This is a genomic window from Serratia sp. TMDUHS_CL (assembly GCF_037137105.1).
Classification (GTDB): Bacteria; Pseudomonadota; Gammaproteobacteria; order Enterobacterales; family Enterobacteriaceae; genus Serratia; species Serratia nevei.
In genome coordinates, this window is sequence record NZ_JBBBDV010000003.1 from 1 (window position 1) to 113060 (window position 113060).

108 protein-coding genes, 7 tRNA genes and 1 pseudogene are annotated in these 113060 nt (G+C 60.2%); 69 read left to right on the forward strand and 47 right to left on the reverse strand.

Annotated elements, in window-relative coordinates:
• Positions 1–24: 24 nt before the first annotated feature.
• Entirely contained in the window at positions 25–975 is a 951-nt protein-coding gene (gene tal / locus WCL58_RS07070) for a transaldolase (RefSeq protein WP_060419797.1), read from the reverse strand.
• A gap of 258 nt (positions 976–1233) precedes the next feature.
• Entirely contained in the window at positions 1234–1827 is a 594-nt protein-coding gene (locus WCL58_RS07075) for a lytic polysaccharide monooxygenase (protein WP_004936574.1), read from the reverse strand.
• Positions 1828–2231: 404 nt separating this feature from the next.
• Here WCL58_RS07075 and WCL58_RS07080 point away from each other — a divergent pair, with 404 nt between their 5' ends.
• Positions 2232–3173 (forward strand): LysR family transcriptional regulator, encoded by a 942-nt coding sequence (locus WCL58_RS07080; RefSeq protein WP_180547558.1) that lies wholly within the window; start codon positions 2232–2234, stop codon positions 3171–3173.
• 84 nt (positions 3174–3257) lie between these two features.
• On the opposite strand, the gene WCL58_RS07085 is transcribed toward WCL58_RS07080, so the two are convergent.
• Positions 3258–4757: a glycosyl hydrolase family 18 protein gene (locus tag WCL58_RS07085; RefSeq protein WP_336850783.1), complete on the reverse strand. Its 1500-nt coding sequence runs from the start codon at positions 4755–4757 to the stop codon at positions 3258–3260.
• A gap of 293 nt (positions 4758–5050) precedes the next feature.
• Between WCL58_RS07085 and WCL58_RS07090 the strand changes: the two genes are divergently transcribed.
• From WCL58_RS07090 to WCL58_RS07120, 7 genes are all read left to right on the forward strand, one after another.
• The gene (locus tag WCL58_RS07090; RefSeq protein WP_033643982.1) at positions 5051–5377 is read left to right on the forward strand and encodes a phage holin, lambda family; all 327 of its coding nucleotides are present in this window, start codon (positions 5051–5053) and stop codon (positions 5375–5377) included.
• Positions 5367–5768 (forward strand): M15 family metallopeptidase, encoded by a 402-nt coding sequence (locus WCL58_RS07095; protein ID WP_336850784.1) that lies wholly within the window; start codon positions 5367–5369, stop codon positions 5766–5768. The genes WCL58_RS07090 and WCL58_RS07095 overlap by 11 nt, the downstream gene beginning before the upstream one ends.
• Positions 5765–6145 carry a DUF2570 family protein gene (locus WCL58_RS07100; RefSeq protein ID WP_180547556.1) on the forward strand — a complete coding sequence of 127 codons (381 nt, stop codon included), beginning with the start codon at positions 5765–5767 and terminating at the stop codon, positions 6143–6145. The genes WCL58_RS07095 and WCL58_RS07100 overlap by 4 nt, the downstream gene beginning before the upstream one ends.
• The gene (gene lysC / locus WCL58_RS07105; RefSeq protein WP_180547555.1) at positions 6126–6299 is read left to right on the forward strand and encodes an Rz1-like lysis system protein LysC; all 174 of its coding nucleotides are present in this window, start codon (positions 6126–6128) and stop codon (positions 6297–6299) included. Before WCL58_RS07100 ends, lysC begins: the two co-directional genes overlap by 20 nt.
• A 212-nt stretch (positions 6300–6511) precedes the next feature.
• Positions 6512–8791 carry an NADP-dependent oxaloacetate-decarboxylating malate dehydrogenase gene (maeB, locus tag WCL58_RS07110; RefSeq protein WP_038881248.1) on the forward strand — a complete coding sequence of 760 codons (2280 nt, stop codon included), beginning with the start codon at positions 6512–6514 and terminating at the stop codon, positions 8789–8791.
• Positions 8792–8900: 109 nt separating this feature from the next.
• Entirely contained in the window at positions 8901–9110 is a 210-nt protein-coding gene (locus tag WCL58_RS07115; protein WP_004936539.1) for a type II toxin-antitoxin system Phd/YefM family antitoxin, read from the forward strand.
• A complete protein-coding gene (locus WCL58_RS07120; protein WP_025303801.1) occupies positions 9107–9463 on the forward strand; it encodes a type II toxin-antitoxin system death-on-curing family toxin in 357 nt (118 codons plus the stop codon). Before WCL58_RS07115 ends, WCL58_RS07120 begins: the two co-directional genes overlap by 4 nt.
• A gap of 10 nt (positions 9464–9473) precedes the next feature.
• Here the strand turns inward: WCL58_RS07120 and mmuM are convergent, their stop codons facing one another.
• Together mmuM and mmuP are read right to left on the reverse strand one after the other, a co-directional pair.
• On the reverse strand, positions 9474–10412 hold the full coding sequence (mmuM, locus tag WCL58_RS07125) for a homocysteine S-methyltransferase (protein ID WP_336850787.1): 939 nt from the start codon (positions 10410–10412) through the stop codon (positions 9474–9476).
• Positions 10402–11811, reverse strand: a complete 1410-nt coding sequence (gene mmuP / locus WCL58_RS07130) for an S-methylmethionine permease (protein ID WP_047730133.1) — start codon at positions 11809–11811, stop codon at positions 10402–10404. The genes mmuM and mmuP overlap by 11 nt, the downstream gene beginning before the upstream one ends.
• Before the next feature lie 177 nt (positions 11812–11988).
• Here mmuP and WCL58_RS07135 point away from each other — a divergent pair, with 177 nt between their 5' ends.
• The 4 genes from WCL58_RS07135 (at position 11989) to WCL58_RS07150 (ending at position 18271) form a co-directional block, all read left to right on the forward strand.
• The gene (locus WCL58_RS07135) at positions 11989–12828 is read left to right on the forward strand and encodes a ChaN family lipoprotein (protein ID WP_336851038.1); all 840 of its coding nucleotides are present in this window, start codon (positions 11989–11991) and stop codon (positions 12826–12828) included.
• Positions 12829–12930: 102 nt separating this feature from the next.
• Positions 12931–13728 carry an energy transducer TonB family protein gene (locus WCL58_RS07140; protein ID WP_063988887.1) on the forward strand — a complete coding sequence of 266 codons (798 nt, stop codon included), beginning with the start codon at positions 12931–12933 and terminating at the stop codon, positions 13726–13728.
• 54 nt (positions 13729–13782) lie between these two features.
• Positions 13783–15909: a S9 family peptidase gene (locus tag WCL58_RS07145; RefSeq protein WP_336850789.1), complete on the forward strand. Its 2127-nt coding sequence runs from the start codon at positions 13783–13785 to the stop codon at positions 15907–15909.
• 121 nt (positions 15910–16030) lie between these two features.
• Entirely contained in the window at positions 16031–18271 is a 2241-nt protein-coding gene (locus tag WCL58_RS07150) for a TonB-dependent receptor domain-containing protein (protein WP_336850791.1), read from the forward strand.
• Between the two features lie 22 nt (positions 18272–18293).
• On the opposite strand, the gene WCL58_RS07155 is transcribed toward WCL58_RS07150, so the two are convergent.
• From WCL58_RS07155 to amiA, 3 genes are all read right to left on the reverse strand, one after another.
• Positions 18294–18749: a YaiI/YqxD family protein gene (locus WCL58_RS07155; protein ID WP_004936514.1), complete on the reverse strand. Its 456-nt coding sequence runs from the start codon at positions 18747–18749 to the stop codon at positions 18294–18296.
• On the reverse strand, positions 18749–19669 hold the full coding sequence (gene hemF / locus WCL58_RS07160) for an oxygen-dependent coproporphyrinogen oxidase (RefSeq protein ID WP_060439263.1): 921 nt from the start codon (positions 19667–19669) through the stop codon (positions 18749–18751). Before hemF ends, WCL58_RS07155 begins: the two co-directional genes overlap by 1 nt.
• 65 nt (positions 19670–19734) lie before the next feature.
• Entirely contained in the window at positions 19735–20616 is an 882-nt protein-coding gene (amiA, locus tag WCL58_RS07165; protein WP_047730137.1) for an N-acetylmuramoyl-L-alanine amidase AmiA, read from the reverse strand.
• A gap of 204 nt (positions 20617–20820) precedes the next feature.
• Here amiA and WCL58_RS07170 point away from each other — a divergent pair, with 204 nt between their 5' ends.
• A complete protein-coding gene (locus WCL58_RS07170; RefSeq protein ID WP_004936504.1) occupies positions 20821–21246 on the forward strand; it encodes a GNAT family acetyltransferase in 426 nt (141 codons plus the stop codon).
• A gap of 42 nt (positions 21247–21288) precedes the next feature.
• Here the strand turns inward: WCL58_RS07170 and WCL58_RS07175 are convergent, their stop codons facing one another.
• Positions 21289–21687 carry a YgiW/YdeI family stress tolerance OB fold protein gene (locus WCL58_RS07175; RefSeq protein WP_049198414.1) on the reverse strand — a complete coding sequence of 133 codons (399 nt, stop codon included), beginning with the start codon at positions 21685–21687 and terminating at the stop codon, positions 21289–21291.
• Positions 21688–21862: 175 nt separating this feature from the next.
• On the opposite strand from WCL58_RS07175, the gene WCL58_RS07180 reads away from it, so the two are divergent.
• The 10 genes from WCL58_RS07180 to WCL58_RS07225 all read left to right on the forward strand — a co-directional run bounded on the left by WCL58_RS07180 (position 21863) and on the right by WCL58_RS07225 (position 31401).
• A complete protein-coding gene (locus tag WCL58_RS07180; protein WP_060419823.1) occupies positions 21863–22327 on the forward strand; it encodes a DUF2919 domain-containing protein in 465 nt (154 codons plus the stop codon).
• A 156-nt stretch (positions 22328–22483) separates the two neighbouring features.
• Positions 22484–23071, forward strand: coding sequence for an RpoE-regulated lipoprotein (locus WCL58_RS07185; RefSeq protein WP_038881279.1), 588 nt, complete (start codon positions 22484–22486; stop codon positions 23069–23071).
• A 182-nt stretch (positions 23072–23253) separates the two neighbouring features.
• Positions 23254–24153, forward strand: a complete 900-nt coding sequence (locus WCL58_RS07190) for a Dyp-type peroxidase (protein ID WP_038881282.1) — start codon at positions 23254–23256, stop codon at positions 24151–24153.
• Positions 24154–24354: 201 nt separating this feature from the next.
• Complete coding sequence (locus WCL58_RS07195; RefSeq protein ID WP_047730138.1) at positions 24355–25377, forward strand: sulfate ABC transporter substrate-binding protein; 1023 nt, start codon at positions 24355–24357, stop codon at positions 25375–25377.
• On the forward strand, positions 25378–26217 hold the full coding sequence (cysT, locus tag WCL58_RS07200) for a sulfate/thiosulfate ABC transporter permease CysT (RefSeq protein ID WP_019453852.1): 840 nt from the start codon (positions 25378–25380) through the stop codon (positions 26215–26217).
• Positions 26217–27092, forward strand: a complete 876-nt coding sequence (gene cysW, locus WCL58_RS07205) for a sulfate/thiosulfate ABC transporter permease CysW (protein WP_019453851.1) — start codon at positions 26217–26219, stop codon at positions 27090–27092. Before cysT ends, cysW begins: the two co-directional genes overlap by 1 nt.
• Positions 27082–28170 carry a sulfate/thiosulfate ABC transporter ATP-binding protein CysA gene (gene cysA, locus WCL58_RS07210; protein ID WP_063988895.1) on the forward strand — a complete coding sequence of 363 codons (1089 nt, stop codon included), beginning with the start codon at positions 27082–27084 and terminating at the stop codon, positions 28168–28170. Before cysW ends, cysA begins: the two co-directional genes overlap by 11 nt.
• Before the next feature lie 79 nt (positions 28171–28249).
• Positions 28250–29131 carry a cysteine synthase CysM gene (gene cysM / locus WCL58_RS07215; RefSeq protein ID WP_033638551.1) on the forward strand — a complete coding sequence of 294 codons (882 nt, stop codon included), beginning with the start codon at positions 28250–28252 and terminating at the stop codon, positions 29129–29131.
• Between the two features lie 257 nt (positions 29132–29388).
• Positions 29389–30069, forward strand: coding sequence for a response regulator transcription factor (locus tag WCL58_RS07220; RefSeq protein ID WP_336850792.1), 681 nt, complete (start codon positions 29389–29391; stop codon positions 30067–30069).
• A 6-nt stretch (positions 30070–30075) separates the two neighbouring features.
• Positions 30076–31401: an ATP-binding protein gene (locus WCL58_RS07225; protein WP_060419835.1), complete on the forward strand. Its 1326-nt coding sequence runs from the start codon at positions 30076–30078 to the stop codon at positions 31399–31401.
• Between the two features lie 76 nt (positions 31402–31477).
• Here the strand turns inward: WCL58_RS07225 and crr are convergent, their stop codons facing one another.
• The 5 genes from crr to cysZ all read right to left on the reverse strand — a co-directional run bounded on the left by crr (position 31478) and on the right by cysZ (position 36380).
• Positions 31478–31987 carry a PTS glucose transporter subunit IIA gene (gene crr / locus WCL58_RS07230; protein WP_004936467.1) on the reverse strand — a complete coding sequence of 170 codons (510 nt, stop codon included), beginning with the start codon at positions 31985–31987 and terminating at the stop codon, positions 31478–31480.
• Between the two features lie 49 nt (positions 31988–32036).
• Entirely contained in the window at positions 32037–33764 is a 1728-nt protein-coding gene (ptsI, locus tag WCL58_RS07235; protein WP_015378671.1) for a phosphoenolpyruvate-protein phosphotransferase PtsI, read from the reverse strand.
• A gap of 46 nt (positions 33765–33810) precedes the next feature.
• Positions 33811–34068 (reverse strand): phosphocarrier protein Hpr, encoded by a 258-nt coding sequence (gene ptsH, locus WCL58_RS07240; protein WP_004936458.1) that lies wholly within the window; start codon positions 34066–34068, stop codon positions 33811–33813.
• Positions 34069–34467: 399 nt separating this feature from the next.
• On the reverse strand, positions 34468–35436 hold the full coding sequence (gene cysK / locus WCL58_RS07245) for a cysteine synthase A (protein ID WP_038881303.1): 969 nt from the start codon (positions 35434–35436) through the stop codon (positions 34468–34470).
• A gap of 185 nt (positions 35437–35621) precedes the next feature.
• Positions 35622–36380, reverse strand: coding sequence for a sulfate transporter CysZ (gene cysZ, locus WCL58_RS07250; RefSeq protein ID WP_049198406.1), 759 nt, complete (start codon positions 36378–36380; stop codon positions 35622–35624).
• A 221-nt stretch (positions 36381–36601) separates the two neighbouring features.
• Between cysZ and zipA the strand changes: the two genes are divergently transcribed.
• The 3 genes from zipA to WCL58_RS07265 all read left to right on the forward strand — a co-directional run bounded on the left by zipA (position 36602) and on the right by WCL58_RS07265 (position 39943).
• Positions 36602–37627 (forward strand): cell division protein ZipA, encoded by a 1026-nt coding sequence (gene zipA, locus WCL58_RS07255; RefSeq protein WP_142110320.1) that lies wholly within the window; start codon positions 36602–36604, stop codon positions 37625–37627.
• A 79-nt stretch (positions 37628–37706) separates the two neighbouring features.
• Positions 37707–39728 carry an NAD-dependent DNA ligase LigA gene (ligA, locus tag WCL58_RS07260; RefSeq protein WP_180547552.1) on the forward strand — a complete coding sequence of 674 codons (2022 nt, stop codon included), beginning with the start codon at positions 37707–37709 and terminating at the stop codon, positions 39726–39728.
• Positions 39728–39943, forward strand: a complete 216-nt coding sequence (locus WCL58_RS07265) for a DUF3820 family protein (protein WP_004936441.1) — start codon at positions 39728–39730, stop codon at positions 39941–39943. The genes ligA and WCL58_RS07265 overlap by 1 nt, the downstream gene beginning before the upstream one ends.
• 26 nt (positions 39944–39969) lie before the next feature.
• Here WCL58_RS07265 and WCL58_RS07270 read toward each other — a convergent pair whose 3' ends face one another.
• Positions 39970–40962 (reverse strand): bile acid:sodium symporter family protein, encoded by a 993-nt coding sequence (locus WCL58_RS07270; protein ID WP_180547551.1) that lies wholly within the window; start codon positions 40960–40962, stop codon positions 39970–39972.
• 96 nt (positions 40963–41058) lie between these two features.
• Here WCL58_RS07270 and WCL58_RS07275 point away from each other — a divergent pair, with 96 nt between their 5' ends.
• Entirely contained in the window at positions 41059–41979 is a 921-nt protein-coding gene (locus WCL58_RS07275) for a LysR family transcriptional regulator (protein WP_336850794.1), read from the forward strand.
• A gap of 1 nt (position 41980) precedes the next feature.
• Here WCL58_RS07275 and WCL58_RS07280 read toward each other — a convergent pair whose 3' ends face one another.
• Positions 41981–42448, reverse strand: a complete 468-nt coding sequence (locus tag WCL58_RS07280) for a FlxA-like family protein (RefSeq protein ID WP_060419851.1) — start codon at positions 42446–42448, stop codon at positions 41981–41983.
• A gap of 52 nt (positions 42449–42500) precedes the next feature.
• Entirely contained in the window at positions 42501–43049 is a 549-nt protein-coding gene (locus tag WCL58_RS07285) for a nucleotidyltransferase family protein (protein WP_336850795.1), read from the reverse strand.
• A 159-nt stretch (positions 43050–43208) separates the two neighbouring features.
• On the opposite strand from WCL58_RS07285, the gene WCL58_RS07290 reads away from it, so the two are divergent.
• Positions 43209–44594 carry an ethanolamine ammonia-lyase subunit EutB gene (locus tag WCL58_RS07290; RefSeq protein ID WP_336850796.1) on the forward strand — a complete coding sequence of 462 codons (1386 nt, stop codon included), beginning with the start codon at positions 43209–43211 and terminating at the stop codon, positions 44592–44594.
• Complete coding sequence (gene eutC, locus WCL58_RS07295) at positions 44591–45382, forward strand: ethanolamine ammonia-lyase subunit EutC (RefSeq protein ID WP_336850797.1); 792 nt, start codon at positions 44591–44593, stop codon at positions 45380–45382. Before WCL58_RS07290 ends, eutC begins: the two co-directional genes overlap by 4 nt.
• Here the strand turns inward: eutC and WCL58_RS07300 are convergent.
• A complete protein-coding gene (locus WCL58_RS07300) occupies positions 45361–46263 on the reverse strand; it encodes a LysR family transcriptional regulator (protein WP_060439281.1) in 903 nt (300 codons plus the stop codon). The genes eutC and WCL58_RS07300 overlap by 22 nt on opposite strands.
• A gap of 451 nt (positions 46264–46714) precedes the next feature.
• Between WCL58_RS07300 and budA the strand changes: the two genes are divergently transcribed.
• The 3 genes from budA (at position 46715) to WCL58_RS07315 (ending at position 50942) form a co-directional block, all read left to right on the forward strand.
• On the forward strand, positions 46715–47494 hold the full coding sequence (gene budA, locus WCL58_RS07305; RefSeq protein WP_033643951.1) for an acetolactate decarboxylase: 780 nt from the start codon (positions 46715–46717) through the stop codon (positions 47492–47494).
• A 32-nt stretch (positions 47495–47526) separates the two neighbouring features.
• Complete coding sequence (alsS, locus tag WCL58_RS07310; protein ID WP_033635442.1) at positions 47527–49212, forward strand: acetolactate synthase AlsS; 1686 nt, start codon at positions 47527–47529, stop codon at positions 49210–49212.
• 143 nt (positions 49213–49355) lie between these two features.
• Positions 49356–50942: an ABC transporter substrate-binding protein gene (locus tag WCL58_RS07315; RefSeq protein ID WP_336850798.1), complete on the forward strand. Its 1587-nt coding sequence runs from the start codon at positions 49356–49358 to the stop codon at positions 50940–50942.
• Positions 50943–50970: 28 nt separating this feature from the next.
• Here WCL58_RS07315 and WCL58_RS07320 read toward each other — a convergent pair whose 3' ends face one another.
• From WCL58_RS07320 to WCL58_RS07355, 8 genes are all read right to left on the reverse strand, one after another.
• A complete protein-coding gene (locus WCL58_RS07320) occupies positions 50971–51777 on the reverse strand; it encodes an ABC transporter ATP-binding protein (protein ID WP_049272132.1) in 807 nt (268 codons plus the stop codon).
• A gap of 17 nt (positions 51778–51794) precedes the next feature.
• A complete protein-coding gene (gene fepG, locus WCL58_RS07325) occupies positions 51795–52832 on the reverse strand; it encodes an iron-enterobactin ABC transporter permease (protein WP_070915235.1) in 1038 nt (345 codons plus the stop codon).
• Positions 52832–53887, reverse strand: coding sequence for a Fe(3+)-siderophore ABC transporter permease (fepD, locus tag WCL58_RS07330; protein ID WP_060419872.1), 1056 nt, complete (start codon positions 53885–53887; stop codon positions 52832–52834). Before fepD ends, fepG begins: the two co-directional genes overlap by 1 nt.
• A gap of 214 nt (positions 53888–54101) precedes the next feature.
• On the reverse strand, positions 54102–55109 hold the full coding sequence (gene fepB, locus WCL58_RS07335) for a Fe2+-enterobactin ABC transporter substrate-binding protein (protein WP_060419877.1): 1008 nt from the start codon (positions 55107–55109) through the stop codon (positions 54102–54104).
• Positions 55110–55579: 470 nt separating this feature from the next.
• A tRNA-Lys gene (locus tag WCL58_RS07340) sits at positions 55580–55655 on the reverse strand.
• Positions 55656–55662: 7 nt separating this feature from the next.
• Positions 55663–55738, reverse strand: a tRNA-Val gene (locus tag WCL58_RS07345).
• A gap of 38 nt (positions 55739–55776) precedes the next feature.
• Positions 55777–55852, reverse strand: a tRNA-Val gene (locus WCL58_RS07350).
• A 29-nt stretch (positions 55853–55881) separates the two neighbouring features.
• Positions 55882–55957: transfer RNA gene (locus tag WCL58_RS07355), tRNA-Val, on the reverse strand.
• 294 nt (positions 55958–56251) lie between these two features.
• On the opposite strand from WCL58_RS07355, the gene gltX reads away from it, so the two are divergent.
• The gene (gene gltX, locus WCL58_RS07360) at positions 56252–57667 is read left to right on the forward strand and encodes a glutamate--tRNA ligase (RefSeq protein WP_033643946.1); all 1416 of its coding nucleotides are present in this window, start codon (positions 56252–56254) and stop codon (positions 57665–57667) included.
• 66 nt (positions 57668–57733) lie between these two features.
• On the opposite strand, the gene WCL58_RS07365 is transcribed toward gltX, so the two are convergent.
• A complete protein-coding gene (locus WCL58_RS07365; RefSeq protein ID WP_336850799.1) occupies positions 57734–58519 on the reverse strand; it encodes a formate/nitrite transporter family protein in 786 nt (261 codons plus the stop codon).
• A 308-nt stretch (positions 58520–58827) separates the two neighbouring features.
• On the opposite strand from WCL58_RS07365, the gene WCL58_RS07370 reads away from it, so the two are divergent.
• Positions 58828–58903: transfer RNA gene (locus WCL58_RS07370), tRNA-Ala, on the forward strand.
• 60 nt (positions 58904–58963) lie between these two features.
• A tRNA-Ala gene (locus tag WCL58_RS07375) sits at positions 58964–59039 on the forward strand.
• Between the two features lie 118 nt (positions 59040–59157).
• Here the strand turns inward: WCL58_RS07375 and WCL58_RS07380 are convergent.
• Entirely contained in the window at positions 59158–60345 is a 1188-nt protein-coding gene (locus WCL58_RS07380; RefSeq protein ID WP_004936373.1) for a NupC/NupG family nucleoside CNT transporter, read from the reverse strand.
• A 377-nt stretch (positions 60346–60722) separates the two neighbouring features.
• Here WCL58_RS07380 and WCL58_RS07385 point away from each other — a divergent pair, with 377 nt between their 5' ends.
• Positions 60723–61958 carry an Nramp family divalent metal transporter gene (locus WCL58_RS07385; RefSeq protein WP_033635427.1) on the forward strand — a complete coding sequence of 412 codons (1236 nt, stop codon included), beginning with the start codon at positions 60723–60725 and terminating at the stop codon, positions 61956–61958.
• 41 nt (positions 61959–61999) lie between these two features.
• On the opposite strand, the gene WCL58_RS07390 is transcribed toward WCL58_RS07385, so the two are convergent.
• Positions 62000–62404, reverse strand: a complete 405-nt coding sequence (locus WCL58_RS07390; protein ID WP_100396454.1) for a DUF2502 domain-containing protein — start codon at positions 62402–62404, stop codon at positions 62000–62002.
• A 223-nt stretch (positions 62405–62627) separates the two neighbouring features.
• Entirely contained in the window at positions 62628–63617 is a 990-nt protein-coding gene (gene mgrA / locus WCL58_RS07395) for an L-glyceraldehyde 3-phosphate reductase (protein ID WP_336850801.1), read from the reverse strand.
• A gap of 188 nt (positions 63618–63805) precedes the next feature.
• On the opposite strand from mgrA, the gene WCL58_RS07400 reads away from it, so the two are divergent.
• The gene (locus WCL58_RS07400; protein WP_336850802.1) at positions 63806–65467 is read left to right on the forward strand and encodes an alpha-keto acid decarboxylase family protein; all 1662 of its coding nucleotides are present in this window, start codon (positions 63806–63808) and stop codon (positions 65465–65467) included.
• Here the strand turns inward: WCL58_RS07400 and WCL58_RS07405 are convergent.
• A complete protein-coding gene (locus tag WCL58_RS07405) occupies positions 65464–66333 on the reverse strand; it encodes a LysR family transcriptional regulator (protein WP_060419900.1) in 870 nt (289 codons plus the stop codon). The genes WCL58_RS07400 and WCL58_RS07405 overlap by 4 nt on opposite strands.
• Positions 66334–66431: 98 nt before the next feature.
• Between WCL58_RS07405 and WCL58_RS07410 the strand changes: the two genes are divergently transcribed.
• Positions 66432–66884 (forward strand): multidrug/biocide efflux PACE transporter, encoded by a 453-nt coding sequence (locus tag WCL58_RS07410; RefSeq protein ID WP_016926809.1) that lies wholly within the window; start codon positions 66432–66434, stop codon positions 66882–66884.
• Between the two features lie 66 nt (positions 66885–66950).
• A complete protein-coding gene (locus WCL58_RS07415; protein WP_019453821.1) occupies positions 66951–67643 on the forward strand; it encodes an aspartate/glutamate racemase family protein in 693 nt (230 codons plus the stop codon).
• On the opposite strand, the gene WCL58_RS07420 is transcribed toward WCL58_RS07415, so the two are convergent.
• A complete protein-coding gene (locus WCL58_RS07420; protein ID WP_060439294.1) occupies positions 67640–68887 on the reverse strand; it encodes an ion channel protein in 1248 nt (415 codons plus the stop codon). The two genes, WCL58_RS07415 and WCL58_RS07420, sit on opposite strands and share 4 nt — an antisense overlap.
• A 310-nt stretch (positions 68888–69197) precedes the next feature.
• Here WCL58_RS07420 and glk point away from each other — a divergent pair, with 310 nt between their 5' ends.
• Positions 69198–70160 carry a glucokinase gene (glk, locus tag WCL58_RS07425; protein ID WP_060419908.1) on the forward strand — a complete coding sequence of 321 codons (963 nt, stop codon included), beginning with the start codon at positions 69198–69200 and terminating at the stop codon, positions 70158–70160.
• A gap of 69 nt (positions 70161–70229) precedes the next feature.
• Here the strand turns inward: glk and WCL58_RS07430 are convergent, their stop codons facing one another.
• Complete coding sequence (locus WCL58_RS07430; RefSeq protein ID WP_033635420.1) at positions 70230–71459, reverse strand: L-lactate MFS transporter; 1230 nt, start codon at positions 71457–71459, stop codon at positions 70230–70232.
• Positions 71460–71856: 397 nt separating this feature from the next.
• Between WCL58_RS07430 and WCL58_RS07435 the strand changes: the two genes are divergently transcribed.
• Complete coding sequence (locus WCL58_RS07435; protein ID WP_019453817.1) at positions 71857–72189, forward strand: DUF2502 domain-containing protein; 333 nt, start codon at positions 71857–71859, stop codon at positions 72187–72189.
• Between the two features lie 4 nt (positions 72190–72193).
• Here the strand turns inward: WCL58_RS07435 and WCL58_RS07440 are convergent, their stop codons facing one another.
• From WCL58_RS07440 to WCL58_RS07450, 3 genes are all read right to left on the reverse strand, one after another.
• On the reverse strand, positions 72194–72928 hold the full coding sequence (locus tag WCL58_RS07440) for a LytR/AlgR family response regulator transcription factor (RefSeq protein WP_060419911.1): 735 nt from the start codon (positions 72926–72928) through the stop codon (positions 72194–72196).
• Positions 72925–74616: a sensor histidine kinase gene (locus WCL58_RS07445; RefSeq protein WP_060419914.1), complete on the reverse strand. Its 1692-nt coding sequence runs from the start codon at positions 74614–74616 to the stop codon at positions 72925–72927. The genes WCL58_RS07440 and WCL58_RS07445 overlap by 4 nt, the downstream gene beginning before the upstream one ends.
• Before the next feature lie 100 nt (positions 74617–74716).
• On the reverse strand, positions 74717–75961 hold the full coding sequence (locus WCL58_RS07450; protein WP_060419917.1) for a DUF1479 domain-containing protein: 1245 nt from the start codon (positions 75959–75961) through the stop codon (positions 74717–74719).
• Positions 75962–76129: 168 nt separating this feature from the next.
• Here WCL58_RS07450 and WCL58_RS07455 point away from each other — a divergent pair, with 168 nt between their 5' ends.
• From WCL58_RS07455 to WCL58_RS07465, 3 genes are all read left to right on the forward strand, one after another.
• Complete coding sequence (locus WCL58_RS07455) at positions 76130–76669, forward strand: GNAT family N-acetyltransferase (protein ID WP_060419919.1); 540 nt, start codon at positions 76130–76132, stop codon at positions 76667–76669.
• 119 nt (positions 76670–76788) lie between these two features.
• Complete coding sequence (gene alaC, locus WCL58_RS07460) at positions 76789–78018, forward strand: alanine transaminase (protein ID WP_016926818.1); 1230 nt, start codon at positions 76789–76791, stop codon at positions 78016–78018.
• 110 nt (positions 78019–78128) lie between these two features.
• Positions 78129–78653, forward strand: a complete 525-nt coding sequence (locus WCL58_RS07465) for a cytochrome b (RefSeq protein ID WP_336850803.1) — start codon at positions 78129–78131, stop codon at positions 78651–78653.
• 67 nt (positions 78654–78720) lie between these two features.
• Here the strand turns inward: WCL58_RS07465 and ypdK are convergent, their stop codons facing one another.
• Entirely contained in the window at positions 78721–78795 is a 75-nt protein-coding gene (ypdK, locus tag WCL58_RS07470; protein ID WP_099782600.1) for a membrane protein YpdK, read from the reverse strand.
• Positions 78796–79352: 557 nt separating this feature from the next.
• Complete coding sequence (locus WCL58_RS07475) at positions 79353–79790, reverse strand: hypothetical protein (RefSeq protein WP_336850804.1); 438 nt, start codon at positions 79788–79790, stop codon at positions 79353–79355.
• Between the two features lie 581 nt (positions 79791–80371).
• Between WCL58_RS07475 and pgaA the strand changes: the two genes are divergently transcribed.
• The 4 genes from pgaA to pgaD are packed head-to-tail and all read left to right on the forward strand — an operon-like array spanning position 80372 to position 86613.
• A complete protein-coding gene (gene pgaA / locus WCL58_RS07480; protein WP_336850805.1) occupies positions 80372–82828 on the forward strand; it encodes a poly-beta-1,6 N-acetyl-D-glucosamine export porin PgaA in 2457 nt (818 codons plus the stop codon).
• A 10-nt stretch (positions 82829–82838) separates the two neighbouring features.
• Positions 82839–84845, forward strand: coding sequence for a poly-beta-1,6-N-acetyl-D-glucosamine N-deacetylase PgaB (gene pgaB / locus WCL58_RS07485; RefSeq protein ID WP_336850807.1), 2007 nt, complete (start codon positions 82839–82841; stop codon positions 84843–84845).
• Complete coding sequence (gene pgaC / locus WCL58_RS07490) at positions 84842–86176, forward strand: poly-beta-1,6-N-acetyl-D-glucosamine synthase (protein WP_336850808.1); 1335 nt, start codon at positions 84842–84844, stop codon at positions 86174–86176. Before pgaB ends, pgaC begins: the two co-directional genes overlap by 4 nt.
• Positions 86173–86613 carry a poly-beta-1,6-N-acetyl-D-glucosamine biosynthesis protein PgaD gene (gene pgaD / locus WCL58_RS07495; RefSeq protein WP_060419934.1) on the forward strand — a complete coding sequence of 147 codons (441 nt, stop codon included), beginning with the start codon at positions 86173–86175 and terminating at the stop codon, positions 86611–86613. The genes pgaC and pgaD overlap by 4 nt, the downstream gene beginning before the upstream one ends.
• Here pgaD and WCL58_RS07500 read toward each other — a convergent pair.
• On the reverse strand, positions 86610–87065 hold the full coding sequence (locus WCL58_RS07500; RefSeq protein WP_038876550.1) for a DUF805 domain-containing protein: 456 nt from the start codon (positions 87063–87065) through the stop codon (positions 86610–86612). The genes pgaD and WCL58_RS07500 overlap by 4 nt on opposite strands.
• A 279-nt stretch (positions 87066–87344) precedes the next feature.
• Between WCL58_RS07500 and mltB the strand changes: the two genes are divergently transcribed.
• Positions 87345–88433 (forward strand): lytic murein transglycosylase B, encoded by a 1089-nt coding sequence (gene mltB / locus WCL58_RS07505; RefSeq protein ID WP_038876549.1) that lies wholly within the window; start codon positions 87345–87347, stop codon positions 88431–88433.
• Positions 88434–88490: 57 nt separating this feature from the next.
• Here the strand turns inward: mltB and WCL58_RS07510 are convergent, their stop codons facing one another.
• The gene (locus WCL58_RS07510; RefSeq protein ID WP_038876548.1) at positions 88491–89642 is read right to left on the reverse strand and encodes a porin; all 1152 of its coding nucleotides are present in this window, start codon (positions 89640–89642) and stop codon (positions 88491–88493) included.
• Between the two features lie 398 nt (positions 89643–90040).
• Here WCL58_RS07510 and WCL58_RS07515 point away from each other — a divergent pair, with 398 nt between their 5' ends.
• From WCL58_RS07515 to WCL58_RS07525, 3 genes are read left to right on the forward strand one after another with little or no spacing between them, the layout of a single operon-like run.
• Positions 90041–90331: a hypothetical protein gene (locus WCL58_RS07515; RefSeq protein ID WP_197837210.1), complete on the forward strand. Its 291-nt coding sequence runs from the start codon at positions 90041–90043 to the stop codon at positions 90329–90331.
• A gap of 46 nt (positions 90332–90377) precedes the next feature.
• A complete protein-coding gene (locus WCL58_RS07520) occupies positions 90378–91301 on the forward strand; it encodes a DMT family transporter (protein WP_087763434.1) in 924 nt (307 codons plus the stop codon).
• A 3-nt stretch (positions 91302–91304) separates the two neighbouring features.
• On the forward strand, positions 91305–91607 hold the full coding sequence (locus WCL58_RS07525) for a hypothetical protein (RefSeq protein ID WP_087763433.1): 303 nt from the start codon (positions 91305–91307) through the stop codon (positions 91605–91607).
• Positions 91608–91618: 11 nt separating this feature from the next.
• On the opposite strand, the gene dsdC is transcribed toward WCL58_RS07525, so the two are convergent.
• The gene (gene dsdC, locus WCL58_RS07530) at positions 91619–92548 is read right to left on the reverse strand and encodes a DNA-binding transcriptional regulator DsdC (protein WP_033648097.1); all 930 of its coding nucleotides are present in this window, start codon (positions 92546–92548) and stop codon (positions 91619–91621) included.
• A gap of 383 nt (positions 92549–92931) precedes the next feature.
• Here dsdC and WCL58_RS07535 point away from each other — a divergent pair, with 383 nt between their 5' ends.
• Positions 92932–94419 carry a phospholipase gene (locus WCL58_RS07535; RefSeq protein ID WP_336850810.1) on the forward strand — a complete coding sequence of 496 codons (1488 nt, stop codon included), beginning with the start codon at positions 92932–92934 and terminating at the stop codon, positions 94417–94419.
• A 7-nt stretch (positions 94420–94426) separates the two neighbouring features.
• Positions 94427–95191, forward strand: coding sequence for an ankyrin repeat domain-containing protein (locus WCL58_RS07540; protein ID WP_204275901.1), 765 nt, complete (start codon positions 94427–94429; stop codon positions 95189–95191).
• 209 nt (positions 95192–95400) lie between these two features.
• Here the strand turns inward: WCL58_RS07540 and WCL58_RS07545 are convergent, their stop codons facing one another.
• Together WCL58_RS07545 and WCL58_RS07550 are read right to left on the reverse strand one after the other, a co-directional pair.
• The gene (locus WCL58_RS07545; protein ID WP_100396445.1) at positions 95401–95652 is read right to left on the reverse strand and encodes a CsbD family protein; all 252 of its coding nucleotides are present in this window, start codon (positions 95650–95652) and stop codon (positions 95401–95403) included.
• A 134-nt stretch (positions 95653–95786) separates the two neighbouring features.
• Positions 95787–97283, reverse strand: a complete 1497-nt coding sequence (locus WCL58_RS07550) for a PAS domain S-box protein (protein ID WP_197808984.1) — start codon at positions 97281–97283, stop codon at positions 95787–95789.
• Positions 97284–97512: 229 nt separating this feature from the next.
• On the opposite strand from WCL58_RS07550, the gene WCL58_RS07555 reads away from it, so the two are divergent.
• Both WCL58_RS07555 and WCL58_RS07560 read left to right on the forward strand, forming a co-directional pair.
• A complete protein-coding gene (locus WCL58_RS07555; protein WP_038876539.1) occupies positions 97513–98484 on the forward strand; it encodes a YrzE family protein in 972 nt (323 codons plus the stop codon).
• 1 nt (position 98485) lies between these two features.
• On the forward strand, positions 98486–98707 hold the full coding sequence (locus tag WCL58_RS07560) for a hypothetical protein (protein ID WP_004936288.1): 222 nt from the start codon (positions 98486–98488) through the stop codon (positions 98705–98707).
• Between the two features lie 55 nt (positions 98708–98762).
• Here WCL58_RS07560 and WCL58_RS07565 read toward each other — a convergent pair whose 3' ends face one another.
• On the reverse strand, positions 98763–99002 hold the full coding sequence (locus tag WCL58_RS07565; protein WP_126193140.1) for a hypothetical protein: 240 nt from the start codon (positions 99000–99002) through the stop codon (positions 98763–98765).
• Positions 99003–99401: 399 nt separating this feature from the next.
• Between WCL58_RS07565 and WCL58_RS07570 the strand changes: the two genes are divergently transcribed.
• Both WCL58_RS07570 and WCL58_RS07575 read left to right on the forward strand, forming a co-directional pair.
• Positions 99402–100202 (forward strand): helix-turn-helix domain-containing protein, encoded by an 801-nt coding sequence (locus WCL58_RS07570; protein WP_060419953.1) that lies wholly within the window; start codon positions 99402–99404, stop codon positions 100200–100202.
• A gap of 20 nt (positions 100203–100222) precedes the next feature.
• On the forward strand, positions 100223–101497 hold the full coding sequence (locus tag WCL58_RS07575) for a lactonase family protein (RefSeq protein ID WP_336850815.1): 1275 nt from the start codon (positions 100223–100225) through the stop codon (positions 101495–101497).
• A 93-nt stretch (positions 101498–101590) separates the two neighbouring features.
• Here the strand turns inward: WCL58_RS07575 and WCL58_RS07580 are convergent.
• Positions 101591–101665: transfer RNA gene (locus WCL58_RS07580), tRNA-Arg, on the reverse strand.
• Between the two features lie 129 nt (positions 101666–101794).
• Positions 101795–102716 (reverse strand): annotated as a pseudogene (locus tag WCL58_RS07585) (formate/nitrite transporter family protein).
• A 229-nt stretch (positions 102717–102945) separates the two neighbouring features.
• Between WCL58_RS07585 and ccmA the strand changes: the two are divergent.
• The 10 genes from ccmA (at position 102946) to mlaA (ending at position 110799) form a co-directional block, all read left to right on the forward strand.
• The gene (gene ccmA, locus WCL58_RS07590; protein ID WP_100396441.1) at positions 102946–103578 is read left to right on the forward strand and encodes a cytochrome c biogenesis heme-transporting ATPase CcmA; all 633 of its coding nucleotides are present in this window, start codon (positions 102946–102948) and stop codon (positions 103576–103578) included.
• Positions 103578–104237 (forward strand): heme exporter protein CcmB, encoded by a 660-nt coding sequence (gene ccmB, locus WCL58_RS07595; RefSeq protein ID WP_025303731.1) that lies wholly within the window; start codon positions 103578–103580, stop codon positions 104235–104237. Before ccmA ends, ccmB begins: the two co-directional genes overlap by 1 nt.
• A 120-nt stretch (positions 104238–104357) precedes the next feature.
• On the forward strand, positions 104358–105095 hold the full coding sequence (locus tag WCL58_RS07600; protein WP_004936270.1) for a heme ABC transporter permease: 738 nt from the start codon (positions 104358–104360) through the stop codon (positions 105093–105095).
• Positions 105092–105328 (forward strand): heme exporter protein CcmD, encoded by a 237-nt coding sequence (gene ccmD / locus WCL58_RS07605; RefSeq protein ID WP_004936267.1) that lies wholly within the window; start codon positions 105092–105094, stop codon positions 105326–105328. Before WCL58_RS07600 ends, ccmD begins: the two co-directional genes overlap by 4 nt.
• The gene (gene ccmE, locus WCL58_RS07610; RefSeq protein WP_004936264.1) at positions 105325–105819 is read left to right on the forward strand and encodes a cytochrome c maturation protein CcmE; all 495 of its coding nucleotides are present in this window, start codon (positions 105325–105327) and stop codon (positions 105817–105819) included. Before ccmD ends, ccmE begins: the two co-directional genes overlap by 4 nt.
• A complete protein-coding gene (locus WCL58_RS07615; protein WP_039564915.1) occupies positions 105816–107786 on the forward strand; it encodes a heme lyase CcmF/NrfE family subunit in 1971 nt (656 codons plus the stop codon). The genes ccmE and WCL58_RS07615 overlap by 4 nt, the downstream gene beginning before the upstream one ends.
• A complete protein-coding gene (locus tag WCL58_RS07620) occupies positions 107783–108334 on the forward strand; it encodes a DsbE family thiol:disulfide interchange protein (RefSeq protein WP_033653726.1) in 552 nt (183 codons plus the stop codon). Before WCL58_RS07615 ends, WCL58_RS07620 begins: the two co-directional genes overlap by 4 nt.
• A complete protein-coding gene (locus WCL58_RS07625; protein WP_060419972.1) occupies positions 108331–108798 on the forward strand; it encodes a cytochrome c-type biogenesis protein in 468 nt (155 codons plus the stop codon). Before WCL58_RS07620 ends, WCL58_RS07625 begins: the two co-directional genes overlap by 4 nt.
• Positions 108798–110012 carry a c-type cytochrome biogenesis protein CcmI gene (gene ccmI / locus WCL58_RS07630; RefSeq protein WP_049270556.1) on the forward strand — a complete coding sequence of 405 codons (1215 nt, stop codon included), beginning with the start codon at positions 108798–108800 and terminating at the stop codon, positions 110010–110012. The genes WCL58_RS07625 and ccmI overlap by 1 nt, the downstream gene beginning before the upstream one ends.
• A gap of 28 nt (positions 110013–110040) precedes the next feature.
• Complete coding sequence (gene mlaA / locus WCL58_RS07635; protein WP_049200138.1) at positions 110041–110799, forward strand: phospholipid-binding lipoprotein MlaA; 759 nt, start codon at positions 110041–110043, stop codon at positions 110797–110799.
• Positions 110800–110916: 117 nt separating this feature from the next.
• Here mlaA and fadL read toward each other — a convergent pair whose 3' ends face one another.
• Positions 110917–112257 carry a long-chain fatty acid transporter FadL gene (gene fadL / locus WCL58_RS07640; protein WP_087763423.1) on the reverse strand — a complete coding sequence of 447 codons (1341 nt, stop codon included), beginning with the start codon at positions 112255–112257 and terminating at the stop codon, positions 110917–110919.
• A gap of 405 nt (positions 112258–112662) precedes the next feature.
• Here fadL and WCL58_RS07645 point away from each other — a divergent pair, with 405 nt between their 5' ends.
• Positions 112663–112959: a YfcZ/YiiS family protein gene (locus WCL58_RS07645; protein ID WP_072145088.1), complete on the forward strand. Its 297-nt coding sequence runs from the start codon at positions 112663–112665 to the stop codon at positions 112957–112959.
• Positions 112960–113060: the final 101 nt, after the last annotated feature.

Genomic DNA, 113060 nt, shown 5'->3' on the forward strand with positions numbered 1-113060 from the left:
AGACATAACGAAACTCCAGTACGGTTACAGTTGAGCGACCAACATGTCTTCCAGCTTCTGCTGGTCGACGGCGAACAGGCGAATGCCTTCGGCGAGTTTTTCCACCGCCATGGCGTCCTGGTTGTGCAGCCAGCGGAACTCCGCTTCGGCCAGCGGGGCAGGTTGATGGAAGCCCTCGGTAGACGGGGTCAGCTTGCGCTCGACCGGCTGGTCGCTGTTTTTCAGCTGCTCCAAAAGGTTTGGTGCGATGGTCAGGCGATCGCAGCCGGCCAGCGCCAAAATCTGCTCAACCTTACGGAAGCTGGCGCCCATGATCACCGTCTGGTAACGATGACGCTTGTAGTATTCATAGATGGTACGCACCGACTTCACGCCCGGATCCTGATCGGCATCGTAGTCGGCGGCAGGCTGTTTGGCCTGGTACCAGTCATAGATGCGGCCGACGAACGGCGAGATCAGATACACGCCGGCTTCGGCGCAGGCGCGGGCCTGGGCGAAGGAGAACAGCAGCGTCAGGTTGGTGTTGATGCCTTCTTTTTCCAGCTCTTCGGCGGCTTTGATGCCTTCCCAGGTGGAAGCCAGTTTGATCAGGATGCGCGATTTGTCGATGCCCTGTTCCTGATACATGGCGATCAGCTTGCGCGCTTTGGCGACGCACATGCCGCGATCGAACGACAGGCGGGCGTCCACTTCGGTGGAGATGCGGCCCGGCACGCTTTTGAGGATCTCGACGCCGATATTGACCGCCAGCTTATCGCTGGCGTTGATCAGCTGGGTTTCCTTGCTGCCGCCCTGACGACGGGCGTAATCCAGCGCTTCGGCGATCAGCGCCTTGTACTGCGGCAGCGCGGCGGCTTTCAGGATCAGCGAAGGGTTGGTGGTGGCGTCCTGGGGTTCGAACTGGCGGATGGATTCGATATCGCCGCTGTCGGCGACCACCGTGGTCAGCTGCTTGAGTGCGTCTAATTGATTCATTAATAAGCTCCTTGACCAAGCTCAACGTAGGGAAATGAGAACCTTTTTCATCATAGGGGGAACACACTGCATCATCGGGTCGGGAATGAAAATGCGCTTTTTCTGATTGTTGCGATGGATAATAACAATGAATGCCGAATAAACCCAGGCGGGGCGCGGCTTGCGGCGGTGGTAGGCGAAGGGGGCGGTAGCGCAAGAGCCAAAAAAAGAAGGGTTCAGCGCCAGGCTGAACCCTCAAAGATCGTCTCATTTGGCCGATTATTTGCTCAGGTTGACATCGATCGCCTGGTAGAAGGCGTTGGCGGTGTCGGCTATATCCCACACGGCAAGGATCACGTGCGAACCGCTGCGGTCTGCCGGTATATTGCACTGGTGGGTCACCTGTGCGGCAGGGATGGCGCCGCCGTCGTTGAACTGGCAGAACGGCGTCAGGTCAAAGGAGGCGCGGGTCAGCGGCTGGGAAGCGTCCCAGTTCGGCTTGGTGATGAAATAGCGCCAGCTGGTGGTGCTGTGACGCGCGGTCAGCTTCCAGGTAAAGGAGTTTGGGCCGGTTTTCAGGTTGAGCTTGTTCCAGCGCGTCGGCGTTTGCTGATCCAGTTCGAAGAAGGTGGACTTGTCGGCGCTGGCGATATGACCGTCAGCCGGGCCGGCCTGCGGGAAGCCTTTCAGGCCTTCGACGCTCTGCGGTTCATACTGCACGCTGCCGCACTGGGTGTTGAGCTGCAGTTTGCACTGATAGGCACGGCTGGCCGGCGATTCGACGTAACCGTGGGCATTCGCCTGTTGCGAAACGCCGAACATGGCCGCGCTCAGCAGGCCCAGAGAAAGCAGGGTACGGGAAGTTTTGTTCATAAGTCACTCCTGACTGAAATTATGTTGTAAGTTGAGCGTATTTCACCGACAAAATGAGAGGCTAATAACGCAATTAGAAATAACCCTGTTTGTCGGCTTGTTTTATTTTTATCATTCTGGTTGTGCAGCAGAGCGGAATGTTTTAGCGGCTATTAACGAAAATTATTATGATGACGATCTTTGATCGTTAGGCTGAATTTATTTAACTGTCACAGTGTAAAAGCACGGCGCTATGATGAAATTTATATCATGTAGTGATGAATAGTATTTAAGATAGCGCTCTCATTTATGAAGTATATTGCTTGTTGCCTTGAGTACCCTTGTTCGACTTGATCGATTTTTGTGCGCCACCACCTCGGGAATTTAGTGTCATTTTTCTTATTTTATTTTAAAGAGGAATTTGTATGACTAGATTATCCCTGGACGCGATTAAAATAATCAGCACCATCAAGAGCACCGGCTCTTTCTCTATGGCGGCGGAGGCGCTGCATAAAACGCCTTCGGCGATCTCTTATCGGGTTTCCAATATTGAAAGTAAACTCTGCGTGAAACTTTTTCATCGCAATGGCCCCATGATTACCCTGACGGATGAAGGGGAATTTCTCCTGCAGGAGGGCAGCTGGATATTAAATGCGGTGCAGGATCTGGAAAGCCGGGTGCGTAACATCCCCAAGCTGGACAATAATATCCGCCTGGCGGTAGACACCTTCTTCCCACTGGAGACCCTGACGCAGGATATCCGCGATTATATTCAGCATTGCCCGAACGCCAATATCTCGGTGCAACGGGAAGCGTTGAACGGCACCTGGGATGCGCTGAAGAACAACCGGGCGGACCTGATCATTGCCATCGGCCAAATTCCCGACAGCGTACAGGCCAAAACCCTGATGCTCGGCAAGCTCAACTTCGTGCTGTGTGTGTCGCCTTCGCATCCGTTCGCGGCGCAGAGAAAGCCGGTGTGCAAGAAGCAGCGCTTGAACGACATCGTGGTGGTGATCGCCGACAGCAGCCATGAGCTGCCTAAACGCAATCACGGCACGCTGCCTCTGCAGCGCCAGCTGGTGGTGTGCGACGTGGAAAGCAACCTGGCGCTGCTCAAACGCGGCATCGGCCACGCTTTTCTGCCGCCTGCGCTGATCGAAAAGGAATTGGCCAACGGCGAACTGGTGACGGTGCCGGTGGAAATGCAAAAGGGCGACGAAATGATTTGGCTGGCGTGGCACCCGGCCAGCAAGGGCGCCGGATTTAGCTGGTGGCATGAGCGGCTGACGCGCAAAAGCGATGTTTACAGCCTGATGGGCCGGGAAGTGGTGCGGGATGGCGGGTATCCTTGGTGCCACAACTGAAGGAATAGAGACGAAGGGACGCGAAAATCAAACGGTTAACTCAATGAAAACCCCGCAGCGTTCGGCTACGGGGTTTTTTATGGCTTACGCCACGCGGCCTACCTTCAGCCAGGCGCTGTCGGAGCCGGGCGCGGAGGTGATGTAACCCCACTTGGTCTGCCAGACATAACCCTGATAGGACACCAGCGCGCCCTGCGCATAAGTGGTGCCCGGCACATAAGCCGGCGCGGTCATGATCGGCAGGTTGCCGGGGCCGACGCCGGTGTAGCGCAGGCCGGTACCCATATCCAGCTGGCTGTCGTCATAGTCTGCGGCGTTGAAATAGCGATCCAGTGCGGCCAGCAGATCGCCGTTGCGGTTGTCCTGCCCCAGATGCCAGAACATCACGCCGCCCAGCTGCTGTTGCTTGATGTACTTCGCTTTGTATTTGAAGCTTTCGGCATCGTCATAGGTGACGAACAGCCCGTTCTGCGCATGATACAGGTAAGGGGTTTTGGTCTTGTCGTTCCACAACCGCTGATAGCCGTAGTTGCCCTGTAGCATCTGCTCCAGCTGGCGATAGGAAGCGATGCGCGGATCCTTGTCGCGCACGCACTCTTCGCAACCCACCAGCCAGTAATCGGTGTTCGGATACGGATCTTCACCCGGCGTGCTGTGGCTGCTGTACTGGCCGCCGTTGCTGCCGCTGACGCCCTTGAAGGCGCGACCGTAGAAGGGGACGCCCATCACGATTTTGGCGCTTGGCACGCCTTCCATCATCAGGTGTTGCTGCACCGCGGCGTCGACCGTCAGGCTGAACGGGCTGGGGAAGGCGCGGGTCAGCTCTTCCCAGCTCCAGCCCAGATTGGCTTCGCGCAGCGCGTTGTAGAAGGTCGGCCCGGCCGCGTCGCCGAACAGCGCCGCCTGGTGGTTGGTGATCTTCTCCCAGGGGCCGGCCAGATCGTAGGTCATCAGGTTGATGTAATCGAGCGGCGCGACGATCTGCGCCAGCTTGCTGTAATAGCGCGACAGGAAGAAAGCGCCGCCGGCGCCGGCGATGGTCAATTGATACGGCAGCGTCTGGCGGCCGTCGGCGACGGTTTGCTGGTTCAGCAGGGTGCGGATCTCCTGCAGCGCGGCAATGAAACCGTCCACTTCTGAGGCTTGCGGATACTCCCAGTCGATGTCCACGCCGTCGAAGCCGTAATCCTTCATGATGCGCACGCAGGATTGGGCAAACTTGGTGCGCGACGCTGGGGTTTTCACCGCGTTGACGTAGTTGGCGTGCGACACGCCCAGATCGTTGGAGTAGTACCAGCCGCCGATGGAGAACATGATGCGCAGGCTGGGGTTGTGCGCTTTGAGCGCGGTCAGGCGATTGACCACATCACGCGCCTTGGCGTCGTTGGTGGCCGGATCCCAGGCGCATTCCAGATTGCTGTTGATATCCAGGAACGAGAAGTTGATGTGCGTCAGCTGTTTGGCTTTGGCCGGCGTGATGTTGGAAACCGGGAACGGCACGACAGACGTATCGGTCTCGGTGTAATTATTGATTTGGTTGGTCGGAATAAAATAATACCCAATAACGGCTTTGCGTGTGGACATGGTATTTCTCCAGGGTGGCTGTTTTTATGTTGGGGAACTATTTCCCGCAGACATTAATGTTTATTTTTAGTGAAAACGAAAGTCGAAATAAATCACGATAACAGTGAATTTTTATTCACTGCCGTACACATTGGCGGTTATGCGTTGTGCCAGCGCTCAGCATGAATGAATTCGACCATAGGGCCTGTATTTATTCATTTGCTTTGTCATAGCATCCTTAACTAGATTCTGATTATCCGATGTCCCACCGGCCGTTATTGGCATTTAATTAAAAATAAAAAAGGAGATGAGCTATGTCCAGCATAGAGCCTGACGCTGTTGGCTTAATAGTCCAGCGAGTATGTGAATATCTTCAGCCGGTATTGAACGCCATTTTGGCCGGCGTGATGGCGCTATTGCACGGTGCCTATCGCAACGTGGGTATTCGGCGCCGTTTATTGAATGCGGCGATGTGTGCGTTATTGGCCTGGACGGTGCGCGATGCGCTGGCGTTGATGGGCCTGGAATTAAATTGGGCGAATTTGGCCAGCGTACTGATTGGTTTTATGGGGGCGGATTACATCAACGCCTTAATTAAAAAATTCATCGGCAAAAAGACGGGGTTTAAAAATGTTAAATGACATCGAAGAGATTCGCTTTACCGCCCGCAGCGAAGATAACCTGCGCGGCGTGCACCCGGATCTGGTGCGCGTTATTCGTCTGGCGCTGCGTTATTCGCTGGTGCCGTTTTCCGTCAGCGAGGGGCTGCGCAGCATGGTGCGCCAGCGGGAAATGGTGCGCGCCGGCAGCAGCCAAACACTGCGCAGCCGCCACCTGACCGGCCACGCGGTGGACGTGGTGGCGATGCCGGCGGGCGTGGTCTCCTGGGAGTGGGATTACTACGCGCAGATCGCGGTGGCGGTGCGGCGCGCGGCGCGTGAATGCGGCATCAACGTCGAATGGGGCGGCGAATGGAAAACCCTCAAGGATGGCCCGCACTTCCAACTGCCGTTCCGGGACTACCCGGCATGAGCGGTTGGCTGCAAAAACTGATGCAGGGCGGCTTGCTGCTGTTGTTGCTGGCGGCAATCTGCCTGGGTGGCTATAGCTCGCTGCTGTCGCACCAGTTGGCGTCTGCGCGGCAACAGGCGGCAGAGCTGCAGAAAAGCCTGGCGCAGCAGGCCGGACTAATCGCCACCCTGCAGACTCAGGATGCGCAAAACCGTGCGCTGATGGCGGCGCAGCAGCGGCAGGAACAGCAGCTGCGCCAACAACACGAGGCTTATCAGAGGAAATACCGTGAAGCGATTAAAAACGATCCCTGCGCTGCTCAGCCTCTGCCTAGCGCTGTGCTTGAGCTCCTGCGCCCGGCCGCCGCCGCCGCAGGCCGTGCCGCTGTTGCCCCCTGAGTCGGTGTTTGCGCCTTGTGAGCAACCGCAGCTGCAAGGGGAGACCTGGGGCGATGCGGTAAGCTATACCCTGGCGTTACAAACCTCGTTACACATTTGCGCCGGTCAGGTAGAGACGCTCAACGCCTGGCGCGCCACGCTGCCGCCATACTGATGGCGGCGCTTCTCCGACTCGTCTTGCGATCCTTTTTTTACTTTTAAAACGGTCTTTCGGCCAAGGTTATGGTCCGCTTCAAAGTTTGTGATGTTTCTCTCACTATACTTCAAGGCTGTGCCCTGTCATTGTACTTGGGCGCCATGGCCCACGGCAGGGCGCAGCCTCAAAGCCTTACCTCAACATAAAAGCAAAAAACAAAGGAATCCATAATGGACGAACAGCTCAAACAGAGTGCCCTTGATTTCCATCAGTTTCCTGTCCCAGGGAAGATCCAGGTTTCCCCTACCAAACCGTTGGCGACCCAGCGCGATCTGGCGCTGGCCTATTCGCCGGGCGTCGCCGCGCCTTGCCTCGAGATCGCCGAAGATCCGTTGGCAGCCTACAAATACACCGCGCGCGGCAACCTGGTGGCGGTGATTTCCAACGGCACGGCGGTACTGGGTCTGGGCAATATCGGCGCGTTGGCCGGTAAGCCGGTGATGGAAGGCAAGGGCGTTTTGTTCAAGAAGTTTTCCGGTATTGATGTGTTTGATATCGAAGTGGATGAGCATAACCCTGACAAGTTAATCGACATTATCGCCGCGCTGGAACCGACCTTCGGCGGCATCAACCTGGAAGACATCAAGGCGCCGGAGTGTTTCTACATCGAACAGAAACTGCGCGAGCGCATGAAGATCCCGGTGTTCCACGACGACCAGCACGGCACGGCGATCATCACCACTGCGGCGGTGCTCAACGGCCTGCGCGTGGTGAAGAAGAATATCTCCGACGTACGCCTGGTGGTGTCCGGCGCCGGCGCGGCCTCCATCGCCTGCCTGAACCTGCTGGTGGCGCTGGGGCTGCGGCAACAGAACATCACCGTTTGCGACTCCAAGGGCGTCATCTATAAAGGCCGAGACGCCAATATGGAGCAGACCAAAGCCGCCTACGCCATCGAGGATAACGGCCAGCGCACGCTGGGCGACGCCATCCCGAACGCCGACATCTTCCTCGGCTGCTCCGGCCCGGGCGTCCTGACGCAGGATATGGTGAAAACCATGGCGCGCGATCCGCTGATCATGGCGCTGGCCAACCCGGAACCGGAAATTCTGCCGCCGCTGGCCAAAGCGGTGCGCCCGGACGCCATCATTTGCACCGGCCGTTCCGACTACCCGAATCAGGTGAACAACGTCCTGTGCTTCCCGTTCATTTTCCGCGGCGCGCTGGACGTGGGCGCCACCACCATCAACGAAGAGATGAAGCTGGCCTGCGTGCATGCCATCGCCGATCTGGCGCTGGCGGAGCAGAGCGACGTGGTGGCTTCCGCGTATGACGATCAGGATCTCTCCTTCGGGCCGGAATACATCATTCCGAAACCGTTCGATCCGCGTTTGATCGTCAAGATCGCGCCGGCGGTGGCCAAGGCGGCGATGGAGTCCGGCGTGGCGACGCGCCCGATCGAAGACTTCGACGCCTATGTGGAGAAGCTGGCGGAGTTCGTCTACAAAACCAACCTGTTCATGAAACCGATCTTCTCGCAGGCGCGCAAAGAGGTGAAGCGGGTGGTGCTGGCGGAAGGCGAGGAAGAGCGCGTGCTGCACGCCACGCAGGAGCTGGTGTCGCAGGGGCTGGCCTTCCCGATCCTGGTCGGCCGCCCGAGCGTGATCGAGATGCGCCTGAAAAAGTTGGGCCTGCAGCTGACGCCGGGCAAAGATTTCGAAGTGGTGAACAACGAGTCGGATCCGCGTTTCAACGAATACTGGGGCGAGTACTACCAGATCATGAAACGCCGCGGCGTTTCGCAGGAACAGGCGCGGCGCGCGGTGATCGGTAACCCGACGCTGATCGCCGCCATCATGCTGCACCGCGGCGAAGCGGATGCGATGATCTGCGGCACCATCGGCAGCTACCATGAGCATTACGACGTGGTGAAGAACGTGTTCGGCTTCCGTGAAGGCGCGCACGTCGCCGGCGCGATGAACGCGCTGCTGCTGCCGAGCGGCAACACCTTTATCGCCGACACCTACGTCAACGACGATCCGACGCCGGAACAGCTGGCGGAGATCACCCTGATGGCGGCGGAAACCGTGCGCCGCTTTGGTATCGAACCTAAGGTGGCGCTGCTGTCTCACTCCAGCTTCGGCTCTTCCGACTGCCCGGCGGCGCGCAAGATGCGTAAAACGCTGGAACTGGTGAACGAGCTGGCGCCAGAGTTGGAGATCGACGGCGAAATGCACGGTGACGCCGCATTGGTGGAAAGCATCCGTCACGATCTGATGCCGGACAGCCCGCTGAAAGGCTCGGCCAACCTGCTGATCATGCCGAACATGGAAGCGGCGCGCATCAGCTACAACCTGCTGCGCGTCTCCTGCTCGGAAGGGGTGACCGTCGGGCCGGTGCTGATGGGGGTCGCCAAGCCGGTGCACATCCTGACGCCGATCGCCTCGGTGCGCCGCATCGTCAACATGGTGGCGCTGGCGGTAGTGGAAGCCCAGACCGAACCACTGTAAGCCCGGGTTGAGTGACTGGCCCCCTGCGCCGTTGGCGCCGGGGGCTTTTTTATTTCCAGCGGACGTGGTACAAATAATCGTCAAATATGTACATGTACAGGTAAAGAAAATGACTACGATTAGCTACACGGCGGCGAGAAACAATTTGGCCGAGGTGCTTTTGGAAGCGCAAAAACAGCCGGTGGAAGTGACGCGCCGCGGACACGATGAGGTTTACATCATCAGTAAGGCCGACTATGAGGTTTTGGTCAAAGCCAAAGTGAAAGCGCGCATTCAGGCTAAACACGCGGATACGATTAAGGCGCTGGCGAATAGATGATCTTTTTGACCGCAGAGGATATTGCGGAGTTCAATGCTGAAATTGTGCCTCACGGCCGCCAGGAAGGCAGCAAAGTTGAGGCTGTAGCCAACCGCGTGCTCAATGCTTACCACTACGAGAACGTCACAGACGTTTACCGCTTGGCCGCGCTCTATCTCATCGCCATCAGCCACGGTCACATTTTTCTTGATGGCAACAAACGTACGGCCTTCCAAAGCATGGCGCTATTTCTCGGTATTAATGGCATTGCACTGCGGGAAGACGCAGAACTGGTCGAAATTACGGTTGAAGCAGCTCAAGGCCGCCTCAACGTTGAACAAGCTGCTGAACACTTACGCCGGCTAACCGAATAACCCCCCTTGCTCATTTCTTACAGCGCGCGGCGATGGCGCGGATATCCTGCGGGGTGGTGCGGCAACAGCCGCCGATCAATTGTGCGCCGAGCGTGCGCCACTCCGTCGCCTGATCGGCCAGGCTGCCGTGCTCGCCGCCGCAGGCGTGCCAGGTTTTGCTCACCGCATCGTAGTGCTCGCCGGAGTTCGGGTAAACCAGCAGCGGTTTGTCGGCCAGCGCGCTCAACTGACGCAGTGCCGGGGCGACCTTGTCCAGCGCGATGCAGTTGATGCCGATCGCCAGCACCTGCGGGTTGCCGCGCAGCGCGGACAGGACCTCCGTCAGCGGCGTGCCGTCGCTGAGATGTTGGCTGTCGCGCAGGGTGAAGGCGAACCAGGCGCCGAGCGTCGGAAATTCCTGCAGCAGCGTCAGCAGCGCCTGCAGTTCGGTGAACGACGGCAGCGTTTCGCAGGCCAGCAGATCGACGCCGGCGGCGGCCAGGGCTGTGAGGCGGGGCCGGTGGAAGGCAATCATGTCATCCTGCGCCAGCCGGTAGTCGCCGCGGTATTCCGAGCCGTCGGCCAGATAGGCGCCGTACGGGCCCACCGAACCGGCGATCAGCAGCGGCGCCGCCTGCGGGTGCGCGGCCAGATAATCGCGGCGCGCGCGTTGCGCCAGCCGCACGCTTTTGGCGATCAGCGCCAGCGATTGCTCCTGATCCAGGCCGCGGCGCAAGAAGCCCTGCGGCGTGGCCTGATAGCTGGCGGTGATGGCGCAGTGGGCGCCGGCGTTGAAATAATCGAGATGCACCTGATAGATAAGCTCGGGATTTTCAATCAGCACCTTGGCCGACCACAGCGGATCGGTCAGATCGCAGCCGCGCGCTTCCAGTTCGGTAGCCAGCGCACCGTCCAGGATCAGCGAGGGGTGTTCGGCCAGCAGGCGGGCGACGGGGTTATTAACCGACATGTTGTTCTCCCAAAGCGGTTTTTTGCCCGGCGCGCCGGGTCAGGAAATAGGTGAGGTAGCACAAGGCGACGAACGGCAGCCCGCAGTAGAGCGCGATGCGCTGCTCCGGATCGAACGCCAGCCCGATGCAGGCCAGCAGGCATAGTGCGAAGCCGAGGATCGGTGTCAATGGGTAGCCGGGCGCACGGTATTTCAGGCCGCTTATCGGCTGGCCGCTGCGCAGGTAGGCACGGCGGAAAGCAAAGTGGGCCGCGCAGATGCTCAGCCACACCGCCACCACCGCAAAACCGGAGATCGCCGACAGGGCGACAAACACCGTGTCCGGCGCGATCACGCTGGTCAGCAGCGCCAGCACGCCGCCGAGCATGCTGAAGGTCAGGGCGTTGATCGGAATGCCGCGCGCATTGACGCGCGCAAAGTAGGCCGGCAGGGTGCGCTGGTGGGCCAGCGACCACAGCATGCGCCCTGAAGCGTACAGGCCGGAGTTGGCCGCCGAGAGGATGGCGGTCAGGATCACGAAGTTGAAGATATCGGCGGCGTAAGGCACGCCGATGCGTTCAAACACCAGCACGAACGGGCTTTTGACGATCCCCGCCTGATCCATCGGGATCAACGCCGCCAGCACGAAGACCGTACCGATAAAGAACAGCATCAGGCGGATCACCGTAGTGCGGATCGCCAGCGGCACGACTTTTTCCGGGTTCTCGGTTTCACCGGCGGCGATGCCGATCAGCTCCGTACCGGAGAAGGCGAAGTTCACCGCCACCATGGTCATCAGGATCGGCAGCGTGCCGTGCGGCAGCCAGCCGGAAGCGGTCAGGTTATGCAGGAACGGCGCCGGCGTGCCGTCTTTCATCGGCAGCAGGCCGAACATGGCGGCGCCGCCCAGAATGATAAACGCCAGAATGGTCACCACTTTGATCAGCGAAAACCAGAATTCGCTTTCGGCGAAAAAGCGGGTGGTCACCACGTTAAGCAGGAAAATGGCCGCACAGAAGATCAGGCACCATAGCCACACCGGCGACTGCGGGAACCAGTACTGCATGCAGAATCCGGCGGCGGTCAGGCTGGAGCCGAGCGCCACCGTCCAGGTGAGCCAATACAGCCAGGCGACGGCATAGCCGGTGGCCGGCCCCAGATAGCGCGAAGCATAGACGTGAAAAGCGCCGGTTTCCGGCATCGCCACCGACAACTCGCCCAGGCACAGCATCACCAGATACACCACCAGCGCACCGATCAGGTAGGCCAGCAGCGTGCCGAGCGCCCCAGTGGTGGAGATGATGTAGCCGGTGTTGAAAAACAATCCGGTGCCGATCACGCCGCCCAGCGACAGCATCACCAGGTGCCGGGCCTTCATGCTGCGTTTGAACTGTCCTGCGGCGGGTGCCGATGGTTGCATAATAATCTATCCGTATAGACGTCTAAATATCTGAATGGCTATTGGTTATACCCGCAATGCTTTTTCAACGCAATGCGCAGCCGGCGATCGGTGCGTAAAAAAATCGTTAAGTCGGATCTATATGCAAATGATAATTATTATCTATAATGTCGCCATTTTCGTTAATGGGGCAACATGATGAGATACCTGATTTTATTGGCGGCGTTGGCGCTCGGCGCCTGCAGCCAGGCGCCGGTGAAGGCGCCGGCCAACGACGTCGCGAGTTTGGGGAGCATCACCGATCTGCACAGCGGCGCGACCCTGACGCCTGAGCAGCTGTTGACGCGACTGGCGCAGCAGCCGCGGGTGATCCTGGGGGAGAAGCATGATAATCCTTACCACCATCAGATTGAGCAATGGCTGGTGCAGCAGCTGCCGCTGCGGCGGCCGCAGGGCAGCGTGCTGATGGAGATGATCAACCCGAACCAACAGGCGCAGGTCGACAAGGTCAAGCAGTGGTTGCAGAGCGATCCCACGGTGCGTGACGGCCGCGTAGCGGAGCTGATCGCCTGGCAGCCGGGCTGGAAGTGGGAGCTGTATGGCGGGGTGACGATGGCGGCGATGTGCGCGCCTTACCCGCTGTGGTCGGCCAACCTGGATCGCAGCGAGATTACGGCGTTCTATCAGCAACCGCAGTTCCCGGCGGGGCAGTTATCGGCGCAGCCGGCGGTGCGCAAGGCGCTGGAAGAGACCATCCGCACTTCGCACGGCGGCCAGATTGAGGCCGACCAGCTGCAGGCGATGTTGGCGATCCAGCAGCAGCGCGACCGGCGCATGGCGGAACGTCTGCTGGCGGCGCCGACGCCCGCGCTGCTGATCGCCGGTGGCTATCACGCCGCCAAATCGGTGGGGGTGCCGCTGCACGTGCGGGATCTGCAACCGGCGGCGGCGCCGACGGTGCTGATGTTGGCGGAGCCGGGCGTACAGGTCGATGCGAACACCGCAGACTACCTGTGGATCACACCATCAGTGAAATGAATACGTTAAGACAGTGAAAAGGGGTGTTAATTATATTTGCAAATGATTATCATTAGTAAATGTGATCTGCAATCATTCGCAATTAAGCAAGCTAATGCCCCTATGTTAAGTCAGTCTTACTCCCTCCCGGCCTTTGAACTGCCGCAGCCGCGCTGGGCGCGCGGCCTGCTGCTCGCCCTGGCGGCGCACGCGGCGTTGGTGCTGCTGTTTTACTGGCCGCAGACGGCGCTGGAGCCGGTGGTACTGCCACCGCCGGCGGTGATGATGAGCTGGGCAGCGCAGATTGAAGCGCCGGAAAGCAAGCCGCTGCCGCTGGGCGTGCAGCAGGCGGAATCCGCCGCGGCGCAGCCTGCGGAGCAGCAGCAACAGCCGGATCTGCCCAAGCTGGCGCGCGCCGATAAAGCGAAAATCGTGACGGCGCAGAAGAAGCGCGCCGAACACCGCCCCCCGCAAAAATCGCAGCCGAAGCCGCAGGAACAGGCCAAAGAGACGCGCAATGCCGCCGCGTCCAGCGCCGCCGCGCCGCAGGCGCAGACGCTTTCCCATCAGACCGCCGCACCGATCAACAGCGACGCCAACAGCAACGCGCAGGCCAAACTGTCGTGGGAAAGCCTGGTGAAAGGCAAACTGAACCGCATCAAGGATTACCCTTTGGATGCCCGCAGCCGCCGGCGCAGCGGCATGCCGCAGGTCAGCTTCAGCGTCGACGCGCAGGGGCGGGTCTCGAACGTCATGCTGCAGGTGCGTTCCGGCACCGCGTCGCTGGATCGGGAAGCGGTGGCGGTGGTGTCACGCGCCCAGCCGTTGCCGCCGCCGCCGCCGGAGATGCTGCAGCAGGGAGCCGTCAAGGTGACGATGCCGATCGATTTCAATCTGGCGGAGCTGAATGCCCGCCGTTAATGCCCGCAGGCGCCGCATCGCCGTCGTGCGCCTCTTCAAACTTCGTGAGGGATTATGAATCCGCTGTTATTCACCCCGCGCCGTCGCATCGCGGCCGCGCTCTGGCTTTCTTTAGGCATCGCCGGCGCCGCGCTGGCGCAACCGCAGCTGCCATTGGCGGAACGCGCGCCGAAAGCGCTGACGGCGCACGGCGAGACGCGCACCGACGATTACTACTGGCTGCGCGACGACAACCGAAAAGAGCCGAAGGTGCTGGACTACCTGAAGGCGGAGAACCGCTACACCGAGCAGATGATGGCGCCGTACCAGAAGCTGCGCGCCACGCTGTATCAGGAGATGCTGGGCCGCATGAACCCTGACGATCGTTCGGTGCCGTATCAGCTCAACGGCTATCGCTATCAGGAAAGCTACGCCGCCGGTAAAGATTTCGCGCTGTATCAGCGCCAGGCGCTCACCGCCGACGCGCCGTGGCAAACCTTGCTGGACGCCAATCAGCGCGCGGCCGGCCACGCCTACTATCGCCTGGGGGCGATGGACGTCAGCCAGGACAACCGCCGGCTGGCGGTGGCCGAAGATCTGCAGGGTCGCCGCCAATACCGCATCTCCCTGCGTGAGATAGGCAGCGAACGCTGGTCGCCGGAAACGCTGGAAAACACCTCCGGCAACATGGTGTGGGCCAACGACAACCAAACCCTGTTCTACGTGCGCAACCACCCGCAAACGCTGTTGCCATACCAGGTTTATCGCCATCAGTACGGTACGCCGACGGCGGAAGATAAGCTGGTGTACCAGGAAAACGATCCGGCGTTCTACCTCAGCCTCGGCCGCTCGTCCTCGCGCGATTACCTGATTCTGACCATCAGCGGTAACACCACCTCCGAGGTGCGCCTGATCGACGCCAACCAGCCGCAGCGCGAGCCGCAGCTGTTCGCCGCCCGGCAGAACGGCCGCGAGTATTACCTCGATCACTACCGCGGCGAGTTCTACCTGCGTTCTAACCATCAGGATCCGAACTTTGGCCTGTACCGCACGGCGGCGGCGGGCAAACCCTGGCAGACGCTGATCGCGCCGCAGGCGCAGCACGAGGTGGAGAGCTTCAGCCTGTTCCGCGACTGGCTGGTGGTGCAGGAGCGCGCCAACGGGCTGGTGCAGCTGCGGCAAATCAGCTGGGACGGCAAAACCGAGCGCGCCATCCCGTTCGACGACGCCAGCTACATGGCCTGGCTGGGCTATAACCCCGAGCCGGACAGCGATCGCTTGCGCTACGGCTATTCGGCGATGACCACGCCGACCCGCACCTATGAGTGGGATCTGAACAAGGGCGAGCGCACCCTGCTGAAGCAGCAGGAGGTGAAAGGCGTCGATCCCAGCCTGTATCACAGCGAGCGTATCTGGGTCACGGCGCGCGATGGCGTGAAGGTGCCTGTCTCGCTGGTGTACCGCACATCGCTGTTCAAAAACGGGCATAACCCGCTGCTGGTGTACGGCTATGGCGCTTACGGCATGAGTATGGATCCGGCGTTCAGCGCCAACCGCATCAGCCTGCTGGATCGCGGCTTCGTCTATGCGCTGATCCACGTGCGCGGCGGCGGCGAGCTGGGGCAGAGCTGGTACAAACAGGGTAAGCTGACGCACAAACCGAACAGTTTCAACGACTTCATCGACGCCACCCAGGCGCTGATCAAAGACGGCTACGGCCAACCGGGGCGTATCTACGCCATGGGCGGCAGCGCCGGCGGCTTGCTGATGGGGGCGGTGATCAATCAGGCGCCGCAGCTGTACAACGCGGTGGTGGCGCAGGTGCCGTTCGTCGACGTGGTGACCACCATGCTGGACGACAGCATTCCGCTGACCACCGGCGAATACGAGGAGTGGGGCAACCCGCACCAGCCGGCCGCCTATGCGCTGATGAAATCCTACAGCCCGTACGACAACGTGCGCCGGCAGCATTACCCGAACCTGCTGGTCACCAGCGGCTTGTACGACTCCCAGGTGCAGTATTGGGAGCCGGCCAAATGGGTGGCGAAGCTGCGGCGTTTCAAGCAGGGCGATTCGCTGCTGCTGCTCTCCACCGACATGACCGCCGGCCACGGCGGCAAATCAGGCCGCCTGGCGCGGCTGGAAAACGGCGCGCTGGAGTACGCCTTTATTCTGGCGGCGGACCGGCAGGCGCAGAAATAACCTTTAGCGCCGCAGCACGCTGCGGCGCAATAAAACAATAACAACCTTTTACCGCGCTTTCGGCGGGCTTTTTGCTGGGCATTGTCGGCCATCAAACCTTATTGGCTATTTCTGGGAATATATGAAAATCAAAATGATAGCGAGCCTGATCGGCGCGGGACTGGCGCTGTACGGGCAGGCTGCGGCCGCGCAGGAACAGGCGGGAAATAATAAAGGCAGCGTGGCGTTCAGCCCGCTCAACGTCTCGGCCGCCGACAGCGGCAAGAGCAGCGAAAAAGAGGCGTTGGCGAGGCCAGGCGCGTTCAGCTCGCGCGATGAAAACAAAAATCTGGAGTCGGTGGACAGCATTCTGCGCAGCATGCCGGGCACCTATACCCAGATCGATCCCGGCCAGGGATCGGTCAGCGTCAATATTCGCGGCCTGAGCGGCTTTGGTCGGGTCAACACCATGGTCGACGGCATCACCCAAAACTACTACGGCAACTCGCCGAGCGATGCAGCGCACGGGGGATTGCCCACCAGCCAGTTCGGGGCGCTGATCGATCCTAACTTTATCGTCGGCGTCGACGTGGCGCGCGGCAACGCCACCGGATCCGCTGGGGTGAACGCCCTGGCGGGCAGCGCCAATTTCCGCACCATCGGCGTGGATGACGTGGTATTTTCCGACAACCCGTTCGGCGTGCGCACCAAATTCTCGGTGGGCAATAACGGCATCGGCCGCAGCGGCATGATCGCCGTGGGTGCCAAAACCGCCGCCTTTGCCGACGGCGGCAGCCTGGGGGCGATGGCGGCGATCAGCGGCAGTTCCATCACCTCCAACTACAAAAACGGCGCTGGTTTCGACAGCGAGATGTTCAACGTCGATAAGACCTACCGCCAGAACCCGAAATCCCAGCTGTTTAAGGTGGACATCAAGCCGGATGCCTTCAACAGCATCGAACTGTCGGCGCGCAGCTACCAGAATAAAATCACTCGCCGGCACATTGACAGCGACGATTTCTACCTTAAATACCACTACGCGCCGTTCTCGGAGCTGATCGATTTCAACCTGACCGCCAGCACCAGCCGGGGTGAGCAGAAATTCATGTCCGACAACATGGCGGGCTTCAGCGACAGCACGGCGAAAAACATCTCCGATGCGCTGGATATCAACAACACCAGCCGTTTCAGCCTGCAGGACGTCGATTTCGCCTTCAGCTACGGCGGCAAGCTGGTGCACAACGAGTATAAGAAAAAGGCCTCCGGCTTGGTGACGGATGACAATCAGGCGGAAAGCATGCCGGTGGGAATGTCGGGCAAGCAAGATATTTCCAGCCTGTATAGCGGGTTGCAGGCCAACTACGGCATCTGGCAGGGGAATTTCGATCTGAACTACACCGCCTATCGCCTCTCCGGCTATAAGCCGGCCTGTGACGAGCGCGTAGAGTGCTTCCCGCAGGGCGCCGGCAATATCACCCGCAACGAACACGGCTCCAACCCGTCGGTCATGCTGTCGGCGCAGGTGACGCCGTGGCTGCAGCCGTTCGTCAGCTACAGCAAGTCGATGCGCGGGCCGAATATCCAGGAGGTGTTCTTCGCCAACAGCGAAGGGCAATCGATGAACCCATTCCTCAAGGGAGAAAAAGCGGAGACCTGGCAGGGTGGTTTCAACGCCAACGCCCACGATCTGTTGTTCAAGCAGGACAGTTTCCAGCTGAAAGCGGTCTATTTCGAAACCAGGATCAAAAACTACATTTCCAGCCAATCCTACCTGGTGTGTAAAAATCGCCAGAAGTGCAATCGCTCGCAGGCGACGCAGGAAGAGTGGGATAACGCGGACGCCAACGTCAAAATGACCATGTACAGCAACGCTCCCGAGCCGGTCAAAATGCGCGGGGTGGAGCTTGAAGCGCTGTACGACGCCGGTTTCGCCTTCACCAAACTGTCGTTAAGCAAGGAGCATACTTCCCAGCCGACCAACCAGGCCAGCAACGAATTCGGCGCGGGCGATGTCAGCGAACTGCCGGAGTTCTACTTCACGCTGGACAGCGGGGTGCGCCTGTTGGACGAGACGTTGACGCTGGGCGGGGTGGTGAAATACACCGGCAAAGCGGTGCGCCTGTCGCCTGATTCCACTCCCGATGAAAACGAACAGTTGATGAAGGAGCCGGCGCCGCATATTCCGACCATTATCGATCTGTACGGCACCTATCAGGTGAATCGCAATCTGCTGCTGAAGCTCAGCGTGCAAAACCTGATGGACAAAGACTATTCGGACGCGCTGAACAAGATGAACTCGCTGCCGTCGCAGTCGCAGGACTTCACGCCGACCAACACCGCCCGTGGGCGCACCTATATCTTCGGCGGGGAGGTGCGCTTCTAAACCGCAGCAGAGCAGGGCGCAGTCACTGCGCCCGCTTTGCCTGCAGCAGCCATTTGTCCAGCTCGTTGGCGAACTGCTGGCGGTCGCGCTGGTTCAGGGCGTTCGGGCCGCCGGTCTGGATGCCGCTGGCGCGCAGGGTATCCATAAAATCACGCATGTTGAGACGCTCACGGATGGTGTCCGGCGTATAGCGTTCGCCGCGCGGGTTCAGCGCCACCGCGCCTTTCTCTATCACCTCCGCCGCCAGCGGGATATCGGCGGTGATCACCAGATCGCCGGCTTCGCAGCGGCGCACGATCTCGTTGTCGGCCACGTCGAAGCCGGCCGCTACCTGCAGCGAGCGGATGTACTTCGACGGCGGCGTGCGCAGCGGCTGGTTCGCCACCAGCGTCACGGTGATGGCGGTACGATCGGCGGCGCGGAACAGCACCTCTTTGATCACGTTCGGACAGGCGTCCGCATCGACCCAAATCTGCATCATTTCGGCTCCTGCAGCCAGTCGCGCACCGGCAGGAAATCGCGCGCCAGCGCCGCTTCCGGGCTGTCGCCTTCCGGCTGGTAGTTATATTCCCAACGCACCAGCGGCGGCATCGACATCAGAATGGACTCGGTGCGCCCGCCGGTTTGCAGCCCGAACAGCGTGCCGCGATCCCACACCAGGTTGAACTCCACGTAGCGGCCGCGACGGTACAGCTGGAACTGGCGCTCGCGCTCGCCCCAGCTCAAGGCCTTGCGTTTTTCGACGATCGGCAGATAGGCGTCGAGGAAGCCCTGGCCCACCGCGCGGGTGAAAGCGAAGCAGTGGTCGAAGTCCGGGGTGTTCAGATCGTCGTAGAACAGGCCGCCGATGCCGCGTGCTTCGTTGCGATGCTTGATGAAGAAGTAATCGTCGCACCATTGCTTGTATTTCGGGTAGACCTCGTCGCCGAACGGCGCACACAGATCGGCCGCGGTGCGGTGCCAGTGCACGGCATCCTCTTCAAAGCCGTAGAACGGCGTCAGATCAAAGCCGCCGCCGAACCACCACACCGGCGCTTCGCCCGGTTTTTCGGCGATGAAGAAACGCACGTTGGCGTGGCTGGTGGGCACGTAAGGGCTGAGCGGATGGATAACCAACGAGACGCCCATCGCCTGGAAGCTGCGCCCGGCCAGTTCCGGACGGTGCGCGGTGGCCGAGGCCGGCAGGGTGGCGCCGGAGACGTGCGAGAAGTTGACCCCCGCCTGTTCGAACACCGCGCCGTTGGTCAGCACGCGGCTGCGGCCACCGCCGCCTTCTTCACGCGTCCATTGGTCTTCGGTGAACACGGCGCCGCCGTCGGCCTGGGCGAGCTGCGCGCAGATGTGATCCTGCAGCGCCAGCAGGAAGGATTTTACTTCAGCGATGTTAGGTAAACTCATGCGGGGTCTTTATAGCGTCTGGCTGAACAAGGCGCTGAGTATACTCTTATTCGCCGCCCGCGGCATCAGCGGGGTTTGCGCTGGTGGGCGTCGAAGTAGTCGAAGAAGTTGACGATGCCGTCCGCGATGGCGCGGGCTATTTTCTCGCGAAACGCGGTGGTGCCCAGCAGCCGCTCTTCGTTCGGGTTGGTGATGAACGAGGTTTCCACCAGCACCGAGGGAATGGACGGGGATTTTAACACCGCGAACGCCGCCTGTTCGGTGCTGTCGCTGTGCAGGTGGTGGACTGGGCGAATTTGGCCGAGCACGTGGCGGCCGAGCGTCAGGCTGTTGTTGATGGTGTCGGTTTGCACCAGATCGAACAGCACCTGCTGCAGGTAGTTGTCCTGATCCTTGTATTTGCCGCCCGCCACGTCGTCGGCGGCGTTTTCACGGTTGGACAGGTAGCGCGCCATGGCGCTGCTGGCGCCGCGGTTGGACAGGGCGAACACCGAAGCGCCGGAGGCCGATGGGCTGGTAAAGCCGTCGGCGTGAATCGAAATGAACAGGTCGGCCTGGTGCTGGTGGGCGATCTCCACCCGCTGGAACAGCGGAATGAATTCGTCTTCTTCGCGCGTCAGGCGCGCCTCGACGTGATCATGCTCATGCAGAAAACGGCGCACGTGGTTGGCGATTTCCAGCACGATGTGTTTTTCCTGCGAGCCTTCGTGGCCGACCGCGCCGGAGTCGATGCCGCCGTGGCCGGGATCGATCATCACCAGCTTTTTGCCGCCGGCCGGTTTCGCCGCCGGTTTGCTGTGCTGATTGCGCAGCAGGCCTTCCGCCCTGGCGCTGCGGTTTTTCACGCCGAACAGCGCTACCGCCAGGCCGGAAAGCAAAAGTTGGCGTCGCGTCGGGGAAACGGCAAGCGGCTTAAAATTGAGGAATTGTTTACCCTGCTTTTTCATTACGCAACGCTCCATCGACGTTTCTATTTTGCGACGTTATATCGTATTGATAATCATTAATCGACCCGATAACTATTTCCATTTATTACGCCTGTTACCGGCGATTTCTGGGCAAATAGCGCGGTAAATCGCAGTTTGATATTGCGTAAGTGAATAATCACGCGATAATCAGATAAACACCTTAATTAACAGCGGCCAACATCGATGGAAATTCGCGTATTTCGACAAGACGACTTTGAAGAGGTCATTACCCTGTGGGAGCGCTGCGATTTGCTGCGGCCCTGGAACGATCCGGAAATGGACATCGAGCGCAAGCTGAACCACGATCCGGAGCTGTTCCTGGTGGCGGAAGTCGGCGGCGAAGTGGTCGGTTCGGTGATGGGCGGTTATGACGGCCACCGCGGCTCGGCGTATTACCTCGGGGTGCATCCCGACTATCGCGGGCGCGGCATCGCCAATGCGTTGATCAATCGTCTGGAGAAGAAGTTGATCGCCCGCGGCTGCCCGAAGATCCAGATTATGGTGCGCGAAGACAACGACACGGTGGTCGAGATGTACGAGAAGCTCGGCTACGAGATCCAGGGCATCACCAGCCTGGGCAAGCGGCTGATCGAAGATCAGGAATATTGATCGAGCGGCGGGCGGCGGCGTTGCACCGCCCGCCGCAGTGCATTACGGCAGCTTTTTGACGGTTTTCACGTCCACTTCGACGCTGCTCCAGTCTTTATCCACTTTGCCTTCCAACTGCACCTTGTCTTTCGGCGTAACGGTTTGGCCGTTCCAGCGTTTGCGATCGATATCGACCGTCAGGGTGCCGGTGGCGTCGCGGAAGGTATAGGTTTCGTCGCCGATGCGCTGCTCGATGTTGCCCTGCAGCATCACCCAGGTGTCGTCGCTCATCGATTTCACCTTGTCCACGGTGGTCAGCGCCGCGCTGGGGCCGGAGAAACCGCCTTGTGCGGTGGTTTGCGTTTGGGCCTGCGGCGCGGCCGGATCGAGGAATCCGCCTTGTTGCGCCAGTACCGGTGCGCTGCACAGCGCGATCAGAGCGGCCAGAGTCAGTTTTTTCATGTTGCGCTTCCTTATCGTTATCGAAAATCACATCCCGCTGATATCGGGTTGCTTGCTCAGTGATAAGGATTAAAACACGCCGATCTTAAGAGCTTCTTAAGCCGACGCATTGAAATTCACGCCGCCGGCGCCCATCTGTAGCCATAGTCTTTATTCTGTTGGCAAGGAACGATCGTTGAAGCCATTCTCACCCCGGTTTTCCCCGGACGATTACGACCAGCATGGCGCGCTGCGGCTGCCGCTGGGATTTTGGGCCGTGCTGATTTTGCAGGCGCGCACCTGGCTGCTGTTCGTGATGGCCGGCGCTTCGCGTGAGCAGGGTGAAAGCTTGCTGGCGCTGTTTTATCCGGATACCCAACGCTTTTGGTACGGCATGCTGCTCGGCCTGCCGGCGGCGCTGGCGTTTTTGCTGAGCGGCCGCCGCCACCAATGGCCGCGGCTGTGGCGCGGCTGGCGTTGGGGGCTGATTATCTCCGTGCTGGCGTCCCTCGGCGGCTCGCTGTTCAGCCTGTGGCGCCAGGACGGCGATGCGCCGGGGCTGGAGCTGGCGTTGGCGCTGCTCGATGCGCTGGCGCTGAGCTATCTGCTGTTGAATGCGCGCCTGAAAGCCTGTTTTGCGCCGGTGGAGCACGCCGACTAATTGCCGAGAAGTGCGGCACTTTTCGCATTTTCCGCACTCCAAGCTGGCAACCGTTGGCGTAGTGCGGGCCGTTGTGAGAGGCTGGCACGCAGCAAAACGCCGAGTGCGGCAGGGGCGGGTCACCGCCCCGTGCCATTGATGTTTAAGGAGCTAGAGATGAATATTCGCCCCCTGTTGTTAGGGCTTCCGCTGTTACTGACCGGCTGTTCGAGCATGTCCAATTTCTCCTGGTCCAGCCTGTCGCCGTTCAACTGGTTCGGCAGCAGCCTGGAGGTCGGCGCCAAGGGCGTCGGCAAGCTCAACGCCGGCACGCCGATGTCGGAAAGCGCCATCAACGACGGGTTGGACGGCAACTACCGCCTGCGCGGCGGCATGGCGACCAGCAACGGCCAGATCGTCTCTTATTACCAGGCGCTGTCCGGCGACGAAGTGAAGCTGGTGATCACCGGCGAGCCGAAAGGGCACGTGCAGCGGGTAGACGTAATGGATCAGAAAGTGGCGACGGAGTGGGGCAACAAGCTCGGCACGCCGTTCGGCGATATGTACAGCAAGGCGTTCGGCTCCTGTAAACCGGGCAGCGGCGAAGACGCCGGCAAAGTGGAGTGCGTGGCGGAACAGAGCAAGTACGTTACCTATATCTTCAGCGGCAAGTGGGCCGGGGCGCAGGACATCATCCCGCCGGACGACACCCTGAAAAGCTGGACGGTCAGCAAAATCATCTGGCACGCCAAGCCGCAGCAGTAATATGTTCAACGGGCGCCGGTTCACGGCGCCTGCCTTTTCAAGCCATTACCCCTATTTTCTTTGCGCTGCTGCAAGGCAATCGCCCGTGCTTGCGGTATGATAGCGCGCGTTTGTAACAGGGAACCCGCGCGTCAACCGCCATACCTTACCTGTTGCCGGATTCTGGTATTGAGGATAACAACATGACACAGGTTCAGAGCGGCATTCTGCTGGAGCACTGCCGTTTCGCCATTTTTATGGAAGCCACCGTACAGGGCGAATTCGCCGACTTGCGCCAGGGCTGCAAACAGTTTTGTCAGACGCTGAGCGAGCTGCAGCAGCAGTTTCCCGATGCGCGCCTCGGCGCGGTGATCGCCTTCGGCTATGACGTTTGGCACGATCTTTCCAACGGCCAGGGCGCGAAAGAGCTGAAGCCGTTCACGCCGCTCGGCAAAGGGCTGGCACCGGCCACCCAGCGCGATATGCTGATCCACATTCAGTCGCTGCGTCACGACGTCAACTTCACGCTGGCGCAGGCGGCGCTGGCGGCGTTCGGCAACGCCATCAAGATTGAAGAAGAAACCCACGGTTTCCGCTGGGTGGAAGAGCGCGATCTGAGCGGTTTCATCGACGGTACCGAAAACCCGCAGGGCGAGCAGCGCCCGGCAGTGGCGACGATCGCCGAAGGCGAAGAGGACGCAGGTGGCAGCTACGTGCTGGTGCAGCGCTACGAGCACAACCTGCGCCAGTGGCAGCGTTTTACCACCGAACAGCAGGAGCAGATCATCGGTCGCACCAAGCGCGACAGCGAAGAGCTGCCGGCCGATCAGCGCCCGGATACCTCGCACGTCAGCCGCGTCGATCTGAAAGAGAACGGCAAGGGCCTGAAAATTCTGCGCCAGAGCCTGCCTTATGGCACCGCCAGCGGCAAGCATGGCCTGTTCTTCATCGCCTATTGCGCACGCCTGCACAATATCGAGCAGCAGCTGCTGAGCATGTTCGGCGATCTGGACGGCAAACGCGACGCGATGCTGCGTTTCAGCCGTGCGGTTACCGGCAGCTACTACTTTGCGCCATCGCTGACGCGCCTGCTGTCACTTTGACGCCGTTGCCGAAGCCGGCGCGCCCGGCTTCGGCCCGTTTTCCCGCCCCGAAAACGCCTCGCATTCCCTGCCTTATAGCGTTTGATGCTTGTAAATCACTAAACGGTATATAAAAGCGTTACAGCTCCGCACCGAGTTATAAATACACTGGTCGTCAATAAGGCGAAAGCCTGAAGGAATGACTCAGTGATAAGGTGCAGAATGAAACAAAACCGGGTTAAAAATCTCGTGCTGAAAGGTTGGCTGGCGGCTGCGCTGTTGGCGAGCGGCGCCGCGTCGGCGGCGGAATTGCTGAACAGCTCTTATGACGTTTCCCGTGAATTGTTCGTCGCGCTGAATCCCGGCTTTGAACAGCAGTGGAATCAACAGCATCCGAACGACAAGCTGACCATCAAACAATCGCACGCCGGTTCCTCCAAGCAGGCGCTGGCGATCCTGCAGGGCCTGCGCGCCGACGTGGTGACGTACAACCAGGTGACCGACGTGCAGATCCTGCACGATCGCGGGCAGCTGATCCCGGCGGACTGGCAGGCGCGCCTGCCGAACAACAGCTCGCCGTTCTATTCCACCATGGCGTTTCTGGTGCGCAAGGACAACCCGAAGGGGATCCACACCTGGAACGATCTGGTGCGCGACGACGTGAAGCTGGTGTTCCCGAACCCGAAAACCTCCGGTAACGGCCGTTACACCTATCTGGCCGCCTGGGGCGCCGCCAATCAGGCCGACGGCAACGATCCGGCCAAGACCCGCGCCTTCATGACCCGCTTCCTGAAAAACGTGCTGGTGTTTGATACCGGCGGCCGCGGCGCGACCACCACCTTCGTCGAGCGCGGCTTGGGCGACGTGCTGATCAGCTTCGAGTCCGAAGTGAACAACATCCGCAAGCAGTACGGTGAGGACAAGTACGAAGTGATCGTGCCGCCGGTCGATATTCTGGCGGAGTTCCCGGTGGCCTGGGTCGACAAAAACGTCGAGCGCAACGGTACCGAACAGGCGGCCAAAGCCTATCTGAACTATCTCTACAGCCCGGCGGCGCAGCAGGTGATCACCAGCTTCTACTACCGCGTGTATGACCAGAAAGCGATGGCGGCGGCGAAGGGGCAATTCCCGGACACCCAACTGTTCCGCGTGGAAGACCAGTTCGGCGGCTGGCCTCAGGTGATGAAAACCCACTTCGCCACCGGCGGCGAGCTGGATCAGCTGTTAGCGGCAGGGCGCAAGTAAATGTTGGCGTTGTCGTCCAGTAAGCGGGTGCTGCCCGGATTTGGCCTCAGCCTCGGCAGCAGCCTGTTTTATACCTGTTTGATCCTGCTGTTGCCGCTCACCGCGCTGGTGATGCAGCTGGCACAGATGAGCCTGGCGCAATACTGGGAAGTGATTTCCAACCCGCAGGTGGTGGCGGCGTATAAAGTGACGCTGCTGGCGGCCGGCGTCGCCAGCCTGTTCAACGCGGTGTTCGGCATGCTGATGGCCTGGATCCTGACGCGCTACCGTTTTCCCGGCCGTTCGCTGCTGGACGGCCTGATCGATCTGCCGTTCGCACTGCCGACCGCAGTGGCCGGCCTGACGCTGGCGGGGCTGTTTTCCACCACTGGCTGGTACGGTCAGTGGCTGGCGCACTTCGACATCAAGGTCACCTTTACCTGGCTTGGGATCGCGGTAGCGATGGCGTTCACCAGCCTGCCGTTTGTGGTGCGCACCGTGCAGCCGGTGCTGGAAGAGCTGGGGCCGGAATACGAAGAGGCGGCCGAGACGCTGGGCGCTACGCGCTGGCAGAGTTTCCGCCGCGTGGTGTTGCCCGAGGTGGCACCGGCATTGCTGGCCGGCACCGCCATCTCCTTTACCCGCAGCCTGGGCGAGTTCGGCGCGGTGATTTTCATCGCCGGCAACATCGCCTGGAAGACGGAAGTGACCTCGCTGATGATTTTCGTGCGTTTGCAGGAGTTCGATTATCCGGCGGCCAGCGCCATCGCCTCGGTGATCCTGGCGGCGTCGCTGCTGCTGCTGTTCAGCATTAACGTATTGCAAAGCCGCTTCGGCAGACGTTTGGGAGGAGGGCACTGATGGCCGATGTTTCCGCCTTCAACGGCGCCGAGCGCCCGCGCGTCAACTGGGGCAAGTGGACGCTGATCGCCATCGGCGCGCTGTTCTCGGTGCTGCTGCTGGTGGTGCCGATGATGTCGATTTTCGCCGAGGCCTTTTCCAAAGGGTTCGGCGCGATGTGGAGCAACTTGCTCGATCCGGACATGCTGCATGCCATTTGGCTGACGGTCTTGATCGCGCTGATCACCGTGCCGTTCAACCTGGTGTTCGGCACGTTGCTGGCGTGGCTGGTGACGCGCTTCACCTTCCCCGGCCGCCAGCTGCTGCTGACGCTGATCGATATCCCGTTCGCCGTTTCACCGGTGGTGGCGGGGCTGATTTACCTGCTGTTTTACGGCAGCAATGGCCTGCTGGGCGGCTGGCTGGATGCGCATAACATCCAGATCATGTTCTCCTGGCCGGGCATGGTGCTGGTGACCATTTTCGTTACCTGCCCCTTCGTGGTGCGCGAGCTGGTGCCGATGATGCTCAGCCAGGGCAGCCAGGAAGACGAGGCCGCGATTCTGCTGGGGGCGTCCGGCTGGCAAATGTTCCGCCGCGTGACGCTGCCCAACATTCGCTGGGCGCTGCTGTACGGCGTGGTGCTGACCAACGCGCGCGCCATCGGCGAGTTCGGCGCAGTGTCGGTGGTGTCCGGTTCGATTCGCGGCGAAACCTACAGCCTGCCGCTGCAGGTCGAGCTGTTGCAGCAGGATTACAACACCGTCGGCTCCTTTACCGCCGCCGCGCTGTTGACCCTGATGGCGATCGTTACCCTATTTTTGAAGAGCGCGCTGCAGTGGCGTCTGGAACGTCAAAACGCGCGTCTCGAGCGGGAGGAAAATCATGAGCATTGAGATTAACGGCATCAACAAGTACTTCGGTCGCACCAAGGTATTGAACGATATCTCGCTCGATATTGCTTCCGGCGAGATGGTGGCGCTGCTCGGGCCGTCCGGTTCCGGCAAAACCACGCTGCTGCGTATCATCGCCGGGCTGGAAAGCCAGAGCGGCGGCAAGCTGGGCTTCCACGGCACCGACGTCAGCCACATGCATGCGCGCGACAGGCGCGTAGGCTTCGTGTTTCAGCACTATGCGCTGTTCCGCCACATGACGGTGTTCGACAACATCGCCTTCGGCCTGACCGTGCTGCCGCGCCGCGAGCGGCCGAACGCCGCGGCGATCAAACAGAAAGTCACCCAGCTGCTGGAAATGGTGCAGCTGGGCCACCTGGCCAACCGCTATCCGTCTCAGCTGTCCGGCGGCCAGAAACAGCGCGTGGCGTTGGCGCGCGCGCTGGCGGTGGAACCGCAAATTCTGCTGCTGGACGAACCGTTCGGCGCGCTGGATGCGCAGGTGCGCAAAGAGCTGCGCCGCTGGCTGCGTCAGCTGCACGAAGAGCTGAAGTTCACCAGCGTGTTCGTCACCCACGATCAGGAAGAGGCGATGGAAGTGGCCGACCGCATCGTGGTGATGAGCCAGGGCAATATCGAACAGGTCGGGTCGCCGGTCGAAATCATGCGCGAACCGGCGAGCCGTTTCGTGCTGGAATTCATGGGGGAAGTGAACCGCCTGAACGGCGAAATTCGCGGCTCTCAGCTGTTCGTCGGCGCGCACCAGTGGCCGTTGTCGTTCCAGCCGATGCACCAGGGCAGCGTCGATCTGTTCCTGCGCCCGTGGGAAATGGAAGTGGCGACCGAAAGCAGCGAGCGCTGCCCGCTGCCGGTTCAGGTGCTGGAAGTCAGCCCGCGCGGCCACTTCTGGCAGCTGACGGTGCAGCCGATCGGCTGGCATCAGGAACCGATAAGCCTAGTGCTGCCGGAGGGCAACGCCACGCCGGTGCGCGGCGGCCGTTACTACGTTGGCAGCCTCAATGCGCGGCTGTATGCCGGCGATCAACTGCTGCAACCTGTTGCGTTAGCCAAAAGCGCCTGATAGGTTTTAGCAGCCCTTTTCTTCAAGGCAACCCCCGGGTTGCCTTTTTACTTTACGCACATCAACACAGGCAAAGATCGTGACAACGCTCGAACAATGCATCGGGAACACCCCGCTGGTACAACTGCAACGGCTGGCCGCCCAGGCGGGCAGCGAGGTATGGGTCAAACTGGAAGGCAATAACCCGGCGGGATCGGTGAAGGATCGCGCTGCGTTGGCGATGATCCAGCAGGCGGAGCTGCGCGGCGAGATCAAGCCCGGCGACGTGCTGATTGAGGCCACCAGCGGCAACACCGGCATTGCGCTGGCGATGATTGCTGCATTGAAAGGCTATACGCTGAAGCTACTGATGCCAGAGAACATGAGCCTGGAGCGGCAGGCGGCGATGCGCGCCTACGGTGCCGAGCTGATCCTGGTCAGCCGTGAACAGGGAATGGAAGGGGCGCGCGATCTGGCGCTGGAGATGCAGCGCCAGGGGCAGGGTAAGGTGCTGGATCAGTTCAATAATCTCGACAATCCCTACGCCCATTTCACCACCACCGGCCCAGAGATCTGGCGCCAGACCGAAGGGCGCATCACCCACTTCGTTTCCAGCATGGGCACCACCGGCACCATTACCGGCGTGGGCGGTTACCTGAAGAGCCAGAATCCGCAGGTACAGATCATCGGCCTGCAGCCGGCCGAAGGCAGCAGCATCCCCGGCATTCGCCGTTGGGCGCCCGCTTACCTGCCGGGCATTTTCCGCCCGGAGCTGGTGGATCAGGTGCTGGATATCGAGCAGCGCGATGCCGAGCAGACCATGCGCCAGCTGGCGCAGCGTGAAGGTATCTTCTGCGGCGTCAGCTCCGGCGGCGCGGTAGCCGGCGCCCTGCGCGTCGCGGCGGCCCACCCCGGCAGCGTCGTGGTGGCGATCGTCTGCGATCGCGGTGACCGTTACCTCTCCACCGGCGTGTTCGACTGAATGTGCCCTCCCGGCGGCGCGTTTCGCCGGGAAACTCCCTCTCACTTCCCTTTTGACCGACGGCATAGCCGGCCCGCCTGCGCGATGGCCAGCGCCTGTCTGCACGCCAATACCCTGACAGAAGTAGAGAAATCGCGCGACAGCAGCCACAATAACGGTGGCGAGACGCGAACCGCGATGTGTAAGGATTGAGTAAAACCGGCTGCGGGCCGGCGGAATTGGCGGGAAAATAACGAAAATCGGTGAAGGAGCAAGGCATGAAAATTTTACTGGTCGACGATGACCTGGAGCTTGGCACCATGCTGAGCGAATACCTGACGGGCGAAGGCTTCGACGCCACGCTGGTGCTGACCGGCAAGGCGGGGGTAGAGGGCGCGCTGTCGGGCGACTATACCGCGATGATCCTCGATATCATGCTGCCGGACATGAGCGGCATCGACGTGCTGCGCGACGTGCGTAAAAAGAGCCGGCTGCCGATCATCATGCTGACCGCCAAAGGCGACAACATCGATCGGGTGATTGGCCTGGAGATGGGCGCCGACGATTACATGCCCAAACCTTGCTACCCGCGCGAATTGGTGGCGCGTCTGCGCGCGGTGCTGCGCCGTTTCGAAGAGCGGCCGCAGGAGGCGGACGCCGAAGCCGCCATCAGCTTCGGCGAGCTGACGCTGAACCCTTCAACCCGCAGCAGCGAATGGCGCGGTAAGGCGTTTGATCTGACCGCTTCGGAATTCAATCTGCTGGAGCTGTTGCTGCGCGCGCCGGATCGCGTGGTGTCGAAGGATGAATTGTCCGAGAAGGGGCTGGGGCGCCCGCGCGAGGCCTATGATCGCAGCGTGGACGTGCATATCAGCAATATCCGCCAGAAGCTGAGCGCGCTGGCCGGTAATACGCTGAGCATCGAGACGGTGCGCAGCATCGGCTATCGCATTCGGTAACCTGACATGCGCGGAAGACTGTTCTGGAAAATTTTGCTCGGCTTTTGGCTGACCTTCCTCATCATGACGCAGGCCCTGTGGGTGGCGTTTTCTTTGTATGGCGACCGCTATGTGCCGCCGGAGAACGCCATGGCGCGGCGGGTCATCGGCCTGCAGCTGACCTCGGCGGCTACCCAGTTGCGCAGCGGCGGCATGCCGGCGCTGGAAGCCCTGATGCGCGACTGGCCCGAGGACGATCGACGCCTGTTGTCGGTGACGCCGATGACCCAACCGCCGCCGCCCGCGCCGGAAGAACCGGTATTTGAAGGGCGGCGGATGCCGAAGGAAATCTCTGCCTGGGTGCAAACCGGGGAAGGGCAGGGATACTGGCTGAGCTATAACGTGCGCGGGCTGCGGGAAGAGTATCGGCCGGAGCGGCGTTCCCATTTCTTCAACATTCCTGCGCCGATGCTGTGGGTCGGCGGGCTGGGCGGTTTGCTGTTCAGCGCCGTGCTGGCCTGGAACCTGACCCGGCCGATGCGTCAGCTGCGCGGTGGCCTGGATCGGGTGGCGCAGGGCGATCTGTCGGTGCGGCTGTTCCCGAAAATGCGCCGCCGTCATGACGAGCTGTCCGACGTGGCGCGCGATTTCGACACCATGGCTGAGCGGCTGGAGCTGCTGGTCAGCGCCCGCGAGCAGTTACTTCATGACGTTTCGCACGAGCTGCGTTCGCCGCTGGCGCGCCTGCAGCTGGCGATCGGCCTGGCGCGGCAGAATGCCGGCAACGTCGAAACCTCGCTCAAGCGCATCGAACACGAGTCGGGGCGGCTGGATAAGATGATCGGCGAGCTGCTGGCGCTGTCGCGCGCCGAACACAGCAGCCTGCCGGACGAGGAGTATTTCGATCTGTACGGCCTGGTGGATGCGGTGGTGAGCGATGCACGCTACGAGGCGCAGGTGCCCGGCGTGGATATCGTGCTGCAGGCCGAGTCGGACGTGGAGTACACCGTCAAGGGCAATGCGGAGCTGATGCGGCGAGCGGTGGATAACATCGTGCGTAATGCGCTGCGCTTTTCCAGCCACGGCCAGCGGGTGACGGTGGCGCTGACGCGCGTTGATAACCAGTTCCAGATCGCGGTCAGCGATCAGGGGCCGGGAGTCGAGGAGGCGAAGCTGTCGAGCATTTTCGATCCGTTCGTGCGCGTGAAGTCGGCGCTGTCGGGCAAGGGGTACGGCCTGGGGCTGGCGATCACCCGCAAGGTGGTGCTGGCGCACGGCGGCCAGGTTGAGGCGCGCAACGGCGATAAAGAGGGGCTGGTCATTACCCTGCGTATCCCGCGCTGGCCGTCATAACGTAGCGAAATCGGGAGACGACGAAGGAGATAAAAAAAACGGCGCCGAGGGCGCCGTTTTTCTTGCTCATTCGCGATTACTTCTTGATGCGGATGATCGGGGTTTCGCCAACGGTCACGCTGCCGGACAGTTTGATCAGCTCTTTGATCTCGTCCATGTTGGAGATAACGACCGGCGTCAGGGTAGACTTGGCTTTCTCTTCCAGCAGAGGCAGGTTGAACTCGATAACCACGTCACCTTTCTTGACGCGCTGGCCTTCTTCGGCGATGCGTTTGAAGCCTTCGCCTTTCAGTTCTACGGTATCGATGCCGAAGTGGACGAACAGCTCAATGCCGCTGTCGGATTCGATAGAGAATGCATGGTTGGTTTCGAAAATCTTACCGATGGTGCCGTCAACCGGAGCAACCATTTTGTTGCCGGCCGGTTTGATGGCGATACCGTCGCCAACGATTTTTTCAGCGAACACTACGTCCGGCACATCTTCGATATTGACGATTTCGCCAGAAAGGGGAGCGACGATCTCGATAGTGCCCGTGTCTTTCTTGTCATCAGAAACCAGAGATTTCAGTTTATCGAACAAACCCATGATCTTCTCCTAAGCATTAAATTGGGCGGCGTTCCAGTGTCGTGGAAGTTTAGCAGAGCGTTTTTTCTTCGATGAATTTATTGACGCAATTCATCAGGTCTTGTGCCGTTGGCTGTGCCAAGGCCTGCGCTGCCAACGCCTTCACATCTTCGAAATTCGTGTTACGAATAATTTTCTTGATGCGCGGGATTGAAATCGCACTCATGCTGAACTCATCCAGCCCCATGCCCAATAACAACAGTGTAGCACGCTCATCGCCAGCCAGTTCGCCGCACATGCCGGTCCACTTGCCTTCCGCGTGAGATGCATCAATAACCTGTTTGATCAGGCCAAGCACTGATGGGGACATCGGGTTATAGAGATGAGAAATCAGCTCGTTGCCGCGATCTACCGCCAGAGTATACTGGGTTAGATCGTTTGTCCCAATACTAAAGAAGTCGACTTCTTTCGCCAGGTGGTGAGCAATGACCGCCGCAGCCGGTGTTTCCACCATCACGCCCACTTCGATGCTTTCGTCAAACGCCTTGCCTTCTTCGCGCAGCTGCGCTTTCAGCGTCTCGATTTCGCCTTTCAGATCGCGCACTTCTTCCACGGAGATGATCATCGGGAACATGATGCGCAGTTTGCCGAACGCCGAGGCGCGCAGGATGGCGCGCAACTGGGCGTGCAGGATTTCACGGCGGTCCATCGCGATGCGGATGGCGCGCCAGCCGAGGAACGGGTTCTCTTCCTTCGGCAGGTTCATGTACGGCAGATCTTTGTCGCCGCCGATGTCCATGGTGCGGACGATCACGGCCTGCGAGCCCATGGCTTCCGCCACGGCTTTATAAGCCTGGAACTGCTCGTCTTCGGTCGGCAGCGAGTCGCGGTCCATGAACAGGAACTCGGTACGATACAGGCCGACGCCTTCCGCGCCGTTGCGCTCTGCACCCGCGACGTCGCGCACGGTGCCGATGTTGGCGCAGACTTCAACCTGATGGCCGTCCAGCGTAATCGCCGGCAGGTCCTTCAGCTTGGCCAGATCGTTTTTCTCGGTGATGTATTGGTTCTGGGCGGCTTTCAGCTGATCGATAACGTCAGCGGTCGGGTTAACGTAAATTTTGTTGTTAACCGCATCCAGAATCAGGTAGTCGTCGTTTTTCACCTGCTTGGTCACGTCGCTGGTACCGACGATCGCCGGCAGCTCCAGGGAGCGCGCCATGATAGAGGTGTGGGAAGTCCGGCCGCCGAGATCGGTAATGAAGCCCAGCACTTTGTCCAGGTTCAGCTGCGCGGTCTCTGACGGGGTCAGATCGGTGGCCACCAGGATCACTTCGTCCTGAATGGAGCCCAGATCGACGATCGGCATGCCCAGGATGTTCTGCAGCAGGCGCTTACCGATGTCGCGCACGTCGGCGGCGCGCTCTTTGAGGTATTCGTCGTCCAGCTCTTCCAGCGCTTTCGCCTGACCTTCGATCACGGTGTAGGCGGCGGCGTCTGCGGAGGCCAGATCGTCTTTGATTAGGGCTATGATTTCCTGCTCAAGCTCTTCGTCTTCCAGCAACATGATGTGGCCTTCGAAGATAGCTTCCTTCTCTTCGCCGAAGGTTTCGCCAGCTTTGGTCTTGATCGCTTCCAGCTGTTCGGACGCTTTCGCGCGGCCGGCCAGAAAACGCGAGACTTCCTGCTCTACTTGATCAGCAGAGATTTTTTTCCGGTTGATGACAATGTCGTCTTCTTTCAGCAAGAGAGCCTTACCAAAAGCGATGCCCGGTGATACTAAAATGCCTGAAATCATAACCCTACCTTACTCTTGACTGGTGTTAACTAAAAAGACGGGCCGATTACTCAAGCTCTGCCATCAGTTTTACCAAGTGCTCAACGGCTTTCTGCTCGTCTTCACCTTCAGCGGAGATGGTCACTACGGTCCCTTGAGTCAGCCCCAGAGTTTGCAGTTTGAACAGGCTTTTAGCGCTGGCGCTTTTGCCGTTGGAGGTCACGGTGATGTCAGACGTGAAGCCTTTGGCTTCTTTAACGAACTGAGCGGCAGGGCGAGTATGCAGACCATTCGGAGCGGTAATAGTAACTTCTTGCTGGAACATTGATGTTTCCCCAACTTATTGGATTAATGTTGTGGAGCTAAAGTTTAGCCCAGGGGCCTGACTTTAGCTTGTCTGGTTATAGCGCCTGACTATGGACAGGGGCGAACGTTGATGCAACAGAAAACGACGCGTTAGGCACTTCAGATCAAAAAACTCGGCTTTAGACGTCGTTCCAATCCGCTCCCCATTATGCCCGATTCGACGCGTCGGCGACAGATGAGTAAATCGATTCAGCCTTGACCGGGCTCGGGGGGTGATTAATTTTGCGCATCGAAATAATGCACCGTTAAATACTAAAGCCGACGGGCAAAAGCAATCTTGGACTGCTATAAAGTTTGATCCAGTCCACAAAAAAGCACCCCGCAGGGTGCTTTTTTAGCGATTTGTGCAGTGGTGGAATTACTGCTGCAATTCCTGCTCGGTGAACAGATCGGCAAACAGCGCGGTGCTTAGATAACGTTCGCCGGAAGAGGGCAGGATCACCACGATGGTCTTGTCGGCGAACGCCGGTTCTTCGGCCAGTTTCACCGCCGCCACGACCGCTGCGCCGGAGGAGATGCCCGCCAGGATGCCTTCTTCGTCCATCAGGCGACGCGCCATGCTGATGGCTTCGTCGTTGGAGACCTTCTCGACGCGATCCACCAGGTCCAGATCGAGGTTGCCTGGAATGAAGCCGGCGCCGATGCCCTGGATCTTGTGCGGGCCCGGTTTCAGCTCTTCACCGGCCAGCGCCTGGCTGATGACCGGCGAGTCGGTCGGCTCGACCGCCACGGTAGTGATGGCCTTGCCTTTGGTGTTCTTGATGTAGCGGCTGACGCCGGTCAGCGTGCCGCCGGTGCCGACGCCGGAGATGAACACGTCGACTTCACCGTCGGTGTCTTCCCAGATTTCCGGGCCGGTGGTTTTTTCATGGATGGCCGGGTTGGCCGGATTGCTGAACTGTTGCAGGATCAGGTAACGGTTCGGATCGGTGGCGACGATCTCTTCGGCCTTGGCGATAGCGCCTTTCATGCCTTTCGCCCCTTCGGTCAGCACCAGATTGGCGCCGAGCGCCTTGAGCAGCTTGCGGCGCTCGATGCTCATGGTTTCCGGCATGGTCAGCGTCAGCTTGTAACCGCGCGCGGCGGCCACGAAGGCCAGCGCGATGCCGGTGTTGCCGCTGGTCGGCTCCACCAGCTCTTTACCGGCGGTCAGCACACCACGTTGTTCCGCATCCCAAATCATATTGGCACCGATGCGGCATTTGACGCTGAAGCTCGGGTTGCGTGATTCAACCTTGGCCAGAATGCGTCCGTTGCCGATACGGTTCAGACGAACCAGCGGCGTATGGCCGATTGTTAATGAGTTGTCTTCATATATCTTGCTCATAGCCCGTCCTTTAACTCTATGAAAATGTGGGGAACATCGAAAGCATACGCTAACAGTACCGGCAGGGAAGTAAAGAATTGGTATATCTATATGTTATTAGGAAATAAGTTTTAAGCACAATGATAAGGGCGCGAAATGCGCGCCCTGTCGAAAATTCCCGCGCTATCGGCGGTAAAAAGCGGCGGTTATCGGACGAATTGCGAGCGGTAGCGATCGACCCACATCGCGGTGGCGCCGCAGACGGCGACCGGCAGGATCACCAGGTTGAGGATCGGGATCATGGTGAACAGGCTGACCAGCGCGCCGAACTGCAGGTTGTCGGTTTTGTGCTGGCGTAAGGCGCGGCGCATGTCGGCAAAGCTCACCTTGTGGTTGTCAAACGGATAGTCGCAATACTGGATCGCCAGCATCCAGGCGCTGAACAGGAACCATAGTACCGGCGCCACCGTCTGGCCGATGCCGGGCACGAAGTACAGCGCCAGCAGCAGCAGCGCGCGCGGCAGGTAATACATCAGCTTGCGCCATTCGCGCGCCATGATGCGCGGCAGATCTTTGGCGATGCCGAGCAGGCCGGTGTCCGGCAGCGGTTTGCCGGTCAGGCTGCCTTCGAGCTGTTCGGCCAGCAGGCCGCAGAACGGCGCCGCAATCAGATTGGTGATGGTGCTGAACAGATAGCTGAACACCAGCAGCACCGAAATGACCGCCAGCGGCCACAGCAGGTAGCTCAACCATTGCAGCCAGTCGGGAACGTGGCTCATCATCGCCGGGATCCAGTCGCCGAGCCGGCTGAACAGCCACCAGAAAGCGGACCCCATCAGCAGCACGTTGACCAGCAACGGCAGAACCACATAGCGTTTAATCCCCGGGCGCGAAATCAGGCGCCAACCTTCGGCGAAATAGTGAATGCCGCTGGTTGAGCGGGCAGGGGGCTGCGTATAGGACATATCTTAAGTTATCTCGTTGTCTGAACAGGCATCATTATCATATAGGGATGATTTTCCACTGGCTAGGGTAGGGTTGGCTGAAAAACCAGCAGAAAAAGGCAGTATAATCATCTTTATTGGCATAAAGTTCAGCACGGACTTGCACTTGTGTGCGCGGGCAAATAGAGTTAAAGAGTGAATGTTTGCCGCGGTGGCAATGTATTGGAACAACAGAGATAGCAATGATGCAGGATTTGCGTCTGATATTAATCGTTGTTGGCGCGATCGCCATAATAGCGCTGTTATTGCACGGTCTGTGGACCAGTCGCAAAGAACGGTCAGCGCTCTTCCGCGATCGCCCAGCCAAACGTTCCCAAAAGGAACGTGAACAAACCCCGATCGACGATCTCGAAGAAGGCGTCGGTGAGGTGCGCGTACGCGCCGCTCACCCGCAAGACGAGCCGTCATTCGGCCATTTCGATGCCGCACGCGAAGAACCCGTGGCCGCGCCGAAGCCCGCTCCGGCGCCTGCGCCTGCGCCCCGCGCCGTTCAGCCGGCTGCTCATCAGACGCCGCCTCCGCTGTCTCAGCGGCCGGAGTATGATGACATCCTGCTGAACAACTACGCGCCGGACGAAGAACAGGCCGAGCCGCAGCAACCGCAACCGGCCGCGCGCCGTGAGCCGCGCGTCGACGATCTGCCGCATGAACATGAGGCGCCGCAGGGGGCGGAACCGGCATTCCACGCCGAGCCGGCCCCTGTGCAGCAAGCGCCGGAAGTGAAGCCGGCGCAGGAGCCTGCGCCACAGCCACAACAGCCGGCGGCTGCGCCCATTCAGGCCAAGCTGAAAGAGACCGTGCTGGTGCTGCACGTCGCAGCCCATCAGGGCGGCGTAATCGGCGGCGAAGTGCTGCTGCAGAGCGTGTTGCAGGCGGGCTTCCAGTTTGGCGAGATGGGCATCTTCCACCGCCATATCAGCCCGGCCGGCAGCGGCCCGGTGCTGTTCAGCCTGGCGAACATGGTCAAGCCGGGGTCGTTCGATCCTGACATGATGTCCGACTTTTCCACACCGGGCGTGTCGATGTTCATGATGGTGCCGTCTTACGGCGACGCCAATCAGAACTTCAAGCTGATGCTGCAGTCGGCACAGCGCATCGCCGACGACGTGGGCGGCGTGGTGCTGGACGACGAGCGCCGCATGATGACGCCGCAGAAGCTGGAAACCTACAAAGCGCGTATCCGTGAAGTGTTGGAAAACAACGCCTGACCGGGTTGCCGCGCGCACTGAACATCCGTAACAACAAAGCCCCCGCTAGCCGGGGGTTTTTTATCTTTGATGGTGAGCCATGGAATCGATAATCCAACAAATCAATCAACTACGAGCCACACTGCGCCATCATGAATACCAGTATCATGTGCTGGATGCGCCGGAAGTGCCGGATGCGGAATATGACCGCCTGATGCGCGAACTGCGCGAACTGGAGAGCGAGCATCCTGAGTTGGTCACCGCCGATTCACCGACCCAGCGCGTGGGCGCCGCGCCGCTGGCGGCGTTCGACCAGGTGCGTCACGAAGTGCCGATGCTGTCGCTGGACAACGTGTTCGACGAAGAAAGCTTCCTGGCGTTTTACAAGCGCGTGCAGGATAGGCTCAAAAGCAGCGATCCGCTGACCTTCTGCTGCGAGCTGAAGCTGGACGGCCTGGCGGTCAGCCTGCTGTACGAAGACGGTGAGCTGGTGCGCGCGGCGACGCGCGGCGACGGCACCACCGGCGAGAACATCACCACCAACGTGCGCACCATTCGCGCCATCCCGCTGCGCCTGACCGGCGACAACATCCCGCGCCGCCTGGAAGTGCGCGGCGAGGTGTTCATGCCGCAGGCCGGTTTTGAACAGATGAACGAAGAAGCCCGCCGCAAAGACGGCAAGGTGTTCGCCAACCCGCGCAACGCCGCCGCCGGTTCGCTGCGCCAGCTCGATCCGCGCATTACTGCCAAACGCCCGCTGACCTTCTTCTGCTACGGCGTCGGCCTGCTGGAAGGCGGCGAGCTGCCGCGCAGCCACTTTGAGTGCCTGATGCAGTTCAAGGCCTGGGGCCTGCCGGTCAGCGATCGCGCCCAACGCCGCACCGGCAGCGAGGAAGTGCTGGCGTTTTATCGCCAGGTCGAGCAGGACCGCGCGCAGCTCGGTTTCGACATCGACGGCGTGGTGATCAAGATTGACGATATCGATCTGCAGGAAACGCTGGGCTTCGTGGCGCGTGCGCCGCGCTGGGCGACGGCGTTCAAATTCCCGGCGCAGGAGCAGATCACCGTGGTGCGCGAAGTGGAGTTTCAGGTTGGCCGCACCGGCGCGATTACGCCGGTGGCGCGCCTTGAGCCGGTGCTGGTGGCCGGGGTGACCGTCAGCAACGCCACCTTGCACAACGCCGATGAAATTGAGCGTCTGGGGCTGCGCATCGGCGATACGGTGATCGTGCGCCGCGCCGGCGACGTCATCCCGCAGGTGGTGGGGGTGCTGGAAGATCGTCGGCCACAGGATGCGCGCGAAGTGGTGTTCCCGCTGCACTGCCCGGTGTGCGGCTCCGACGTTGAGCGCGTGGAAGGCGAGGCGGTAGCGCGCTGCACCGGCGGTCTTATCTGCGGCGCGCAGCGCAAAGAGGCGTTGAAGCACTTCGTTTCCCGCCGCGCGCTGGACGTTGAAGGCATGGGCGACAAGATCATCGAGCAGCTGGTGGACAAAGAGTACGTGAAGAACCCGGCCGATCTGTTCCGTCTGTCCGCCGGCATTCTGACCGGCCTGGATCGCATGGGGCCGAAATCGGCGCAGAATCTGGTCAATGCGCTGGAGAAATCCAAACAGACCACCTTCGCTCGTTTCCTGTATGCGCTGGGCATTCGCGAGGTCGGCGAGGCGACCGCCGCCAACCTGGCGGCGCATTTCGGATCGCTCGAGAAGCTGTTCGCCGCCGATATCGAGGCGCTGAAAGAGGTGACGGACGTCGGCGAAGTGGTGGCCAAACACACCCGCAATTTCCTCGATGAAGCGCTCAATCAGCAGGTGATCGACGAGCTGGTGGGCGCCGAGATCGGCATCCACTGGCCGGCGCCGGTGGTGGTGGTCGCCGAAGAGATAGACAGCCCGTTCGCCGGCAAAACCGTGGTGCTGACCGGCTCGCTGAGCCAGCTGTCGCGCGACGAGGCCAAAGATCGCCTGACGGCGCTGGGCGCCAAGGTCAGCGGCAGCGTGTCGAAGAAAACCGATTTGGTGATCGCCGGCGAAGCGGCCGGCTCCAAGCTGGCGAAGGCGCAGGAGCTGGGTATTGCCGTGATCGACGAAGCGGAGATGATCCGCCTGCTGGGTGACTGATGGAAAAGGAAAACCTGCTGGAGATCGCCAATACCGTGATGCCGTTCGGCAAGTACCAGGGGCGGGTGCTGATCGACCTGCCCGAAGAGTACCTGCTGTGGTTCGCCCGCAAGGGCGAATTCCCCAAAGGCAAGCTCGGCATGCTGATGGAGATGACGCTGGCGATTAAAATCGAAGGGCTTGACCACCTGGTCAAGCCGCTGAAGAAAAGCTGAACTGACGGGCCTCGGCCCGTCTTTTTTTACCCGCGCGACGCCTGCGCGTTGGGCACCGCCTGTTGCGCCTGCTGCTTGCGCTGATATCTTTTCGCCAATACCGCACAGGTCATCAGCTGCACCTGATGGAACACCATCAGCGGCAGCACCATGATCCCCACCGTCGCCGCCGGGAACAGGATATTGGCCATCGGAATGCCGTTCGCCAGGCTCTTCTTCGAACCGCAGAATACGATGGTGATCTCGTCCGCTTTGCTGAACCCCAGCCAGCGCGCCATGTAAGTGTTCACCACCAGCACGATCGCCAGCAGCACGATGCTGCCACCGACGATAAACGCCAGCGAACCGATCCCCACCTGATGCCAGATACCGTGCGTCACCGCCTCGCTGAAGGCGGCGTACACCACCAGCAGAATTGAAGTCTGATCGGTTTTACCGATCAGCGGCCGATGGCGTTCGATCCAGCCGCCGATCAGCGGCCGCAGCAGGTGACCGGCGACGAACGGCACCAGCAGCTGCAGCACGATCGAACCCACCTGCCGCAGGCCGCCGGTATCGCCGTGCACGTTCATCAGCAGGCCAACCAACAGCGGCGATACGAAGATCCCCAGCAGGCTGGAGGCGGAGGCGCTGCACACCGCCGCCGCCACGTTGCCGCCCGCCAGCGAGGTGAAGGCGATGGCCGACTGCACGGTGGCGGGCAGGATGCACAGGTAGATGAAACCGGCGTACAGCTCGGGGCTGACGTCGATCGGCGCCCACCAGGCGAACAGCATCCCCAGCGCCGGAAAAATGATGAAGGTGCTGAACATCACCCACAGATGCAGCCGCCAGTTATTGCTGCCGGCCAGGATGGCCTCGCGCGACAGCTTGGCGCCGTGCATGAAGAACAGCAGGGCGATGGCGGCGATGGTCAGGGCGTTGAGCCAGCCGACGAACTCGCCGCGCGCCGGCAGGAAAGAAGCCAGCAGCACGGTGGCGATCAGCGTCAGGGTAAAACGATCGGGCAGGAATCTCATGGCGATGCGCTCGGGTAGAAAATCGATGGGGCTATTCTCCCGCGTGGGCATATAATAATTAAATTGATTTATTTAATTCATCTATGAATAAAACACATGAATTACTCACTCAAACAGCTGCGGGTGTTTGTCGCTGTCGCCCGCCACGGCAGCTTCAGCCGCGCCGGCGAGGCGATTGGCCTGACGCAGTCGGCGGTCAGCCACAGCGTGAAAGAGCTGGAGGCGGAGGTCGGCGTGCGCCTGCTGGATCGCACCACGCGTGAAGTGGTGTTGACCGACGCCGGCCTGCGGCTGGCCAACCGGGTCGAACGGCTGCTGGACGAACTGCAGGCCGCGTTGCTGGATGCGCGCAGCTTTGGCGTACAGCGCAGCGGCACGGTGCGGGTGGCGACCAGCCAGACCATTTCCGCCCATCTGATGCCGCAGTGCATCGCCGCCGGCGAACGCGAATACCCGGAGATCCGCATCATGCTGCGCGATCAGGCGCAGCAGCAGGTGCTGCACAGCGTGCGCAACGCCGAGGTGGATTTTGGCATCGTGGTCGATCCGGTGCAGGCGGTGGATTTGGAGTGCGAAGCGGTGCTGCATGAACCGTTCCTGCTGCTGTGCCGCGACGATCACCAGTTTGCTGCGCGTCAAGAGGTGCGTTGGTCGGCGTTAAACGGCTGCCGCCTGGTGTTGCAGGATTACGCGTCGGGCAGCCGGCCGTTGATCGACAGCGCGCTGAGGCAGCAGGGCGTCGAGGCGCAGGTGGTGCAGGAAATCGGTCATCCGGCTACGCTGTTCCCGATGGTGGCGGAAGGGATTGGCATCAGTATCTTCCCGGCGTTGGCGCTGCCGCTGCCGGAAGGGGGGCGGCTCCGGGTACGGCGGCTGGTGCCGGAGATCAATCGCGCGTTGATGCTGGTGCGGCGCAAGAACCGCTCGCTGACGCCGGCGGCGGAGGCCATCTGGCAGGTGGCGCGTCAGCAGGCGGCGCTGCTGCACCAGCGCCGGCAGGAAAACGCCGAATATTGATTCAGATATAGACGTCCACCGCGTTGAGCGGCGTCGGGCGGTTTACGCCGTCGCCGGATTGCGCCGCGGCTTTTTCCATTTGCTCCTGTTGCTGCTTTTCCATTTCTTCTTTCTGGATGCGCGCGATCTCGGCCTGCAACATCTTGATCTGTGCTTCAATCAGCTGCTTTTGCTTCTCGATCTCTTTGGGATCGGCGCTGGAGTCCTTCAGCTCCACCAGCTTTTGCTGCAGAGCCTGAATCTGCCGGTTCAGCGCCTTGATGCGTGCCGAGGCGCGGCTTTCGTTGAGATTTTCCGGTTCGTCATTGCCGCTGGCGCCTTCGCTTTTCTTCGCCTTGCCGCCTTCCGGCTGGTTGTTGACCGGTTTGGCCATCAGCAATTCGCCCTGATGGCCCGGCGCGCTGAAGACGTGGCTGACGCCGGGAACGGTATTTTTGATCGGTACGATCATGGTGATGGTGGTCGACATGGGTGCTCTCCCTGAGTCTGGCTATCGCTGTTCAGAGTATCGGCAGCGGCGATTAAATCTTTACCTGCCGCAGGTGCGGCCAGCGCTGCAGCCAGCCTTTGTCGAGCACGCGCTGGGCATAGGCCGCGCGATCGCCGTTTTTCACGTTGAAGGTGATGGTGTCCTCGAACAGCGCCGCGAGCCCGAAGGGGGCCACCAGCGTGATGCTGTCGTCGGCGTTCAGGCGCGCGCCGATCGCCGTTTCCACTTCGGTCCAAAAGCTGATGGCCTCTTCGCTGTCGCGGTAAGGCGCCCGGCCGCCGCGCAGGTGCATGCGCGCCTGATTCTTGACCGACCACGGCTGCGGCAGCCATTGGTGCAGCCGCGCCTCCAGCATGCGATCGCGCTCGGCGTCCGCACGCTCCGCATCGAAGTGGATCACGTCGATATCGTTGAGCGGCGTGGCGTCCAGGTAGCCGTGGCGCCGATCCCACACCAGATTGCGTACGAAGCCGGCGCCCAGGCACCAGTCATTCAGGCCGAGCCGGCGCGCGGTGCGCAGGGCGGCCATGCGAGCGTCATCTTGTTGCAGCCAGTCGATAATTTGCCGTTGCGGATCCATCACCCCTCCTTTTTTCGCGGCTACTGTAACCCGAAGCGGCGGCGGGTGAAATGGGGGAAAGCGCGACGGCGGCGATCGCGTGCAAAATAATTTTCTTTTCCCACTGACTACACTTGGTGCAGGGCTGTTATCTCGTCACTCGGGGCAAGGGAGGGGGCTATGTATCAGGCAACGGTGGGCCAACGCGGCTATCGCTTTGGCGATCTGCGTCAGCTGATGGCGAAGGCTTCGCCGGCGCGTTCCGGCGATTATCTGGCGGAGGTGGCGGCGCAAAGCGCCGGAGAGCGTATGGCGGCGCGCATTGCGCTGGCGGACTTGCCGCTCAAGGCGTTCCTGCAGCAGGCGCTGGTGCCGTACGAAGAGGACGAGGTGACGCGCCTGATTATCGACGGCCACGATGCCGCCGCCTTTGAGCCCATCTCGCACCTCACGGTCGGTGATTTTCGCGATTGGTTGCTGAGCGAGCAGGCGGACAGCGCCATGATGGCGCAGGTGGCGGCCGGCATCACGCCGGAGATGGCGGCGGCGGTGAGCAAGCTCATGCGCAATCAGGATCTGATCCTGGTGGCGAAGAAGTGCCGGGTGGTGACGCGCTTTCGCAATACGATCGGCCTGCCGGGCCACCTCAGCGTGCGGCTGCAGCCCAATCACCCGACCGACAGCCTGCAGGGCATCGCCGCCAGCATGCTGGACGGCCTGTTGTACGGCAGCGGCGATGCGGTGGTCGGCATCAATCCGGCCAGCGACAGCCTGCCGCTGCTGGAAAAGCTCAACTACATGCTGGACGACGTGATCCAGCGCTTCGCCATTCCCACCCAATCCTGCGTGCTGACCCACGTGACCAACACGCTGCGGCTGATAGAGCGCGGCGCGCCGGTGGATCTGGTGTTTCAGTCGATCGCCGGTACCGAAGCGGCCAATCGCAGCTTCGGCATCAGTTTGGCGCTGCTGGCGGAAGCGCAGCAGGCGGCGCTGAGCCTCAGGCGCGGCACACTGGGCGACAACGTGATGTATTTCGAAACCGGGCAGGGCAGCTGCCTGTCGGCCAACGCCCATCACGGCGTCGATCAGCAAACTTGCGAGGCGCGCGCCTATGCGGTGGCGCGCCATTTCTCGCCGCTGCTGATCAACACCGTGGTAGGGTTTATCGGCCCCGAATACCTGTATGACGGCAAGCAAATTATCCGCGCCGGGCTGGAGGACCACTTCTGCGGCAAGCTGCTCGGCCTGCCGCTGGGCTGCGACGTCTGCTACACCAACCATGCCGAAGCCGATCAGGACGACATGGACACGCTGCTGACGCTGTTGGCCGCCGCCGGGTTAACGTTCCTGATCGGCGTGCCGGGCGCGGACGACATCATGCTCAACTACCAAAGCACATCGTTCCATGACGCGCTCTATATCCGCGAACTGCTGGGGCTGAAGCACGCGCCGGAGTTCGCCGCCTGGCTGGCGGCGATGAACATTACCGACGAACGCGGACGGCTGTGCGACGCCGCCGCCAATCATCCGCTGTTGCTGGCGCTGCAGGGAGAACGCACATGAGCAAACCGGTTCACGCCAACAGCTGGGACGCGCTGCGCGCCTTTACCGATGCGCGCATCGCGCTGGGGCGCACCGGCGCCAGCCTGCCGACCGATGAGCTGCTGCGCTTCGGGCTGGCCCATGCCCAGGCGCGCGACGCGGTGCATCAGCCTTTCGACAGCGAACGGCTGGCGGCGGATCTGCACGATGCCGGTTGGCCCACGCTGGCGGTGCACAGCCAGGCCGCCGATCGCGCCGCCTATCTGCGCCGACCGGATCTGGGGCGGCGGTTGGCGCCGGACAGCCGCAGCCTGCTGCTCGGCGGGCCGCTGCGCCGCGTCGATCTGCTGCTGGCGGTGGCGGACGGCCTCTCCTCCAAGGCGGTGCACCGTCAGGCGCTGCCGCTGCTGCAGGCGCTGCGCCCCTATCTCGATTCGCTGGGGCTGACCGTTGCGCCGGTGGTGCTGGCGCATCAGGCGCGGGTGGCGCTGGGGGATGAGATCGGCGAATGCCTGCAGGCCCGGGCGGTGGCGGTTTTGATCGGCGAACGGCCGGGGCTGTCGTCGCCGGACAGCCTGGGCGTCTATTTGACCTGGGGGCCGAACGCGCGCAGAACGGACGCCGAGCGCAACTGTATCTCCAACGTGCGGCCCGAGGGGCTGGATTATCCGCAGGCGGCGTTCCGCCTGGCCTGGCTGCTGGAGCAGGCGTTCCTGCGGCGGCTGAGCGGCATCGAGCTGAAGGACGAGAGCGACAACCCGGCTTCGCACGGCCGGTTGACGCCGCTTTACCCCCAGCTGGGCGGTTGACCGATGGTTTGCTGCAGCAGGGCGGTGAAGGCCGCCAGCCGGGCGGACACCTTCGCCATCGGGCGCAGCAGATAGATACCTTGCTGCTCATGGCGCGGATCTTCCAGCATTTGCACCAGTTGCCCGTGCTGCACGTCCGGCCCCACCACCCAGTTGGGCAGGAAGGCGATGCCGAGCCCGAGCAGCGCGGCCTGGCGTTGCGCGGTGAAGTCGTCGCAACGCAGCGCCATGGTGCAGCGGCTCATCAGCGCCGCGTCGAGGATCTGCGCCCAGCAGGCCGGCTGCTGCTTGTGGTAGCGGGCGATCAGCCGATGCTGCGGCAGCGCCTCCAGATCGGCCGGCAGGCCATAGCGGGCGACGTAGGCGGGGCTGGCGCACATCACCCAGCGTTGGGTGGCGATGCGGCTGGCATACAGCGCGCTGTCCTTCTGTTCGCCGATGCGGATGGCGGCGTCGAGCCGTTCCTGCGTCGGATCGGTCAGACGTTCGGTCAGATCGAGGTCGACCGACAGCTGCGGGTAGCGTTCCGCCAGCGTCGGCAGCAGCGGCAGCACATAGGTTTTGCCGAAGGTCGGCAGGCAGCTGATGCGCAGCGTGCCCTGCGGCGTTTCGTTCAGCGCGCTCAGCTCGGCGCGAAGGCCGGTAATGTCCGTCATCAGCGCGGTGGCGCGCGTCAGCAGCAGCTCGCCGGCGTCGGTCAGCAGCAGGCCGCGGGTGGAGCGCACGAACAGCGCGGCGCCGAGCGCGCTTTCCAGGGCATCGATGTGGCGCACCAGCGAGGAGGGCACCATGCCCAGCCGGCGCGCGGCGGCGGAAAAGCTGCCCAGGCGGGCCACGTCGAGAAAAATTGGCAGATGTTCTACATAGCGGGCGTCATTCATTTTTGCATTATATGCAAAAGCGTTTCTTATGAATACCCGCTTCTCTGCCGACGGTGCGGCGGCTACTCTGGCTGCGGGTTGACGACGGGCTTCAACGCCGTCCCATCCCGGCCGTATAGAGAGAAAACGTATAAACCTCGCGGCGCTTAGCACTAAATAGCAGATGTTTTTCCCAGGCTGCGCGAGCCGCCTGCGGAGTTGATTGTCGCTCCAACACCAGATTAACCGTTCAATTTGATAACCGGTTCAGTCTCAATGATTAGTAAGCCTTTACTTTATCTCATTCTGATCTGATACCTGGTTATCGGCCGGCCAGCCGTGCCGGTTTTTTTGTCGCCTTAGGCTGAATCGTTCCAACTGATGAACGCGCCTTGGGGGACATCTTGGCTCACCGTCGGTGGGCCTTTTGAACGCGCGGAACCGCGATCCCGCGCTGGTGGAGGAGTCAGTCATGAACGAAAAACACGGGTGTTCCTGTGCGCGCCATTTGGCGCAGGGTTTTGCCAGGCAGTCGATCAACGCCGGGGAGGGCGAAATCTATCAAATCTCGCTGATGAGCGCGCTCATCGACGGGGTTTACGAGGGGGAGACCACCATTGCCGAGCTGCTCAAGCACGGCGATTTCGGCCTTGGCACCTTCAATCACCTGGACGGCGAACTGATCGCCTTCGATCAGGAAATACACCAGCTGCGCGCCGACGGCAGCGCCCGGCCGGCCGGCCTGCAACAGAAAACCCCCTTCGCCGTCGTCACCTTTTTCCAGCCCAGCGTCAGCCAGCAATTCGACCGGCCAATCACCAAGGCGCAGCTGCACCAGTGCATCGACGAGCAGGTCGCCTCGCCGAACCTGTTTTGCGCGGTGCGGGTCGACGGCGAGTTCAGCCACGTGGAAACCCGTACCGTGCCGCGCCAGGAGCGGCCCTACCGCCCGATGCTGGAGGCGATAGAAGAGCAGCCGACCTTCTCGTTCCATCAGCGGCGCGGCACGCTGGTCGGCTTCCGTTCGCCGGATTACATGCAGGGCATCGGCGTGGCCGGCTATCACGAACACTTCGTTACCGACGACCGCAGCGGCGGCGGCCACGTGCTGGACTACCAGCTCGATCATGGCCGTCTGCAGTTCGGCGTCATCACGCGTCTCAATCTTCAGTTACCGCATGATGCGGATTTCTTGCGCGCCAACCTCTGCCCAGAGGATTTGGATCGCGCGATTCGTTCCGCCGAGGGCTAACCCCGGCGATCGTTTTCTTAGGAGGTGGAACCATGGCACAGGAAAAAACAGGCAATGACTGGCAATGCGGCGCCGATTTGGTGGTGAAAAACCTGGAAGCGCAGGGCGTCAAACACGTTTTCGGCATTCCGGGCGCCAAGATCGACCGGGTGTTCGACTCGCTGGAGGACGCGCCATCGATTGAAACGGTGGTGGTACGGCATGAGGCCAATGCGGCCTTTATGGCGGCGGCGGTCGGCCGCTTGACCGGTAAGGCCGGGGTGGCGCTGGTCACCTCCGGGCCGGGCAGTTCCAACCTGATCACCGGGCTGGCCACCGCCACTTCGGAAGGGGACGCGGTGGTGGCCTTCGGCGGGGCGGTGAAGCGCGCCGACAGCCTGAAGCAGACGCACCAGAGCATGGATACCGTCAGCATGTTCCGGCCGGTGACCAAGTATTGCGCCGAAGTGCATGCCGGTTCGGCGATTTCCGAGGTGATCGCCAACGCCTTTCGCCGCGCCGAGTTCGGCCGGCCGGGGGCATCGTTCGTCAGCCTGCCGATGGATATCGTCAATGAACCGGTCAGCGCGCCGGTGCTGGCCGGCTGCCGCTTGCCGCGCATGGGGGCCGCCGCGGCGGACGACATTCAGGCGGCGGTGAAACTGATCCGCCAGGCCAAATGCCCGGTATTGCTGCTCGGCCTGCAGGCCAGCCGGCCGGAGAACAGCGAAGCGGTGCGCCATCTGCTGTATCGCACCCATATGCCGGTGGTCGGCACCTATCAGGCGGCGGGGGTGATCGACGTCAACCACTTCGCCCGTTTTGCCGGCCGCGTCGGCCTGTTCAACAACCAGCCGGCCGATCAGCTGTTGCAGAAGGCCGACCTGGTGGTGAGCGTCGGCTATGATCCGATCGAATACGATCCCTGCATGTGGAACAGCCACGGGCGGCTGAAACTGGTGCACATCGACGTGCTGCCGGCGGATATCGATACCTGCTATCGGCCGGACGTCGAGCTGGTGGGCAACATCAGCGCCACGCTGAACATGATGACCGAAACGTTCACTGAGGCGGTCTGCGTGCCGCCGGAGGTGGAGCTGATCCTCACCGATCTCGGCCGCCAGCGCACTGAACTGGCGGAGCGCGCCGCCCGCCGCGGCGGCATGCCGATCCATCCGCTGCGCATCGTCAAGGAGCTGCAGGACATCGTCAGCGACGATGTAACCCTGTGCGTGGACATGGGCAGTTTCCATATCTGGATCGCCCGCTACCTGTACAGCTTCCGCGCCCGCCAGCTGTTGATCTCCAACGGCCAGCAAACCATGGGGGTGGCGCTGCCGTGGGCCATCGGCGCGGCGCTGGTGCGCCCCGGCGATAAAGTGGTGTCTATCTCCGGCGACGGCGGGTTCATGCAGTCGAGTATGGAGCTGGAGACTGCGGTGCGGCTGAAAAACAACATCGTGCACGTCATCTGGGTCGATAACGCCTACAACATGGTGGAGATGCAGGAAGTGAACAAATACCAGCGCAAATCCGGCGTGGAGTTCGGGCCGATTGATTTCAAGGCCTACGCGGAATCCTGCGGCGCGGTCGGTTTCGCCGTGCAGTCGGTGGACGATCTGCGGCCGATGCTGCGCAAGGCGATGGCGATCCAGGGGCCGGTGGTGGTGGCCATTCCGGTCGACTACGCCGACAACTATAAGCTGATGGCGCAGATGAACTTCAGCCAGATGATTTAATTTCATCATCATCGGGCGGTTTCACCGGGGCAGGCCGCTTGCGCGCCTGCCCGTTTTTATGCGCGGAATTTGTCCTTTACTTCGCTAACTGCATGATTTATTGCTATCCGTTGGGCTGTTTTTTCACCACTGGGGATAGCGCAATGAAAAGAAAAGCAATAACGATCGGGCTGCTGGCGTTGGCGATTGCCGGCGGCGCGCGGGCCAATACGCTGGTCTACTGTTCCGAAGGCTCGCCGGAAGGCTTCAACCCGCAGCTGTTCACCTCCGGCACCACGGTGGACGCCAGTTCGGCGGCGATCTACAACCGGCTGGTGGACTTCAAACCCGGTACCGTCGAGCTGCAACCCAGCCTGGCGGAAAGCTGGGAAGTGGGCGAGGACGGCAAGCGCTATACCTTCCACCTGCGCAAGGGCGTGGCATTCCAGAGCAATAAATATTTCACGCCTACCCGCGATTTCAACGCCGATGACGTCATCTTCTCGTTTATGCGACAAAAGGACGCCAACAACCCGTATCACAAGGTCTCCAACGGCGCCTACACCAACTTCGAGTCGATGGAGTTCGGCACGCTGATCGACCGGATCGTCAAGGTGGACGATCACACCGTGCGCTTTGAGCTCTCCCGCGCCGAGGCGCCGTTCGTCGCCGATCTGGGCATGTACTTCGCCACTATTTTTTCGGCGGAATATGCCGACGCGATGCTGAAGGCCGGTACGCCGCAGCGGGTGGACAACGATCCGATAGGCACCGGGCCGTTCCAGCTGGTGCAGTACCAGAAGGACGCGAAAATCCTGTACAAGGCGTTCGACCGCTACTGGGAAGGCAAACCGAAGATCGATCGGCTGGTGTTTTCGATCACGCCGGATGCGACGGTGCGTTACGCCAAGCTGCAAAAGAACGAGTGCCAGGTGATGCCGTTCCCCAACCCGGCGGATCTGGCGCGCATGCGGCAGGACGGCAACCTTCAGGTGATGGAAAAATCCGGCTTGAATATCGGCTTCCTGGCGTTTAATACCCAGAAAAAACCGTTGGATAACGTCAAGGTACGCCAGGCGTTGGCGCTGGCGGTCAACAAGCCGGCGATCATCGAGGCGGTGTTCCACGGCGCCGGCCAGCCGGCCAAGAACCTGCTGCCGCCGACCCAGTGGGGCAGCAACGCGCAGCTTGAAGACTACCCGTATTCGCCGGAGCGGGCGAAGCAGCTGTTGCAGGAAGCCGGGCTGGGGCAGGGGTTTGACATCGATCTGTGGGCGATGCCGGTGCAGCGGCCCTATAACCCCAACGCCAAGCGCATGGCGGAGATGATCCAGGCCGACTGGGCCAAGATCGGCGTGCGCGCCAAAATCGTCACCTTCGAATGGGGCGAATATTTGCAGCGGATTAAAAACGGCGAGCACCAGACGGCGCTGATGGGCTGGACCACCGCCAACGGCGATCCGGACAACTTCTTCGGCCCGCTGTTCACCTGCGCTTCGCTCGGCGGCTCCAACTCGGCGAAATGGTGCTACAAACCGTTCGACCAGCTGATCCTGCAGGCGCGCGAGGAGAACGATCACGCCAAGCGGGTGGCGATGTACCAGCAGGCGCAGGTGATGATGCACGATCAGATGCCGGCGCTGATGATCGCGCACTCGACCATCTTCGAACCGGTGCGCAAGGAAGTGAAAGGCTACGAGATAGACCCGTTCGGCAAACACATCTTCAAGCAGGTGTCGCTGGAGAAGTAACGAAAAGGCCGGGGTAACCCGGCCTTTTTCATGCCTGCGGCGCGTCGCAGTGGTAGCGGCCGCGCGGGATCACCAGCGGGGTGTGGGACAGCGGATCGTCGATGATCATGCACGGCATGCCGAACACCCGTTCCACCAGCTCGGCGGTGATGATTTCCGCCGGGTTCCCCTCCGCCACGATCTTGCCGTCGCGCATGGCGATGATGTGATCGGCATAGCGGCAGGCGTGGTTGAGATCGTGCAGCACCGCGATGAGGGTTTGGCCGTGCTCGCGGTTGAGCTGACGGAACAGATCCAGCAGCTCGATTTGGTGCGCGATGTCCAGATAGGTGGTCGGTTCATCCAGCAGCAGCAGCGGCGTTTGCTGCGCCAACGCCATCGCCACCCAAACGCGCTGGCGCTGCCCGCCGGACAGCTCGTCGACGCTGCGGTCCGCCAACTGGCTGACGTTGGTGGCCGCCATGGCGGCTTCCACCGCCTGTTTGTCGGCCTGCGTCCACTGTTTCAGCAGGCTCTGGTGCGGATAGCGGCCGCGCGATACCAGGTCCGCCACGGTAATGCTGTCCGGTGCGATCGAAGTTTGCGGCAGCAGCCCAAGCTCGCGCGCCAGCGCCTTGGTGGCGAAGCTGCTGATGTTTTTGCCGTCCAGCATCACCTCGCCGGCGCTGGGTTTCAGCAGACGGCACAGGGCGCGCAGCAGCGTCGATTTGCCGCAGGCGTTCGGCCCGACGATCACCGTGAAGGCGCCGTCGGGGATCGCCACGCTCAGATCGTCAGCGATGATTTTATTGTCGTAGCCCAGCTTCAGGTGCGAGGCGTGCAGGCGGTGGCTCATGGCGTTATCACTTTTCATTATCTGCGGGCCTCACGAATGAGTAGCCAAATCAGGTACAGGCCGCCGATGCAGACGGTCACGACCCCGACCGGCAGTTGGATCGGCGCAAAAAGATGTTGGGACACCACGTCGGCGCCGAGCAGCAGCGTCGCGCCCATCAGCGCCGAGGACGTCAGGGTGACCGAGGATTGTCCGGCCAGGCGGCGGGCGATCTGCGGTGCCGCCAGCGCGATAAAGGAAATCGGCCCGGCGGTGGCGGTGACGGCGGCGGTGAGGGTGACGCCGAACAGCATCAGCCACAGCCGGCTGCCTTCGGCGTTCACGCCCAGTGCGCGCGCCGTGTCGTCGCCCATTTCCAGCAGCTGCAGCCGTTTGCCCATCAGCAGCGCGGCCGCGGCCGCCAGCACGATGAACGCCGTGGCGGGCTGGGCTTTCTGCCAGGTCATGCCGTTGAGCGAACCGGCCTGCCACATGGCGGCGTCCATGGCGCGCTCCAGCGAGGCGGTGATGATCAGCCAGGTGTTGGTGGAGACCAGCACCGCGCTGATGGCGATGCCGACGATGATCAGCCGGAAGCCGGCGATGCCTTGGCGCCAGGCCAGCAGATAGATGGCCAGCGCGGCGAGAATGCCGCCGGCCAGCGCACCGCCGGCGATGTAGTAATAGCCGCCGTTGAACAGGGTGATGGCGATCAGCGCGCCGGTGTAAGCCCCCATGTTAAAGCCAATCACGTCCGGGCTGCCGAGCGGGTTGCGGATAATCGACTGGAAGATGGCGCCGCTCATGCCGAGTGCGCCGCCTAACAACAGCGCCATGGCGATACGCGGCAAGCGCCATTGGGTGACCACGGTGACCAGATTTTTCGGCGCCTCGCCGCTGAGCGCGGCAAAGACCTGTTCCAGCGAAAGCTGCAGCGTGCCGTAGCACAGCGCGGCAACCGCCATCGTCAGGCACAACGCCAGCAGCGAAAGATTGACCAGCAGCAGGCGCAGCGGCATACGCCAGTTGATGACGCCGTCCGGGCGGCCGATATGCAACGTGTGGGGCAGACTCATCACAGACCCCCCAGCGTTTTCTTGCGGCGCACCAGCCAGATCAGCACCGGCGCGCCGATGAAGGCCGCCACGATGGAAACGCGCAGCTCACCGGCCGCCAGCAAACGGCCGACCACGTCGGCGCACAGCAGTAAAATCGGCGCCAGCAGCATGGAGTAGGGCAGGATCCAGCGCTGGTCGGGGCCGACCCACCAGCGGGCGATATGCGGCACCATCAGGCCGATGAAACTGATTGGGCCGACGGTAGCGGTCGCCGCACCGCACAGCAGCGTGATGGCGATCACCGCGACGACCTGAGTCAGCACCACGCGCGCGCCGAGCGCGATAGCCAGATCTTCCCCCATGCCGATGGTATTCAGCGGCCGGGCGATGAGCAGCGTCAGCAGGCAGCCGAGCAAAATGGCGGGGGCGGTAACCGGCAGCGTGGACAGCGTGCGGATATCCAGCGTGCCAGCCTGCCAGAAGCGCAGTTGGTCGAAGGTTTGTGGATCGATCAGCGACAGCCCGGTGGTGATGCCGAGCAACACCGCGCCGATCGCCACGCCGGCCAGCGTCAGCCGCACCGGGTTGATGCGCCCGCCCGCCAGCGTGCCGATCAGGTAGACCAGCAGGGTGGTGAGGGCGGCACCGACGAAGGCGTAGGCCATATAGCTTTCGGTGGTGGCCGCGCCGAAAAACATGATGCCGATGACCACGGCGAAGCTGGCGCCGGCGTTGATGCCGAGCACGCCGGGATCGGCCAACGGATTGCGCGTCAACGCCTGAATCAGCGCGCCGGCGGCGCCGAGCGCCATGCCGGCCAAGATGCCCGCCAGCGTGCGGGGTACCCGGGCGTTGAGAATGATGGTGCTGTCGGAACCGCTCGCGGCGCCCTGCAGGCTGAGCCAGACGGTATGGAAGGGGATGGCTTTGGAACCCAGCATCAGGCTGGCAATGATGCACAGCAGCAACAGCGCCAAGCCGATACCGAACCCGGCGATGCGTTTGAAGCCACTGGCGTAAGCTGCGTGCGGTGCGGACGAAAGCGTCCGCTCAGTCGGAGTGGGTACGTTCACACCGGTAACTCCTGTATGATTTTTATTCTCATTGTTATTTGCGTTCATGCGGGCGCTAATAGTAGCACGAGTTTACGCCCGCATGCACCCGCCGGTTGGTGGCGCAGGTGCGTTGACGATGTTAATAACTATTGATATTTCAATTGATTGAATGTGAACGGTTGCCCTGTTTATGGCAAACGTCGGCAGGAGGTTGGCCTGCCGACGGCGTGGTTCAGGGCTTTTTGAACAGCCGTTCGATTTGGTTCAGCATGTTGGTGGCGCTGTAGTAATCGAGACGGAAAGTGTCGTTGCCGACGGCGTAGACGTGCCGCTGTTCCACCGGCTCCAGATGTTTGAGGAACGGGTTGGTCAGCACCTCTTGCACTTTACGCTCGTTGGTGGCGAACAGGATCAGCGTCTTGCCGTTCAGGCCCTCGGCCATTTTTTCGCCGGAGATCTGGATGATGTCATGGCGTTTACCCATGCTGGCATTGCCTTTGGCGCTTTCCGGTGGGGTGGCCAGTTGGAAGCCGAGCTGGGTCAGCAGTTTGCCCTGGGCTGACCCCGGCGTCCACAGCATGGCCTCGCGGCCGTTGTCGGCATACACCAGCGGGGTGGTCGGCTGCGGCGGCAGCGCGATCGCCTGCTTCACTTGCTCCACGCGCTGTTCGAAACGATCTTCCGCCTGTTTGGCGCCGGCTTCATGGCCGGTGATCTCGCCGAGCTCGCTGGCCAGCTGTTGCCAGCTTTTGTCGCCATAATCGAGCACCAGCGTCGGCGCAATGGCGGACAGCTGATCATACAGTTTCAACGCCGAATCCCCGCCGGTTGCGGCGACGACGATCAAATCCGGCGCGGCGGCGGCGACGGCTTCGGCATTGGGCTCCACCTGATACAATCGTTCGACGTGGCGCTGTTTGGCTACCTCGCTCCACTGGGTAAAGAAGCCTTGTTTATCGGCCACCAGAGGGTTCGGGCTGGTGGCGCCGCTGGCGACCACCGGGGCGTCGATAGCCAGCAGCGTGCCGGTGATGGTGACGCTGGTGGACACGATGCGCTGCGGCGGTTTTTCCAGCGTGAACTTCCCTTTGGCGCTGTCGATGGTGCGCGGCCAACTGCTGTCGGCAGCGGGGGCGGACGGTTTCTGCCCGTCGCTCTTGTCGTCCGGGCCGCAGCCGCTGAGCAGCAGGCTGGAAGTGGCGATAAATGCAATGAACAGCTGGCGTAAGGATAGGGTCATGAGCGGGCTCTTTCTTTCCTTGAACTAAGGCGTATCAATCCGGCGGCGGATTGGCTGCGTGGTGGATGCCCGCTAATTTACCATTCAAGCCGCCAAAATGATAACCATTCGTATCTTAGCGTGTGGTGAATAGAGAGAATAAGAAGAAGGGGAAGTGAGTGCGACAGAAACGAAAAAAGCGCCAAAAGGCGCTTTTTCCTGAATGTGGGGGCGTGCAGGATTGATTCGGCCTGTGGCCTCACCCTGCGGGCAACGCTGCGCGTTGTCGTATCGCTGCGCGATGCTCGAACCTCTACGGCTATCCGCCTATTTCATAGCCGGCCCCTTCGGGCCAGCGCAAGCGCTGTTCAAAAGCATAAATGCTTTTGTCTTATCCTGCACGACTCGGTGAACTCTGTCGGCAAGAAGATGAAGTCGGGTTTAGGTGGCGCAGAAACGAAAAAAGCGCCAAAAGGCGCTTTTCTCTGAATTGGTGGGTCGTGCAGGATTCGAACCTGCGACCAATTGATTAAAAGTCAACTGCTCTACCAACTGAGCTAACGACCCGCAGAAGTGGTGGGTGATGACGGGCTCGAACCGCCGACCCCCTCCGTGTAAAGGAGATGCTCTACCAACTGAGCTAATCACCCACTTCAGGACTTCCAGGTACTGCTAAACGAGAGAATGATGGTGGGTGATGACGGGCTCGAACCGCCGACCCCCTCCGTGTAAAGGAGATGCTCTACCAACTGAGCTAATCACCCTCATTCGTTCTCATTTTTACTCAACAAGATGGTGGGCGATGACGGGCTCGAACCGCCGACCCCCTCCGTGTAAAGGAGATGCTCTACCAACTGAGCTAATCGCCCCGTCTTGTTGGAGTCGCATTATAGGGATAGTTCAAAGTGAGTCAACGGTTTTTAAAATGATTTCAATCGTTCGCCGCAAATTTAGGCAGGGCGCGATAATTATCGCCAACGGCGCCGATTCTTTGCGCAACGCTATGCGAAACTCGCCGCAAAACGCGCGAAATCGACCGGTGCAATATCGTGTCGGCGTTGAGGAATTAGCGCGTGGTGATACAATGTCGTCCACTCTTTTTTCAATTCCGAGCAATCGTCGGCAACCGCCGACACGCGTTGCGTAATAAGGCAGTGAACCCAATGAAAATCAAAACCCGTTTTGCACCAAGCCCGACCGGCTATCTTCACGTCGGCGGCGCGCGTACCGCACTTTACTCCTGGTTGTTCAGCCGCCATGCGGGCGGTGAGTTCGTTCTGCGTATCGAAGATACCGATCTGGAACGCTCCACCCAGGACGCGATCGACGCAATTATGGATGGCATGAACTGGTTGAACCTGGATTGGGATGAAGGCCCGTATTTCCAGACCAAGCGTTTCGATCGTTACAACGCGGTCATCGACGAGATGCTGGAGCAGGGCACGGCCTATAAATGCTATTGCTCCAAGGAACGTCTGGAAGCGCTGCGCGAGAAGCAGATGGAAAACGGCGAGAAGCCGCGTTACGACGGCCACTGCCGCGACAGCCAGTGCAGCCACACCGACGACGAGCCGCACGTGGTGCGCTTCCGCAACCCGCAGGAAGGCTCGGTGATCTTCGACGATAAAATTCGTGGCCCGATCGAATTCAGCAACCAGGAGTTGGACGATCTGATCATCCGCCGCACCGACGGTTCGCCAACTTATAACTTCTGCGTCGTCGTCGATGACTGGGACATGGAAATCACCCATGTGATCCGCGGCGAAGACCACATCAACAACACCCCGCGCCAGATCAACATTCTCAAAGCGCTGGGCGCGCCGGTGCCGGAATACGCGCACGTGTCGATGATCCTCGGCGACGACGGTAAAAAGCTGTCCAAGCGTCACGGCGCCGTCGGCGTTATGCAGTACCGCGACGACGGCTATCTGCCGCAGGCGCTGCTGAACTATCTGGTGCGCCTGGGCTGGTCCCACGGCGATCAGGAGATCTTCTCCATCGATGAGATGAAAGAGTTCTTCACGCTGGAAGCGATCAACAAATCCGCCAGCGCGTTCAACACCGAGAAGCTGCAGTGGCTGAACCACCACTACATCAACCATATGCCGGCGGAAGAAGTGGCGGTGCATCTGGCATGGCACGTTGAGCAACTGGGCATTGAAACCCGCAACGGCCCAGAGCTGAAAGACATCGTCAAGCTGCTGGGCGAGCGTTGCAAAACGCTGAAAGAGATGGCGGAGTCCTGCCGTTACTTCTACGAAGACTTCAGCGAGTTCGACGCCGACGCGGCCAAGAAACACCTGCGCCCGGTGGCGCGTCAGCCGCTGGAAGCGGTGCGCGCCAAGCTGGCTGCCATCACCGTCTGGACGCCGGAAAACGTGCACGACGCCATTCAGGGCACGGCGGATGAGCTGGGTGTCGGCATGGGTAAAGTCGGCATGCCGCTGCGCGTTGCGGTGACCGGCGCCGGCCAGTCGCCGGGCATGGACGTGACCGTGCATGCGATCGGCCAGAAGCGTTCGCTGCAGCGCATCGACATGGCGCTGGCTTACATCGCCGAGCGCGAAGCGCAAGCCTGATTCGCTGATACGCCATAAAGAAAAAGCCCCGTGGAGCGATCCCGGGGCTTTTTTCATGGCGATGCGTCAGGCTTGCTCGCTAGCCGGCAGCCCCGGGCGGTAGGCGAGGAAATACATCAGCCCGACAAAGCCGGCGCCTCCCAGCGCGTTGCCGAGAAATACCGCGACGAAATTGGGCAGATACTGCTCCCAGCCCATGCCGCCGGCAAAGATGGCCGCCGGGATGATGAACATATTCGCCACCACGTGCTGGAAGCCGATGGCGACAAAAGCCATGACCGGGAACCACATGCCGATCACTTTGCCCGGCACATCCTTGCTGGCGAAGGCTAACCATACCGCCAGGCACACCAGCCAGTTGCAGCCGACGCCAGAAATAAAGGCGTGCAGGAAGTCCGCATCCACTTTGGCCTGCGCGATCGCCAGCGTTTTATGCAAGAACGCACCTTCGGTCAGGCCCAGCAAATGACCGAAGAAGTAGGCGACGGCCAGGCTGCCGGCCAGGTTGGCCAGGGTGACCCAAAACCAGTTACGCAGCACGGCGATGGCGGGGATTTCGCGGGCAAACCAGGCCATCGGCAAGGTCATCATGTTGCCAGTCAGCAGTTCGCCACCGGCCAGAATGGTCAGGATCAAACCGATAGGAAAGACCGCGGCACCCAACAGGGCGCCGAAAGAGCCCCATTCGGCCGGCAGGGTGCCGATGACGTGAATATCCAGCAGAAAGCCGGTGGCGATAAAAGCGCCGGCGAGAAAGCCCAGAATCAACAGATTAGCGAGAGGGGCGCTGCTTTTGTTTACCCCGGCCTGAACGGCGAGGGCGGCGATTTCTTTTGGTGAATGCAAAGACATGACGGACTCGGTTTATAGTAATGAAGTTTGTGGCGCGGGCAGTCTATGCCGCTCGGGAGTCCGACTCAAGCGCATTTCACTAACATTCCGTTAATTAAAAATCAACGTGATATGCAGGGTCTTTTGCCATTTTGAGATGTAGCGCGCAAAATGGATAAACTCTGCACAAAGTGATGATTTTTTGGCGCCAAACATGCTGATTTGGCGGCTTTTTCAACGCTTGATTCAGGAATTCAATTTAGCCGTTGACAGCTTTGAGCGGGTTTCATATTATGCGCCCCGTTCACAGCACAAAGTGATTGTGGAACGGGGCTATAGCTCAGCTGGGAGAGCGCTTGCATGGCATGCAAGAGGTCGACGGTTCGATCCCGTCTAGCTCCACCAACCTTCTTCTCAGAGAGGTTGGGGAATACCGTAACGCCGGTCAACGCGTACCACTTTTGTGGGGCTATAGCTCAGCTGGGAGAGCGCTTGCATGGCATGCAAGAGGTCGACGGTTCGATCCCGTCTAGCTCCACCACCATTTAAAAAGCCGACCTTAGGGTCGGCTTTTTGCTTTGCGTTATTTCACCTTCGCCGAATGCAGGCCAACAAAAAAGGCGCCCGCAGGCGCCTTGTTATCGCAGTCGGTTCGAGGCTTAGCCCAGTACCAGACCCGCGATGGAAGCGGACAGGATGCTGACCAGCGTAGAGCCGTACACCAGCTTCAGGCCAAAGCGCGACACCACGTTGCCCTGGTGTTCGTTCAGGCCCTTGATCGCACCGGCCACGATGCCGATGGAGGAGAAGTTGGCGAAGGACACCAGGAACACCGACAGGATCCCCAGGCTGCGCGGCGACAGTTCGGCAGACACTTTCTGCAGCTCCATCATTGCCACGAACTCGTTGGAAACCAGCTTGGTGGCCATGATGCTGCCAACCTGCAGGGCTTCGTGTTTAGGAATCCCCATGATCCAGGCGAACGGATAGAAGAAGTAGCCGAGGATTTCCTGGAAGCTCAGGCCGAAGATGGCGCTGAACACACCGTTGAGCGCGGCGATCAGGGCGATGAAGCCGATCAGCATCGCGGCAACGATAATCGCTACTTTGAAGCCGGCCAGGATATACTCACCCAGCATTTCGAAGAAGCTCTGGCCTTCGTGCAGGTTGCCGAGGTGCAGCTCTTCTTCTTTATTGGTGTCGTACGGGTTGACCAGCGACAGCACGATAAAGGTACTGAACATGTTCAATACCAGCGCCGCCACCACGAACTTGGCGTCCAGCATGGTCATGTAAGCACCGACGATGGACATAGACACTGTAGACATCGCGGTCGCCGCCATGGTGTACATGCGCTTTTCCGACATCTTGCCCAGGATATCCTTGTAGGCGATGAAGTTTTCGGATTGGCCCAGGATCAGCGAGCTGACGGCGTTGAACGACTCCAGCTTGCCCATGCCGTTCACTTTCGACAGCACGGTACCGATAATACGGATGATGAACGGCAGCACCTTGATGTACTGCAGAATACCGATCAGCGCCGAAATGAAGACGATCGGGCACAGCACCTTCAGGAAGAAGAACGCCAGGCCTTTGTCGCCCATGCCGCCGAATACGAAATCAGTCCCTTGTCCCGCAAATCCGAGCAGTTTGTCAAACAGCGCGGCAAATCCTTTTACGAAGCCCAAACCCGCTTCCGAATGCAGGAAAAAGTAGGCCAGCAGTACTTCGATAACCAGTAGTTGAATAACATAGCGAATGCGGATGCTTTTACGATCGCGGCACACCAACAGGGCCAGGATCGCCACCACCACTATCGCCAACGCAAAGTGCGCAATATGGGACATGTTTGCTCCAAATTTGAGGCAGGCTGAATTTCGGCTGTCATTTTATGTAACGCTACGTTTAAAAACGAGACTTCTATTGCAAATATGGAAAATCATAGTGGGAGTTCTCCTAAAGTGTTGCGTAAAAGCATAAAAAATCAAGATGTTAAAGCAGCAATAGGAAATTCGTATTCTTGTGCTAACCTGTCTTTCAGGGGTATTGCAGCCCAAATCCCATCAGAAAAGCACGGAAATCGGCAAGCTCCGCGCTGAACCCTTCGATAAAACCGTTAATGTTGGCTATTACAGAGATAAGTTTTACCGCTCTAAATGCGCTTGATAATTATTATCATTTATATAGAGTGGAGATAAACGTAATTTCAGTAAGGGTTCAACATATGCTGAACAGTCGCGTGGTTGAAACCACCTCCGGGCGCTCCGCCAGAAAAATCAAACTCTCGCTGATGGGGCCCGCCTTCATCGCTGCTATCGGCTATATCGATCCCGGTAACTTCGCCACCAACATCCAGGCCGGCGCCTCGTTCGGCTACAGCCTGCTGTGGGTGGTGGTTTGGGCCAACGTGATGGCGATGCTGATCCAGCTGTTGTCCGCCAAGCTGGGCATCGCCACCGGGAAAAACCTGGCCGAGCATATTCGCGATCGTTTTCCGCGGCCGGCGGTGTGGGCCTATTGGGTACAGGCGGAGATCATCGCCATGGCGACCGATCTGGCCGAGTTTATCGGCGCGGCGATCGGCTTCAAGCTGCTGCTCGGCGTTTCCCTGTTGCAGGGCGCAGTGCTGACCGGCATCGCCACCTTTTTAATCTTGATGCTGCAAAAGCGCGGGCAAAAACCGCTGGAGCTGGTGATTGGCGGCCTGCTGCTGTTCGTCGCCGCCGCTTATATCGTCGAGCTGGCGTTCTCCCAGCCGCAGCTCGCGCCGCTGCTGAAGGGCATGGCGCTGCCCGATCTGCCTAACGGCGATGCGGTATTTCTGGCCGCCGGGGTATTGGGCGCCACCATCATGCCGCATGTGATCTACCTGCATTCGTCGCTCACCCAAATCGGCGGCGAGCACGACAAGGCGGAGCGCTATGCCGCCACCAAAGTCGATGTCGCCGTGGCCATGACCATTGCCGGTTTCGTTAACCTGGCGATGATGGCCACCGCCGCCGCCGCGTTTCATTTCAGCGGCCACAGCGGCATCGCCGATCTCGACGTGGCTTACCTGACGCTGCAACCGCTGCTCGGGCAAGCCGCTGCCACCGTGTTTGGCCTGAGCCTGGTGGCCGCCGGCCTCTCCTCTACCGTGGTGGGCACGCTGGCGGGGCAGGTGGTGATGCAAGGGTTCGTGCATTTCCATATCCCGCTGTGGCTGCGGCGCGCGGTGACCATGCTGCCGTCGTTTATCGTCATCATGCTGGGGATGGACGCGACGCGCATTCTGGTGCTGAGCCAGGTGCTGCTCAGCTTCGGCATTGCGCTGGCGCTGGTGCCGCTGCTGGCTTTCACCGGCAATCGGGCGCTGATGGGGGAGATGGTCAACGGCCCAGTGGTGCAAAACCTGGGTAAGCTGATCGTACTGGTGGTGGTGGGATTGAACGGCTATCTGCTGATCGGCAGCGTGCTGTAGGCAAAAAAAGCGCGGGCCGGCATGGTGCCGGCCCGTCGTCGTTAATCGCGGTCGTCATCGCCGTGGCGGCGCCAGCGATCGTGATCGTGATGGTGTTTTTTCTCTTTCTTCCAGTAATGCTTGTCGCAACGGCGGTCGCACTTGTAATAACGGCCATCGCGAGAGTAGTAGTATTTGCGCCAATAGTCGCGATCGCGCCAGCGATAGCCGTCCCAGTAATAGCCACGCGGGCTGCGGTCGCCGAGATAGCGGCCCTGATGGCCTTGCCACCAGTCACGATCGCGCCAGTCGTAACCGTCCCAGTAACGGCCGCGATTGTCCTGATCGCCGATGCGCAATGAAACGCCCGGCATCAGATCGATGCTGAGCCCTTCGGCGCGAGCCTGCTGTACGGCGGGCAACACCGTCGCCGCCAAGATAGCGGCCAAGAGCAGAGGTTTAAACATGACTTCTCCTTTCCGCTTGCGCGGCCTGGCCGTTAATCACTTTATGAAGCGCGTTCATCAGTTTAAAAAGCGGCCTTATCGTTATTTTTGCTGCAATATCGGCATCATAGCGCCGGCGCATAGGATTGAATCTGAGAGCCACTCTGAAAACGGCGCCGCAGGCCGAGATTTGAGATTTTTCTGGGGGATCGCCGCTCGGTGGAGCGGCGGTATTTGTAAGCGATTACAGTAGGATTTGTTCGATCTGAACGAGCTCTTCTTCACTGAAATGACGATTGGCCAGCATGCCTACCGCGTCTTCTATCTGCGCATTCTTGCTGGCGCCGATCAGCACCGAGGTGACGCGATCGCCGCGCAGCACCCAGGCCAGCGCCATTTGCGACAGCTTTTGCCCGCGTTGCCGCGCCAGCGCATCGAGGCGGCGCACTTTGTCCCGCCGTTCGGCGGTCAGTTGCTCCGGCTGCAGAAAGCGGCTGCCGCTGGCGGCGCGGGAATCTTGCGGGATGCCGTGCAGGTAGCGGTCGGTCAGCAGGCCGCCCGCCAGCGGCGAGAAGGCGATCGACCCGACGCCATGCTCTGCCAATGTATCCAGCAATCCCGCTTCCGGCGTGCGTTCCAACATCGAATACTTCGGCTGGTGGATCAGGCACGGCGTGCCGAGCCGCTGCAGAATGTCGAACGCCTGCCGCGCGCGTTCGGCCGGGTAGTTAGACAGGCCGACATACAGCGCTTTGCCCTGGCGCACCAGCAGATCCAGCGCCGCCATGGTTTCTTCCAGCGGCGTGTCCGGATCCGGCCGGTGGTGATAAAAGATATCCACATACTCCAGCCCCATGCGCTTCAGGCTCTGATCGAGGCTGGCGATCAGATACTTTTTCGAGCCCCAATCGCCGTAGGGGCCGGGCCACATGGTGTAACCGGCTTTGGACGAGACGATCAGCTCGTCGCGCCAGGCCCGCAGATCGGCGTTGAGTATGCGGCCAAAGTTCTCCTCGGCGGCGCCGGGCGGCGGGCCGTAGTTGTTGGCCAAATCGAAATGGGTAATGCCGCGATCGAAGGCGCAGCGGATCAGGCCGCGGGCGTTGTCGTACAGCGTGGCGTCGCCGAAGTTGTGCCACAGCCCGAGCGAGACGGCGGGCAGCTTCAACCCGCTGCGGCCGCAGCGCCGGTATTCCATATCTTGATAACGCGTAGGGGAGGCTTGGTAGGACATAGTTATCCTTGTCGGCGGGAGGTGAAGTGCTTTGAGTGTATACGCTTTCACACCGCGCTGCCGGGGGAGCGATCACAGCGCCGGCATGTAACGCCAGGTTGCCGATCGAGGCAGGCGCGTTTGTTCGAAATTTGAACGGCATCTTCGATACTTAAGATAATCGCTCCAGCTGCAGACAGGTGATGATCATGACTCAGACCTATACGGTGGCCGATTATCTGCTCGATCGTCTGGCCCAAATCGGCATCCGTCATTTCTTCGGCGTGCCGGGGGATTACAACCTGCAATTCCTCGATCACGTTCTCGCTCATCCGCAAATCACCTGGGTAGGCTGCGCCAACGAGCTGAACGCCGCCTATGCCGCCGACGGCTACGCTCGCTGCAAACCGGCGGCGGCGCTGCTCACCACCTTTGGCGTGGGGGAGCTGAGCGCGTTGAATGGGGTGGCCGGCAGCTACGCCGAATACCTGCCGGTGATCCACGTGGTCGGCACGCCGGCGCAGCGCGCCCAGCGCGCCGGTGATTTGCTGCACCATTCGCTGGGGGATGGCGACTTTACCCACTTCGCGCGGATAGCCAAAGAGGTGACCGTCGCGCAGGCCGACCTGACCGCCGACAACGCCGCCGTGGAGATAGACCGCCTGATCGGCGTCGCCTTGCTGGAACATCGCCCGGTTTACCTGATGTTGCCCAGCGACGTCGCACAAGCGCCGCTGTCGGCCAAACCGGCGCCGCTGATGCTGCGTCAGGCCAAACTGTCGCGCAGCGCATTGCAGGCATTTATCGCCGCAGCGCGCGAAAAGCTGCTGCCGGCGCGGCGGGTATCGCTGCTGGCGGACTTCCTGGCCGATCGCTTCGGCGCCGAAGCGGCGCTGGACGAGTGGCTGCAGGCGGTCGACATTCCGCACGCTACGCTGCTGCTCGGCAAAGGCGTGCTGGATGAGAACCGAGCCGGGTTTGTCGGGACCTACTGCGGCGGCGCCAGCGATCCGGCGGTGAAACAGCTTATCGAAAACGCCGATGTGGTGATCAACGTCGGCGTGCGTTTGACCGACACCATTACCGCCGGTTTCACGCATCATTTGCCGGTGGAAAAATGCATCGACATTCAACCGTTCGAAGCCTGGGTCGGGCGGCAGCGCTTTAGCCGCATTCCGATGCGCGAGGCGGTGCAGGCGCTGCACCACCTGAGCCTGTCGCTGGCGTCACGCTGGCCGTTGCCGCCGATCGTCCGCCCGACGCTGCCGGAAACCGATGGGGAAGGGCTGGATCAGCACGCCTTCTGGCGGCAGATACAGGATTTCCTGCGGCCCGGGGATGTCGTGCTGGCCGATCAGGGCACTGCCTGTTTCGGCGCGGCGGCGTTGACGTTGCCGCGTGGCTGCCGCCTGATCGTGCAGGCGCTCTGGGGATCGATCGGCTATACCCTGCCGGCGACGTTCGGCGTACAGACCGCTGAACCGCAGCGGCGGGCAATATTGCTGATCGGCGACGGCGCTGCGCAGCTGACCGTACAGGAACTGGGATCGATGCTGCGCGACGGGCTTAAGCCGGTGATCTTCGTGCTGAATAATCAGGGTTACACGATCGAGCGTGCGATCCACGGGCCGGAGCAACGTTACAACGACATCGCGCGCTGGAACTGGACGCAGCTGCCGCCGGCGCTAGCCGGCGAGCGGCCGGTGAAGGCGTTGCGGGTCAGCGATCCGGACGGATTGCGCCAGGCGCTGCGCGAGGTAGCGGACGACGATCGGCTGGCCTTCATCGAAGTGATGCTGCCGAAGATGGACATGCCGGAACTGCTCGATACCGTCTCACGCGCCATTCAGGCACGCAACGCCGCCGCTTAAGGCAGGGTATCGCCCAGCAGGCGATCCAGCATCCAGAACCCCGCCGGGCCCGGCGGGGTCAGTTTGGACCAGACCGCATCCACCGAAATCAGTTTTGGCCAGCCGCGCGGCCGCAGCTGGGTGAGTTTGCCGTGGCCGTATTGTTGCACCAGCCAGTGCGGCAGTACCGCCCAACCGAACCCCTGTTCCGCCATCTCCAGCAACAGCAGATAGCTGGGCGCCGACCAGACCAGGCCACCCTGTCTGGCCGCTTCGGCGCCGGTGTAGGTATTCAGGATCAGCTGGCGGATGCTGGACAGCTGCTCCGGCGTTGGCGCGGCGACCTGGGCCAGCGGGTGCTGATGGGCGACGAACAGCCCCATTTCGGTCTGTTCAGGCAGCCGGGAGAAGGCGATATCCGGTGGATAACTTTTTTGCACTTCCACCATGCCCAAGTGCGCGCGGCCGCTTTGCAGCAGATCGATAACGTCGCCTTCTTCGGCGATCATCCATTCCAGCTCAATCTCCGGGTAGCGCTGTTCGAACAGCTGCATCAACCGATCGTGATGCTTGGGCTGGTAGGTATCGGAAAACACCATGCTCAGGCGCGGTTCAACCTCGCCCGCCAGCTGAATGCTCAGGGCGTCGAGCCGTTCGCTGGCCGCGAGGATCGCCTGCACATGCCCCAGTACCTTGCGGCCGGCGGCGGTGAGCACCGGCTGGCGCGCGCTGCGATCGAACAGCGTCAGCGCCAGATCGGCCTCCAGATTGGCGATGGCAGTGCTGACGGTGGATTGGCTTTTGCGCAGCTTGCGCGCGGCGGCGGAAAACGAGCCGAGGGCGGCGGCTTCGACAAACGCATGCAGCGCTTCCGGAGAATAGTGCATAACCTATCTACTTTATCGATGGAATCTATTTTTAACCTACCCGAAAAAGCGATGATAATCACCTGGCTTTCGCAACAACTGTTGAAAAAAGGTGATGTATGCAACTGCAAAACAAGTCTCTCATTGAACGTATCGTCCACGCCGTCGGTTTCGAGGCCATCGCCGTGATGGTTTGCGCCCCGCTGGGCGCGTGGCTGCTGAACCGCTCAATGGTGCAGGTCGGTGCGTTGGCGGTGATGCTCTCCACCGTCGCGATGCTGTGGAACATGGTTTACAACACGGTGTTCGACCGCCTGTGGCCGGTCAGCCGGGTGGTGCGTAACCTGAAAGTGCGTGCGCTGCACGCCGTCGGCTTTGAAGCCGGTTTTATCCTGATCGGCGTGCCGATCGCCGCCTGGATGCTGAGCATCTCCTGGGCGCAGGCGTTTATGCTGGAAATCGGTTTCTTCCTGTTCTTCCTGCCGTACACCATGGCCTATAACTGGCTGTACGACACGCTGCGCCAGCGCTGGTTCGAAGCGCGCCAGCCGATCAATTCCGGCGCCAAATAAGGCGTCGTCAGCCCGGCGATTCTCAAGTAAGGTCAGAGGATCGTCGGAAATGCTGAGGAACGAATGATGAAAGTGTTGGGCTTGCTGGGTGGCATGAGCTGGGAATCCACCATTCCTTATTACCGCACTATTAACGAGCAGGTAAAGGCACGCCTCGGCGGGCTGCATTCGGCCAAAATCGTGCTCTACAGCGTCGATTTTCAGGAGGTTGAACGCTTGCAGCACCAGGGCGATTGGGACGGTGCCGGCAGGCTGCTGGCCGCCGCCGCAGTGGCTTTGCGCGCCGCTGGCGCCGAAGCTATCGTGATCTGCACCAACACCATGCACAAGGTGGCGGAGGCGGTCGAGCAGGCCAGCGGCCTGCCGCTGATTCACATCGCCGATGCCACGGCGCTGCAGGTGCGGGAAAAAAACATTCGCCGCGTCGGGCTGCTGGGCACGCGCTTTACCATGGAGCAGACCTTCTATCGCGGCCGCCTGCAGGAATTGCACGGCATCGACGTGGTGACGCCGGTCAGCGCCGATCGCGACATCGTACACCGCATCATCTATGACGAACTGTGCCTGGGTAAAATTCGCGACGCCTCGCGCGACGAGTATCGCCGGATCATCAGCGATCTGGAGCAGCAGGGCGCGCAGGGGATTATTTTCGGCTGCACCGAAATAGGTTTGCTGGTGAGCGAGCGTGATGCGTCGGTGCCGGTGTTCGACACCACCGCGATCCACGCCCGCGCCGCCGCGGCGTTCGCGTTGGCCTAATCGTCGTGCGGCGGCTGCCGGCGATTCACCAGCATCAGCGGTTTGCCCGCCAGCGCCAGCCAGGCGGGCAGCATCACGATGCACAGCACCGGCAGCAGGTGCAGATCCGGCACCACCGCCACCGCCATGAACAGGCTGAGCCAGCCGTCGCGCGTGACCACCAGCACCAGCCCCATGATGGCGCAGGAGACGGTGATCGCCGCCGGCACTGCGGGAACGTGCTGATGCAGCATCAGCCCCAGCGCCACGCCGACGAACACTGCCGGGAAGATACGCCCACCGCGAAAGCCGCTGGCGGCGGCGATCACCAGCGCCGCCAGCTTGGTCAGGGTAATGGTCAACAGCGCCGGCACCGAATAGCCGTCGTCTTGCGCGAGGCGCTTCATTTCATCCAGCCCTTTGAACAGGGTAATCTCTCCGCCCACCAGCGCCAGCAGGCCCAGCACAAAGCCCCCCAGCCCTAACATCAACACCGGATTTTTCATCGAATGGAACAGGCGGTGAACGTGCGGGAAGCACCACAGCGCCACCATGCCGAGCGCGATGGCGATCAGCGCCACGATGGCGCCGCTGAAGATGTCCGGCAGCCGAGTTACATCGTAGGCGTCGAGCTGCAGGGCGAAATTGGGCACGAAGAACATCTGGGTGGTGACCGCGCCGGCGGCGGCGGCAACCAGCGGGGCGAACAGCCGATCCCACAGCGGCGTTTCGTTATTGCCCGCCAGGGTTTGCGAGAAGATCAGCGCGGCGGCGACCGGCGTGCCGAACATCGCGCCGATGGTGCCCGCAGCCGCCAGGATGATCCAGTCCATGCGCGGCACCTTCGGCAGCAGGCGCGCTCCGGCGGCCGCTACCAGCGCGATATTGATGGCGGTGATCGGGTTCTCCGGCCCCAGGCTGACGCCGCCGGCCAGGCCGACGATCAGCGCTAACCCCAGTCCCGGCAGGGCGGAGAGCGGCAGGGGCATGCCGATCAACGATTCCGTCGCCGGGTCCGGCCCGGCGTGGCCCGGCATATAGCGCACGATAAGGCCGACCGCCACGCCGGTCAGCGTCAGCATCGCGACCGGCCACCAGGGCGACTGGGCGTCCAGGCTCAGCGCACCGGGCAGCGTCACCCACAGTAATTGCTGCAGTGCGGCGGCAATTTTCATCACCAACAGCAGCACCAGACTGGAAGCGGAACCGATAATCAGCGCAGGCAAAGCAAAAGCCAACATGGCATTGGCGCGCGGATGCAGCATGGATAATCCCTTGTCGATGCCTCCCGGCAGGGCAGGGAGAGCGGGTGGTTGAGCAGTGGCCACAGCTTGCCAGACTATCGGCGCGTAGGCACGCATTGATATTGCCCGGCGTCGATGACGGTTAACAGTCGCCGGGGAGCGTTTTTTGCCGCAATTTGTTTCAAAACGCGGCGCCGCAGGCCAGCTGAAACGTTTTTTGTGATCCGGATCGCTATTGGGGTGCAGATCCGAGGCGGGTGATTGTTGTTTTTGCAGCAGGATTTTACAGTGTGGGCAGCTTTTTATTTTTCATTTTGCGGAGACGAAATCAATGACCTATGCCCTCGTAGGTGATGTTGGCGGCACCAATGCCCGCCTGGCGTTGTGCACTGTTGCGACGGGTGAGATTACCCAGGCGAAAACCTATTCCGGCCTGGAGTTCGACAGCCTGGAGGCGGTGATCCGCCAATACCTGAAAGCGTGCGATATCGAGGTGCAGGACGCCTGTATCGCGATCGCCTGCCCGGTGACCGAAGACTGGGTGGCGATGACCAACCACAGCTGGGCGTTCTCGATCAAAGAAATGAAGGCCAGCCTGGGGCTGAGCCATCTGGAAGTGATCAACGATTTCACTGCCGTCTCGATGGCGATCCCGATGCTCTCGCCGGACGACGTGCTGCAGTTTGGCGGCGGCGATGCGCAGCCGGGCAAACCGATCGCGGTGTATGGCGCCGGCACCGGGCTGGGCGTTGCCCACCTGGTGCACGTCGATCGCCGTTGGGTCAGCCTGCCGGGCGAGGGCGGCCATGTCGATTTCGCGCCGAACAGCGAAGAAGAGGACATCATTCTGGAGGTGCTGCGCGCGGAAGTGGGGCATGTTTCCGCCGAGCGCGTGCTGTCCGGGCCGGGCCTGGTCAATCTGTATCGCGCCATCGTCAAGGCGGACAACCGCCTGCCGGAGAAATGGGAACCGAAGGACATCACCGAGCGGGCGCTGGCAGACAGCTGCATCGACTGCCGCCGCGCGCTGTCGCTGTTTTGCGTGATCATGGGGCGCTTCGGTGGCAATTTGGCGCTGAATCTGGGCACCTTCGGCGGCGTGTACATCGCCGGCGGCATCGTGCCGCGCTTTATGGAATTCTTCAAGGCCTCTGGCTTCCGCGCCGCCTTTGAAGACAAGGGGCGCTTCCGCGACTATGTGCGCGAAATCCCGGTGTTCATGATAACGCACGGCCAGCCGGGCCTGCTGGGTGCCGGCGCGCATCTGCGCCAGACGCTGGGCATGCACCTGTAAGCTCAGGGGCGGGGCAATAAAAAAGGGGCGCAACCCACAGGTTGCGCCCCTTGTCGTTTTCACGGGGTATCAGGCTTTGGCCAGCTCCGCCGTTTGGGTGGTTTCTGCCGTTTCCGCTTCCACCGCCTTCGGCGCTTTGATGAACAGCGTAATCAGCAGAGAGGCGGCGGACAGAACGCCAATCACCATGAAGGTGGCGTGGAAGCCGCCGAAGTATTTGGCGACGAACGAACCGGCCAGCGCGCCCAGGCCGAAGCCCTGGTAGATGATGCCGTAGTTTTTGCTGTGGTTCTTCAGGCCGAAGAAGTCGCCGACAATCGCCGGGAACACGGTGATGTTGCCGCCGAAACAGAAGGCTACCGCGCCGACGCAGATAAAGAACAGCGTGTGGTTCAGGGTCATGAAGCTCAGCGCGACAATCGCCAGCACGGTAACCAGCATGGTGAAGCTGATGACGCGCATACGGCCAACTTTATCGGACAGCGTACCCAGGATGATGCGGCCGGCGGTGTTGAAGATGGCGACGGCGGACACGGTGTTGGCGGCGGTGGCCAAATCCATCCCGGCCAGTTGAACGCCCATGTCTTTCACGATGCCGATGAGGTACAGACCGCTCATGCAGGCAGCGAAGAAGATGGTGAACAGCAGGTAGGCTTCTTTGGTGGCCAACATCTGGCGCACGCTGAAGTCGTTGCCCAGACCGTTGGCGCCTTGCTGCGCGGCGTTGGTCGCCAGCACCGGCTCTTTCAGCAGCAGGGAACCGACGACGATCAGGCCCATCACGATGGCGCCCCAGTAGAAGAAGGCACCGGAAACGCCGACGTCGGCGATCAGGGCGGCGTTGACGTATTTGAACAGCAGGCTGCCGCTGCCGAAGGCGCCGACGGAGATGCCGGAAATCAGGCCTTTGTTGGCCGGGAACCACTTAATCAGGTTGGACAGGGTGGAGATGTAGGCGATACCGACCGCAAAGCCCACCACCACGCCGGCCAGCAGGTAGATCATGTCGAGCGAGCTGACGTGAGCGCTGGCGATAAGGCCCAGGCCGACCAGGATGCCGGAACACAGCGTCAGGTTGCGGATGCCGAAGCGTTCTTGCAGCTTGCCGGCGAACAGCGTGGCGAAGGCCAGGAAGAAGCTGGTGATGGAGAAGGTGGTGGCGACGTCCGCCAGTCCCCAATGGAACTTGTCGACCAGCGGCTGGTTGAACAGGCTCCAGGTGTAGATGGTGCCCAGGCCCATCTGACAGATGATGGTGCCGAGAACGATTAAGCTGCGATTTGCCGGTTTGGTGTTCATGGCCGGTCTCCTTCCTGTGTGTGCGTTGCCGGGCGTGAGCCGTTGGCTGAAATTTGCGGGGTGAAGCTGGGTTCCCGCGGTATGGGCTTATTATATGGCCGGCCCCCCCGGCGGGCGGCGGATCGGGAATGAGTTGCACGGCGGAAGGAATGAAATGCATGTTATGCGGCGTGAGTTGCCGTTTTTGCACCGAAAAGCGCGTGAAATGCCGTGGGTGGCACGTGATCTACATCAAAGATATCAACGATTTATTGTTAACTGCCGGTGAACGATTGTGGTGAAATTGTGAAGGATGCGTCTGAAAGGCGTAAATCGGCATTGCACCTATAGAGCGGCGATGAGCGCGGGACTATGTTATCTGCGATCGGACGAGGTCCGCTCTGCAGGAGTCCATGAAATGAAAAAAACGCTGTTGTTACTGGCCGCGCTGCTGGCGCTGCCGCTGGCGAGCCAGGCCGACGTGTCCATCGGCGTGAACGTGCCGGGCCTGTCGTTGCATATCGGCGATCGCGATAATCGCGGCCACTACTGGGACGGCTATCGCTGGCGCGATCCGCGCTGGTGGGCCGATCACCACCGGTATGAACGCCCGCGCGGGTACTATTATGGCCCGCCGCCACGGGTGATTTACTACGGGCCGCCGCCGCGCGACTGGCGCGACCGGCCGCATTACCGCATGCCGCCACCGCCGCCGCCCGGCTATTACTACCGTCCGGGCCCGCGCTGGTAAGCGCTTACAGGCGCATCAGCTGGCGAAACTCTTTCACCTTGCTGCGGCTGACCGGCACTTCAAACTCAAGATCGCTCAGCCGCAGAATGTAGGTATTGTTGAACCAGGGCACGATCTCGCGGATCTTCGCCAGGTTAACGCAGTAAGAGCGGTGGCAGCGGAAGAAATGCGCTTCCGGCAGCCGGCCGTAAAACTCGGTGATGTTCATCGGCATCACGAACTCTTCCCGGCGGGTATAGACCCGCGTCACCTTTTCATCGGCGGCGGCGTAGTAGATGTCGTTGATGTCGGTAACGATGATCCGCTCGTCTTTGATCAGGTTGATGCTGTGGCTGCCGCGGCTCGGCGCGCTGGTCGGTTCCGCCCCACCGGCGGGGCGCTGATGCAGCGCCTCCAGCTTTTGCAGCATGGTGACGATGCGCGCCTCGTGATAGGGCTTGAGGATGTAGTCGAACGCCTCGATCTCGAACGCTTCCACCGCGTGCTCTTTATAGGCGGTGATGAACACGATCGACGGGCGATGCGCGAACTTGCTGATGTTTTGCGCCAGCAGCACGCCGTCCAGCGAGGGGATGTTGATGTCGAGGAAAATGGCGTCGACCTGGTGGGTTTGCAGGTATTTCAGGACGTCGAGGCCGTCCTCGAAGCTGGCGACGATATCGATATTGCTGTGTTTTTTGATCAGGTAGCTGAGTTCTTCCTGCGCGAGGAATTCGTCTTCCACGATGATGGCTTTCATGAGGCCTCCCCGACCGGCGGCGCGCTCGCTTCCTGATGCAGCTTGCCGCCGTTTTTGCTGATGTAGAACGCGATTTCGGTGCCTGGCTCCAGGCGGCGAATATGCAGCCCTTCACCGTACAGCAGCGACACGCGGTGGTGCACGTTGAGCAGGCCAATATTGTGGCCCGGCATCTCGTTGCGCGCCACCCGATCGATGGTTTCCTGATTGATGCCGTGGCCGGTATCCTTCACCGAAATCTTCACCCGATCGCCTTGATCTTTCACCGCGATCACCACCACCCCTTTACCCTTGCAGGGCTGGATGCCGTGCACGATGGCGTTCTCCACCAGCGGCTGGATCAGCAGGCTCGGAATGCGCACCGAGACGTCGTCGTCGATGTCGTAAATCACCGTCAGCTTGGCGCCGAAGCGCGCCTGTTCGATGGCGATATAGTCCTGAATCTGATGCAGCTCCTTGCGGATATCGATCAGTTCGTCGTTCAGCTCCAGGTTGTAGCGCAGGTAGCGCGACAGGTTAATGATCAGTTGGCGCGCGGTGTCCGGATTCAGGCGGATAGAGGAAGAGATGGCGTTCAGCGCGTTGAACAGGAAGTGCGGGTTAATCTTGCTCTGCAGCGCACGCATTTCGGCCTTGTCCGCCATCTGGCGCAGGTGCTCGATGCGGGACACTTCCATCTGCGTGGAGATGATTTGCGACAGCCCGACCGCCATCACCTTCAGCGTGTTGGTGATCTGGTGAGCGTGGCAGTAGTAGATTTTCAACGCGCCGGTCACTTCGCCTTTTTCCCACAGCGGCACCACCAGCTGCGAATGGATCTGCGGCGCCGCCGGGTTTTCCAGGTTGTTCTTGATGATGATCTTGCCGTGGCGAATGCTTTCGCGGGTGACGCGGCTCAGCCCTTCGCGGCCGATCGGGTAGGCTTCGCGCCCTACGCCGACGTAGGCCAGCACCTGATGGGTATCGGTGATCGCTACCGCATCGGCGCGGATGTCCTGGCGGATGATATCGCAGATGGTGGCCAGCGATTCGCTGTTGATGTTGCGGAAATAGGGCAGCGTCTTGTGGGCGATATCCAGCGCCAGCTTGGCCTGGCGCGCGGCGATCACCTCTTTTTCATCCTCGACGCTCTGCACCAGCAGCACGATCAGGCCGATGCACACCGTGCCGAGGATCATCGGCAGGGCAATCTGCGACACGATGTCCAACCCAAGCTCGGTCGGCTTGGCCCACAGCACGATTAGCAGCATGGTGAGGGATTCGCACAGCATGCCGCCGACGATGCCGGCGCGCCAGCGCTGCTCTTTTTTCACCTTGAGGTTGATGTAGCCGGCGCTGATGCCGGCGATGATGCTGGTGATAAGACAAGGCACCGACGTGATGCCGCCGATATCGATCAGATAGCGGTGTACCCCGGCGACGATGCCGGTGACGATCCCCACCCAGGGGCCGAACAGGATGCCGCCGGCCATAATGGCGATGACGCGCACGTTAACCAGCGATCCTTCGACGTTGATGCCGGAGTAGGTGCTGAACAGCGCGAACAGCGAGAAGATCGCCGTGACGATGCCGAGCTCGAGCGGCGTATGGTCTTCTTTTTGCAGCAGTTGGCGGAACAGCCGGGTGCGGGTCAGGAAAAACAGACAGATCAACATCAGCGCGGCGCGATCAAACACCGCCAACAGCATTTCAAAAAAAGGGTGCACGACGGGTTCTCGCTGCGGCCTACGGATGGCGGCAGTATACCACAGCGAAAGGGGCCCGTGGCGCGCGCCACGGGCGGGGGGATCAGCCCATGCCGAGCTGCGTTTTGCCCAGCGGCGTCAGCAGGTCGGCGGTGGCGCGGCCGTCGAAATCCACCTCGAAATCGTCGGGGGCGAAGTCCGGCGGCGTTCTGCCGTCGATAAAGCTCGGCAGCTGGCGCTGCAGATAGGCGTCGTTTTTCTCGCAGCCCGGCGCGGCGGCGATGTACATCACGTTGCTGTCGAATTCGCCGTTATGCTCGTTCTCCACCGCGTGGATCACGTCGCAGTGCCAAAAGACCGTGTCGCCCGGCTCCAGATCGGGAATAGGGGAAATCCCACTTAATAAAAGGGGATGCCACTTTTCCGAGATCGACAGCGCGCGGCCCGGCGCCGCATCGCACAGATCGTCGTCGGCGACGTCGTCCTGCAGTGCGCGCAGCAGCACATAGGCCATGGCGTTGGCGATCGGCACCAGGTTCAGCGTGCCGGCGTTGGTGCGCTGCGGCGTCAGCGCCGTCCAGCCCTGGAAGGTACGGAACATCGAGCAGACCGCCGGGGAGGCTATCTCGCGCACCTCGGTGCGGCCGTCGGCGGCGAAGGGGTCGTACTGCTGCCAGTCGCCGGAGAAAACGTGGCGATACACATAGCGGAAGTTTTCGTCCAGCCAGCGCTCGATGGTGCCGCTGTCGACGTGCGGCGACAGGCCCAGCGACGAGGAGTTCGGCGGGCGGCGGCGGGTGCGATCGGCGTAAGTGGCGACGCGGGTCGGATCGAAATGTTGTTTGCCGTTGCTCTCGGTGGCCCACAGGCTGTTGAGGAACACCTGCACCGCATGCATACGCGCATCCTGCCGCGCCTCGACCTGCGGTTTCGACCAATAGATGCCGTAGATCTGCGGTTTGCTGGCGGCCAGCTTGCCGAAATAGTTGTCTTCGGCGGCGTTTTTCAACCGCTCGACGAAGTTGTTGCGCTCAAGGTAGTCGCCGATTTCCCGGTTCCAGCCCTCGGCCTTGGCGCGGGGAAACACGCCGCGAATGGCGCAGGCGCCGCGCTGTTTGATCAGCGCTATCTGCTGCTCGCTGACGCGCTGCTGCAGGATATCTTCCGCGTCGATCTGCGGCACCGGATTGTGGCCGGCGGCCAGCTCGCGGCGGATCTGTTCGACCTGGCCGCGGATGTTCTCTTCCAGCGCCAGAAACACGTCGCGGTAGTTCGGCAATGCCTGGCGCAGCTGGCGTTTGACGTTAACGATCGTTTGCGGAATATCGTCGATGACTAAAGAGGCCATGGTGTTCTCCTCGTGCCGCATGAGTGACTGCGGCGAGCGGTTGTAGGGAATCGGGCAAGACGTTATGGTTTTGTGGTTTTAACGTGAATGATTATCGGCAACCCATCGGGGAAAATAAAGAGATATCTTTCATTCGTAAGTTCCTCTTTTTCGTTTTTCGGAGATTTTATGAAGCTGGTCACTGAACGTCTGAGCTTGCAGTCGATAACCGCCGAGGATTGGCCGCTGTTTTTGCGCCTGTACCAAGATCCCGAGGTGATCCGTTACATCTCCGATCCGCGCAGCGAAGCGGAGATCCGCGCCCGGTTCGAGGAGCGGCTGCCGGCCTGGGACAAACACGGCGAGCAGTGGCTGTGCCTGGTGATGCGTGAGAAGCACAGCGCAGAGGCGGTGGGCATTACCGGTTTTCGCCCGCAGTGGGTGCCGTATCGGCAGGCGGAAGTGGGATACGGGAGTTTGCCTGCCGGGCAGGGCAAGGGCTATGGCAAGGAGTCGCTGCGGGCGGTGCTGGATTTTGCGGTGAACGCCTGCGGCTTTCACAAGCTGACCGCCACCGTGACCGCGGGCAACCTCGCTTCGCGCGGCCTGCTGGAATCGTGCGGCTTTCAGCTGGAAGGCACGCTGCGCGACAACTACCGTCTGGCGGGGCAGTGGTGCGACGACTGGCTTTTCGGGCTGCTGGCGGCGGAGTTTCAGGGCGGCAAATAAAAATATCGCGCCGGGTATCGACAAGCTCGTCGGCGCTGCGCTATGTTCGATATTCGGTCAGTTCGCTGGCCTGCGTCGCTCGGACGGTCCGGGCGCTAACGTCTATCGAGGAATCCCCTATGGCTGATAACAGTCCACAGCGCCGTTTCACGCGCATTGAACGCCTTCCCCCTTACGTATTCAACATCACCGCCGAACTGAAGATGGCCGCACGCCGTCGCGGCGAGGATATTATCGACTTCAGCATGGGTAACCCCGACGGCCCGACGCCGCCGCACATCGTGGAAAAACTGTGCGCCGTCGCCCAGCGCGACGACACCCATGGTTACTCTACCTCGCGCGGCATTCCGCGCCTGCGCCGCGCCATTTCGCGCTGGTATGCCGATCGTTATCAGGTGGATATCGATCCGGAAAGCGAAGCCATCGTCACTATCGGTTCGAAAGAGGGGCTGGCGCATCTGATGCTGGCGACCCTCGATCACGGCGATACCGTGCTGGTGCCGAACCCCAGCTACCCGATCCACATTTACGGCGCGGTGATCGCCGGCGCCCAGGTGCGTTCGGTGCCGCTGGTGGACGGCGTGGATTTCTTCGGTGAGCTGGAGCGCGCCATTCGGGAAACCATCCCGCGTCCGAAAATGATGATCCTCGGCTTCCCGTCCAACCCGACCGCACAGTGCGTGGAGCTGGATTTCTTCGAGCGAGTGGTGGCGCTGGCCAAGCAGTACAACGTGCTGGTGATCCACGATCTGGCCTATGCCGATATCGTCTATGACGGCTGGAAAGCGCCGTCGATCATGCAGGTGCCGGGGGCGAAAGACATTGCGGTGGAGTTCTTCACCCTGTCGAAAAGCTACAACATGGCCGGCTGGCGCATCGGTTTCATGGTCGGTAACCCTGAACTGGTCAGCGCGCTGGCGCGCATCAAGAGTTATCACGATTACGGCACCTTTACGCCGCTGCAGGTGGCGGCCATCGCCGCGCTGGAAGGCGATCAGCAGTGCGTGCGCGATATCGCCGAGCAGTATCGGCAGCGCCGCAACGTGTTGGTGAAGGGGCTGCACGAGGCCGGCTGGATGGTGGAAAATCCGAAGGCGTCGATGTACGTGTGGGCGAAAATTCCCGAGCCTTATGCCCACCTCGGTTCGCTGGAGTTCGCCAAACGCCTGCTGGCAGAGGCCAAGGTCTGCGTCTCGCCGGGCATCGGCTTCGGCGACTACGGCGATACCCACGTGCGCTTCGCGCTGATCGAGAATCAGGACCGTATCCGCCAGGCGGTGCGCGGCATCAAGGCGATGTTCCGCGCGGACGGGTTGCTGAAGCCGGGCAAGGCCGGCAGCGCCAAATAATGCTGTCAGGCCGGGCGTTCGCCCGGCCTTATTTTTTCCGTCCCAAGGTTTTCTTCATCATTTCCCCATTATGCTCATCTACGCTGAATTTTATTTTTTGGATAGAGTGTATGAGCAACCGCTACGCGCGATCGCAAATCGTTTTACATTGGCTGACGCTGCTGATGGTGATCCTCACCTATGCGGCGATGTTGCTGAAAGATTCAGTGCCGGAGGCGTGGGTGCCGATGGTCAAAAATCTGCACTTTAATTTTGGGGCTTCGATCTTTGCCCTGATGCTGATTCGGTTGGCGGTGCGTTCTTTCCACACGCCGCCGCCGACCACGCCACCGCTGGAAGAATGGCAGGAGGTTGGTGCCAAGATCTTCCATTGGCTGCTGTACGTGGTTTTCCTGATGTTGCCGCTGCTGGGCATGTTAACCCTGGCCTACGGCGGGAAATCGTGGTCTTTGCTGGGCTGGCCGGTGCCGCAGTGGGTGATGCCGGATCCGGTGATGCGCAAGCTGGTCAAAACGGTTCATGAGACGCTGGCAAACATCGGCTACTTTATCATTGGCGCACATGCGCTGGCGGCGCTGTATCATCACTACCTGCGCAAAGACGACACCCTGCGCCGCATGATGCCGGGCAAATGATCGCAAGCCGAAACGACAAAGGGACGCTTGTGCGTCCCTTTGGCTGTGTTCCTGGTCTGGCTGCTTGTCAGGCAACCATCAACATGAAGGTGCCAACCCAGGCAACCAGCATGAATGACACGCCCATCAAAAAATATTTCACTGAACAACTCCTGTCTGGAGTCCTCGCCAGCAATGATCCCGATTGTTGTGCTGAGTATTTTATGGGCAACCTGCCTGTCGGGTGGGTTCTTCCAAGCGAAAGAACAACGGCCCCACGTACGGGTTGTCCGGTTGTCGCGCCTCATGCTCCGTGAGGTAAAATCCGAACCGCGACAGGATCGGCGCTAATGTACTCTCAATACTGGTCTGATTTCAATACTGTGTTTTTGATCACAATTTTCGGCTGTTTTTTGCACAGCGTGGACTGTTTTATAACGCTTTTTATGGGCAAGCGACAGGAAGTAGCCTGCCGCTGCGGGTTTTAAAATCGGGGTATTGCAATGCGGTGGCAGGCGTTCAAGCGACGGCGTTGATGCCGGTCACCAAAATGGCCCAAAAAACGAGACAAGACAGCAGAATAACGGCCCAAATATGACGGCGACTCCACTCCATTTTTAGCCTTCGTTGTTGCGACAAGTGATTAGGTAACGATCATATCGGCGCACAATGGGGAAAATTTAGCCCCATCGGATAATATTTCGCTTACCTGCCGCTAACTTATTGGCAAACTTCGCTTATTGTCACGCGCACTTCGTAGTCCAGCAGATACAGCGCCTGCTCCAACGCCTCAACCTTCGAGGCGTAGCCGAGATCCAGCAACCGCTCCATTTGCCCGCTGTTGAATCCCAGCTTGCGTGCCAGCTCCGCTTTGCCGGTGTTTTTGCGCAGCATGGCGTTGTGCAGTTCGATCTTCAGCGCCACCAGCACCGACAGGTGTACCCTCAAGTCATCGGTTTGCAGCGGGGAAGGAGCAGGCAGGGGCAGCCCTTCGTCCATCGCGGCGGCGATGGCGGCCAGCAGGCTTTCCTGCGCTTCCAGCTCGACGTCTTCGCGTTTATAGCAGGCCGATTGCCACTCGGGGAAGTCGTGGAAACCGATCTGCCAGGCGTCGCTGTCGCTATCGAAGGTGTAATGGGCGGGGTAGTGGCTGTACATGGCAATCCCTGATTGAAGCCTGAATGAGGCGCTATTGTGACGGCATGCCCGGGAGATAGCCAGCATGAACGTCGCCGTGGGGGAATTTAAATTGAAAGTAATAATTATTAGCAGGCAAATTTAATTTTCTTGTTAGCAATATTCTTATTATTTTTTACGGAAAGAAAGATTATTTAATTAGGTGCTTGGATTAACATCCCCATTAATGATTGATAATGAGAATTGAAATCAAATATCACGTCGGTTTTTATACAATTTCACACGAAGGGATGAAGATAAGAATATTGATCATGATAAAAATGTATATTTATGATTTTTATGGTTTTAATTTTTATTATTTCACTTTTTAGCAATTGTGAAATTCCATTTTCATTCAGATATCACCTGGCTGCGGTATTCATCGGCAGATTTATAAAATACTCTTTTTAGGCAAAGGCGCATTCGATTCTATTTAAGCGTGCGCCAGACAGAAATATTCATTACTCCATGCTTATTACCCGACGGCCTTAGCCGATTTTTCGGGTGCCTGCTCGCATTTCCACTTTGCCAGGACAGCAGCTCACGGATTAAAGGAATACCTCGTGCCTAAAGTTAACTCGCGTTCATTACGCTTTACCGAACGCCACGCCACCAAATATGCGGCGTCATTGCTGTTTATCGGTTTATCCCTGCCGGCCGCCGCGCTGGCGGATGAACGCTATGACGCGCTGATCCGTCAGGCCAGGTCGGGTGATACCGCGCCGGTGCTGGCGTATTTATCGCAGCGGCGCGCTCAGGCGGGGTTGAGCCTGCAGCAGCGAGCCGATTATATCCAGGTGGCCGGCTGGGCCGGCCACGATGAAGAGGTGGTCGCGCTTTGGCGTGCCGACGGCGCTGCGCTGCAGCGGGATAGCGCCAGTTTGGCGACGGCGGCCCGCGCCTATCGCAACCTGAAGCAGTGGCAACCATCGCTGCGCCTGTGGCGTGCGGCGTTGCAGCTCGCTCCCGCCGACGGCGGTCTGCAGCGCGGCTATGTGATGACGCTGGCAGATGCCGGGCAGGATGTGCAGGCGCAAACGGAAGCGGCAAAAGCGGAGAAGCTGCTGGAGCCGGCGACGTGGTATCTGACGCGCGCCTATGTGGACCAGGCCGCCGGCCGCAGCTGGGCGGCGCTGGAAAACGCCACCCATGCCCGTGCGCTGGCGCCGTCCGACACCGGAATTCAGGCTTATTACGTGACGCTGCTGGCGGCAAATCGGGTTGCGGATCCGGCGCTGCGTGAAAGCCAGGGGCTGGCATTGCCGCCCGCGCAGCAGCGCCGCCTGCAGGCGGATGAGGCCGCCGAACTGGTGCGGCTGTCGTTTATCGATGCTCGCGGCGAACAGGAACGTTTCGTCATCGCCGACCGCGCGCTGGCGCGCTATGACCAACTGCTGACGCAGTGGCGGCCGCTGCCGGAGGCGCAGGACAGCTACCAACAGGCGCGTATCGATCGCCTGGGTGCGCTGCTGGCGCGTTATCGAATGGCCGACGTGGTGAGCGAGTATCAAACCCTGCAGGCGGAAGGGCGCACGGTGCCGGATTATGCCCAGCGCTGGGCGGCGTCCGCCTACCTCTATCTGCAGCAGCCGGACAAGGCGCAGGCCATTTTCGGCCGCCTGAACGCCGCCGCACCGCAGGCGGTGACCGCCGAAGACGAAACCGATCTGTTTTACGCGCAGGCGGAGAACGAACGCATCGATCAGGCGGCGTTGCTGGCGCAGCGCGTCAGCCAGCGCTATCCCTACGCGACCCGCCTGTACCAGCTGCCGACGCTGGCCTACAACGATGACTGGCTGGTCGGCCAATCGCTGCTGGCGCAGTCGCGGGTTTATCAACGCGATCTGGCCGAGGCCGAACGGCAGCTGACCCATCTGGCGCGCACGGCGCCGGGCAATCAGGGTCTGCGCATCTCCTTGGCCAGCGTTTATTTGGCGCGCGGCTGGCCGCGTCGCGCCGAGGATGAGCTGAAGCAGGTGGAAGGGCTGGAGCCGCGCAGCCTGCCGTTGGAGATCCAGCAGGGCTATGTCGCGCAGGAGTTGCAGGAGTGGCGCCAGCTGGATTTGCTGGCCGACGATGTCATCCAGCGCGCGCCGGAAAGCGTCGCCGCTCAGCAGCTTGAACGTTCGCGACGCATTCACCACATGTCTGAACTGCGCATCAGCGGCAATCAGGGCATCGATTCCGACGGGCCGGTCAGCGGCAGCCACGATTTTGGCATTCACGCCGCGCTCTATTCACCGCCGATCGACGACAACTGGCGGCTGTTCACCGGCTGGGGATTCAACACCGGCCAGTTCGACGAGGGCAAGGGCATCAACCGCGATCTCAGCGCCGGCGCCGAGTGGCGCTCGCGCGATCTGTGGCTGGAGGCCGAGGTGGCCAACCGCAACTACGGCCACGGCAATGAGCTCGGCCTGCGCCTCTCATCCTGGTATGACCTGAATGATCAATGGCGCCTCGGCGGTTCGGTGGCGCGACTGTCGGCCGAGACGCCGCTGCGTGCGTTGACCAACGGCATCAGCGCCAACGGCGGCAACCTGTGGCTGCGTTGGCAGCAGAACGAAAGCCGCGAGCTGCGCGCCAGCGTGGCGCCTTCGCACTTCTCGGACGGCAACAACCGGCTGGAATACGGCCTGGAAGGGCGGCAACGGCTGCTCGCCCGCGCCCGCTATCGGCTGGACATGAACCTGACGCTGTCCGGCAGCCGCAACAGCCAGGAGAACGTGCCGTATTACAACCCGAAGCGCGACTTCACGCTGCTGCCGTCGTTAACGCTCGATCATACCCTGTATCGCCATTATCAGACCGAGTGGAGCCAGCAGTTCCAGGCCGGTGCCGGCAGCTATTGGCAGCGGGACTATGCGCGCAAGCCGATCACCCAGCTGGGTTACGGCCAGCGCATCAGCTGGAACGGGGTGTTGGACGCCGGCGCGATGCTGCAGTTTGAGAAGCATCCGTACGACGGCAAACGCGAGCGGAACATCGGCGTGACGTTTGATCTGAATTATCGTTTTTAAAGGAATAATCATGCTTATTCGATCCTCGCTTTTCGTGTTGGCCGCGTTGCTGACCACCGCCTGCAGCCAGGCGGACGTGCCGCGCTTCACGCCGCCGGCGGAGCGCCCCGTGGGGCCGATGGAACGCCCTTGGCCGGCCAACCGTTACGCGGTGCTGGCGTATCACGACGTGGAAGACGGCGCGGCGGACCAGCGCTACATGTCGGTGCGCACCAGCGCGCTCAACGAACAGTTCGCCTGGCTGAAGCAAAACGGCTACCAGCCGGTGTCGGTCGAGCAGATCCTGCAGGCGCAAAACGGCGGCCCGGCGTTGCCGAACAAGGCGGTGCTGCTGACCTTCGACGACGGCTACCGCAGCTTCTACAGCCGGGTCTTCCCGCTGCTGAAGGCCTACAACTGGCCGGCGGTGCTGGCGCCGGTCGGCGTCTGGCTGGATGCGCCGGCCGGCAAGCCGGTCGATTTCGGCGGCCTGATGACGCCGCGCGATCGCTTCCTCACCTGGCAGCAGGTGCGGGAGGTGTCGGACTCTGGGCTGGTGGAGATCGGCGCGCACACCTACGCGTCGCATTACGGCGGCATCGCCAACCCGCAGGGCAATACCGAACCGGCGGTCGCCAATCGGCTGTACGACGCCAAACAGGGCCGCTACGAAAGCGAGGCGGAATATCGCCAACGCATCGAGAAGGACGTGGCGTTGATCACCCAGCGCATCACCGCCGCCACCGGTAAGGCGCCGCGCGTGTGGGTCTGGCCGTACGGCGCGGCCGGCGGCGTGGCGCTGGACATCGCGCGCAAGCACGGTTACCGCATGGCGCTGACGCTGGAGAATGGGCTGGGAGACGTCAACGCGCCTGAAAACGTGCCGCGCATGCTGGTGGCCGGTAACCCGTCGCTGACGAGCTTCGCCCAGCAGCTGACGCAGATACAGAACCGGCAGATCATGCGGGTGGCGCACGTCGATCTCGACTACCTCTACGATCCCGATCCGCAGCAGCAGGCCAAAAACCTCGACAAGCTGATCCAGCGCATCTACGACCTGCGCATCAATACCGTTTTCCTGCAGGCGTTCGCCGATCCAAAAGGCGACGGCAACGTGCGCGAGCTCTATTTCCCCAACCGCTGGCTGCCGATGAAGGCCGACCTGTTCAACCGGGTCTCCTGGCAGCTCTCTTCGCGCACCGGCGTGGCCGTGTATGCCTGGATGCCGGTGCTGGCGTTCGAACTGGGCTCTGAAGTGCCGCGCGTACAGCGCCTCGATCCGCAAAGCGGGCAGCTGTCGGTAGACGACAAGCAGTACCGCCGCCTGTCGCCGTTCAGCCCGGTGGCGCGCCAGCGCATCGGTGAGATCTACGAGGATCTGGCGGCCCACGCCACCTTCAAAGGGATCCTGTTCCACGACGATGCCCTGCTGTCGGACTTCGAGGACGCCGGCCCCGACGCCGTTGCGGCCTACCGCCAGGCCGGCTTCGCCGATTCGGTGGCGGCGATACGCCAGGATCCGCAGCAGATGGTGCGCTGGACGCGCTTCAAGAGCCGGGCGCTGATCGCGTTTACCCAGTCGCTGACCGAGCGGGTGCGGGCGATCCGCGGCCCGCAGGTGCAAACCGCGCGCAACATCTATGCGATGCCGGTGCTCGAGCCCGCCAGCGAAGCCTGGTTCGGCCAGAATCTGGCGGATTTCCTGCAGGCCTACGACTGGGTAGCGCCGATGGCGATGCCGCTGATGGAAAACGTGTCGCGTGCCGACAGCGGCCGCTGGCTGGATCAACTGGTGGGCAAAGTGGCCGCTTACCCCGGCGCGCTCGATAAAACGGTGTTTGAGTTGCAGGCCGTCGACTGGCGCAAGGAGCGCCGGATCAGCCTGGATGACGGTCAACTGCTGGCCGAATGGATGCATCGCCTGCAGCGCAATGGCGCTCAGAGCTTTGGTTATTACCCCGACAACTTCCTCGACGATCGGCCTAAGCTGGATGCCGTTCGCCCGGTGTTGTCCTCAGCCTGGTTCCCACTGCCATGACCGATCGTTTAATTGCCTTATTTATCCTGTGTCTGGTGTTGAGCGTGCCTTTCGGCATCGTCCTGTTGTTTACCGGCGAAGTGCTGCTCAACTTCGTGTTTTTCTGGCCGTTGTTCATGTCCGGTATCTGGATCGCCGGCGGCATCTATTTCTGGCTGCACCGCGAGCGCCACTGGCGCTGGAGCCCGGACATGCCCGCGCCGGTGCTGCCGGGCAACCCGTCGATCAGCGTACTGATCCCCTGTTTCAACGAAGGGTTGAACGCACGTGAAACCATTTCGGCGGCGATGGCGCAGCGCTATGAAAATATCGAAGTGATCGCCATCAATGACGGTTCCAGCGATGACACCGCCGAGGTGCTGGATCAGTTGACACTGGAGTTCCCCCGCCTGCGGGTGATCCATCTGGCGCAAAATCAGGGCAAAGCGATCGCGCTGCAGGCGGGCGCGGCGGCGGCGCACAGCGAGTTTCTGGTGTGCATCGACGGCGATGCGCTGCTGGATCGCGATGCGGCGGCCTATTTGGTGGCGCCGCTGTTGGCCAATCCGCACGTCGGCGCCGTGACCGGCAACCCGCGCATCCGCACGCGCTCCACGCTGATCGGCCGCATCCAGGTCGGTGAGTTTTCGTCGATCATCGGCCTTATCAAGCGCACGCAGCGCGTCTATGGCCGCCTGTTCACCATCTCCGGCGTGGTGGCCGCGTTTCGTAAGCAAGCGCTTACCGATGTCGGCTACTGGAGCCAGGACATGATCACCGAAGACATCGACATCAGCTGGAAGCTGCAGCTCAAGCACTGGGCTATCTTCTTCGAACCGCGGGCGCTGTGCTGGATCCTGATGCCGGAGACCCTGCGCGGGCTGTGGAAGCAGCGCCTGCGCTGGGCGCAGGGCGGCGCCGAGGTGTTTTTAAAGAATCTGCGCAACCTGTGGGCCTGGGAGCACCGGCATATGTGGCTGCTGTTCGCCGAGTATTGCCTCTCTACGTTGTGGGCGTTCACTTACCTGGTCAGCGTGCTGATTTTCCTGGTCGGGCTGGCGGTGCCGCTGCCGGAGGGCATTCGCATTCACTCGTTGCTGACGCCGGCGTTTACCGGCCTGGTGCTGGGCGTGGTGTGCCTGCTGCAGTTCACCGTCAGCCTGCTGCTGGAGAAGCGCTATGAGAAGGGCTTCGGCCGCTCGCTGTTCTGGATCATCTGGTATCCGCTGGTGTATTGGCTGCTCAGCCTGCTGACCACGCTGGTGGCGTTTTCCAAAGTGATGTTGAAAGCTCGGCGCGGGCGTGCGCGCTGGATCAGCCCCGATCGGGGCATTGGGAGGATCAAAGAATGACGGACGTCCTGATTTATTCCGAACGCGGCCTGCTGCCGCGCGTGGTAGACAGCCTGTTGACGCTTTTTGCCTGGTGCGGCTTCCTTTATCTGTTCAGCCGAGGCCTGATGTCGGTGATGGATCAGCACGGGGTGGGGTCCGCCCTGTCGCTGCTGGAGGTGATCTCGCTGTATATCATTGTGGCGTTGTTCAATGCCGTCACGTTGATCGCCTGGGCCAAATACAACCAGTATTTCTCCCGCCGCAGGGCGGCCGGCCGCTGGCGGAAACAGCAGCCGAACACCCACATCGGCTATATCACGCCGGAGCTGACCCGGCAGCTGCGGCATTTGCCGATCGCCGTGGTGTCCCATAACAGCGGCGGCGGCATCAGCCAGGTCAGCGGCAGGCTGACGGCGGCTGAACCGGCAGCGAACAAGGTGGTGCAGCTGCGTTAGTCGTCAGCGTTGCCGTCCGGCTTGCGGCGCAGCCCGCCCGGCGGCAACAGCAGGGCGCAGATCATGACGGCCAGGCTGAACAGCGGCAGCCAGCGCGCCACCGGGCCGGGGGAGTAGTTGTTGAGCACCGAGCAAACATAGCACGCCACGGCCAGCGCCCAACCCGGCAGGCCGATATCGTTGAGCCGAAACGCGGTTTTGGCCATAAACCACGTCACCAGGCCGAAACAGAACAGCGCCCAGACCATAATGCACAGCAGGTACAGCAATACCGAGACGAATTCCTCGGTATCGCCGTGCGCATGGGCGCGAAAATGGTTTTTATCCAGGTAGGTCGACAGAAACGACAGCAACACGATGCCAACGGCGAAGATCGCCAGCGAGAAAACAAAGGGTTTGCGCGAGATGCGCCCACGGTAAAGATCTTTGGCGAGTTGTCCGAGAGATTCCATTACAGTCCATTGTTGTGATCATTGCGGCGATAGCCGGATGGCAAGCAGCCGGGCATTTTATCGGGGTAAAAGGGGGCGTCAAGGTGATAATTTTTCTCATTTAGTCGCGGTTGAGATTCCGCGCGGCCGCACCGGGCGTCCTTTCACCGTGCAAAACGTCACAATTTGGCACGTTTGGCTACCTGACGCGGTAATTGGCGACATAATCCAGTTTGTTCGCGCCGAACAATGCATTAACATAACTCCCACTTATCTCTTGCATGGTTATATGGATATCCGATGCGTCACCTGGTTGCGCTTTTACCGCTGATTACCTTGCTTGCTGCCTGTAGCAGCACGCCGAAACCCAGTCCCACCGCTACGCCGCAGGGCACCCCGGTAAAGGGCGGCTTTTTGCTGAGCCCGGCGCACAGCGGCGCGCCGCTGGGGGGTGATTTCGCCAATAACCCGAATACCGCGCGCTTTATCGATAAGATGGTGCAGGAACACGGCTTTGATCGGCAGCAGCTGCACGACGTGCTGGCGCAGGCACGGCGCCTGGATTCGGTTCTGCGGCTGATGGACAGGCAGGCGCCGACGCCGTCGACCCAGGGGCCAACCGGGCCGAATGGCTCCTGGCTGCGCTACCGCAACAAGTTCATCACGCCGGATAACGTGCAAAACGGCGTGGTGTTCTGGAATCAATATCAGGATGCGCTGCAGCGTGCCTGGCAGGTGTACGGCGTGCCGCCGGAGATCATCGTGGGGATTATCGGCGTGGAGACCCGCTGGGGCCGCGTAATGGGTAAAACCCGCATTATCGATGCGCTGGCGACGCTGGCCTTCGACTACCCGCGCCGCGCCGATTACTTTGCCGGTGAGCTGGAAACCTTCCTGCTGATGTCGCGCACCGAAGGCGACGATCCGCTCGAGCTGCGCGGCTCCTTCGCCGGCGCGATGGGCTATGGGCAGTTCATGCCTTCTTCCTTCAAGAGCTATGCGGTCGACTTCAACGGCGATGGCCATATCAACCTGTGGGATCCGGTCGATGCCATCGGCAGCGTGGCCAATTACTTCAAGGCGCACGGCTGGTCCAAAGGCGAGCCGGTCGCGATTCAGGCCAACGGCCAGGCGCCGGGGTTGGAAAACGGCTTCAAGACCCGCTACTCGGTCACCGCGCTGGCGGAAGCCGGCCTGAGCCCGCAGGGATCGCTCGGGGATAACCAGGAAGCCAGCCTGTTGCGGCTGGACGTCGGCACCGGCTACCAGTATTGGTACGGCCTGCCGAACTTCTACACCATCACCCGTTATAACCACAGCACCCATTACGCTATGGCGGTATGGCAGCTGGGCGAAGCGGTAGGGCGCTCGGCGCGCGGCGGTTTCTGACGCTGCGCCCATAAACGAAAAAGGCCGCTTGCGCGGCCTTTTTTACGTTCTGAACAATCAGAAATCGTAGCGCAGACGCACCACGGTCATATCGCCGAGGTTGTCGGTGCTCGATGTCAGCACGTGCTCTACGTCAACGCGGAAGCCGTAGTCAAACTGCACGGTAACCCCGAGGCCGTTGTCGATGCGCTGGTAGTTGCGCCCGGTGACGTATTCCAGGCGATCGCCCATAAAGTACGGCATCACCGATTTCACCGCGTACTGGCCAACCGGCACGGTATAACCGGCCAGGTATTCGATACCCCACGCATCGCCGGCGAAGTAATTGTTGACGTCGGCTTTCTTGGTGGTCAGGAAGTCGTGGTAGTAACCGCCGCCGAAGGTGAGGGTCCAGTTGTCCGGTTTCCAGCTGAGGGCGGTGCCGACGATGTTCTGATCGTAGCTCTTGCTGCCGCTGGTGGACGGGTTGCGCATTTCGGCGCGGGTGTAGTTCCAGGCGGTGCCCCAGGTCAGATCCTGCGTGATGTGGTAATCCACGCCCAGTGAGCCGCCGCCTTTGCGCTTATAGCGCAGGCCGTTGCCCGGCAGGTAGTCGCTGTCGCTGAACAGGTACGACGCATAAACGTCCGCATCGCCGAAGCGGTTCTTGTACTTCAGCATCTTGCGTGAACGGTAAGAGCCGTCGTAGTCGCCGTTGATGCCGTTGCCCGGCGCCTGGGCCAACATGTCGTAGTCCCAGATATCGGTCTTGGCGCCAACCACATCATAGTAAACGCTGTTCTGCTGGCCGAAGGTCATCTGGCCCCAGGTGTTGCTTTTCAGGCCGGTGTACAGCATGCGGCGGCTGGTGTTTCTCGCGCCGTCGGCATAGTGATGATCCCAGTCGAACAGCGCCGGAATGTTTACGCCCAGCTCGTAGTAGCTGATCCAGCTGATATCGTCGAACAGGTAGTAGTCCGCCGCGAAACGGAAGCGGGTGCCGCCGTCAAAGCCGTTACGCTTGTAGGAACCTTTGTCGCCGTCGCCCGTCATGTTGTTGAACTGCGGACGGATGCTGCCGCCAACGGTGAAGTTCAGGCGGCTGAGCGGATCACCGGCCTGTGGATCCTGCTTCAGCAGGGTGATTTCCGCCTGAGCGGCGAACGACGCGCTGCCGATCGCCAGACCCAGCGCCACCGCTTGAGTCAATACGCGCAATTTCATTGCCATGTGTTATCCCTGTTTTATGTATGACCGCCCCCATCAGCGCCGCCATGCCGATGTTTTGCGCAGAACGCTGCGTTTTTGCGCATTTTGACGGTTTTTTTTGGTGTTTTAGCGGCGGGCGGCATTTGTAACATAAACAGGGACATAAATAATTACTTTTCTTGCTAATTATTGGCCGGTTTTTGACCATTCCGTGCGGTGCAAAGGGCCGCTGTTCATGTTTCTCGATTCGGATGAATTCATTTAACGCCAAGGTTTATATTTTTCATTTGTCAGTCACCGGCGCCAGCCTGTAATTTCATCCGTGCAAGAGGTAATTAATTTGAGCCTTTTACCGGTGTATTAACGTCAGCCTTTGTCTGCGTAATCGGCCGGCATGAATAAGCGATTGGGAGGTCGCCATGAGAAACCTGTTAATGTTGTTAGTGGGGCTGTTTTCACTGCCGGCGATGGCGGCGGAGTCGCACGTTTGTCATTCTCAATCGTATGATTATGCAGAGGTTAGTAAGCTTAGGCTGTCGGATGACACCCTGTTCACCTGCCGCGGCGTGGGGCGCCTGACGATCCCTGAATTAGCGCGTAAAGGATGGAGGGTGATTCATCTGGCGCAGCAAACGGAATATACCGACTCTGTCGATAGCGATGGTGAGGTTATTAAGCTTTATCAGGAAATCGTGGTTTATAAAGAATAACGCGACGGTTGCCCGTTATTATTCTCACGGTGGCGAGAACCCTATTATGAATGCGAGAATCGGAATCGACGGCAGGGCTGCCGCCGCGATGGTGATGCTATGCGCCATCTGGGGAATGCAACAGGTGGCAATCAAGGCCGCCGAGCCGGATGTGTCGGCGGTGCTGCAAATCGCCATTCGCTCGGGTCTCGCCGCGTTGGCGGTTTACCTGCTGGCGCGCGGCCGCGGCGAGCGCTTCACCTGGGATCGCGCCACGCTGTGCGCCGGTTTGAGCGTGGGGGCATTGTTCGCGCTGGAGTTCTTTTTTGTCTCCGCAGGGCTGCGTTACACCAGCGCCTCGCATATGGCGGTGTTTTTGTACACCGCGCCGCTGTTTTCCGCCCTTGGCCTGCATTTTCTCCTTCCTCAGGAGCGCCTGTCGCCGGTGCAGTGGCTGGGCATGCTCATCGCCTTTGGCGGCGTGGTGCTGGCCATATCGGGCATGGCTGAGGGAAGCGGCGGAGCCGAACGGCTGAAAGGCGATCTATACGGCCTGCTGGCGGGGATCGCCTGGGGAGCCTCTACCCTGGTGATCCGCACCACGCGCCTGGCGGAGTGCCCGGCCAAACAGACGCTGCTGTGCCAGCTGACGGGCGCCTGTGTGCTGCTGTCGTTGCCGGCGCTGGCGACGGGAAACCTGCATTTCACCCTGAGCCCGGTGGCCTGGTACAGCCTGCTGTTCCAGACCGTGGTGGTGTCGTTTTTCAGCTACCTGATCTGGTTTTCGCTGCTGCGTCGCTATCAGGCCTCCTCACTGGGCATTCTCACCTTTATGACGCCGGTATTCGGTATCCTGGCGGGGGGCGTTATTCTCGGCGAGCCGTTGCAAATTGAGTTTGTATTGGGGGCCATGCTGATCGTGCTGGGATTAATCGTGGTGAGTTGTTCTTATCTTATTTATTTTGACCGAAGAGTGGCACCCAAAATATAAATTATGGATGTTGATGTACAGAACTACCAAATAAGCTGCGAAAGCCAATTCATTATCCAGCTGCAAATATCCCGCTATGCCTGGGGCGTGCCGCTGATCACGCTCAGCGATAACGGTGATTTTACCGTGATAAGAAACCGAGGCTGGTCGAGGTTAGCTAATGGGATGCAATTGGAGGTTTATTATTTCGCCAATAATTCCCTGCTTACCTGGGATAAAAACCGCAAATATATCTCTTATTCAAAGGCCGGCCGGCTCTACGCCTGCGCGCTGCATTTTTCTTATTCCCCCAAAATAGAGCGCTAACCCTCTGGCCATCAGACCAGAGGGGCGATTTTCATGATCCACTGCTTAAATGCGAGGATTTTCGGCCACTGCCGCTCGGAGATGGTCGAGGTGAAATAGCAGTGCTCGCAGGGCACGGTCATGTCGGTGAACGGAATGATCAGCTCGCCGCTTTTGATCCAATCCTGCACCAGATTGAGCCGCCCCATGGCGACGCCAAGGTGCCGCGTGGCGGCCAGCACCGCGAGATCGGAGCGGTCGAACTCCATGCTCTTGCTGTCGGTATCCAGCCCCAGCGCAAAGTGTTGCGACCAGGTTTGCCACTCGTCTTCGCCGGAGTTGTAGCGATCGTGCAGCAGCGTGCAGTGGGCCAGGTTTTCCGGCGCATCGTACAGGCTATGTGCGGCGGCATACTGCGGCGTGCAGATCGGCACCATCGATTCCTGCATAAAAGCCTCGTCCAGATGCCGCCCCGAGGGCAGTTTGCCGAAGTACATCGCCAAGTCCACGCCGCGGTTGGCCAGGTTGATGATCTCCTGCCCGGTCAGAATGTTGAGGTGAATGGTGGGGTGCTGGGCGATAAAGTCGCCGATGCGCGGCAGCAGCAGGCATTGCACCAGAGAGGGGTGCGAATAGAGGGTCAACGTCCCCGTCAGTTCGCGATTTTTGATGTCCAGAATTTCCTGATTCAGCGTGTTGAAGGAGCTGTCCAGCGCCCATTGCATGCGCTCGCCCTCCGGGGTCAGGGTAATTCTGCGATGAAAGCGCTGGAATAGCAGGAAGCCCAACTCCTTTTCGAGCAGATTAATGCGGTGGCTTACGGCGCTGGGGGTGATCGACAATTCTTGCGCCGCCAGCGCAAAAGATAAATGACGGGCGACGCATTCGAAAGTATGCAGCCGGGAAAATTGATAGCTGGTCAGCGGGGTGGCCCGCTGTGAATGTTTTTTACTGGGGAACATGCTATTTCTCCGTGCACGTAATGCGCTAATATTAACACTTAATGGCATGAGTGATAAACCCAAGTTGATTAATATGTTCAGGTTATATATCAGGACCCTGTTTACTGATTACCGTCATAGATTTTAAGGATTAAGATGATGAGATAACATGAACCGGTAAATGACTTGTCTGCTGGCAGACTGAAATTAGAAATTGACGAGGTCTGACATAAACCTGTTAAAGATAAATGTGACGTAGAAGGAGAAACGGTGAAAAATAAGGCCGTTATTTCTTACGCACGTATCGGTCAAGTAGAGCTGTAGTATGATGAAAAACTGGCTCGTCCAGTGACGTTCACTGACAGACGAAGGGAAAGCCAGTAGCAAGCCGAAGGGAGGCCATTGTGCAGTTGATTTATTTTATGTCGGAATCGTTGGCGCCGGAGAAATTCGCCCGCATCCTTAATCCCGCCGATGCGCGTTATGAGCTGGAGCGACATTATCTGTTCGGCGGTTCGTCCATGTCGTCGATATCGAGCAGGCACACTATCACGCGCAATACGCAGTCCGGTATTGGCGTATCGAGTTACCGGGAAGATAGCGGCATGAAGCGCGGCGTGTTTGACGAACTAAAACGCGGCAGTTTGCTTGCCGTCGATGCAAGTATCGGTGCCTGGAGCCCCGTCAAATATCCGTTTTTCATCAATGCGCAAGGGCGCCTGCAGCGTTATCCCGGGACTGTATTACCGCCGCAGTACCCAGTCGAACGTATAATTCAACGTTATGAAGAGATGATCAGCCGATACGCCGCCAGGCCTAAACCAACTTCCTTGCCCCCGAGACAAAACACCGCTAAAAATCCCCCGCTGATGCAGGCGGTGGCCGCCGCCGTTGGCTCAAGCCTTACCGTCATCAAAGAGGTCGTTCGCCCAATGAGCAAACAGGAGCGTTGGCAGGCGAGAAAATATCTGATTGGTCGGGGGGAGCGAAGTATCTATCCGGATGCGCGGATTGCGGCGCAACGCCTGGCGCAAAATAACGTCGCGGTGGAAAAGGCCAAGCTGGCGCAGAATGTCTATAACACGACCAATCCGTTGGCGGCTACGCCAAGCGTGCCGGAAGGATGGCGGGATGTGAGTAATGACGGCGGTTTTTTGGAAAAATTGGAACTTCGCAGGGACATGCTTTTTGATAATGAGATCGAAGCAAACTTTTTGTCGAGAATTTATGCACCTGATAGAGCCGTGTTTGGCGATGATATGAATCCGACAGTCGTCTTCCGCGGTTCAAGAATGCCTGAGCTCCCTAATGGCAAATTGAATGCGGCGAAGAAGCTATTTATCGATCGTGAACTGCCGGAGATAAAAAATCTGGAAGACTGGACGAATAATTTCAATCAAGGTCGGGGGGCTGACTCTGAATATTATAAAAAGGCTGTTGCTATAGGTAAAAGGTTAGATGGCTCTACAACAAAAATCGATATTTCAGGGCATTCTCTGGGGGGCGGTTTGGCTTCTGCTGCATCCATTGCTAGTGGTAAGCCAGGGTGGACATTTAATGCTGCGGGGTTGAATTCGAGTACCGTGGAAAAATATGGCGGTTCCTTGGTGGGCCGTGAAGATATTATCAACGCCTACCGGGTGAGGGGCGAAGTTTTGACGAGGTTACAGGAAGTCGATCTCAGGCAAGATTTTATCGACGTTAATGGCAACCTTGCGTTATTGGCCGCGAAGGAAAAATTATCGTCGCATTTGCCAGATGCCGTTGGTGTTAAACACACGCTTGATGGCGGTGTGGGCAATATGGGTGACCGACATGGCATCCAACAAGTGATAGACTGTATCGAACAGGAAAAAGACGATGATATCGCCACAATCGGTCACAGGATATAGAAGCTTAATGAGACAAGTTTTTAACGTGTTCGCAGCGCTGTTCATCGCGATTGGATTGATGCTTACAACCGGATGTAAGGAGAAAGGAATGGACTTGCCGCCAGAAGGTTACTTTACAGGTCAACAGCTTGTGTTGGCTAAGGCTATCCGCGATGGGAATATCGGCGACATCAAACGTCTGGCGAAAGAGACGGATCTGAACAGCCCCGGTGAACACGATATGACATTATTGTTTTATGCTCTGGCGACGTCGACTCATGACAATGCCACGCCGGAACGGTTGCAGATTGCGACTGAGTTGGTAAAGGCCGGAGCCGATCCACTGCAACCTCGCCCCAATGGCGGTGCCAGTCCTGCTGAATGGATGGCAAAATTAGACAACGGTATTTGGTTAAAGGCATTGCTTGATGGGGGATTGTCTCCAGATGCTCGGGGCAAGGTAGACGAGTTACCTATCATATTTCAAACGTCAAAAGCCAGTAACTCAGAAACCCTGAAGGTTCTGGTTGCACATGGTGCGAACTTAGAAGCAAGAGATATTCTTGGCCAAACCGTGGTGATGGATGCTTTTAGGTATTCATCATTTGATAATGTTAAGTATCTTCTTAATAACGGCGCTAATCCTAACCCCATAAATAAGAAAGGCGTTTCCTTAGTTGAGATGGTCAGTAAAGAAATAAAAAGCAGCAAAGAAGGCGGGGAGTATAATGACGAATGTCTGACCATCAAAAAAATGATGATCGAACGTGGGGTGAAATGGCCGAGGTCATAATTCTCGGACGCTGTGATAGATAGGATATGGAAGAACTTTTTCCTGTATTGAAACAAAGGCGAGCCATGGATTTCTATGAATATTGATTGAATAAATCGATAAGGTCGCTCATCTCGCCCGGCTTTATTGCATCGCCGAAAAGAACCGCGCCCGGTGGTGACCCTCCGGGCGCGGCATTCAGGGAAAAACGGTGTGCTGGTCGGCGCGCATCAACGGCGGCGCAGCAGCAGGCCGGCCAACAGGCCAGCGCCGGCAATGAGGGCTAATGCGGCGAGGGGGTTTTTCTTCATCATGCTGCCGGCGCAGCTCAGGGCGTCGCCGTATTTTTCTTGCAGCGCGCCCGCTGCATAGCGCGTGACGCCTTCGGCCTGCAAACGTTCGTTTCCGGTGACGTCGCCCGCCATTTCCTGCGCTTTGCCCGCCACTTTTTCCATCATGCCATTGGCTTTTTCGCTGTTCATTATGATGCGCTCCTAAGGTTCGATCCGTTTGGCTTCCGCACAGGGCGAAAGCCTGCATTTGCACCTCCATGTTATGCACTTCACGTTGTGCCTATAAGGGGCGTTTGCATCGGTACGGATAGTGCATTTGCAGGCTACTTGCCGTTCCTGGTGGCCGGCCCGCCGGTAAACAGACCGCGCTCCCTGGCCCAGACGATGGCTTCGCTGCGGCTATGCACACCCAGTTTGGAATAGACCGTCGCGACATGATTGCGAATGGTGTTGAGCGCCAGATTGAGACGCGCCGCGATTTTCTTGTCCGGCAGCCCCTCGCAAATCAATTCCAGCACATCGCGCTCGCGCGGCGTGAGATCGCTGGCGTTAAATCCGGTCTGATCGGGCCGGTTGATGCTTTTCACGTTGGCCAGTTTTTCAATCAAGGTTTGGCTGAACCAGGAAGCGTCCTGCATCACTTCCTCGATGGCGCTCACCAGCTCCAGCTCCGAGCGTTTGCGTTCGGTAATGTCCATGAGCACCAGCAGGTAGCAGGGCGCATTGTGAATGCTAACGGCATCCGCCGAGGCCACGCAGTCGATCGGCTCGCTCCCTTTCTTGCGTACCCGGATGTCCAGCCCCTCGGCGTTACCGCTTTTTTCCAGCGCGGCAAACAAACGGCGGTTCGCCTCGGGATCGTCAATAAATTGGATCTCATCGACCGTTTTGCCGATCAAGGCTTCGGCGTCGTACTCGGTGGTGCGGGTGAAGGCTTCGTTGACGTCCAGCACGCGCCGCTCGTGCGCCGTACACAACAACGTCGGCACCGGGCTCAGGCGAAATGCCTTGGCGAACCGCTCTTCACTTTCCCGCAGCGCCGATTCCGCCTGACGCCGGGGTTCGAGATCGGTAAAAGTGAACAGCATGCAGTCGTCTTCATTGATGTCCAGCGGTTGGCCGGCAACCACCACCAGCTTGCTTCCGCCACCGGGCAGTTTCAGCTCGGCCTCCATTTGCGGAATGGTTGCGCCTTCCCCCAGGCGCTGAATCGCCAGCTCTTTGTGCTCAGCCTGTTCCAACACGTCGAGTTCATAGACCGAACGCCCCATGACCTGTTCACGCTGGTAACCGGTCATATCGAGGAACCCCTGATTGACCTTGACGTAACGCAGGTCGCTTAGCCGACAAATGACCGCCGGCGCCGGATTGGCGTTGAAGGTTTTTTCAAAGCGCTGTTCGGCGCTGGCCCACTCCGTCGCGTCGCTCAGGATCAGCGCCAGCAGCTCCGGCTGCCCCTGCGCATCGGTGATAATCAGGCTCCGCAGGCGGTGCACCCAGAAGCTGTCCGGATCGTCGACCTGCCGAACTTCCACCACCACATTGGTGAAGGTCTCGCCATCGGCAACCCGGTTCAGCGGGTACTGTTCCAGCGCCAGCGGGTGGTTGTTGCGATAACGCAGGGCAAACCGCGCCGCGTACTCGTCGGCATTGGCCCCCAGGGCTTTCTGGTGGCTCACGCCATGCATGGCCAAGGCGGCTTCGTTGGCCCAAAGCAACGTTTGATCGGTATCCGTCAGGATCACGCCGTCGGACAAGCCGGAGATGATTTGCTGCAGGTGGCCGCGGTGGGTTTCGCTGGCCAGGACGGATGGGTTCATGTGCTCTCCGCTAGACAGAAGGGGGAGCGGCCTCTGACGGGGGCCGCGGGTTACGCTACTCGCTGAGCAGCTTAGTGCATAACGTGCGTATTCGCAGGGTGTGAATGCACTAGTCATTCTGGCGCAAATGAACCGGGACGGCCGACGATGCCGCGCGGCAGACTGGATTTGTCTGCGCGGTTATCCGCCGTGCGTGCAATCACTTGTCCAGAAAATATAAGGAACAACGATGACCACTGTCTATGAATCAAATCGCTTTGCGTTTCAGGTGTCATGGGGCTCGATATTGGCCGGGAGTGCCGTGGCGCTGGTGACTTATCTGATCTTCAGCGTGCTGGGTACGGCTGTCGGTGCCCAGGCCGTGGATATGATGCAAAAGGGCAACCCGCTGAGCGGCTTTGGCACCGGCACCGGGATCTGGCTGCTGGTTTCAACGCTGGCCTCGCTGGCCGCAGGCGCGTTCGTCGCCGGCCGCACCGCACCGAATCGCGGCGGCTTGCATGGCCTGCTGAGCTGGGCGATCACCACCTTGCTGACCACCTGGCTGGTGGTTTCATTGGCGAGTGGCGTGGTGGGGCTGGCGGGTAGCGCGGTGGGCAAAGGGCTTTCGCTGGCGGGCAGCGGCCTGGCTGCGGCAGCGCCAAACGTGGGCGAAGGCCTCAAGCAACAGCTGGATAAAAAAGGCATCAGCCTTGACTGGGGAAGCCTGGAAAACCAGTTGAACGCCACGCTCAAGCAGACCGGCAAGCCGGAACTGGATCCGGCTCGGTTGGAACAGAAGGCCGATAGGGCGACCGCCGACGGCAAGCAATCGGCCATGGACGCGGCGGCCGATCCGGCGCGGGCCGCCTCCGAGCTCAAACAGTGGTTCGACCGCGTCAAGCAGTCCGGTGAGCCGACGTTGAGCGCGGCTGATAAGGATGCGTTGGTGAATATCGTTGCGGCGCGCACCGGCAAGAGCCGTGATGAAGCAAGCCAAATCGTCGATAACTACGCTCAGGCTTACCAGCAGGCGGTGCAGAAAGTGGAGAAACTCAAGGCTGAGGCCGAGCAGAAAGCGCGTGAAGCGGCCGATGAAGCGGCTAAACAGCTGTCGCGCGCCGCATGGGGGTCGCTGTTGGTGCTGCTGTTGGGCGCCGCGCTGAGCGCCGGCGTGGGGCGGATTGCCGAATCAACTCGCCGCACCCTCGCGGTAAGTTGAGATGAAAAAAAACCTGTCGTGCATTTCGCTGAATTATCGAAAAGTAGCCGGGGCCTCTGCGCCCGTGCTCGTCATCGATTTTTGCAACGAGAACAACGAGCGCTATACCCTGCGCTACAACCTGCCGCCGGATACCCCGGAACGCACCGAGCGGCGGGTGTCTTTGCTGCTGTATCTGTTGCGTAAGCACAGGTCCGCAGAGATCGACAACCTGGCTGATTGAGCAGCCCGTGAATGAAAAGCCCGGCTTTGCGAGCCGGGCTTTTTGCTGCGCTTGGTCAATAAAGCGTGGCACAAGCAGACGCGGCACTGTTACGAGGGAAGGGGAGGCGGTTCAGCGGGGCACCAGTGGCGATCCCATTGACATGGAGGGAAAATAGGGCATCGAACAGGGTTTGTTGAAACGTCGATTCTTCACCGTGCGGGAGAAGATAAAAAAGAAACTCGCAATGACGATCTGTGATTATCGGGCCCGAGGTTAAGATCTTGCGCTTATCCGCCGCATCTTCCTTCGCCACCGTTCATACTTTTTCGTATTCGGCTCAATAGTTTTATCAACCGGCCAAACAATAAAACACGATTTAATTTGTGATGATGAAATTCCTATTCGGCCATGCCCGTGGAGCGTAAAAAAACACTTTAAGATAAAACAATTAACATAAAGTGTGATTCACCCTGGCGGGGCAAATGCATCTTTAATGGATGCACTTTGCGTGGCGCATTTTTTATTCACGGATTTTTCGCAAGCGTATTTATATAACATGATCATTTTCAGTTATTTATATGATGACTTTTCCTATGCCGTAAAAATTGCATTGACAGGGTGATTTTTTTTAGGATTAATCTTAATGACTTGATTTGAGAGGTTAACGATTTTAATAAAAAGGACACAATCTTTATAAAGGCAGGGAGCGCTCATGGATTATAGAAAGGATATTCTTGTACAGGTCTTGGAGTATATGGAGAAAAATATTATAGAGGGGCTTTCCGTTGAGAAGGTTTCCATTATCTCGGGTTACTCTAAATGGCATTTACAGCGGTTATTTAAACATTATTTTGGCATTACGTTAGGGACTTATATCAGGAATAGAAAGCTGAGTCGGTCCGCTGTCCTGCTCAAACAGCATCAAGGTAACATATTGGATGTTGCCCTGGCATCCGGGTTTGCTTCTCAGCAATGCTACACGCGGGCATTCAAACGTTTCTTTGGCGAAACGCCCAACAGCTTTAGGAACAGCCGGGGATGGGATTTCTCCACCCAGATTCCACCGTATGGCAGCGACAATAAACCCTATTTTTATCATACGGTCATGCCGGATGACATCGACATGTTGAAGCAGTACAAGGCATTGATTTTCCACTCCGTCAGGAAGTACAGAGATGCCAGTGACATTACCCAGACGAATGATAAATGGCTAAGTAAAAATGGGAGGGCTTATAGCGTAGAAAAAAGAAAAGGGGGGCGGCCGCATGCCAACGGCAAGGAGCAAGAGGTTTTTCATTCCATATTTAACTTCTATATACCCATGGGGAAATATATTGTCATTCCCTTTATCGGGGAGCTACCTGAGTATATTGCCTTTTTTGAGGGTATCTATGACGCCCATCTTCCGGCTATTAATGTCAAAATGAGGGAGAGCTTTTTCATCGAATTATACAGGCACGAGCATTTAAACAGTAAGATCATCAATGTCGATATACTTATTCCTGTGGCGTAGTGGTGAGGAAAGGAGGCATCATGAGTAAAGAAAAATCCTCTGGCTCGATTAATAAACACCGCCGCGCGCTCTTTATGCTACCTTTAACGTTGCCTGCCTTTGGCAGAGTGAACGTTAAAGGTTTAGGCTGGCAGGCCATTCAATTAGCGCTGGCATTAACGCTCTTCATGTTTTCAGGAAATGCGATGGCAAATAATCGGGAACAGCATCAAATAGCGTTAGTCGGCACCTGGACCCATATTCCGGATGCGCCAACGGTGCAGAAACCGACGCGCCCCAGTGAAGGGCTCTATCGTCTGGCGGTTAATGGCGACGGCACGTTAACGCTGCTCGATGCCCTTAAAATGAAAAGCCCGTCGTGGATCGTCACATCCCGCGATGGCCGCTTCGCCTATGCCACCAATGAGGAGGACGCGGGAACGGTGACCGCCTTGGCGATAGACCAGGCTGGCAGCCTGCGGGTGCTGAATACGGTGAGCAGCGCGGGTCGGCAGCCGACGCATGCCACCCTCAGCCCGGACGGCAAGTTTCTGTTGGTCGCCAACTATTCCGTCGCCAAAGGCGGCGCGGGGGTGACGGTATTGCCGATTGGCAGCGACGGCAGGCTGGGTGAACGCGTACAGCATTATCCGTTTACGCCCGGCTCCGGCATCGTGCAGGGGCGCCAGGAAGGCGGGCATGCGCACTCCACCACCTTCAGCCGCGATGGGCAATACCTGTACGCGGCGGATCTCGGCGGCGATAAGCTGCACGCCTACCGCTATCGTTCGGATAACGCGCAGCCGTTGCAGGCGGATGCTTCGCGCGATGTCGCCTTTGCGCCTGGCGCCGGCCCAAGGCACATGGTGTTCTCGCCGGCAGGCGACTATGCCTATGTCATCACCGAAATGGCGGGCGAGATCGAGGCGTTTGCCGTTAACGACAATCGATTGACGCGGCAAGGGAAAGTGAAACTGAACGGCGGCCTCGATTCGGCGGAGGCGAAAAGCGGTGGGGCCATTATCCTGAGCCCGAGCGGCAGATATCTTATTGCCACCCATCGCGGCACCGATAACCACCTGCTGGTATTAAAAATAGGCAGGGACGGTCTGCCAGGCGTGCCGACGCGCTATGAGGCCGGCGGCATTGAGCCGCGTGCGCTCGCTTTCGATGCCGGGGGTAACCATCTCTATGTGACGAATGTATTCACCAATAGCGTGACGCTGTTCGATTTCGATGATGAAAAGGGTGAGTTGCAGGCCAGAGGGCAGGCGGCGACGATCTCAACGCCGACGGATATTAAGTTTTTTTACTGATGCCAATTATAACGCTCGGCGACAATCGGACCTGAACAGGGGAAAAGGGGAATTGCGGGTGCAGATGATGGGGAATGGCGTGATGAGAAAGAATGGTGTCCCCGACTGGAATCGAACCAGTAACTAGCCCTTAGGAGGGGCTTGTTATATCCGTTTAACTACGGGGACGCTGCGGGCCGGCAACTGAAGCTGCCGGGGCATTATACCTTTTTTTACCCGCAGAATAAGCGCTTAGCGGCGCGTTTGCTCAATACCTCGCCAGTTCACGCCGAAATTTCCTCGGCTAACCGACCGCGATCACGGTTTTTCCCCGCCGTGGCGCCGCTTTTCCTCTTGCCGACGCGCGGCCTGGTTTTTGGCGCTCAAATCGTTGCGGATCTGCGCGTGGCTTATCAGCGCAAAGATAAAGGTGCCGCCGATGATGTTACCCGCCAGCGTCGGCAGAGCGAACGGGTAAATGAATTCTTGCCAGCCAATCGCGCCGTTGAACACCAGATACAGGATCTCGACCGAACCGACCACGATATGGGTCAAATCGCAAATCGCCACCAGGTAGGTCATCAGCACGATCACCCAGATTTTCGCCGCGCCGGCGGCCGGGAACATCCATGGTGGCGATGATCCAGCCGGCCAGGATGCCGTTGGCGAACATTTCCCGCGGCGTATGGCGCATCACCTCTTCGCCCAGGCTGACGAAGGCGCCGCGCGTTTCGGTGTCGAACAGCGGCATATGGGTAAACGCCAGCGCCGCCAGCCCGGTGCCGATCAGGTTGCCGAGCAGCACCACGCCCCACAGGCGCAGCAGGATCAGCAGGTTGCGCGGCGTGGGCTTATGCATGATTGGTAATACCGCCGTGACGGTGTTTTCGGTAAACAACTGCTGGCGCGCCATGATGACAATGATGAAACCGAAGGTATAGCCGAGGTTCTCGATGAAAAAGCGGCTGGGATCGTCCGGCAGGCGGGCGTGGAAAATGCCTTTTGCCGCCAGCGAGGCGCCCATCGACAGCCCGGCGGCGATCGCCGACCACAGCAGCGCCAGCCCGTCGCGCTCCAGCTCTTTTTCGCCTTCCATCCGGATCTGTTCATGCACCGCCGCCGCGCGCGACGGCAGATTCTCTTCCCTGACTTCGATTTCGCGCTTGCCCTGTTCCTGCTCCTCGCTCTCTACCTGCATCGTCTCATCCGGCTCGTGATCCTGGCGTTGCTGCTCGCTCATGCTGTAGCTCCTGCTCATTAAAGGTGAGTTCACGTTATTAAGCGTAGTTGCCCGGCCCAAATGCGGCGAAATACAGAAAAAAGTAACAAGAGTTAAAATCCGCCGATTTTTTCCACGCATTCTTGATCCTGCTCGCCATATTGGTCCGTCGGCGCGCCCGCCGCGGGCTGCGTGCGGGGAAAGGCTTATGCTATGATTCGCTATCCCAAAGAAAAATATGAGTTCCCCGATGCTGGAAGCCAAAAGTCTGAGTTGCGTGCGCGATGAGCGCATCCTGTTTAGCGAGCTAAGCTTTTCAGTTCAGCCGGGCGATATCATTCAGGTAGAAGGGCCGAACGGCGCGGGTAAAACCAGTTTGCTGCGCATTCTCGCTGGCCTGGCGCGGCCGGACGGCGGCGAGGTGTGCTGGCGTGGGCGCAGCACGCTGCGCGATCGTGCGGGTTACCAGCAAGATTTACTGTTTATCGGCCATCAGCCCGGCATCAAAGCCGTATTGACGCCCTTCGAAAATCTGCAGTTTTATCAAGCGGTGCGCGGCACAACCGATCATCCGGCCATCTGGCGCGCCCTGGAGCAGGTGGGGCTGGTGGGCTACGAAGATCTGCCGGTGGCGCAGCTGTCCGCCGGGCAGCAGCGGCGCGTGGCGCTGGCGCGGCTGTGGCTCAGCGCGGTGCCGCTGTGGATCCTCGATGAGCCGCTGACGGCGATCGACAAACAGGGCGTAGCCGAGTTGATTAGCCTTTTTGAACAACATGCACAGCGGGGCGGCATGGTATTGTTGACCACCCATCAGGATTTGGCCGGCGTCAGCCAAACGGTAGGTAAAGTTCGTTTGGCGGAACATGACGCGGGGAGCCTGTGATGTTTTTGACCCTGGTGCGCCGCGAACTGAAGATCGCCTGCCGTAAAGGTTCGGAGATCGTCAACCCGCTGTGGTTTTTCCTGATTGTGATCACGCTGTTTCCGTTGGGGATTGGCCCGGAGCCGCAGCTGCTGGCGCGCATTGCGCCGGGCATCGTGTGGGTGGCGGCGCTGCTGGCCTCGCTGCTGTCGCTGGAGCGGCTGTTTCGCGACGACTTCCTCGACGGCTCGCTGGAGCAGCTGTTGCTGCTGCCGACGCCGCTGCCGATGACGGTGCTGGGCAAAGTGTGTGCTCACTGGGTCGTGACGGGTCTACCGCTGCTGATTCTGTCGCCGCTGGTGGCGCTGCTGCTGTCGCTCGATATGCAGACCTGGCTGGCGGTGGCGGGGACGCTGCTGCTCGGCACGCCGACGCTGAGCCTGATCGGCGCTATCGGCGTGGGGCTGACCGTCGGCCTGCGCAAAGGGGGCGTGCTGCTCAGCCTGCTGGTGCTGCCGCTGTATATCCCGGTGCTGATCTTCGCCACCGGCGCGATCGACGCCGCCTCGATGGGCATGCCGATCGACGGTTACCTGGCGATACTCGGCGCGATGCTGGCGGGCAGCGTGACATTGGCACCGTTTGCCACCGCGGCGGCGCTGCGAGTGAGCGTGCACTAGCTAACGTATTGAATGAACAGACGGGGCAAGGCCGACAAGAGCGTACCCCGCAGAAGATTTTCGCCGTTTCGATCGCTCGGGGCGGCCGACGCATAAAAATTACCGTGAGCACTGACGACAATGTGGAAATGGTTACATCAACTGGCGCGGCCTGAACGGCTGTATCACGTCTGCGGCCGCTTTATCCCCTGGCTGGGGCTGGCGGCGGCGGCCTGCCTGCTGCTTGGCTGGGCATGGGGCTTTGGTTTCGCGCCGAAGGATTATCAGCAGGGCGACAGCTTCCGCATCATTTATATTCACGTGCCGGCGGCCATGTGGTCGATGGGCATCTACGCCTCGATGGCGGTGGCGGCGTTTATCGGCCTGGTGTGGCAGATGAAAATGTCCGATACCGTGGTGGCGGCGATGGCGCCGATCGGCGCGGTGTTCACCTTTATCGCGCTGGTGACCGGCTCCGCCTGGGGCAAGCCGATGTGGGGCACCTGGTGGGTGTGGGATGCGCGTCTGACCTCCGAGCTGGTGCTGCTGTTCCTTTATATGGGCGTCATCGCGCTGTACAACGCCTTTGAAGACCGCCGTCTGGCGGGCCGCGCCGCCGGGATTCTGGTGCTGGTGGGCGTGGTGAATATCCCTATCATCCATTTTTCGGTCGAATGGTGGAATACGCTGCATCAGGGCTCGACCAATATGCAGCAGTCTATCGCGCCAAGCATGCGCACCCCGCTGCGCTGGGCGATCCTCGGTTACCTGCTGCTGTTCGTCACGCTGACGCTGATGCGCCTGCGCAATCTGATCCTGTTCCAGGAGCGCCAGCGCCCGTGGGTCGCCGGGCTGGTGAATAAGGAGCGTCAGTCATGAACGCCGCATTCGATTCCTGGTCGGCGTTTTTCGCCATGGGCGGTTACGCCTTCTATGTTTGGCTGGCGGTCGCCGCCACGCTGATTTCGCTGTTGGGGCTGGTGGCGCACACCGTCTGGCAACGGCGGCAGTTGCTCGCCGAGATCGGCCGCCGTCAGGCGCGCGAGCGGCGCATTCGCCATGCGCAACAATCAAAACAAAAATCCGCCGCACCGCGGGAGAAATCATTGTGAATCCACGTCGTAAAAGCCGCCTTTATCTGGCGATCGTTGTGCTGATCGGCATCGCGCTGACCGCGACCCTGATGCTGTACGCGCTGCGCTCCAACATCGATCTGTTCTATACCCCGGGTGAAATCCTGCAGGGCAAGGGTGAAAATCATGAGAAGCCCGAGGTCGGCCAGCGGCTGCGCATCGGCGGCATGGTGATGCCGGGCTCGGTGAAACGCGATCCCAATACGCTGCAGGTCAGCTTCAAGATTTACGACGCGCGCGGCGCGATCGGCGTGACCTACACCGGCATTCTGCCGGACCTGTTCCGCGAAGGGCAGGGCGTGGTGGCGCAGGGCGTGCTGGGTGAGGGCAACGTGGTCAATGCGCGCGAAGTGCTGGCCAAACACGATGAAAAATACACGCCGCCGGAAGTGGCCGACGCGATGAAAGAGAACCACAAAGGCCCGGCGGAAGCGTATAACGCGCCGCAGGCGGAGGGCGCCAAGTCATGATGCCGGAACTGGGCAGTTTTCTGCTGTGCCTGGCGCTGGCGATTGCGCTGCTGCTGAGCATTTACCCGCAGTGGGGCGCGGCGCGGCAAGACAGCCGCATGATGGCGGTCGCCCGCCCGCTGACCTACGGCATGTTCGCCGCGATTGCGCTGGCGTTCCTGTGCCTGGTGCACGCCTTCGTGGTCAATGATTTTACCGTCGCCTACGTGGCCACCAACTCCAATACCCAACTACCGGTGTATTACCGCATCGCCGCCACCTGGGGGGCGCATGAGGGGTCGCTGCTGCTGTGGGTGCTGCTGCTGAGCTGTTGGTCGCTGGCGGTGGCGTTGTGCAGCCGGGCGATGCCGCAGGATGCGGTGGCGCGGGTGCTGTCGGTGATGGGGATGATCACCGCCGGTTTCCTGCTGTTCATTATCATGACCTCCAACCCGTTCACCCGCACGCTGCCGAATTTCCCGATCGACGGCAGCGATCTCAACCCGCTGCTGCAGGATATCGGCCTGATCTTCCACCCGCCGCTGCTGTATATGGGCTACGTCGGCTTCTCGGTCGCCTTTGCGTTCGCCATCGCCTCGCTGATGGCCGGCCGGCTCGACACCGCCTGGGCACGCTGGTCACGCCCGTGGACCACCGCGGCCTGGGTGTTCCTCACGCTGGGCATCGTGCTCGGATCGGCCTGGGCTTACTATGAGCTGGGCTGGGGCGGCTGGTGGTTCTGGGATCCGGTGGAGAACGCCTCCTTTATGCCGTGGTTGGCCGGCACCGCGCTGATGCATTCGCTGGCGGTGACCGAGAAACGCGGCACGTTCAAAGCCTGGACGGTGTTGCTGGCGATCACCGCCTTCTCGCTGTGCCTGCTGGGCACCTTCCTGGTGCGTTCCGGCGTGCTGGTCTCGGTGCACTCCTTCGCCTCCGATCCGGCGCGCGGCATGTTTATCCTCGCCTATCTGGTGATCGTGATCGGCGGTTCGCTGCTGCTGTACGCGGTCAAGGGCGGCCAGGTGCGCAGCCGGGTGCAGCACGAGACCTTCTCGCGCGAGACCTTCCTGCTGGGCAACAACGTGCTGCTGATCGCCGCCATGCTGGTGGTGCTGTTGGGCACGCTGCTGCCGTTGGTGCACAAACAGCTGGGGCTGGGCAGCATCTCGATCGGCGAGCCGTTCTTCAACACCATGTTCACCTGGCTGATGGCGCCGTTGGCGCTGCTGTTGGGCATCGGGCCTTTGGTGCGCTGGCGCCGCGATGAGCCGAGCAAGCTGTGGCGCCGCCTCGGCGTGGCGCTGTTGGCGACGCTGGTGCTGTCAATCCTGCTGCCGTGGCTGCTGCAGGACAGCATCGCCGGCATGACGGTGGTGGGCCTGATCATGGCGCTGTGGGTGATCATCCTGACGCTGATGGAGCTGCATGAGCGCGCTACCCACCGTCACGGTTTCTGGCGCGGCCTGCGCCAGCTGTCCCGCAGCCACTGGGGTATGGTGCTCGGCCACCTCGGCGTGGCGGTGACGGTGATCGGCATCGCCTTCAGCCAGAACTACAGCGTGGAGCGCGACGTGCGGATGAAGGCCGGCGACAGCGTGGATATTCACAACTATCACTTCGTGTTCCGCGACGTGCACGACATTCGCGGCCCGAACTACAGCGGCGGCGTCGGCATCATCGACGTCACGCGCAACGGCAAGCCGGAGGCGACGCTGCACGCGGAGAAACGCTACTACAGCGTGGCGCGCAGCATGATGACCGAAGCGGCGATCGACGGCGGTTTCAGCCGCGATCTGTACGCGGCGCTGGGCGAGGAGCTGGAGGACGGCTCCTGGGCGGTACGCCTGTATTACAAACCCTTCGTGCGCTGGATTTGGTTCGGCGGCGTCTTTATGGCGATCGGCGGCCTGCTGTGCATCCTCGACCCGCGTTACCGCATGAGCAAAAAACTCAAGCGCGAAGGCAAGCTGGAGGCGCAACCATGAATCGTAAGCTGCTGTTTATCCCGTTGGTCCTCTTCCTGCTGCTGGTGGCGGCGCTGATGGTGCAACTGACGCGCAACGCCGGCGGCGAAGATCCGACCATGCTGGAATCGGCGCTGATCGGCAAACCGGTGCCGACCTTCAGGCTGGAGTCGCTGGATCAGCCCGGCAAAACCTACGATCAGGCGGTGCTGCGCGACGGCAAGCCGATATTGCTTAACGTCTGGGCCACCTGGTGCCCGACCTGCCGCGCGGAACACCAGTATCTCAATACGCTGGCGGCGCGTGGCGTGCGGGTGGTTGGCCTGAACTATAAAGACGATCGCGCCAAGGCGGTGACCTGGCTGAATTCCCTCGGCAATCCCTATGCCCTCAGCCTGTACGACGGCGACGGCATGCTGGGGTTGGATCTCGGGGTCTACGGCGCGCCTGAGACCTTCCTTATCGACGGCCAGGGGATTATTCGCTATCGCCACGCCGGCGACATGAATGAGCGCGTTTGGCAGCAGGAAGTGCTGCCGCTGTATAAAAAGTACGGGGGTGAGGCATGAGGCTGATTGTCCTGCTGTGCGCCGCGCTGCTGAGCTGGAGCGCCGCCGCGGCGATCGATACCTATCGCTTCAACTCCGTCGAGCAGGAGCAGCAGTATCGCGAGTTGACCGAACAGCTGCGCTGCCCGAAATGCCAAAACAACAGCATTGCCGATTCCAATGCCATCATCGCCGCCGACATGCGTACCAAGGTGTACGAGCTGATGATGCAGGGGCAAAGCAAGCAGCAGATCATCGATTACATGGTGGCGCGCTACGGTAACTTTGTCACCTATGAGCCGCCGGTAACGCCGGCGACGCTGATCTTGTGGATCGGCCCGCTGCTGTTCGTGCTGATCGGCGGGGCGGTGGTGATCCTGCGCACCCGTCGCCGGCCTGGCGCGGTGGTGGACGATGAATTCTCCGAACGGGAACGGCAGCGCCTGGCGGCGCTGTTGCAAGAGACTGACAGGAAGAAACCCTAATGGCTTTTTGGCTGATTATTTGCGTGTTGCTGGCCGGTGCCGCCGCGCTGCTGGTGGTGCCGGCGATGCGCCACGGCAAGCAGAGCGCCGCCACGCGCGATGCGTTGAACAAGGCATTTTATCAGGATCGCCTCAGCGAGCTGGAGCAGGACGAGCAGCAAGGCGTGGTGGCCGAGCGCCCGGAGCTGGTGAAAGAGCTGCAACAAAATCTGCTGAACGACATTCCCGTCGAGCAGGCGGCGCAGGCGAAGCCGATCAATCGCTGGGCGCTGGTGCCGGGCGTGCTGTTATTGCTGGCGGTGACCGTTGGCTTTTATCTGAAAACCGGCGGGTTGGCGCAGGTGCTGGACTGGCGCCTGGTGCAGGCGCAAATGCCGGAATTGCGCGAGCGCGTCGCCAATGAGCGCGCCAAACCGCTGAGCATGGAAGAGATCGCCCGCCTCGGGCTGGGGCTGCGCACCGCGCTGCAGCAGGACGATCGCAACATCAACGACTGGATGATGCTGGGGCGGGTCGGCATGGCGCTGAACAACGCCACCACCGCCACGCAGGCGTTTGCCCATGCTTATCAATTGGATCCGAATAGTCTGGAAGTGCGGCTCGGCTATGCCGAGGTCTTGACGCGATCCAACGATCCGGAGGATAACAAGCAGGCGACGCAGCTGTTGCGGCGCATGATCGCGGAAAATCACGGCGATCCGCGGGTGCTGAGCCTGCTGGCGTTCAATGCCTTCGAACAGGGCGACTTCAAGCAGGCGATAGGCGCCTGGCAGGTGATGCTGCAGCTGCTGCCGGCCAACGATCCGCGCGCGGAAGTGATAAAGCGCAGCATTGCACAAGCAAAAGCCCAGGCCGGCGGAGAAACTGTTAAACTGAATGTGACCGTTTCGCTGTCACCGCAGGCGGCGAAAGCCCTGCCGACGCAGGGGACGCTGGTCATCTCGGTGACCGACGGCGTCAGCCCGGTGCCGGTGGCGGTAAAACAATTGCCGCTGAGCCGTTTTCCGCTGTCTTTCTCTCTGGATGACAGCAACGCCATGATGCCCGAGCGTCTACTCTCGGCACAGCATCAGGTGCAGGTGCGTGTGCGCCTCTCACAGGACGGATTGGCCACGCCGCAGCCGGGAGACTGGTTCGGCGAAAGCTCGCTGCAGACATTCAGCGGTAAAGAGCAGGTTAGCGTTCAGATAAACAAGCAGGTCAATGAAAAATAAGACCGAACGTGTTTTTATGGAGAAAAATATGAACTTTCGCCTGACTGGGGTGGCATTCGCAACGGTATTACTGGTGGGCTGTGCCAGCGCGCCAGACAAAGATCCGCAAGGGCGTTCCGATCCTTTGGAAGGATTTAACCGGACGATGTTCGACTTCAACTACAACGTCCTGGATCCTTATATCCTGCGCCCGGTCGCGGTGGCCTGGCGCGACTACGTGCCGATGCCGGCGCGTAACGGCATCAGCAACTTCACCTCTAACCTGGAAGAGCCGGCCAGCATGGTCAACGCCTTCCTGAAGGGCGATCCTTACCGCGGGATGATCCACTTCAACCGTTTCTTCCTGAATACCCTGCTCGGGATGGGCGGCCTGATCGACGTGGCCGGCATGGCCAACCCGAAACTGGCGCGCGAAGAACCCAACCGCTTCGGCAGCACGCTGGGCCATTACGATGTGGGTTACGGCCCGTACGTGATGTTGCCGGGCTACGGCAGCTTCACGCTGCGTGACGAAGGCGGCGACTTTGCGGATACGCTGTATCCGATGCTGAGCTACCTGACCTTCTGGATGTCGGCGGGCAAGTGGGTGGTCGAGGGGATCGAAACCCGCGCCCAGCTGCTGGATTCCGATGGCCTGCTGCGCAACTCTTCCGATCCTTACATCATGGTGCGCGAAGCTTACTTCCAGCGCCACGATTTCATCGCCAACGGCGGCTCGCTCAAGCCGGAAGAGAACCCGAACGCCAAGGCGATTCAGGGCGAACTGGACGAGATCGACTCGCAGTAATCACGGGCGTTACGCCAATGAAAACCCGCCGTCAGGCGGGTTTTTTTATGCCGGCGGCAAGCGGCGGGCAAAAAAAAAGCGCCCCGAGGGGCGCTTTGGCTTCTTTCTCAAGCGAGATTAGAAACGGTAGTTGAAGTTGGCACCGTACAGCCAGGCCTTGCCCACCGAGTTGAAGGTGTAAGGGCCTTCGTTGATGGTGACTTTCTGGCCGTGCATGTAGGACACACCGACGTCGACCGACGCGTCTTTGTTGAACGCGTAAGAGGTACCTGCGCTGACCCAGAAGCGGTCCTGATCCGGAATGGAGATGGAACGGTTCTGTGCCGGCACCGGGCTGTCATCGAAGGCGACGCCGCCGCGGAAGGTCCAGTTGTCGTCGTAGAAGTAGGTGGTACCCAGCGCAATGCGGTAGGCATCGCGGAAGCCTTCATGCTTCTGGAACAGGGTCTGGCCGTTGCTGCCGGTGGCTCTCAGCTCCTGGAACTGGCTCCAGCTGGTGTACGCCAGGCTGTAGTGGATGGCCCACTGAGGCGCCACTTTGTTGTAGCCGGACAGTTCCCACATTTCCGGCAGGTTCAGATCCAGAGAGCCCGGGATGGTGCTGCCGCTGGTGCCCCACGGCAAACCAACGCCCAGCGCCTGGGTAATTGGGTTGTACTGTGCCGGCAGGCTGCTTTTGTAGTCGCCGTCGAACTTGATTTTCACTTCAGAACGGTAGGTGAAGCCGTAGCGGTTGTTTTCGTCCACTTCGTACAGCAGGCCGGCATTCCAGCCGAAGCCCCACTTATCGCCTTTCAGGTGAGAAATCTGGGTATCGCCAGGGATTTGAGCGATCATCCCGGCTTGCTGAGGCGTTAATTGACCGGTTTGCAGGCCTTGGCCGGCAAGCAGCTTCGGCAATTCGCCGGCGTAGCGTTCCAGTTTGGCTCTGGCGTATACGGCGTCGAAGCCCAGACCGAAGCTGAAATGTTGATCCAGGCGGTAAGCCCCGCTCAGATTCAGGTTCAGGGTTTCCAGATCGGTTTTGCCGCCATAAGCGCCTGCGGTGTAGCCGTCGTTGAATTCGGTCGCCAGACCGTAGTTGCTGGTGACCGATCCGCCTACGGCGAATTGATCGTTAATCGGGTGAACATAATGCAGGTTCGGCACCCAGGCGGTTGGCGCGATGTTTTTCGCATCCAGGCTGGCGCCAGAAGGGGATTTGCCGGTGATGTCTACGTCCGGATCGATGAAGACCGCGCCGATGGAGAGTTCCGGGCGGGTATACATCATCAACAATGCCGGGTTGCGGCTCGCGGAGGCCGCCGTATCCGCCATGGCGCCTTCGCCAGAATACGAACGTCCTAAACCAGCTGCTGAGAACTCGTTCAGCTGGAATCCTGCGGCAGACACGTTTGAAGAAATAATTGCCACTGCAGCTGCGAGAGCTGATTTAGTCAATAGGTTTTTCTGGCTCATGACCAAAACCTCATTATGTGTTTATTATTTAAACTATTGTTACACGAAGTAACAAGGAGCGCGGGATTGTAGGGTCCGTTATCGTTCAGACAAATCAGACCAGTGGCTGAAGTATAGGTCTGACCTGTGAAAATGTTGCAAGTTTGTTTTTGAAATATTTCCAACCTGATATCAAAAAAGAGATCTGCTTAACAAAAAGCCAGCGGTAAATAACAAATTTCTTACCATTCCTTAGCAGGCGCTCATTTTTATTTGTGATTTCCATCACTTAAAGCACCCAGTAAAAGTAAGTGCTAGTGATTGCCGGCGCGGAAGCGTAAAATACCTGCAGAATTTTGTGGCTTTGTGCCGGTGAGTAAAACGGCAATTTGGGCTGATAACCAAGGCCCTTGAGGAGAACCAATCATGTCAGATGCAATTAATAAATGCAGCGCCCAGGAAACCGCCGCGTGTTGCTGCGTGGATGTCGGCACCGTGATGGATAACACCGATTGCACCGCGTCCTACAGCCAGGTGTTCAGCAATCAACAAGATGCGGAAGCCATGCTGGCCGCCCTGAGCGAAAAGGCGCGCGCGGTAGAATCCGACCCTTGTGACATCAGCAGTAGCATTAAACCGGTTGACGGCGGCGTGCAGTTGGAGGCCGATTTCACCTTCGCCTGCCAGGCGGAAACCCTGATCTTCCAGCTCGGCCTGCGTTAATCCCCGCTTTACCCCCGGCGCCGCCTACCGTGCGTCGGGGATTGCCTTCCCTACATCGCCCCCCGATAGAAAGTGCGCCTGCTCGCAGTTTTGATCTCTGC

Coding starts and splice junctions, on each gene's coding strand:
- fepG (WP_070915235.1), bottom strand. CDS start 52,832: ATGAGTCTGCCCCACACGTTGCATATCGGCCGCCCGGACGGCGTCATC.
- WCL58_RS07265 (WP_004936441.1), top strand. CDS start 39,728: ATGGAAAAGGAAAACCTGCTGGAGATCGCCAATACCGTGATGCCGTTC.
- WCL58_RS07575 (WP_336850815.1), top strand. CDS start 100,223: ATGAGTAAAGAAAAATCCTCTGGCTCGATTAATAAACACCGCCGCGCG.
- WCL58_RS07560 (WP_004936288.1), top strand. CDS start 98,486: ATGAAAAAAAACCTGTCGTGCATTTCGCTGAATTATCGAAAAGTAGCC.
- cysK (WP_038881303.1), bottom strand. CDS start 35,436: ATGAGCAAGATATATGAAGACAACTCATTAACAATCGGCCATACGCCG.
- WCL58_RS07220 (WP_336850792.1), top strand. CDS start 29,389: ATGAAAATTTTACTGGTCGACGATGACCTGGAGCTTGGCACCATGCTG.
- WCL58_RS07080 (WP_180547558.1), top strand. CDS start 2,232: ATGACTAGATTATCCCTGGACGCGATTAAAATAATCAGCACCATCAAG.
- hemF (WP_060439263.1), bottom strand. CDS start 19,669: ATGAGTTTACCTAACATCGCTGAAGTAAAATCCTTCCTGCTGGCGCTG.
- WCL58_RS07380 (WP_004936373.1), bottom strand. CDS start 60,345: ATGTCCCATATTGCGCACTTTGCGTTGGCGATAGTGGTGGTGGCGATC.
- WCL58_RS07115 (WP_004936539.1), top strand. CDS start 8,901: ATGACTACGATTAGCTACACGGCGGCGAGAAACAATTTGGCCGAGGTG.
- WCL58_RS07280 (WP_060419851.1), bottom strand. CDS start 42,448: ATGTCGACCACCATCACCATGATCGTACCGATCAAAAATACCGTTCCC.
- ligA (WP_180547552.1), top strand. CDS start 37,707: ATGGAATCGATAATCCAACAAATCAATCAACTACGAGCCACACTGCGC.
- WCL58_RS07410 (WP_016926809.1), top strand. CDS start 66,432: ATGCAACTGCAAAACAAGTCTCTCATTGAACGTATCGTCCACGCCGTC.
- WCL58_RS07100 (WP_180547556.1), top strand. CDS start 5,765: ATGAGCGGTTGGCTGCAAAAACTGATGCAGGGCGGCTTGCTGCTGTTG.
- WCL58_RS07450 (WP_060419917.1), bottom strand. CDS start 75,961: ATGGCCTCTTTAGTCATCGACGATATTCCGCAAACGATCGTTAACGTC.
- alaC (WP_016926818.1), top strand. CDS start 76,789: ATGGCTGATAACAGTCCACAGCGCCGTTTCACGCGCATTGAACGCCTT.
- WCL58_RS07170 (WP_004936504.1), top strand. CDS start 20,821: ATGGAAATTCGCGTATTTCGACAAGACGACTTTGAAGAGGTCATTACC.
- crr (WP_004936467.1), bottom strand. CDS start 31,987: ATGGGTTTGTTCGATAAACTGAAATCTCTGGTTTCTGATGACAAGAAA.
- WCL58_RS07420 (WP_060439294.1), bottom strand. CDS start 68,887: ATGCTGCATCCGCGCGCCAATGCCATGTTGGCTTTTGCTTTGCCTGCG.
- WCL58_RS07510 (WP_038876548.1), bottom strand. CDS start 89,642: ATGGCAATGAAATTGCGCGTATTGACTCAAGCGGTGGCGCTGGGTCTG.
- WCL58_RS07150 (WP_336850791.1), top strand. CDS start 16,031: ATGAAAATCAAAATGATAGCGAGCCTGATCGGCGCGGGACTGGCGCTG.
- WCL58_RS07095 (WP_336850784.1), top strand. CDS start 5,367: ATGTTAAATGACATCGAAGAGATTCGCTTTACCGCCCGCAGCGAAGAT.
- ccmD (WP_004936267.1), top strand. CDS start 105,092: ATGAACGCCGCATTCGATTCCTGGTCGGCGTTTTTCGCCATGGGCGGT.
- WCL58_RS07415 (WP_019453821.1), top strand. CDS start 66,951: ATGAAAGTGTTGGGCTTGCTGGGTGGCATGAGCTGGGAATCCACCATT.
- mmuM (WP_336850787.1), bottom strand. CDS start 10,412: ATGTCGGTTAATAACCCCGTCGCCCGCCTGCTGGCCGAACACCCCTCG.
- WCL58_RS07435 (WP_019453817.1), top strand. CDS start 71,857: ATGAAAAAAACGCTGTTGTTACTGGCCGCGCTGCTGGCGCTGCCGCTG.
- WCL58_RS07455 (WP_060419919.1), top strand. CDS start 76,130: ATGAAGCTGGTCACTGAACGTCTGAGCTTGCAGTCGATAACCGCCGAG.
- WCL58_RS07540 (WP_204275901.1), top strand. CDS start 94,427: ATGAGACAAGTTTTTAACGTGTTCGCAGCGCTGTTCATCGCGATTGGA.
- cysZ (WP_049198406.1), bottom strand. CDS start 36,380: ATGTCCTATACGCAGCCCCCTGCCCGCTCAACCAGCGGCATTCACTAT.
- WCL58_RS07385 (WP_033635427.1), top strand. CDS start 60,723: ATGCTGAACAGTCGCGTGGTTGAAACCACCTCCGGGCGCTCCGCCAGA.
- WCL58_RS07185 (WP_038881279.1), top strand. CDS start 22,484: ATGAATATTCGCCCCCTGTTGTTAGGGCTTCCGCTGTTACTGACCGGC.
- ccmB (WP_025303731.1), top strand. CDS start 103,578: ATGTTTTTGACCCTGGTGCGCCGCGAACTGAAGATCGCCTGCCGTAAA.
- gltX (WP_033643946.1), top strand. CDS start 56,252: ATGAAAATCAAAACCCGTTTTGCACCAAGCCCGACCGGCTATCTTCAC.
- WCL58_RS07405 (WP_060419900.1), bottom strand. CDS start 66,333: ATGCACTATTCTCCGGAAGCGCTGCATGCGTTTGTCGAAGCCGCCGCC.
- WCL58_RS07120 (WP_025303801.1), top strand. CDS start 9,107: ATGATCTTTTTGACCGCAGAGGATATTGCGGAGTTCAATGCTGAAATT.
- pgaC (WP_336850808.1), top strand. CDS start 84,842: ATGACCGATCGTTTAATTGCCTTATTTATCCTGTGTCTGGTGTTGAGC.
- WCL58_RS07175 (WP_049198414.1), bottom strand. CDS start 21,687: ATGAAAAAACTGACTCTGGCCGCTCTGATCGCGCTGTGCAGCGCACCG.
- WCL58_RS07225 (WP_060419835.1), top strand. CDS start 30,076: ATGCGCGGAAGACTGTTCTGGAAAATTTTGCTCGGCTTTTGGCTGACC.
- budA (WP_033643951.1), top strand. CDS start 46,715: ATGAACGAAAAACACGGGTGTTCCTGTGCGCGCCATTTGGCGCAGGGT.
- WCL58_RS07440 (WP_060419911.1), bottom strand. CDS start 72,928: ATGAAAGCCATCATCGTGGAAGACGAATTCCTCGCGCAGGAAGAACTC.
- glk (WP_060419908.1), top strand. CDS start 69,198: ATGACCTATGCCCTCGTAGGTGATGTTGGCGGCACCAATGCCCGCCTG.
- WCL58_RS07145 (WP_336850789.1), top strand. CDS start 13,783: ATGAATCCGCTGTTATTCACCCCGCGCCGTCGCATCGCGGCCGCGCTC.
- mgrA (WP_336850801.1), bottom strand. CDS start 63,617: ATGTCCTACCAAGCCTCCCCTACGCGTTATCAAGATATGGAATACCGG.
- WCL58_RS07430 (WP_033635420.1), bottom strand. CDS start 71,459: ATGAACACCAAACCGGCAAATCGCAGCTTAATCGTTCTCGGCACCATC.
- WCL58_RS07475 (WP_336850804.1), bottom strand. CDS start 79,790: ATGTACAGCCACTACCCCGCCCATTACACCTTCGATAGCGACAGCGAC.
- zipA (WP_142110320.1), top strand. CDS start 36,602: ATGATGCAGGATTTGCGTCTGATATTAATCGTTGTTGGCGCGATCGCC.
- ccmA (WP_100396441.1), top strand. CDS start 102,946: ATGCTGGAAGCCAAAAGTCTGAGTTGCGTGCGCGATGAGCGCATCCTG.
- ptsI (WP_015378671.1), bottom strand. CDS start 33,764: ATGATTTCAGGCATTTTAGTATCACCGGGCATCGCTTTTGGTAAGGCT.
- WCL58_RS07645 (WP_072145088.1), top strand. CDS start 112,663: ATGTCAGATGCAATTAATAAATGCAGCGCCCAGGAAACCGCCGCGTGT.
- amiA (WP_047730137.1), bottom strand. CDS start 20,616: ATGAAAAAGCAGGGTAAACAATTCCTCAATTTTAAGCCGCTTGCCGTT.
- WCL58_RS07290 (WP_336850796.1), top strand. CDS start 43,209: ATGTATCAGGCAACGGTGGGCCAACGCGGCTATCGCTTTGGCGATCTG.
- WCL58_RS07085 (WP_336850783.1), bottom strand. CDS start 4,757: ATGTCCACACGCAAAGCCGTTATTGGGTATTATTTTATTCCGACCAAC.
- ccmI (WP_049270556.1), top strand. CDS start 108,798: ATGGCTTTTTGGCTGATTATTTGCGTGTTGCTGGCCGGTGCCGCCGCG.
- pgaD (WP_060419934.1), top strand. CDS start 86,173: ATGACGGACGTCCTGATTTATTCCGAACGCGGCCTGCTGCCGCGCGTG.
- WCL58_RS07315 (WP_336850798.1), top strand. CDS start 49,356: ATGAAAAGAAAAGCAATAACGATCGGGCTGCTGGCGTTGGCGATTGCC.
- tal (WP_060419797.1), bottom strand. CDS start 975: ATGAATCAATTAGACGCACTCAAGCAGCTGACCACGGTGGTCGCCGAC.
- WCL58_RS07090 (WP_033643982.1), top strand. CDS start 5,051: ATGTCCAGCATAGAGCCTGACGCTGTTGGCTTAATAGTCCAGCGAGTA.
- WCL58_RS07445 (WP_060419914.1), bottom strand. CDS start 74,616: ATGCTGTTGGCGGTGTTTGATCGCGCCGCGCTGATGTTGATCTGTCTG.
- WCL58_RS07075 (WP_004936574.1), bottom strand. CDS start 1,827: ATGAACAAAACTTCCCGTACCCTGCTTTCTCTGGGCCTGCTGAGCGCG.
- WCL58_RS07365 (WP_336850799.1), bottom strand. CDS start 58,519: ATGTCTTTGCATTCACCAAAAGAAATCGCCGCCCTCGCCGTTCAGGCC.
- WCL58_RS07465 (WP_336850803.1), top strand. CDS start 78,129: ATGAGCAACCGCTACGCGCGATCGCAAATCGTTTTACATTGGCTGACG.
- fadL (WP_087763423.1), bottom strand. CDS start 112,257: ATGAGCCAGAAAAACCTATTGACTAAATCAGCTCTCGCAGCTGCAGTG.
- cysA (WP_063988895.1), top strand. CDS start 27,082: ATGAGCATTGAGATTAACGGCATCAACAAGTACTTCGGTCGCACCAAG.
- ptsH (WP_004936458.1), bottom strand. CDS start 34,068: ATGTTCCAGCAAGAAGTTACTATTACCGCTCCGAATGGTCTGCATACT.
- WCL58_RS07140 (WP_063988887.1), top strand. CDS start 12,931: ATGTTAAGTCAGTCTTACTCCCTCCCGGCCTTTGAACTGCCGCAGCCG.
- cysW (WP_019453851.1), top strand. CDS start 26,217: ATGGCCGATGTTTCCGCCTTCAACGGCGCCGAGCGCCCGCGCGTCAAC.
- WCL58_RS07520 (WP_087763434.1), top strand. CDS start 90,378: ATGAATGCGAGAATCGGAATCGACGGCAGGGCTGCCGCCGCGATGGTG.
- dsdC (WP_033648097.1), bottom strand. CDS start 92,548: ATGTTCCCCAGTAAAAAACATTCACAGCGGGCCACCCCGCTGACCAGC.
- alsS (WP_033635442.1), top strand. CDS start 47,527: ATGGCACAGGAAAAAACAGGCAATGACTGGCAATGCGGCGCCGATTTG.
- WCL58_RS07300 (WP_060439281.1), bottom strand. CDS start 46,263: ATGAATGACGCCCGCTATGTAGAACATCTGCCAATTTTTCTCGACGTG.
- mlaA (WP_049200138.1), top strand. CDS start 110,041: ATGAACTTTCGCCTGACTGGGGTGGCATTCGCAACGGTATTACTGGTG.
- WCL58_RS07400 (WP_336850802.1), top strand. CDS start 63,806: ATGACTCAGACCTATACGGTGGCCGATTATCTGCTCGATCGTCTGGCC.
- WCL58_RS07155 (WP_004936514.1), bottom strand. CDS start 18,749: ATGCAGATTTGGGTCGATGCGGACGCCTGTCCGAACGTGATCAAAGAG.
- WCL58_RS07195 (WP_047730138.1), top strand. CDS start 24,355: ATGAAACAAAACCGGGTTAAAAATCTCGTGCTGAAAGGTTGGCTGGCG.
- WCL58_RS07570 (WP_060419953.1), top strand. CDS start 99,402: ATGGATTATAGAAAGGATATTCTTGTACAGGTCTTGGAGTATATGGAG.
- WCL58_RS07135 (WP_336851038.1), top strand. CDS start 11,989: ATGAGATACCTGATTTTATTGGCGGCGTTGGCGCTCGGCGCCTGCAGC.
- pgaB (WP_336850807.1), top strand. CDS start 82,839: ATGCTTATTCGATCCTCGCTTTTCGTGTTGGCCGCGTTGCTGACCACC.
- WCL58_RS07620 (WP_033653726.1), top strand. CDS start 107,783: ATGAATCGTAAGCTGCTGTTTATCCCGTTGGTCCTCTTCCTGCTGCTG.
- eutC (WP_336850797.1), top strand. CDS start 44,591: ATGAGCAAACCGGTTCACGCCAACAGCTGGGACGCGCTGCGCGCCTTT.
- cysT (WP_019453852.1), top strand. CDS start 25,378: ATGTTGGCGTTGTCGTCCAGTAAGCGGGTGCTGCCCGGATTTGGCCTC.
- mmuP (WP_047730133.1), bottom strand. CDS start 11,811: ATGCAACCATCGGCACCCGCCGCAGGACAGTTCAAACGCAGCATGAAG.
- fepB (WP_060419877.1), bottom strand. CDS start 55,109: ATGACCCTATCCTTACGCCAGCTGTTCATTGCATTTATCGCCACTTCC.
- WCL58_RS07275 (WP_336850794.1), top strand. CDS start 41,059: ATGAATTACTCACTCAAACAGCTGCGGGTGTTTGTCGCTGTCGCCCGC.
- WCL58_RS07500 (WP_038876550.1), bottom strand. CDS start 87,065: ATGGAATCTCTCGGACAACTCGCCAAAGATCTTTACCGTGGGCGCATC.
- WCL58_RS07545 (WP_100396445.1), bottom strand. CDS start 95,652: ATGAACAGCGAAAAAGCCAATGGCATGATGGAAAAAGTGGCGGGCAAA.
- WCL58_RS07600 (WP_004936270.1), top strand. CDS start 104,358: ATGTGGAAATGGTTACATCAACTGGCGCGGCCTGAACGGCTGTATCAC.
- WCL58_RS07550 (WP_197808984.1), bottom strand. CDS start 97,283: ATGAACCCATCCGTCCTGGCCAGCGAAACCCACCGCGGCCACCTGCAG.
- WCL58_RS07320 (WP_049272132.1), bottom strand. CDS start 51,777: ATGAGCCACCGCCTGCACGCCTCGCACCTGAAGCTGGGCTACGACAAT.
- mltB (WP_038876549.1), top strand. CDS start 87,345: ATGCGTCACCTGGTTGCGCTTTTACCGCTGATTACCTTGCTTGCTGCC.
- WCL58_RS07625 (WP_060419972.1), top strand. CDS start 108,331: ATGAGGCTGATTGTCCTGCTGTGCGCCGCGCTGCTGAGCTGGAGCGCC.
- WCL58_RS07525 (WP_087763433.1), top strand. CDS start 91,305: ATGGATGTTGATGTACAGAACTACCAAATAAGCTGCGAAAGCCAATTC.
- WCL58_RS07515 (WP_197837210.1), top strand. CDS start 90,041: ATGAGAAACCTGTTAATGTTGTTAGTGGGGCTGTTTTCACTGCCGGCG.
- WCL58_RS07190 (WP_038881282.1), top strand. CDS start 23,254: ATGACACAGGTTCAGAGCGGCATTCTGCTGGAGCACTGCCGTTTCGCC.
- WCL58_RS07390 (WP_100396454.1), bottom strand. CDS start 62,404: ATGTTTAAACCTCTGCTCTTGGCCGCTATCTTGGCGGCGACGGTGTTG.
- WCL58_RS07285 (WP_336850795.1), bottom strand. CDS start 43,049: ATGGATCCGCAACGGCAAATTATCGACTGGCTGCAACAAGATGACGCT.
- WCL58_RS07615 (WP_039564915.1), top strand. CDS start 105,816: ATGATGCCGGAACTGGGCAGTTTTCTGCTGTGCCTGGCGCTGGCGATT.
- WCL58_RS07270 (WP_180547551.1), bottom strand. CDS start 40,962: ATGAGATTCCTGCCCGATCGTTTTACCCTGACGCTGATCGCCACCGTG.
- WCL58_RS07555 (WP_038876539.1), top strand. CDS start 97,513: ATGACCACTGTCTATGAATCAAATCGCTTTGCGTTTCAGGTGTCATGG.
- maeB (WP_038881248.1), top strand. CDS start 6,512: ATGGACGAACAGCTCAAACAGAGTGCCCTTGATTTCCATCAGTTTCCT.